We start from the raw sequence: 110,527 nt of genomic DNA on the forward strand, positions 1-110,527 counted from the left end.
CAGCATTGGACGCTGAAAAACACCGGTCAGCGGCCTGCTGCCAGGGCAGCCACTCATAGGCGTCGTGCTCACGCGGGCTCAGCACCACGGGCGTGCCTGCAGGCACACGCAGGCCAAACACGCGCTCGCGGTTGCGCACCACGCCAGGGGCATAACGGTGCAGCCATTGGGGCCAGATGTCGTACACGTTCTCCAGCGCCCAGTCGGTCAGCAGACAGCCCGGTGCCTGGGTGTCCATGCCGGTTTCTTCGGCCACTTCACGGCGTGCGGTCTCGGCAAAAGGCTCGTCCAGCGCATCCTTGCTACCGGTGACCGACTGCCAATGCCCCTCGCCCCCGGTGCGGCGGATCAGCAGCACCTCCAGCGCGGGGGTGTGGATCACCACCAGCACCGACTCTGGAAGCTTGTAAGGCCGCGGTGGCCCGGCGGCGGCTGCCATGGCCTGTGCCTTCAGCCCCCCTTGGGGCGCTGGGCTGCCGTGGTGGTGGGCACGGGCGGGGGCAGCTCCTTGGCCTGCAACGCACGCGCCTGCACCACCAGCTGGTTGTGCGCGTCCAGAAACGCCGCAGCAATGACCTTGCCTTCGTTGGTATTGCTCCAGCCAGCGCCCGCTGCACCGCCCAGCTTGCCGAACACTAGGCCACCCACCCCGAGGTCGGTGGTGCGTGCGGAGCCCGTGGCCGCTGCTACCTGTTCGGTGGTTTCGTTGTCGGACAGCAGCAAGGCCGTCTGTGCTTCCTTGAACTTGACCTGCTCCACCAGCCCGGCCAGGCCTGCGATGTCGCGCAGTACCGGGATCATGGCAATCACCCCGGCCAGGCCCCGGCCCGCATCCTGCTCGCTGAACGTGAGGCTGGGCGTGAGCGTGTACTGCGCCTCGTACCCCTTGCCCTTGGCCACGGTGGAGTTGTTCTTGCGCAGGATGCCTGCGTCCTTCAATTCCTGCTCCTGCACAGTGCCCTTCAGGCCCGCTGCCCGGTCCACCACGCGGAAACACCCGCTCTGCTGGGCCAGCAGCTTGACCAGCGGCACCGGCGACGCGGGCAGCTGGTAGCCCGAGCCCATGATGTAGCCATTGGGGTTCTCGGCCAGAGCCAGTGTGGCCACCGGTGCATCGCAACGCACCAGCTCACGGGCCGCGTTCTGCGCGCCCTGGGGCCCGGCCGAGCCCGTGACCACCGAGCCGCCCTGCCCCAGTTCGGTCTTCTTCTCGCCGCATCCGGCCAGGGCGATGCATGCGGCCGCAAGCAGCCAATGGGAGCGTGTCAACAAACGCATGGAAGTACCTCTTTCAGTCCGTGCACGGCGGCCAGTGCCCGATGCGCCGCGCATGAAAAAAGCGGCCAGGGCGCAAGGCCCGAGCCGCTTGGTGTGCGATGCATGGCTGCATGCGCGAAGGACGTGATGCGTCCGGAATCAGGCCGCAGTCTTGACCGCGTCGGGGTTGCGCAAGCGGATGTGCAGCTCGCGCAGCTGCTTTTCGTCCACAGGGCTGGGCGCCTGCGTGAGCAGACACTGGGCGCGCTGGGTCTTGGGGAAGGCGATCACGTCGCGGATCGACTCGGCACCGGTCATCAGCGTCACGATGCGGTCCAGGCCAAAGGCCAGGCCGCCGTGCGGAGGCGCGCCGTACTGCAGCGCATCCAGCAGGAAGCCGAACTTGAGCTGGGCTTCTTCGGGCGTAATGTTGAGGGCGTCAAACACCTTCTGCTGCACGTCGGCGCGGTGGATACGGACGGAGCCGCCACCCATTTCCCAGCCGTTGAGCACCATGTCGTAGCCCTTGGAGATGCACTTCTCGGGCGCAGTGACCATCCAGTCTTCGTGACCATCCTTGGGGCTGGTGAAGGGGTGGTGCACCGAGTTCCAGCGCTGGTTTTCCTCGTCGTACTCGAACATCGGGAAGTCGACCACCCACAACGGGGCCCAGCGGTTCTCGAACAGGCCGTTCTTCTTGCCGAACTCGCTGTGACCGATCTTGATACGCAGCGCGCCAATCGCGTCGTTGACGATCTTTTCCTTGTCGGCACCGAAGAAGATCAGGTCGCCATCCTGTGCGCCAGTGCGCTCCAGCACGGCTTGCAGGGCTGCGTCGTGGATGTTCTTCACGATGGGCGACTGCAGACCGTCACGGCCCTTGGCCAGTTCGTTGACGCGGATGTAGGCCAGACCCTTGGCGCCGTAGATCTTGACGAACTCGGTGTAGGCGTCGATTTCTCCACGGCTGATGCCGCCGCCTTCGACCGAGCCACCGGGCACGCGCAGGCCGACCACGCGGCCATTCTTCATGTTGGCGGCGCCCGAGAACACCTTGAAGTCCACGTCCTTCATCACGTCGGTCAGCTCGGTGAATTCGAGCTTCACGCGCAGATCGGGCTTGTCGGAGCCATACAGGCGCGCAGCGTCCTGGTAGGTCATGACGGGGAACTCGCCCAGGTCCACGCCCAGCGTGTTCTGGAACACCGTCTTGATCATGCCCTGGAACATGTCGCGGATGTCCTGCTCTTCCATGAACGATGTCTCGATATCGATCTGGGTGAATTCAGGCTGGCGGTCAGCACGCAAGTCTTCGTCGCGGAAGCACTTGGTGATCTGGTAGTAGCGGTCGAAGCCCGCCACCATCAGCAGCTGCTTGAACAGCTGGGGCGACTGGGGCAATGCGAAGAAATGGCCATCGTGCACGCGGCTGGGCACGAGGTAGTCGCGCGCGCCTTCGGGCGTGCTCTTGGTGAGCATGGGGGTTTCGATGTCAATGAAGCCATTCGCATCGAGGAACTTGCGCACCTCCATTGCCACCTTGTAGCGCAGCATCAGGTTGTTCTGCATGTACGGGCGGCGCAGGTCCAGCACGCGGTGCGTGAGGCGCGTGGTTTCCGACAGGTTTTCCTCGTCGATCTGGAACGGAGGCGTGACGGAGGGGTTGAGCACGTTCAGCTCATGGCACAGCACTTCGATCTGGCCGGTCTTGAGCTTGTCGTTGGTGGTGCCTGCGGGGCGTGCGCGCACCACACCCTTGACCTGTACGCAGAACTCGTTGCGCACGCCTTCGGCGACCTTGAACATCTCGGCGCGGTCGGGGTCGCACACCACCTGCACGTAGCCTTCGCGGTCGCGCAGGTCGATGAAGATCACGCCACCATGGTCACGGCGGCGGTTCACCCAGCCCGACAGGGTAACGGTTTGGCCCAACAGGGCTTCGGTCACAAGACCGCAATAGTGGGAACGCATGGCCATGACAAAACTTCCGGCGCCGCAGGGCGCGTTGACGTTGAAAGAGATTGCTTTTCTTACTTGGGTGGGGGCAGCGTGGGGTCCGCTGGAGCCACCACACCCATGGAGACGATGTACTTGAGGGCGCTGTCCACACTCATTTCGAGCTCGACACAGTCGCTCTTGCGAACCATCACAAAATACCCCCCCGTGGGGTTGGGGGTGGTGGGCACGTACACGCTGACGAACTCGTCGCGCAGGTACGCAGCCACTTCACCATTGGGGGCGCCGGTGACGAACGCCACAGTCCATACCCCTTCGCGGGGCCACTGCACGAGCACGGCCTTGCGGAAGGCATTGCCGCTCTCGGAGAACAGCGTGTCCGACACCTGCTTGACGCTGGAGTAGATAGAGCGCACCACCGGAATGCGGTGTACCAGCGCGTCGCCCCACTGCACAAGCTTGCGGCCTGCAAAGTTGCTGGCAATGGCGCCCACCACCAGCAAGATGGCCAGCGTGAGGACCACACCAAAGCCCGGGACATGCACTCCGAGCAGCTTGTCGGGCTGCCACGCGCCGGGCAGGATCTGCAGGGTCTGGTCGAGCGTGCTCACAATCCAGTTGAGCACCCAGGCCGTGATGACACCGGGCACGATGACCAGAAGGCCTGTCAACAGCCATTTGCGCAGGGCAGCCATGCAGGTCCTCAGCTCGAAGAGGAAGAAGTGCCACTGGTACCGGTGGTGCCGGTAGCGCTAGCAGTGCTTGTGCTGGCCGCTTCCTTTTTAGGAGCATCACCGCCACTGGCAGGTGCCGCTGATTCAGTCTTGGACTCCGACTTGGCCTCGGTGGCCGGGGCGGAGTTGCCACCGTTTCCGCCACGGAAATCGGTCACGTACCAGCCCGAGCCCTTGAGCTGAAAACCTGCGGCAGTGACCTGCTTGGAGAAGGCTTCGGCGCCGCAGGCGGGGCACACGGTCAGGGGTGCGTCGGAGATTTTTTGCAGCACATCCTTGGCATGGCCACAGGAGCCGCATTTGTAGGCGTAAATAGGCATGTCAGTGTGTTGAGGGAAAGTGCAAAACCCTCAATTATAGGCGGCATGCCCCTTCACCCCCCGCGTTACTCGACCCCAACCATCTTGTGGTGGGAGGCATGGCTGTTGCGGATGGCCTGTGGCCCGAGCGAGCCGATCAGCATGCCCGCCAGCGCGGCCAGCAAACCCGCCAGCTGCGCAGGAAAGATTGCCCCCGCCGGAGTGGACAGGAACAAAAGCCAGGTCACCAGGCCCAGCACGATGGCAAAGATGGCGCCCTGCGTGGTGGCACGCTTCCAGTACAGGCCGAACACCAGCGGCACAAACGCTCCCACCAGCGGCACCTGATAGGCACCCGACACCAGCTCATAGATGGAGGTACCCTGCATGTAGATGGCATAGGCCAACACGCAGGCGCTGAAAACGAGCGTGGTGATGCGCATGGTGCGCAGGTGCTGCTTGTCCGAGCTGTGCGGACGGAACTGGCGCCAGATGTTTTCGGTGAAAGTGACGCTGGGCGCCAGCAGCGTGGCAGAGGCCGTGGACTTGAGCGCCGACAGCAGGGCCCCAAAGAACAGCACCTGCATCACAAAAGGCATCTTCTCCAGCACCAGCGTGGGCAGCACCTTTTGCGGGTCGTCCTTGAGCAGCGCAGCCGTTTCCGTGGGCATGATGATGAGCGCGCTGGCCACCAGGAACATGGGCACGAAGGCGAACAGGATGTAGCAGATGCCACCGATCACGGGACCGCGCGTGGCTGCTTGGATGTTGTTGGCCGACATCACACGCTGAAAGACGTCCTGCTGCGGGATGGAGCCGAACATCATGGTCACGCCCGCGGCGATGAAGAACACCACGTCATGGAATTTGGGCTCAGGCAGGAACCGGAACAGCTCACGGCTGGACGCGAACTCGATCACCTTGTCGGCCCCCCCGGCCATGTTGCCCGCAAACACGGCAATGACGGCCAGGCCCACTACCAGGATGATCATCTGGATGAAATCGGTGACCGCCACCGACCACATGCCGCCGAACAACGTGTACGCCAGGATGGAGACCACACCAATCGTCATGCCCACCGGAATGCTGATGGCACCGCCAGACAGCAGGTTGAACACCAGGCCCAGCGCTGTGACCTGGGCAGAAACCCAGCCCAGGTAGCTCAACATGATGATCAGCGAGCAGACGATTTCCACCGTGCGGCCATAGCGTTCGCGGTAATAGTCGCTGATGGTGAGCAGCGTCATGCGGTACAGCTTGCCGGCAAAGAACAGGCCGACCAGGATCAGGCAGAAGCCCGCGCCGAACGGGTCTTCCACCACATTGCCCAGACCGCCCTCGATGAACTTGGCGGGAATGCCCAGCACGGTCTCCGACCCAAACCAGGTGGCAAACGTGGTGGTGATGATCATGTACAGCGGCAGGTGGCGCCCGGCAATGGCAAAGTCCGCAGCGTTCTTCACACGCCGGGCTGCCAGCAAGCCGATGCCGATGGTGATCAGCAGGTAAACGATAACCAGGGTCAGCAGCACAGCGCGCTCCTCTCTCTTTTTGTCTTGGTCGGTCCAGGGTGAAGAAATCCGACCTGCACCCCGGCGCTCCCACACCGGGGCACCGGACATGCAGATCGTCAGAAAAGCCGGATTCTGATCAGCAGTTGGATGAGCAGCAAGCCCAGCACAAACCCGACCCCAGCAAAAATGATGCCTTGCAGCAGCCGGTTGGTGCGTTTTTGCGCTTCCAGGAGTTCACGCAGTGCAGGCTCGTGGTCTGCCGGGCGCTGGCGCAGCGCGTCGTAGATGAGTCGTGGCAGCTCGGGCAGCAGCTTGGCATAGTGCGGCGCCTCGGCCCGCAGCTCGCGCCACAGGCGCTGGGGGCCCATCTGCTCCAGCATCCACTTTTCAAGGAAGGGCTTGGCCGTGCTCCACAGGTCCAGGTCCGGGTCCAGCTCGCGGCCCAGGCCCTCGATGTTGAGCAAGGTCTTTTGCAGCAGCACCAGCTGGGGCTGAATCTCGACATGGAAGCGGCGCGAGGTCTGAAACAGCCGCATCAGCACCAGGCCCAGCGAGATTTCCTTGAGTGGGCGGTCAAAATATGGCTCGCACACGGCGCGGATGGCCGACTCGAGGTCATTGACCCGCGTTTCGGGCGGCACCCAGCCGCTTTCGATGTGCAGCTCTGCCACCCGCTTGTAGTCGCGCCGGAAGAACGCCACAAAGTTCTGCGCCAGGTATTCCTTGTCCACTTCGGTCAGCGTGCCCACGATGCCGAAGTCCAGCGAGATGTAGCGGCCGAACGTGGCAGGCTCCAGACTCACCTGGATGTTGCCCGGGTGCATATCGGCGTGAAAAAATCCGTCGCGAAACACCTGGGTGAAGAAGATGGTGACGCCGTCGCGCGCCAGCTTGGGGATGTCCACACCGGCCTCCCGCAGGCGGTCGATCTGGCTGATGGGCACACCGTTCATGCGCTGCATCACCATGACCTCGGGGTGGCAGAAGTCCCAGAAGATCTCGGGGATCAGCACCAGGTCCAGCCCGGTCATGTTGCGGCGCAGCTGCGCAGCGTTGGCAGCCTCGCGCACCAGGTCCAGTTCGTCGTGCAGGTAGTTGTCAAACTCTGCCACCACCTCACGGGGCTTCAGGCGCTTGCCATCGGCAGACAGGCTCTCCACCCATCCCGCCATCATGCGCATGAGGCTCAGGTCCTTCTCGATCACCGGCAGCATGCCAGGCCGCAGTACCTTGACGGCTACCTCGCGCTCAATGCCCTGGCGGTCGCGCAGCGTGGCGAAATGCACCTGGGCGATGGACGCGCTGGCCACCGGTGTGCGGTCGAAAGAGGTAAACACCTCGTCCACCGGACGACGGAAGGCACGCTCGATGGTGGCGATGGCGATGTCGGGGTCGAATGGCGGCACGCGGTCCTGCAGGCGGGCCAGTTCGTCGGCTATGTCGGGCGGAAGCAGGTCGCGGCGGGTGGACAGCACCTGGCCGAATTTGACGAAGATAGGTCCCAGGCTTTCCAGCGCCTCGCGCAGGCGTTGCCCACGCGGCGCATCCAGATTGCGCCCGATGGACACGATGCGCGAGATCATGCGCAGCCAGGGCTTTTGAAAGCTGTCGAGCAGCAAGCCATCCAGGCCGAACCGGAACACCACCCACAGGATGGCCGCCCCCCGCAAGAAGCGCTTCATGCGTCGGCCCGGTCCGAACCAGCCGAAGGTGACAGCGGCGCCGCCGCCGGAGCACCGGGCGCCACCGGTGCCGTCGACACGACCACTGCAGAAGACGCCGCGCTGGCGGCTGCCATGCGCGAACCCACAAACTGGTGCAGCGCCTGCGCAGCCCGGCTGGCGAACTGTGCCAGCGTATGCGCAGGGGCATCGCCAATCACGCGGGCCAGGTCTTCCTCCACATCCCAGCGCACATGGTCCACCAGCCAGTTGATCTCGGCCGCCAGTTGTACATCGCCCTCAATGCGGATGGAGGGCTTGTCGCCCCGCAACGCAGCCTGGGCCAGGGTGATGGGGGAGGTATCGGTCACTTCCAGCCGCAGGTCTGGCACCGCGGATTCGGGCGCCAGGTTGAACAGGCCCGCAGGGGTGATCACCAGCGACAGCGAATAGGCCCGCCACTGCACCCTGGCGATGCGGCCCTTTTGGCGCACCAACCGGTCCGTGGCCTCTTTCTCCTGCATCAGCACATGGTTGAGAAACAGCACCAGGCGCTGCTGCACCTCGTGGACCAGCCATTGCGGGGGCTGCGGGCCGGCTGCCAGGCGCTCGAAGAGGCCGTCCAGAAAAGGAAAAGGGGACTGTGGTGTTGCCATAGTCCCCGATTATTCCCTGAACTGGAATGCCCCTGGCACGCAGGGGCCCCGTGGGCGGTGTTTACTGCAGGGCTTGCACGCCTGCCACCAGCCAGCCGGTGTTGCCCGCCTTGGGCTTGGTCATGTTCCAGACCTCACGGAAGGGGCTGGGCCCGGCCGAGGGTTCTTCGCGGATCATGCCCGAGAACTCGACGCTGGCCATGTAGCCGTCGCCCAGGTCTTCGATGCCCAGCAGCTGCGCTTCGATCATGACCACATCGGTGTGATTGGGCTGCGTGCCCCGGTGGGCTTCGCGCTCGGTCAGTTGGGTGCGGATCTCATCGAGCATGTTGTCCGTCATCATGGACCGCAGGGTGGCGATGTCCGAGCGGTCCCACGCGCCCTGCAAGGTCACGAAGTTGCGCTTGGCGGCCGCCAGGAAACCCTCGGTGTCGAAATCGGCGGGCACACCCCAGTTCTGCGAACCCGACAGGCCCGAACCGATCACCACACCCGAACCCACGCCACCCTGCCCGGCACGCGAGGCATCAAATGCCATGCTGCTGCGCTCCCAGGGGCGGGCCGATGCGTCGTTGCCCACGTTGTTGGGGCTGTACTGCGGCGGCACCTGGGCAGCGGCGGGCGTTGCAGCCCCTGCGCCCTGGAAGGCGAACGGAGCACCACCTGCAGCATTGCCCGAGCCATTGCTACCGCCGTTGCGCGACCGCATGACCATCTTGAAGATGGCAAACGCCGCCAGCGCCAGCAGCGCAATCATCAGGATGTTGCCAAAGCCCGCGCCCAGGCCCAGCGAGTGCGCCAGCCAGGCCAGGCCCAGACCCGCCGCCAGGCCGCCCAACATGGCACCCCAGGGCTTCTTGGCCGGCGCGGCCGGAGCCGCTGCCGGCGTGGCGGTAGCAGGCTTGGCTGCCGCAGCCGTGTTGGTCGCGCTTTGTGCCGGTGCGCCCGGCGTGGCGGGCGGCGTGGCCGACTCGCGCTGCGTCACATTGCTGGACTGCTTGCCCACCGATTTGCCACCACCCAGTCGCCGCGCGGCGTCGGCATCGGCGTGCGCAAACGCCAGCATCGCGACCAACACCACAGACCACAGTTTCATCATGACTTCTCCGTCTCCGTTATCGACCGAGCAAACCGCTCAGCACTTGATTCCAACATGGAGGGCCACAATGCCCCCCGTCATGTTGTGATAGTCCACATGCCCAAAACCATTTTTCTGCATGAGGCTTTTGAGTTCTTCCTGCCCCGGGTGCATGCGGATGGACTCCGCCAGATACCGGTAGCTCGCGTCGTCGCCCGCTACCAGCTTGCCCAGCTGGGGCAGCACCTTGAACGAGTACCAGTCGTACACCTTGGTGAGCGGCTGCGCCACTTTGGAAAACTCCAGCACCAGCAGCTTGCCGCCGGGCTTGAGCACACGGCACATTTCGGCAATGGCCTGGTCCTTGTGGGTCATATTGCGCAAGCCAAAAGCCACGCTCACCACGTCGAAATGCGCGTCGGGGAACGGCAGCTTTTCAGCGTCGCAGACCAGCGTAGGCAGCACCACGCCCTCGTTGATGAGACGGTCACGGCCCACACGCAGCATGGCTTCGTTGATGTCGGTGTGCACCACACGGCCCGATGCCCCCACCTTCTTGGAAAACGCCAGTGCCAGGTCGCCGGTGCCACCCGCAATGTCCAGCACCTGGCTGCCTTCGCGCAGGTTGGCCACCATCACGGTGTAGGCCTTCCAGGCACGGTGCAGACCCGCCGACATGAGGTCGTTCATCACGTCGTACTTGGAGGCCACGGAATCAAACACACCGCGGACGCGGCGTGCCTTTTCCTGCTCGTCCACCGACTGAAAACCGAAATGCGTGGTGCTCATAAGAATCATGCTAGGCGCGTGAACGCCAGAGGTACAGCGACAACCCCGCACTGAATTGGGGCATCTGTCGCAATTTGGAGAACACTATTGAAACAAAAACAGCCGCTAGCGCAAGCAAATATTACGCTGATAGCTATATTTTCAATAGCACCTTGACACACAGGGACTTGTGCGGCTTTTGGCGGCGGGCCCCTGAACAGGCCTGCCAAGGGCGTCAGTGACTGCCGCAGGCGTGGCCCCCTGCACCACCCTTGGGCGCCATGGGCGCGTCGCGATCGGCCCCCGCCGCAGCCAGCCGCTCGGTGTACTGGGCCCACAGTGCGTCCTGCTTCTGGCCCAGCTCGTAGAGATAGTCCCAGGTGAAGATGCCGCTGTCGTGGCCGTCGGAGAACGTGGGCTTGACGGCGTAGTTGCCCACCGGCTCCAGGTTAATGAGCGCCACATTGCGCTTGCCCGTCTGCAGCACCTCCTGCCCCGGGCCGTGGCCTTGCACCTCGGCCGAGGGCGAGTACACGCGCATCAGCTCGAACGGAATGCGGAACGTGGCGCCATCCGAAAAACCCACCTCCAGCACGCGCGACTGTTCATGCACCGTCAGGGCCTGCGGCGTGGGAGCGCCCGCTTTCAAACCTGCCATGGAATCACCTTGAGAAAACTGTTGTCAGGAACGACGGCTGCCATTGTCCCACCCGCCCAGGCACACGCTGCCAGCAAGGTTACCGGGCAGCCCACTGCGCCAGCTGGGACTGCAGCTGCGCTTCCAGCGCGGGCAACAAGGCCCGCACGGCGGCCTCTTGCGCTGCGGGGCTCGGCCGCTGTGCCGCGGCCCATACGGGCGATGGAAAGTGACTGTCCCAGTCAAACCGCGCAATCACATGCCAGTGCAGGTGCGGCACCATGTTGCCCAGCGCTGCGATGTTGACTTTGGTGGGCGACAGGTGCTGGCGCAGCGCCTGCTCCACCAGGGTCACGGCTTCCATGCAATGCGCACGGTCAGCGGCGGCCAGGTCCGAGAACTCGGCCACATGCGCGTTCCAGACCACGCGGTAAAAGGCGGGGAACCCCGCCTCCTGCGCACGGATGACACGCAGGCGCTCGCCACGCCAGACCAATGCGCCGCCGTCTTCAGCGCACAAGGGGCAGGTCATCAGACCAGCACCCGCTCAATGCCGCCGTTGTTGGCACGGTGTACGTACTCAGGCATCCAGTTCTCGCCCAGGATCTCGCGCGCCATCTCGACCACGATGTAGTCGGCTTCGAGCAAGCCGTTGTTCAGGTCGCCTTCGTAGCGGTTCAGGCCCTGCAGGCAGCTGGGGCAGCTGGTGAGGATCTTCACGTTGTCCTGCGCGCCGACAGCACCGCTGGCACGCAGCTGGGCTTCGCCCTTCTTGATCTCTTCTTCCTTGCGGAAGCGCACCTGCGTGGACACGTCGGGCCGGGTCACACCCAGCGTGCCCGACTCGCCGCAGCAACGCTCGCTCTTCAAGACCTGCTCGCCCACCAGCGCCTTCACGGTCTTCATCGAGTCCTGCAGCTTCATGGGGTTGTGGCAGGGCTCGTGGTACAGGTAGGCGCCCTTGCCTTGCAGCTGAATGCCCTTTTCCAGCAGGTACTCGTGGATGTCGATGATGCGGCTGCCCGGGAAGATCTTGTCAAACTCGTAGCCCTGCAGCTGGTCGTAGCAGGTGCCGCAACTCACCACCACGGTCTTGATATCGAGGTAGTTGAGCGTGTTGGCCACGCGGTGGAAGAGCACACGGTTGTCCGTGATCATCTTCTCGGCCTTGTCGAACTGGCCCGAGCCGCGCTGGGGGTAGCCGCAGCACAGGTACCCAGGCGGCAGCACCGTCTGCACGCCCGCGTGCCACAGCATGGCCTGGGTCGCCAAACCGACCTGCGAGAACAAGCGCTCCGACCCGCAGCCAGGGAAGTAGAACACCGCCTCCGTCTCGGCCGTGGTGGCCTGCGGGTTGCGGATGATCGGCACGTAGTCCTTGTCCTCGATGTCGAGCAGCGCGCGCGCCGTCTTCTTGGGCAGGCCGCCCGGCAGCTTCTTGTTGATGAAGTGGATCACCTGCTCCTTGATCGGAGCCGTGCCCACCGTCGCGGGCGGCTTGGCCGTCTGCTTGCGGCCTACCTTGCGCAGCAGGTCCACGGCCATGCGCTGGGCCTTGAAACCCACGTCCACCATGGCCGAGCGCATCAGCTTGATGGTGTCCGGGTTGGTGGCGTTGAGCATGGTCATGGCCAATGCATTGCCGGGGCGGAAGGTCTTCTTGCCCATCTTGCGCAGCAGGTTGCGCATGTTCATGGTGACGTCGCCGAAGTCGATCTTCACCGGGCAAGGGCTCTCGCATTTGTGGCACACCGTGCAGTGGTCGGCGACGTCCTCAAACTCCTGCCAGTGCTTGATGCTCACGCCCCGGCGGGTCTGCTCTTCGTACAGGAACGCCTCGACCAGCAGCGAGGTGGCCAGGATCTTGTTGCGTGGGCTGTACAGCAGGTTGGCGCGTGGCACGTGCGTGGAGCACACGGGCTTGCACTTGCCGCAGCGCAGGCAGTCCTTGACCGAATCTGCAATGGCGCCGATGTCGCTCTGCTGCATGATCAGCGACTCATGCCCCATCAGGCCGAAGCTGGGTGTGTAGGCGTTGGTCAAATCGGCATGCAGCTCCGGTTTTGAAGCCAAATCGGCACCAAGCGCTGGTTGAATATGCCCTGAATGCTCCTGATTTCGGAGCAACTTGCCTTTGTTGAAGCGGCCTTCCGGGTCCACCTTGCGCTTGTACTCGGCAAAGGGGCGCAGCTCTTCGTCGGTCAAAAACTCCAGCTTGGTGATGCCAATGCCGTGTTCGCCCGAGATCACGCCGTTCAAGCTGCGCGCCAGCACCATGATGCGCGCCACGGCCTCGTGTGCCGTTTGCAGCATCTCGTAGTCGTCGCTGTTGACCGGGATGTTGGTGTGCACATTGCCGTCGCCTGCGTGCATGTGCAGCGCCACCCACACGCGGCCCTTGAGCACGCGCTTGTGGATGGCCACGGCCTCGTCCAGGATGGGCTTGAACGCCGCGCCAGTGAAGATGCCTTGCAGCGGCGCCCGCAGCTGGGTCTTCCAGCTGGCGCGCAGGGTGTGGTCCTGCAGTTGGGGGAACAGCGTTTCCACATCGTGCAGCCAGCCCTGCCACAGGGCGCGCACCTCTTCCACCAGGGCGATGGCCTGGGCCACGCGGTCTTGCAGCAGTTCGGGCGAGGGCACTTCGTCGTCGGCGTCGTGCTTGCCCAGGGGCAGGTTGCCACGCTCGAAGAACTCGGTCAGCGCGTCGCACAGCTTGAGCTTGTTGCGCAGGGAGAGCTCGATGTTGATGCGCTCGATGCCGTCGGTGTACTCGGCCATGCGCGGCAGCGGGATCACCACGTCTTCGTTGATCTTGAACGCGTTGGTGTGGCGGCTGATGGCCGCCGTCTTCTTGCGGTCGGCCCAGAACTTCTTGCGCGCATCGGCCGTGATGGCCACAAAGCCTTCGCCACTGCGGGTGTTGGCCAGGCGCACCACTTCGCTGGTCACGCGGGCCACGTCGTCGGCGTTGTCACCGGCAATGTCTCCAATCAGCACCATCTTGGGCAGGCCACCGTTGCCCTTCTTGCTCTTGGTGGCGTAACCCACGGCCTTCAGGTAGCGGTCGTCCAGGTGCTCCAGGCCCGCCAGCAGCACGCCACTGCGCTTTTGCTCGGCGAACATGAAGTCCTTGATCTCGACGATGCTGGGCACGGCGTCCTTGGCGTTGCCGAAGAACTCCAGGCATACGGTGCGCGTGTGCTCGGGCATGCGGTGCACCACCCAGCGCGCGCTGGTGATGAGGCCGTCGCAGCCTTCCTTCTGGATGCCGGGCAGTCCGGCGAGGAACTTGTCCGTCACGTCCTTGCCCAGGCCTTCCTTGCGGAAAGTCTTGCCTGGAATGCTCAGGCGCTCGGTGCGCACGGGCGTCTTGCCATCGGCCTCGAAATACTGCAGCTCGAAAGTGGCCACTTCCACGTCATGGATCTTGCCCATGTTGTGGTCCAGGCGGGTCACCTCCAGCCACTGGGCGTCGGGTGTGACCATGCGCCAGCTGGCCAGGTTGTCCAGCGCCGTGCCCCAGAGCACGGCCTTCTTGCCGCCCGCGTTCATGGCGATATTGCCGCCAATGCACGATGCCTCGGCGCTCGTCGGGTCCACCGCAAACACAAAGCCCGCACGCTCGGCCGCATCGGCCACACGCTGGGTGACCACGCCCGCTTCGGTCCACACCGTGCCCACCTCGCGGTCCATGCCCGGCAGGCGGCGCATCTCCACCTCGGTCATGGCTTCGAGCTTTTCGGTGTTGATGACCACGCTCTTCCACGTCAACGGAATGGCGCCGCCGGTGTAGCCGGTGCCGCCCCCGCGCGGGATGATGGTCAGGCCCAGTTCGATGCAGCCCTTCACCAGGCCAGCCATCTCTACCTCGGTGTCGGGGGTGAGCACGACGAACGGGTATTCGACGCGCCAGTCGGTCGCGTCGGTCACATGGCTCACGCGGGAGAGGCCATCGAACTTGATGTTGTCCTTGGCCGTGAGGCGGCCCAGGGTTTTCTGGATCTGGCGGCGCAGTTGCGCGGCCTGCTCGAAGGTGGCGTTGAATTCGGCCACAGCGCGTCGCGCGGCGACGACCAGCTCACCGACCAGACGGTCGCGCTCGGCATCGTCTGCGGGGGTGCGGCGTTTTTCGATCTCGCCCAGGCGGTGCTGCAGGGCATCCACCAGCAGCTTGCGGCGCGAGGGGTTGTCCAGCAGGTCGTCCTGCAGGTAGGGATTGCGCTGCACGACCCAGATATCGCCCAGCACCTCATACAGCATGCGGGCCGAACGGCCCGTGCGGCGCTCTTTGCGCAGCTGGTCCAGCACCTCCCAGGATGAGGACCCCAGCAGCCGGATCACGATCTCCCGGTCGGAAAACGAGGTGTAATTATAGGGAATTTCACGCAGTCGGGCAGGCTCGGCGGCCTGCGTCTGCAAGGCCGCCAACGCGATCGGTACATTCATGGGGGTCTACCTGGGGTGGGGGCGCGATTTTAAGCCACCGGCCTGCGGCTTGCCGGGCCGGGGCTGTCTGACAGAGCCGGAACCGGCCCCGCAACAGTGTCAGAACAGCACGCGGCTGCGCAGGGTGCCGCTGACCTGGGCCAGCTTGTCCAGCGCCAGGTCGGACGAGGCGGCGTCGATGTCGATGACCACGTAGCCGATCTTCTCGTTGGTCTGCAGGTATTGGGCCGAGATGTTGATCTGGTTGTCGGAGAAGATGCGGTTGATCTCCGACAGCACGCCCGGCACGTTGCGGTGGATGTGCAGCAGACGGTGCTTGCCGGGGTGGGCGGGCAACGCCACCTCGGGAAAGTTGACCGACGAGGTGCTGGTGCCGTTGTCGCTGTATTTCACCAACTTTTCCGCGACTTCCAGGCCAATGTTGGCCTGCGCCTCCATGGTGGAGCCGCCGATGTGGGGAGTCAGGATCACGTTGTCCAGCCCGCGCAGGGGCGACACAAACTCATCCTTGTTGGTGCGCGGCTCGACCGGGAACACGTCGATGGCGGCGCCCAGCAGCTTCTTGGCCTGGAGCGCTGCAGCCAGCGCTTCAATATCCACCACCGTGCCCCGCGCGGCGTTGATGAGGATGCCGCCCGGCTTCATGGCCGCAATTTCGGCGGCGCCGATCATGCCCTCGGTGGAAGGCAGCTCGGGCACGTGCAGGCTCACGATGTCGCTCTGGCCCAGCAGATCGTGCAGGTGCTGCACCTGGCGGGCATTGCCCAGAGGCAGCTTGTTGACCACATCAAAGAAGGCCACGTGCATGCCCATGGCCTCGGCCAGTACCGACAGCTGGGTGCCGATGGAGCCGTAGCCCACGATGCCCAGGGTCTTGCCACGGATCTCATACGCGTTATCGGCGCTCTTGAGCCAGCCGCCCCGGTGGGCCACCGCGTTTTTCTCAGGCACGCCGCGCAGCAGCAGGATGGCTTCGGCCAGGACCAGTTCGGCCACCGAGCGGGTGTTGGAGTACGGCGCGTTGAACACCGCAATGCCGCGCTCGCGCGCCGCGTTCAGGTCCACCTGGTTGGTGCCAATACAAAAGCAGCCCACGGCCACCAGCTTATGGGCCTGGGCAAACACCTCTTCGGTGAGCTGGGTGCGCGAGCGAATGCCCACAAAGTGCACATCGGCGATCTTGCGCTTCAGTTCCTCGTCCGGCAGCGCACCGGACACCGTCTCGATCTGCGTATAGCCCGCCGCCCGGATCACATCCACCGCGGAGGAGTGAATGCCTTCGAGCAGCAGAAACTTGATCTTGTTCTTGTCGAGCGAATTGGTGGCCATGGCGATGAAGGAGAAGGGATAGGAGAGGGAAACGTCCGGCGCGCGACGGCGCGAACGAACAGAGGGTGCACACGCATGTGAACAGTCACCAGCATGGTGCATTGCACAAAACCTTGCAAGCCTCGGCAAATGCGCCACACCTTGTCACAAAAAGGTCACAATCGCACCCCTCACGGGTACCCCAAGGGGTTTCCCCGGTTGTTGCAGGGCGCGGGCTCATGCGACAACGACATATCAATGTCACAGAGGCTGCATAGCATCCGGCCCTTGTGCTTTTCGTCATCCTCGGAGGAAATATTCATGAAAACGAAGCTTCTGGCGGTCTGCGCTGCTGTTGCCATGTCGGTCTGCGCACCCGCGCAAGCACAGGCACCCATTGAGATCCAATGGTGGCACTCGATGAGTGCAGCGCTGGGCGACTGGGTCAATGACCTGGCCAAGCAATACAACGCCAGCCAATCCCAGTACAAGGTCGTGCCCACGTACAAGGGCCAGTATGACGAATCGATGACCGGCGCCATTGCCGCCTTCCGCGCTGGCAATGCCCCCCACATCCTGCAGGTGTTCGAAGTGGGCACCGCCACCATGATGGCCAGCAAGGGCGCCATCGTGCCTGCGGCCAAGGTGCTGAACGACGCGGGCTTCAAGTTTGAACCCACCGAGTATGTGTCCGCAGTGGCCGGTTACTACACCGCCCCCAACGGCCAGATGCTGAGCTACCCGCTCAATAGCTCGACCACGATCTTCTATTACAACAAGGACGCCTTCAAGAAGGCTGGTCTGGACGCCGACAAGCCGCCCAAGACCTGGCCCGAAGTGTTTGCCGCCGCCTCCAAGCTCAAGGCCAGCGGCCACAGCTGCCCGTTCACCACCAGCTGGGTGAGCTGGACGCAGCTGGAAAGCTTCTCGCTGTGGCACAACACCCTGTTCGCCTCCAAGAACAACGGCTTTGACGGCAACGACGCGCAATTGCAGATCAACACCCCGCTGCACGTTCGCCACTTCGAGAACCTGGCCAAGGCATCCAAGGAAGGCAGCTTTGTCTACAAGGGCCGCAACAACACGGCCGATGCGTCCTTCCCCTCTGGTGAATGCGCCATGATCACCGGCTCGTCGGGCCTGTACGCCCGCGTGGCCAAGGAAGCCAAGTTTGCCTACGGCATCTCCACCCTGCCTTACTACCCCGATGTGAAGGGTGCCCCACAGAACACCGCCATCGGTGGCGCCAGCCTGTGGGTGATGGCCGGCAAGAAGCCCGAGGAATACAAGGGCGTGGCCAGCTTCCTGAACTTCCTGAACGACACCAAGGTGCAGGCTGCCAGCCACCAGCGCACGGGCTACCTGCCTGTGACCATGGGCGCCTACAAGCTCACCGAGGCGTCTGGCTTCTATGACAAGAACCCCGGCACCGACGTGGCCGTGACGCAGATGATCCGCAAGGCCACCGACAAGTCGCGTGGCATCCGCCTGGGCAACTTCGTGCAGATCCGCTCGATCATCGACGAGGAAACCGAACAGATCTGGTCGGGCAAGAAGTCGCCCAAGGAAGCCCTGGACACCGCCGTGACACGTGGCAACGAGCAGCTGGCCCGCTTCGCACGCGCCAACAAGTAAGCACGGTCCACCATCTGTCGATGCCACCTGGCCACCCGGCTGGGCGGCATCGAAAGCCCGCCGCCCCGTCAACCAACTTGGTTCACGGGGCGGCGGGGTTTTCTTTTTGAGAGTTTCGTCATGGAAAAACGCGTACTTTTCCGCTCTGCATGGCTGCCCTGGGTGCTTCTGGCCCCCCAGCTGGTCATCATCAGCGTGTTCTTCTTCTGGCCCGCAGGCCAGGCCCTGGTGCAGTCGTTCCAGATGCAGGACAGCTTTGGCATGTCCACCGAATGGGTGGGGCTGGACAACTTCAAGGCCCTGTTTGAAGACCCGGGCTATCTCGCCTCGTTCAAGACCACGGCCTTCTTCTCGATCCTGGTGGCGGTGGTGGGCATCGGCCTGTCGCTGATCCTCGCGATCTTCGCCGACCGTATCATCAAGGGCGCCATCGTCTACAAGACCGCCCTGCTGCTGCCCTACGCCGTCGCCCCCGCGGTGGCAGGTGTGCTGTGGATGTTCATGTTCTCGCCCTCGCTGGGTGTGGTGGCCTACATGCTGCGCCAGTCGGGCTTTGACTGGAACCACATGCTCAACTCCGACCACGCGATGACGCTGATCGTGATTGCAGCGGTGTGGAAGCAGATCTCCTACAACTTCCTGTTTTTCCTCGCAGGTTTGCAGTCCATCCCCAAGTCGCTGATCGAAGCCGCCGCCATCGACGGTGCGGGCCCCTGGCGCCGGTTCTGGAGCATTCAGTTCCCGCTGCTGTCGCCCACCACGTTCTTCCTGCTGGTGATCAACGTCGTGTACGCGTTCTTCGACACCTTTGCCATCGTGGACTCGACCACCCAGGGCGGTCCCGGGCGCGATACCTCCATCCTGGTCTACAAGGTGTACCACGATGGTTTCAAGGCCATGGACATGGGCGGCTCGGCCGCGCAATCGGTGGTGCTGATGGCCATCGTGGTGGTGCTCACCGTCATTCAGTTCCGCTACGTTGAGAAAAAGGTTCAATACTAAAAATGGTCGAACGCAGCCCCTATCTCACCGCGTTCTCGCACCTCATCATGGTGCTGGGCGTGATCATCGTCGGCTTCCCGCTGTACCTGGCCTTTGTGGCCTCCACCCATACCGCACAGGACATCGTTCAGGTGCCCATGCCCATGGTGCCTGGCAGCAACTTCTGGCAGACCTACCACGACGCGCTGTTTGGCGGCGGCGCGGGTGCGGGCTCCACTGCGCCTGTGGCCCGCATGATGTGGGTGAGTTTTGTCACCGCCATGGTCATCACGGTGGGCAAGATCGCCATCTCGCTGCTGTCGGCGTTTGCCATCGTGTACTTCCGCTTCCCCTTCAAGGGTATCTGCTTCTGGCTGATCTTCATTACGCTGATGCTGCCCGTGGAGGTGCGCATCGGGCCTACCTACCAGGTCGTATCCAACCTGGGCATGCTCAACACCTACGCGGGCCTCACGGTGCCACTGATCGCCTCGGCCACCGCCACCTTCCTGTTCCGCCAGTTCTTCCTGACGGTGCCCGATGAGCTGGTGGAGGCCGCACGCGTGGACGGCGCCGGTCCGATGCGCTTTTTCAAGGACATCCTGGTGCCGCTGTCGCGCACTTCGGTTGCCGCACTGTTCGTGATCCAGTTCATCTACGGCTGGAACCAGTACCTGTGGCCGCTCTTGGTGACCACGTCCGAAGACATGTACCCGGTGGTCATCGGCATCAAGCGCATGCTGGCCGGTGGCGACGCAGGCAACGAATGGAACATCGTGATGGCCACGGCCCTCCTGGCCATGCTGCCGCCTGCCTTTGTGGTGGTGGTCATGCAACGCTGGTTCGTCAAGGGCCTGGTGGACACCGAAAAATAAGACAAAACTCCTGCAAGCGCTTGTTAAATAAGCCCCTGTAGCTATCAAATTCATTGCACATATGGCATCCCTCTCTCTTCGCAACATCGTCAAGCGCTACGGCGTGGGCCCCAAGGCCAACCAGGTCATCCACGGCGTGAACGCCGAGGTCAAGGACGGCGAGTTCGTCGTCATCGTTGGCCCCTCGGGCTGCGGCAAGTCCACCCTGCTGCGCATGGTCGCGGGCCTGGAAGAAATCTCCGGCGGCGAACTGCGTATTGGCGACCGTGTGGTCAACGACCTGGAACCCGCCCAGCGCGACATCGCGATGGTGTTCCAGAACTACGCGCTGTACCCGCACATGACGAACTTCGAGAACATGGCCTACGGCCTGAAGATCGCCAAGGTACCGAAGGAAGAGATCAAGGCGCGCGTCGACAAGGCCGCCAAGATCCTCGAACTGGGCCACCTGCTAGAGCGCAAGCCGCGCGAGCTGTCGGGCGGCCAGCGCCAGCGCGTGGCCATGGGCCGCGCCATCGTGCGCCAGCCCCAGGTGTTCCTGTTTGACGAGCCGCTGTCCAACCTGGACGCCAAGCTGCGCGCCCAGACCCGCCTCGAAATCCAGAAGCTGCACCGCGAACTGGGCATCACCAGCCTGTTCGTGACACACGACCAGGTCGAGGCCATGACGCTGGCCCAGCGCATGATCGTCATGAACGCGGGCAACATGGAGCAATTCGGCACGCCCGAAGAGGTCTACCACACGCCCGCCTCCACCTTCGTGGCCAGTTTCATCGGCTCGCCGCCGATGAACCTGCTCAAAAACGCACCAGGCGCCAAACCGGGCACCATTCTCGGCATCCGCCCGGAGCATCTGGATGTGCGCAGCGAGGGTTGGGCCGTTACCGTCGAAACTGTGGAGTTGCTGGGTGCCGAGCGCCTGATCTACGGCCGCATCAACGGCGAACAGATCATCGTGCGGGTAGAAGAAGGCACCCACGCGCCGCAGCCGGATGCGGTGATCCACGTCGTGCCCCGTCCCGACCGCCTGCACGCTTTCGATGCCACCACCGGTAAACGCATCCCCGACTGAGCCCGTGCAGCCGCCTGAAGCCGCCGGCACCGGGCGCGGGGTTCTGGCCACCGTGCCGGTGCTGGCCTCGCTGCACCTGGCGGAGACCCGGCAGTTCTACGTCGAGCGGCTGGGTTTCACCGCACTGCTGGAGATGGATAACTACCTGATCCTGCAGCGCGATGGCTGCGAGCTGCACTTTTGGCCCTGCACCGAGCGCCACATTGCAGAAAACACTTCGTGCTACGTGCGCGCAGACACTGGGTTGCTGCATGCGGATTTCACGGCACGCGGCCTGCAACTGGCACCTCCCACTGTCCAGCCCTGGGGCATGAAGGAGATGTATGTCATCGACCCCCATGGCAACCTGCTGAAATTTGGTGAACCCGCATGAGCGCACCCTCGTCTACCCTCGCCCCCTGGCCCTACCCCCGCTGGATCGCCCACCGCGGCGCGGGCAAGCTGGCCCCTGAGAACACCTTGGCCGCCTTCCGGCTGGGTGCCCAATACGGCTACCGCATGTTCGAGTGCGACGCCAAGCTCAGCAGCGACGGCGTGCCTTTTCTGATGCACGATGCCACGCTGGAGCGCACGACCAACGGCCACGGCACCGGCGGCGAACGGCCCTGGGCCCAGCTCACCCAGCTGGATGCAGGAGGCTGGCATTCCCGCAGCTACGCTGGCGAGCCCCTTCCCACACTGGAGAACCTGGCGCGCTACTGCATTGCCAACGGGTTTTTCCTGAACATCGAGATCAAGCCCACACCAGGCCAGGAAGAAGTTACCGGCCGCGTGGTGGGCGAATACGCCGCACGGCTGTGGCAAGGGCAGGCCGTGCCGCCCTTGTTCTCGTCGTTCAAGCCCGAGGCGTTGGCGGGCGCCATGGCCACCGCGCCCCACCTGCCCCGCGCGCTGCTTATCGACGCGCTGTGGGACGGGTGCTTTGACGAGGCTCAGGCGCTCGGCTGTGTGGCCATCGTGTGCAACCACGCGCTGTGGGACCCGGCCCTGGTGGCGCAAGTCCACGGCATGGGCATGCGCACGCTGAGCTACACGGTGAACGACGACTGGGCGGCGCAGCGCCTCATCGCGCTGGGCACGGACGGCATCATCACCGACCGCGTCGACTTCTTCTCGCCCGCCACGCCGTAGGGCGCACCTTCCAACCAACCCCGCCCCAAGCCAGCGCCACCGGGGACCGGGTTTGCCGGGCCACCGATGGAGTCCCCCTGCAGGGCGAAGGCGCACAGCGCCTCAGGGGGTCAATCGAGTTTCGCGCCAGACTTCTTGACGGCGTCGGCCCAGCGGGGCATCTCCGAGGCCAGGAACTTGGCAAAGTCGTCCGCACCCAAAAATGCCGGATCGGCCCCCTGGCTCACCATGCGATTGCGCACATCGGGCATCTGCAACACCTGGCCAAAGGCGTCACTGAGCTTGTTGACCACGTCTTTGGGTGTGCCTGCAGGGGCCAGAAAGCCATAGAAGCCCACCACCTCAAAGCCCTTGATGCCGCTCTCGATCACCGTGGGCACTTCGGGCAGCGCGGGGTTGCGCTCCTTGCTGGTCACGGCCAGGGCACGTACCTTGCCCTGCTTGTGGTACGACGCGGCCTGCGGAATGCTCTCGGCCATGAACTGCACCTGCCCGCCCATGAGGTCGGTGAATGCCGGAGCGCTGCCCCGGTAGGGGATGTGCACCATGAACAGGCCCGTGGCGGTCTTGAACATCTCGGGCACCAGGTGGCTGATGCCGCCGTTGCCCGCCGAGCCAAAGTTGACCTGACCGGGCCGCGACTTGGCATAGGCCATGAACTCCTGCAGATTCTTGGCGGGCACGCTGGTGTTGACCAGCAAGGCCAGCGGCTGCATGGCCGTGCGCGCCACGGGCACAAAGTCCTTGAGGGTGGCATAGGGCAGGCGGCTGTACAGCGCGGGGTTGATGACCATCACCCCCGTGTTGGCCAGCATGATGGTGTGGCCGTCAGGGGGCGCTTTCATCACCTCCTGCGCGCCCACGGTGCCACCGGCTCCGGCCTTGTAGTCCATCACCACCGGCTGGCCCAGCACGGTTTGCAGCTTGTCGGACAGCAGGCGCGCATGCTGGTCCAGAGGCCCGCCGGCAGGGAAGCCCACCACGATACGGATGGGCTTGGACGGAAACGCCTGCGCTTGCACGGCGGCAGCAAAGGCCAGGCCTGCGGCCAGGGTGATGCAGGTACGCAGCAGCTTCATGGGGTTGTCTCCAGCATTGGTTGTGGGTGTACGGGGGGTTCGCTAGTTCCGTCAGAGCGGGCCATGGCAACCGTCCTGGAAGGTGTAAAGAGGCTATCAGACACCAGGGCGCGACAGCCCTCCAGATCACCTCTCGCAAACCCTCAAAACACGTGACGGCTTGCTGAAAGCTTCAAGCCTTCCAGCCCCGCACCAGCACCCACTGGCAAGTGGCGCAGGCCACCACCAGCGCGGCATAGGTGAGCATCTTGCCGTCACGTCCCCACAGCACCAGCCCTGCCGCGAGCACCGCCACCCCCACGGCAAACAGAATCGCCCAACGCAGCCACACAGACATCGCAGAGGCACTGCGGGAGCCCACCAGACGGCCCGAAAGCACCAACACCAGCGCCATGGCGGCAGCGGGTGCGACAAAGTTGAGGAGGTGGTTGACGATGTCCAGCGGACCCATGGAATTGACCCAAATCAAGGCTTGAACAAGCAAGGCCGCCTGTTCGGGCCAACAATTTTATAATTGCAGCTTATGGCAGTCTGGGCCCTCGGCATCAACCACACCACCGCGCCGCTCGATCTGCGCGGCCGGTTTGCGTTTGCGCTCGATCAGATCGCCCCCACATTGCACGGTTTGCGCCAGTCGCTGGGCAACTCTGGCGGCGCTGCCAGCCGCCACCCCGGGGTGGAAACCGCCATCATCTCCACCTGCAATCGCACCGAAATTTACTGTGCCGGCGACCAGCCCGCAGTGGACCACACGCTGGGCTGGCTGGCCCACAGCGGCGGCGTGAGCCCCGCGCTGCTGCGCTCGCACTCCTACACGCTGGAAGACAGCCTCGTCGCACGCCACGCCTTCCGCGTGGCCAGCGGGCTCGATTCCATGGTGCTGGGCGAGGCCCAGATCCTGGGCCAGATGAAAGACGCGGTGCGCGCCGCCGAGACGGCCGGCGCTTTAGGCACCACGCTCAACCAGCTGTTCCAGCGCAGCTTTGCCGTGGCCAAGGAGGTGCGCACCAGCACCGAGATCGGCGCACACAGCATCAGCATGGCAGCCGCCGCCGTGCGCCTGGCCAGCCAGCTGTTTGAAGACCTCTCCAAGATCCGCGTGCTGTTCGTCGGCGCGGGCGAGATGATCGAGCTGTGCGCCACGCACTTCGCCGCCAAGAACCCCAAGCAGATCGCCATTGCCAACCGCACGCTGGAACGCGGCGAAAAGCTCGCCACCCGCTTTGGCGGCGAGGTGATGCGCCTGGCCGACCTGCCCGAGCGCTTGCACGAATTCGACGCCGTCATCAGCTGCACCGCCAGCAGCCTGCCCATCATCGGCCTGGGTGCCGTGGAGCGCGCCCTCAAGAAGCGCCGCCACCGCCCCATGTTCATGGTCGATCTGGCCGTGCCTCGCGACATCGAACCCGAGGTCAAGGCCCTGGGCGACGTGTACCTGTACACCGTGGACGACCTGGCCACTGTGGTGCAGACCGCGCAAGCCAACCGCCAGGCCGCCGTGGCGCAGGCCGAGGCCATCATCGACGCGGGCGTGCAGAGCTTCATGCACTGGATGGAGCTGCGCAGCCCCGCCGCCGCCGAGGGGGGCGTGGTGCCGCTGATCCAGCAGCTCAACGCCCAGACGGACGAATGGCGCGCGCTGGAAATCGCGCGCGCCAAGAAGCTGCTGGCCAAGGGCGAGGACGTGGACGCCGTGCTCGAAGCGCTCTCGCGCGGCCTCACACAGAAAATGCTGCACGGCACCCTGGCCGAGCTGCGCGCGGGCGACGCAGAGATGCGCGCCCAGACGGCCCAGACCGTCTCGCGCCTGTTCCTGCGCTCGCAAAGCAAGACGCCCAACAACAACGGACTGTAGCGGTGCTCGCCCGCTCCACAGCCGTCCCGATTTGAGCCAAATCGGCCCCAGGCGCATGATTTACATGCACCACCAGCTACCAAATCTGTAGCAAACCCCTTTTCCAAAATTCCATGAAACCCTTTCTCCGAAGCCAGCTGGAGCGCTACGCACAGCGCCTGGGCGAACTCGACTTCCTGCTCTCGCGCGAAGACATCATGAGCGACATGGCGCAGTACCGGCGCATCTCCGTCGAGCATGCCGAGGTCACGCAGGTCGCCGGCCGCTACGCCCGCTACCAGCAGCGTGAGGCCGACCTGGCGGGTGCGCGCGAGATGCTGGCCGACCCCGACATGGCCGAGATGGCACAAGAAGAAATCACCAGTGCCGAGGCCGAACTGCTGCAACTGGAAGACGAACTGCAGCGCCTGCTTTTACCGAAGGACCCCGACGACACCCGCAACGCGTTTGTGGAAATCCGCGCGGGCACGGGTGGTGACGAATCCGCCCTGTTCGCAGGCGACCTCACCCGCATGTACACCCGCTACGCCGCCACCGTGGGCTGGAAGGTGGAGGTGGTGAGCGAGAACGCCGCCGAGCTCGGCGGCTACAAGGAAATCGTGCTGCGCATAGAGGGTGACCATGTTTACGGGGCTCTCAAATTCGAATCCGGCGGCCACCGCGTGCAGCGCGTGCCCGCCACCGAAACCCAGGGCCGCATCCACACCAGCGCCTGCACCGTGGCCGTGATGCCCGAGCCCGACGAGCACGAGGCCATCAAGCTCAACCCGGCAGACCTGCGCATCGACACCTTTCGCGCCAGCGGCGCCGGTGGCCAGCACATCAACAAGACCGACTCGGCCGTGCGCGTGGTGCACTTGCCCACCGGCATCGTGGCCGAATGCCAGGACGGCCGCAGCCAGCACAGCAACAAGGCCAAGGCGCTGCAGGTACTGCAGGCGCGCATCCAGGAGAAAGAGCGCAGCGAACGCGCCGCCAAGGAGGCCGCGCTGCGCAAGGGCCTGATCGGCAGCGGCGACCGCAGCGACCGCATCCGCACCTACAACTTCCCGCAGGGGCGCCTGACTGACCACCGCATCAACCTCACGCTGTACAAGCTGCTGGCCGTGATGGAAGGCGACCTGGGCGATGTGCTGCAGGCCCTGCAGCATGCCCGCGAGGCCGAGCAGCTTGAAGAGCTGGAAATGGGTTCCAACGGTTAAGCACAGAAAAATATGGGTCAAACTGGCTGATAGCGCATGATTCATATGCCTTTGCAGCTATCAAAACAATAGTGAACAACACCGCCTCTCCCACCCTTGCCCAGGCCTTGGCGCAAGCCCACACCCTGGGCCTGCAACGCATCGACGCGCAACTGCTGCTGCTGCATGCCTTGGGCCGCCCTGATGCTGGCCGTGCCTGGCTGCTGGCGCACGATACCGACGCACTGGACGAGACCACACACACCCAGTTCATTGCCCTGTGCCAGCGCCGCGTGGCGGGCGAGCCCGTGGCCTACCTCACCGGCCGCAAGGAGTTCTACGGCCTGCCGCTGCAGGTGGACGCGCGCGTGCTGGACCCGCGCCCCGACACCGAAACCCTGGTGGACTGGGCGCTGGAGGTGATCGCCCCGCTGGCATCGCCCCGCGTGGTGGACCTGGGCACCGGCAGCGGTGCCATTGCCCTGGCGCTGCAAAGTCAGCGCACCGACGCCCAGGTGCTGGCGGTAGATGCCAGTGCCGATGCCCTGGCTGTAGCGCAGGCCAACGCTGAGCGACTGGGCCTGCCCGTGCAGTTTCAGCAGGCCAACTGGCTGATGGGAGTGGAGGGGCCATTCGACGCCATCGTCTCCAATCCGCCCTACATCGCCAGCGCCGACCCACACCTGGCCGCGCTGACCCACGAGCCCCTGCAAGCCCTGGCCAGCGGCGCGGACGGCCTCGAAGACATCCGCGCCATCGTCTCCCAGGCGCCCGCCCACCTGCGGCCGGGCGGCTGGCTGCTGCTGGAGCATGGCTACGACCAGGCAGACGCCGTGCAGGCGCTGCTTGCCGCCCAGGGCTTTGTGCGGGTACAAAGCCGCAATGACCTTGCCGACATCGCACGCTGCACAGGCGGGCAATGGCCGACAGTGAAATAATCCCTCCATCGCGGGCCCTCAGCATCCATTCGCCCGCAGCCTCTTTCAAGGAGTTTTCCCATGAGCGACACCCAACAACGCATCGACGGCCTCGTCAAATCCAGCGACATCCTGCTGTTCATGAAGGGCAGCGCCAGCTTCCCCATGTGTGGCTTCTCCGGCCGCGCCATCCAGATCCTCAAGGCCTGTGGCGTGGACCCGAAGAGCGTGGTCACCGTCAACGTGCTCGAAGACGACGAAATTCGCCAGGGCATCAAGGAATACAGCAACTGGCCCACGATCCCGCAGCTGTATGTGAAGGGCGAGTTCATCGGCGGCTCGGACATCATGATGGAGATGTATGAGTCGGGCGAACTCAAGCAAGTGCTGGGCACCGAGGGCTGATCGAAGCGACCCTTGCCTCACCCGCCATCAGGCCGCCTTCGGGCGGCCTTTTTGTTTGCCCGCAACAGAGGCACCAATCAGGGGCTTTTCCGATGGAGCAGCGGGCATGTTGTGTGCTTGAATGATTGCGTGACGTAACCCTCACAGGAGCATGCAATGACCAGCCATAGCCTTGTTCCCCAGCCACCTGCCCTGCGCCTGCCGGTGGCCCAGATGCGCAATGTGTTCCACCCGGGCGATGTCGAACGCAAGCTCGCTCGCCTGCAGGAGTCCGGCAACCAGAGGGAATACGAAACCCTGCGCACCGTGTACGAACGCATGCTGGAGCGCGGCCCGGAGCGTTTTCAGGTCAAGCCCTCGGGCATCCCCGACATGGCCAGCCTGTACGAGCAGTTGCCCAACTTCACCGAGGTGCTGGACGACGTGAAGCGCCACGTGGCGCTGGCGCAGGACAGCAGCGATGGCCTGGAGGTCACACCCATGCTGCTGCTGGGCCCCCCCGGCATCGGCAAGACCCACTTCGCACGCCACCTGGCCGAGCTGCTGGGTACGGGCATGAACCTGCTGCCCATGAGTTCCATGACCGCAGGCTGGCTGCTGTCGGGCTCGTCGGCGCAGTGGAAGGGCGCGCGCCCTGGCAAGGTGTTCGAGGCACTGGTGGAGGGCGAATATGCCAACCCGGTCATCGTGGTGGACGAGATCGACAAGGCCAGCAGCGATGCGCAGTACGACCCGCTGGGTGCGCTGTACAGCTTGCTGGAGTACGACACCGCCCAGAGCTTTACCGATGAGTTTGCCGAGGTGGCCATCGACGCGAGCCAGGTCATCTGGATTACCACCGCGAACGACACACGCGGCATTCCCGATCCCATCCTGAACCGCATGAACGTGTTCGAGGTGGAGGCGCCCACGCTGGAGCAGGCCCGCACCATTGCGCGCAACCTGTACCAGGGCATCCGCGCGGGGCACGACTGGGGCCGCCTGCTGGACCCGGAGCCGACGGACGACGTGCTGGACCACCTGGCACAGATGCCCCCGCGCGAAATGCGGCGGGCGCTGATGATGGGTTTCGGCAACGCGCGGCTGGACCGCCGGTCCACGGTCGAGATCACCGACCTGCCGAAGGCCGCCACGGGGCGCAGCCGGATTGGCTTTGTGCAGTAGTCGCGCGATGCAGTCGGCCGCACTGTAGCGCCACCCGCCCCCTGCCACACCATGCAGTGGCATGAGGCGGTAGGGGGCATGCGTCACAAGGCGCGCCAGCGAGCCCGTGTGCAAGGTGCCCAGATACACTTGGTGGCCCGGTGTACCGCTGCACTCCGGTTCCGCCTTCGTCCCATGACCCTGTCCCAAAGCCTCTTCGTGATCGGGCTGCTGATTGCAGCCAGCGCCTTTTTCTCCATGGCCGAGATTTCGCTCGCGGCCGCCCGCCGCCTGCGCCTGCGCCAGATGGCCGATGAAGGCGACGCGCGTGCGGACCGGGTGCTGCGCATGCAGGAGCAGCCGGGCGACTACTTCACGGTGGTGCAGGTAGGGCAGAACGCCGTGGCCATCCTGGGCGGCATCGTGGGCGAAGGTGCGCTGAGCCCGCATTTCAGCGAGCTGTTTGCGCTGTGGATGTCGGGGCCCACGGCCGAGCGGGCGGGGTTCCTGGCGTCTTTCCTCATCATTACCTCGCTGTTCATCCTGTTTGCCGATCTGTTCCCCAAACGCCTGGGCATGGCAGAGCCCGAGCGGCTGGTGGTGCGGCTGGCACAGCCCATGGCCTGGTGCATGACGCTGTTGCGGCCGCTGGTGTGGTTCTACAGTCGGGGGGCCGACGCGCTGTTCCGCCTGTTGGGCTTGTCCTCACTGCGCGATGACCGCATCACGTCAGACGATATCCTGGCCATGATGGAGGCAGGCGCGCGTGCCGGGGTGCTGGCGGCGCGCGAGCAGCAGGTCATCACCAACGTGTTTGAGTTGGACACGCGCACAGTATCCAGCGCCATGTCGCCGCGCGACCGCATTGCATTTTTTCTGCGCGACGAGCCCGACTCGGTCATCCGCCTGCGCATCGCTGCCGAGCCGTTTTCGACCTACCCGGTGTGCGAAGGCGACATCGACCACGTGGTGGGCTATGTGGATGCCAAGGATCTGTTCCAGCGCGTGCTGAACAACCAGCCGATTTCGCTGGCCGACGACAGCCTGGTGCGCAAGGTGCTGATCGTGCCCGACCGGCTGACCCTGTCGGAGGTGCTGGAGCAGTTCCGCCAAGTCCACGAGGACTTTGCCGTCATCGTGAACGAGTACAGCCTGGTGGTCGGTGTGGTCACGCTCAACGATGTCATGAGCACCGTGATGGGTGACCTGGTGGGCCCGGCGGACGAAGAGCAGATCGTGCGACGGGATGAGAACTCCTGGCTCATCGATGGGGTCACCCCCATTGAGGATGTGCTGCACGCCCTGTCGCTGGACGAGCTGCCGCACACCGGCGAGTACGAAACCCTGGCGGGCTTCCTGATGGTGATGCTGCGCCGCGTGCCACGCCGTACTGACAGCGTGAGCTGGGGCGGCTACAAGTTTGAGGTGCTGGACGTGGACAGCTACCGCATCGATCAGGTCATGGTCTCCAGGCTGGGCGGAGTCCCTGGTGCATCGGCCCCGAGCCCGTCAGCACCGACGGGAACCGCCGTGGAGTGACCAAGGCGCGGCCCGTGTCACCGCCGCGCTGATCGCTCTACGCGGCCGGCGACTGTGGCCGATCGGCAAAAAGCCACTTGCGCTGCGCTCCAAAGACCGCATCCGGGTAAGGCGACCGGCCGCGGCTGCCGTTGTAGCGGCCCAGGGCCATGAACAAATCGCCCTGCTCACGATCGATGTAGTGACGCAGGATGACGCAGCCAAAACGCAGGTTGGTCTGCATGTGAAACAGCTTACCCGGGTCGCCATCGCCAATCACGCGCGTCCAGAAAGGCATGACCTGCATATAGCCCCGCGCTCCAACGCTGGACACGGCAAATTTGCGGAACCCACTTTCTACCTGGATCAGCCCCAAGACCAGGGACACATCGAGCCCGGCGCGCTTGGATTCGTACCAGACCGTCTGCAGGAAGTCGCGGCGTACTTCCAGGTCCGGTTTGCGCGGGCGCAGGCGATCACTCTGCGTGCCCAGCCACCGCAGGTAGTGCAGGCGCGCTTCGGTGGTAAAAAACTCCGGCTCGGGCGGCGCCTGGTTGGCAATGGCAGAGCTGAGTGCGGTGCGCACCGAGTCCATCAGGGGCTCCTCCAGCTGCCCGCCAGCGTACGCCACCTGCGGAGCGCCCAGCCAGGCGGCGGGCGCTGCCAGCGAAGCCAGCGACACCAGGCAGCCACGCCGCGACAGCCCCGCAGGGCTGCCCGAGGCCGCGGCCGACGGAGCGATGGAGGAGGCGCCGCTCATGCTCATACGGCCATGCGGCCCTTCACATGGGCCAGGATGTCGGCCACGGCCACCTTGGTGGCGGCGGTGTCACGGCGGTGCTGGTACTCGACAACGCCCTCTTTCAAGCTCTTGTCGCCAATCGTCACGCGGTGTGGCACGCCGATCAGTTCCCAGTCGGCAAACATCGCTCCGGGGCGCTCGCCACGGTCGTCCAGGATCACGTCCACGCCCGCGGCCAGCAGGTCGGCATACAGTTGCTCGGCCGTGGCTTTGACGGCCTCGCTGCGGTCCATGCCCACGGGGCAGACCACCACGGTGAACGGCGCAATCGCGTCCGGCCAGATGATGCCGCGCTCGTCGTGGTTTTGTTCAATGGCGGCAGCGGGCAGGCGCGTCACGCCAATGCCGTAGCAGCCCATCTCGAAGAATGCCGGCTTGCCGTCGTCGCCCAGGAAGGTCGCGTTCATGCCCTTGCTGTACTTGGTGCCCAGGTAGAACACATGGCCCACTTCGATACCGCGCTCGATCGCCAGCTCGCCCTTGCCGTCGGGGGAGCGGTCGCCCGCCACCACGTTGCGCAGGTCGGCCACCATGTCGGGCTCCGGCAGGTCGCGGCTCCAGTTGACGCCGGTGATGTGAAAGTCCACTTCGTTGGCGCCGCAGATCCAGTCGGCCATCACAGCGACTTCGCGGTCTGCCACGATCTTCAAAGGCTTCTTCAGGCCGATGGGGCCCAGGTAACCCGGCTTGCAGCCAAAGTGGTCCTCAATTTCGCCCAGCGTCGCGAAGCGGAAGCCCGCCAGTCCGGGCACCTTGCCAACCTTGATCTCGTTCATATCGTGGTCGCCGCGCAGCAGCAGCAGCCACACCTGGGTCTTGACGATCTCACCCGCTTCGTTGGTTTCGTCCGTGGCCAGCACCAGTGACTTGACCGTGGTGTTCAGCGGAACACCCAGCAGTTCTGCCACATCGGCACAGGTGCTCTTGCCTGGGGTGGCTGTTTTGGTCAGCGCCTGCGTGGCTGCGCCGCGTGGTCCGGCGGGGGCCAGCGCTTCGGCCTTTTCCATGTTGGCGGCGTAGTCGCTCTGCGGACAGTAGACGATAGCGTCTTCACCTGTTGCAGCAATCACCTGGAATTCTTCCGACAGATCCCCCCCGATGGCGCCGCTGTCAGCGGCCACGGCACGATAGGTCAAGCCGAAGCGATCGAAAATCCGCCGGTAGGCTGCGGCCATCACCTGGTAGCTGGCCTTGGCGGCCACTTGGTCGCGGTCAAAGCTGTAGGCATCCTTCATGATGAACTCACGTCCGCGCATGAGGCCAAAACGGGGGCGGCGCTCGTCGCGGAACTTGGTCTGGATCTGGTAAAAGTTCTTCGGCAGCTGCTTGTAACTCTTGAGCTCTTGGCGGGCGATGTCAGTGATCACTTCTTCGCTGGTCGGCTGCACCACGAAGTCGCGACCATGGCGATCCTGGATGCGCAGCAGCTCGGGGCCCATTTTCTCAAAGCGCCCCGTTTCCTGCCAGAGCTCAGCGGGCTGCACCACGGGCATGGTCAGCTCGACAGCACCCGCGCGGTTCATCTCTTCACGCACGATGGCTTCCACCTTGCGGATCACGCGCAGGCCCAGAGGCATGTAGTTATAGATGCCAGCGCCCAGCTTCTTGATCAGCCCGGCCCGCGTCATGAGTTTGTGACTGACCACTTCGGCGTCCGCCGGAGCTTCCTTGAGGGTGGAAATGAAGAATTGGGAGGCTTTCATCGGGAGTCGATTGCAGGCAGAACGGGGCCGTCCACTTGCTGCGCGCTAGGCGCCGTGCATAATGGACACAGTTTAAAAATTTGGGGTTTGATTATGCTTGACCGGGACGGCTTTCGGCCGAACGTCGGCATCATCCTGCTCAACCAGAAAAACCAGGTGTTTTGGGGCAAGCGTATACGCACCCACAGCTGGCAGTTCCCGCAGGGTGGCATTGACCGGGGCGAGACCCCCGAGCAAGCCATGTTCCGCGAGCTGCATGAGGAGGTGGGATTATTGCCCAACCACGTTCGCGTGGTGGCCCGCACCCGGGACTGGTTGCGCTATGAGGTGCCTGACCGGTACATCCGCCGCGATGCGCGCGGCCACTACAAGGGCCAGAAGCAGATCTGGTACCTGTTGCAATTGATGGGGCACGACTGGGATCTGAACCTGCGTGCGACCAATCACCCGGAGTTTGACGCTTGGCGGTGGAACGACTACTGGGTTCCGCTGGATGTGGTGGTCGAGTTCAAACGCGGTGTCTATGAGATGGCGCTCACCGAACTGGCCCGCTATCTGCCGCGACACGAGCAGCGCAACCGCTATTTGCGCAGCGGTTTACGCACCCGCGAGGGTGAACATGCGGGCGTCGCCAACATGTTCCGCACAGGCTCCATGCTGGTCAACCCTGGCATGGAACTCCCCCCAGGTGCCAGTTTTGATCCCGATCCTCAAAACAGCATGCCGGGAGAACTCGACGGCATGCCATCGATATCGGACACACCGCGCTGACCCCAGCATCGCACCATGAAAAACGCCTGCAGATGCAGGCGTTTTGTTTTGATGGGCGAATCCGCTCAGTCATGAGTCGGCAATGATCAATGCGCGCAGCCAGTCCCTATGCGCCCTGCGCCAACACGAGATTGTCGCGGTGCACCATTTCCGGCTCAGCCATGTAGCCCAGCAGTTTCTCAAACTCCGTCGACGGCTTGCGGCACAGAAGGCGGGCTTCCGCCGCTGCATAGTTGGCCAAGCCGCGTGCAATCTCTGCCCCAGACCCGTCGCGCACGGCAATCACGTCGCCGCGCGAAAAGTCCCCCTCCACTGCCGTCATGCCGATGGGCAGCAGGCTTTTGCCTTCGTCGCGCACCTTGGCAGCAGCCCCAGCGTCCACCACCACAGACCCACGCAGTTGCAAATGGTCCGCCATCCACTGCTTGCGGGCCTGCTTTTTCTGTGTCTGGGCAACCAGCAAAGTACCCAACGCCTCACCACTCACCAAACGGACCAATACGTCGGATTCGCGTCCCCAGGCAATCACGGTCGATGCGCCAGAGCCTGCAGCGCGCTTGGCCGCCAGAATCTTGGTGATCATGCCGCCTTTGCCAATGCTGGAGCCTGCACCGCCCGCCATCGCTTCCAGAGCAAGATCACCCGCTTTGGCCTCATGCACAAACTGCGCAGACGGATCACGGCGTGGGTCGGCGGTGTAGAGCCCCTTCTGGTCTGTGAGGATGATCAGGGCGTCCGCTTCCACAAGGTTGGCCACCAGCGCACCCAGCGTGTCGTTGTCGCCAAACTTGATCTCGTCATTGACCACCGTGTCGTTTTCGTTGATCACCGGCACCACACCCAAACGCAGCAGCGTGAGCAAGGTGGAGCGCGCATTGAGATAGCGCTCGCGGTCCGCCAGATCGGCATGGGTGAGCAGCACCTGCGCGCTGCCCATCCCCTGCTCGCGCAGCTTGGTTTCGTACATTTGCGCCAATCCCATCTGCCCCACCGCTGCAGCAGCCTGCAACTCGTGGATCTCCTGGGGTCTTGTGGTCCAGCCCAGGCGCTTCATGCCTTCGGCAATGGCACCGCTGGACACCATCACCACCTCACGCGGAGCACCCCCAACACCGCGCACCAGCGCGGCCAGTTGGCGACTCCACTCGCCGATGGCAGTTTCATCCAGTCCACGCCCTTCGTTGGTCACAAGGCTGGAGCCCACCTTCACCACGATGCGGCGGGCATCTCTCAATACGCTGGATACCATTTTGATGTCTTTGATGCCGATAGCGCTACTGCTTTATGCCTGAGTAGCTATTAAAAACGTAGCAATTCCTATCCTCTGAGCGCCGACGCGTCAGGCTGGCGCATCGCCGGCGAAACGGGGATCCACCTCCACCGGCTCGTTCTCCGTGCGCTGCTCGGACTGCACATGGCGGAAGATGGCGTGAATCAGCGGCTCACAGCCCTCACGCGTGAGGGCCGAGATCTCAAACACCGGCCCCTTCCATTTGAAGCGCTTCACAAAATCCTTCACGCGCGCCTCACGCTCATCAGCGGGAACCATGTCCAGCTTGTTCAGCACCAGCCAACGCGGCTTGTTGTAAAGCTGCTGGTCGTATTTCTTGAGCTCGTTCACGATGGCCTTGGCCTGAGCCACCGGGTCCACAGCATCGTCAAACGGTGCCAGGTCCACGATGTGCAACAGCAAACGCGTGCGTTGCAGATGGCGCAGGAACTGGTGGCCCAAGCCAGCGCCCTCAGAAGCTCCCTCGATCAGACCGGGGATGTCGGCTACAACAAAGCTCTGCTCAGGCCCCACCCGCACGACGCCCAGGTTGGGGTGCAGCGTGGTGAACGGGTAATCCGCAATCTTTGGTCGCGCATTGGACACGGCCGTGATGAAGGTGGACTTGCCGGCATTCGGCATACCCAGCAGCCCCACATCGGCCAGCACCTTCAGCTCCAGCTTCAGATTCTTTTTCTCGCCGGGCCAGCCCGGTGTTTTTTGACGCGGGGCCCGGTTGATCGCGCTCTTGAAACGCATGTTGCCAAAGCCGCCATCACCGCCTTTGGCGATGGTGATGACCTCGCCCGGGGTCAGCAGCTCATACAGAACTTCACCCGTCTCGGCGTCGGTGATGATGGTCCCGACCGGCATCTTGAGTGTGATGTCCGTACCCGCTGCGCCGAACATATCGGAGCCCATGCCGTGCTCACCGCGTTTGGCCTCGTGACGGCGCGAGTAGCGATAGTCCACCAGGGTATTCAGGTTGGGATCGGCCACAGCAAACACATGCCCCCCGCGCCCACCGTCACCACCATTGGGACCGCCGAACTCCTTGTATTTTTCGTGCCGGAACGACACGCAGCCATTGCCACCATCACCTGCGGCAATGTCAATAAAGGCTTCGTCGACGAACTTCATGGGGTATCCAGTTTACAAAAGAGGCCGTACTGTCGGCTGCTGCCAATTGTGGCGGAACAGCAGGGGCCATTCCAGGCGCCACAGACCAAAGGCGCACCAGCGACGCGTGCAGACCAAACAACAAAGCCCCGGCAAAGCGGGGCTTCGATGGTTGCCGGAGGAGCAATCCTCAGGCGGGAGTCACATTGACCGTGGACTTGGACAATGCACCCTTGGTACCGAACGACACGTGGCCGTCCACCAGGGCAAACAAGGTGTGGTCCTTGCCAACGCCGACATTGGTGCCGGGGTGGAAACGTGTGCCACGCTGGCGCACGATGATCGAACCAGCGCTGATCAGTTCACCACCGAAGGCCTTGACACCCAGCATCTTTGGCTTGGAGTCACGCCCGTTTCGCGTAGAGCCGCCGCCTTTTTTCTGTGCCATGACTAGCTCCTTCGATTAAGCAGCAATCGCACCGATTTGCAGCTCAGTGAACTGCTGGCGATGGCCTTGGCGTTTTTGATAGTGCTTGCGACGGCGCATCTTGAAGATGTGCACTTTGTCGTGCTTGCCGTGGGCCACGACAGTGGCTTTCACGGTTGCGCCGGACACCAGGGGCGTACCAACCTTCAGTTCAGCGCCGTTGCCGACAGCCAGAACCTGGTCGATCACAATTTCCTGGCCTACGTCCGCAGCAATCTGTTCTACTTTAATTTTTTCGCCGGAAGCAACGCGATACTGCTTGCCGCCGGTTTTTATGACCGCGTACATGTTGACCTCTTGATATGAGTTCTGCAGACGAATTTCCGCAGAGCCCGCGAGTATAGCGCATCTGGCATCACCTCGCCAGCCTCACGCGCATCAGTCAATTCGGCGTGACCAACACGCCACCGCACTCGTCAGGCATGTAGCGGGCCTTCCTATAATTCGGGCACTTTCTGTGACCACCATCTTGACTGACCATACCGCCCCTGCAGCTTCCCCCCTCACGCTCGTTGCACAAGACATGCACGAGGTCGACAAGGTCATCGGTCAGCGCCTGACATCGAGTGTCCCCCTGGTGGCCCAGATCTCGCAATACATCATTGCAGCTGGCGGCAAGCGTCTGCGCCCCGCTCTGCTGCTGATGGTGTGCGGAGCCTTGGGCTACCGTGGCACACATCGGCACAGCCTGGCGGCAGTGGTCGAGTTGATTCACACCGCAACACTGCTGCATGACGATGTGGTGGATGCATCCACCCTGCGCCGCGGCCGCCCCACAGCCAACGAAACCTTTGGCAACCCTGCCAGCGTTCTGGTGGGCGACTTTCTGCACACCCGGTCATTTCAGATGATGGTCGAGACTGGAAGCATGCGCATCATGGAAATCCTCTCCGAGGCTACGAACGTGATTGCAGAAGGCGAAGTGCTCCAGCTGATGAACATGCACGACGCCTCACTGGATGAAGCGGGCTATCTGCGTGTCATCCGCTCCAAAACAGCCAAACTTTTTGAAGCCAGCGCCCGCCTCGGCGCCGTTCTGGCCAACAGCCCCCCCGATGTGGAAGAGGCATGCGCAACTTATGGACAGGCACTGGGTACCGCATTCCAGATCATTGACGATGTGCTGGACTACGACGGCGACACCGCAGAGATGGGCAAAAATCTGGGTGACGACTTGAGAGAAGGCAAATCCACCCTCCCCCTGATCGCCGCCATGGAACGAGGCACCCCCAGCCAGGCGGAAATCGTCCGCCAAGCCATCGAAAAAGGTTCGACCGAACGATTAGAAGAAGTCGTGGGCATCGTCCGCTCGACAGGCGCCCTGGACGTTACCCGCGCCGCAGCCTTCGCTGAAGCGCACCGCGCCATGGCTGCCGCCCGACGATTACCCGCAAATGCCTACTCGGAGGGTTTGCTAGAATTGGCAGCCCAATTGCTGGGGCGGCGAAATTGAAAGAGGCACTAGATCATTCGCGAGTGCTTTTACAAGCTGCGGGGTGTAGCTTAGCCTGGTAGAGCGCTACGTTCGGGACGTAGAGGCCGGAGGTTCGAATCCTCTCACCCCGACCATATATCGCAGTATGGTCGCCTACCAAAATCCCACCCGTTTGTGGCGCCGTTGCCAATATGCGCCGCTGTACAGCCCATGGTTGATCGGTGATGATAGGATGGTTTCTTTTCCACACCTAACACATTCTCGGTTACATGGCCGCTGTTGATACTGCCCTCAAAGAAGCCTCTGCAGTAGCCCTGCCCGGGCTCGGCCGCGCCCTGATGTCTGCGGGCAAGCTGACCCAAAAGTCAGCAGAAGACATTTACAAAAAATCACAAATAAGCCGAACCAGTTTCATTGCTGAGCTGACGGGCTCTGGAGCTGTTTCTGCAGCGGATCTGGCGCACACGGTATCTGCGGTTTTCGGTGCACCCCTGCTCGACTTGGACGCCATTGATCCTTTGCGCCTGCCGAAGGAGCTCTTGGATAACAAGATATGCCAAGCATATCGCGTGGTGGTCCTGAGCAAGCGCAACAACCGGCTGATCGTCGCAACAGCCGACCCGACTGACCAAGAAGCTGCAGAGAAAATCAAATTCACCACCCAAATGGGTGTGGATTGGATTATTGCGGAATATGACAAACTCAGCCGGCTCGTAGAAGCCACCACCAAATCCGCAAGCGAATCCATGGATACGCTAATCAGCGGAGGAGGTGACTTCGCTTTCGATGACGTCTCCATTGAAGATGCGCCTGAAGAAGCGGATACAGGAACAACGGAAGTTGAAGATGCGCCGATCGTCAAGTTCCTGCACAAAATGCTGCTCGACGCCTTCAATATGCGCGCCTCCGATTTGCATTTTGAGCCTTACGAACACCAATACCGAGTCCGTTTCCGCATTGACGGAGAACTCCGCGAAATAGCCTCTCCACCGATCGCGATCAAGGACAAGCTCGCGTCCCGCATCAAGGTGATTTCACGCCTAGATATTTCCGAGAAGCGTGTGCCTCAGGACGGTCGCATGAAGCTCAAGGTGGGGCCGGATCGCGTGATCGATTTTCGGGTAAGCACTTTGCCCACCCTGTTTGGCGAGAAAATCGTGATCCGTATTTTGGATCCGAGTAGCGCCAAGCTTGGGATCGATGCACTTGGCTATGAACCCGTGGAGAAGGAACGATTGCTCCAGGCGATTGGTCGTCCTTACGGAATGATTCTGGTCACAGGCCCTACGGGCTCTGGCAAGACGGTATCTTTATACACCTGTCTGAATCTGCTGAACAAGCCGGGGGTCAATATCGCAACCGCCGAAGACCCTTCTGAAATCAATTTGCCTGGCGTCAATCAGGTGAACGTGAACGAAAAAGCCGGTATGACCTTTGCTGTGGCACTGAAGTCGTTTCTGCGCCAGGATCCCGACATCATCATGGTGGGTGAAATCCGGGATCTGGAAACTGCAGATATTTCCATCAAGGCGGCGCAGACAGGTCACCTTGTGCTTTCCACGCTGCACACGAACGACGCGCCCACGACGCTCACGCGGATGCGCAACATGGGTATAGCGCCGTTCAACATCGCTTCCAGCGTGATTTTGATCACTGCGCAACGTTTGGCGCGTCGATTGTGCCCCGTATGCAAGGTTCCCGCAGATATACCCCATGAGACTTTGGTGGAGGCGGGATACGAGGAACATGACATTGACGGCTCCTGGGTGACCTATCGTCCCGTAGGATGCTCGGCCTGCAATAACGGCTACAAGGGCCGACTCGGCATCTATCAAGTAATGCCTATTTCCGAGGAGATCCAGCGCATCATTTTGCGCGACGGGAGTGCACTGGAGATTGCAGAGCAGGCACGCGCCGAGGGTGTTCGTTCGCTGCGCGAATCCGGGCTCTACAAAGCCAAATTGGGCCTGACTTCCCTTGAGGAAGTTCTGGCCGTCACCAACGAATAGCATCCACGGACGAGGGCACCATGGCGACCGCAGCATCAACCAAAGATATCAAGGATTTTGTCTTCGAGTGGGAGGGCAAGGACCGCAACGGAAAGATCGTTCGTGGCGAAATCCGCGCGGTCGGAGAAAACCAAGTGCAGGCGACTTTGCGTCGCCAAGGGGTTTTCCCCACCAAAATCAAGAAGCGCCGCATGCGTTCGGGCAAAAAAATCAAGCCCAAGGACATTGCGCTGTTTACCCGCCAGCTGGCAACCATGATGAAGGCTGGCGTACCTCTGCTGCAGTCCTTCGACATTGTGGGTCGAGGCAATACCAATGCCAGCGTCACCAAGCTGCTCAATGACATCCGGTCCGATATCGAGACAGGGACATCACTCAACGGGGCTTTCAGAAAGTATCCGATGTACTTTGACAGTCTCTACTGCAACTTGGTAGAGGCGGGCGAGGCTGCGGGTATTTTGGAAGCCCTGCTGGATCGGCTGGCTACGTACATGGAGAAAACCGAGGCGATCAAATCGAAGATCAAGTCGGCACTCATGTACCCCATTTCCGTGGTGATTGTGGCTTTCGTGGTGGTGACCGTCATCATGATTTTCGTCATTCCAGCGTTTAAAGAGGTCTTCACTTCGTTTGGAGCCGACCTCCCCGCCGCCACCTTGTTTGTGATGGCGATCAGCGAGGTATTTGTCAAATGGTGGTGGCTGATTTTCGGTGTCATCGGAGGGGGCTTCTACTTTTTCATGCAGGCATGGCGCCGCAGTGAAAAGGTACAGATGTTCATGGATCGACTTCTATTGCGGCTTCCTGTGTTTGGTGCCTTGATCGATAAGTCCTGCGTTGCGCGCTGGACTAGGACGTTGTCCACCATGTTCGCCGCGGGCGTGCCGCTGGTGGAGGCGCTTGACTCGGTGGGTGGGGCCGCTGGTAACTCGGTGTACTCTTTGGCCACAGATAAGATCCAGCAGGAGGTTTCCACGGGTACCAGCCTCACCGCCGCAATGGGCAACGCTAACGTTTTCCCCTCCATGGTGCTTCAGATGTGCGCGATTGGCGAAGAATCCGGCTCTATCGACCACATGCTTGGCAAGGCTGCCGACTTCTATGAAGCTGAGGTGGATGACATGGTGGCTGGCCTGTCCAGCCTGATGGAGCCCATCATCATCGTGTTTCTGGGTACGCTCATCGGCGGTATCGTGGTATCGATGTACCTTCCCATCTTCAAGCTCGGTCAGGTCGTGTAATGGCGCTGGAAGCATGGTTGGATGCCGCTATCGGCGGCGTGATTGGTTTGCTTTTCGGCAGTTTTCTGAATGTGGTGATTTACCGCCTTCCCAAAATGATGGAGAGGCAATGGGCGGCAGAGCTGGCGCAAGTCGAGGCATCCAACCAGGGCAAAGAGCTACCCGAGGACACGCAGCCCACCTTCAACCTCATGACACCTCGGTCCCGCTGCCCGGCTTGTGGGCATGTGGTGCGGTGGCATGAAAACATTCCTGTCTTAAGTTATCTGTTGTTGCGCGGACGTTGCTCGTCCTGCAAAACACGCATCAGCCCCCGCTACCCGATGGTCGAACTGGCAACGGGAGCGCTGTTCTTTTTTTGTATCCACCGCTGGGGCGCGACGCCTGCGGGGTTGGCATGGTGCGGCTTTTCGGCGGCCCTGATTGCTCTGGCGTTCATTGACTGGGACACCACGCTTTTGCCTGATGACATCACCTTGCCTTTGCTCTGGGCAGGGTTGCTGGCGTCTGCCCTGCAATGGACTAGCGTACCGTTGTTTGCTTCCGTCATGGGCGCTGCGGCAGGATACCTGTCGCTCTGGCTGGTCTACTGGGGCTTCAAGTTGGCGACAGGCAAAGAAGGCATGGGCTACGGCGACTTCAAGCTGTTTGCAGCATTGGGCGCATGGTTTGGCTGGCAGGCGCTGGTGCCGATCATTTTGATGTCTTCAGTGATTGGCGCCATCATCGGGATCGCAATGAAAATTTTCAGCAGCTTGCGTGAGGGTGGCTACATTCCGTTCGGCCCCTTCCTGGTGGGTGCAGGGCTCACCGCGATGGTGTTCGGCCCCAACGCCATTTTGAGTACAGTGCTCGGTCTTCTGGGGCTCTGACGAACTCTCATGCCAACCCACCGACAGCCCTTGCGCCTGGGTCTGACCGGCGGCATCGGTAGCGGCAAGAGCACCGTAGGCCAGATGATGGCGTCCTTGGGTGCAAGCCTCATCGACGCCGACCAGATCTCCAGGGAGGTGACTGGGCCGGGCGGTGCGGCCATGCCTGCCATTCGAACTACCTTTGGTGAAGCATATGTTGATGCATCGGGTGCGCTGGATCGTGCGCGCATGCGGCAACTGGCCTTCAGCCAACCGCAGGCGCGCAGCCAGCTGGAGGCCATCGTGCACCCCTTGGTGGCCTTGCAAAGCCAGCAACAGATTCAACAGGCACTACAGTCTGGCTGCCGATGGATCGTGCACGACATCCCGCTGCTGACGGAGTCTGGGCGGTGGGCGCGCCAACTCGACGCCGTGGTCGTGGTGGACTGCACAGAGCAGACCCAGATCGCGCGGGTCATGCAGCGCAGCGGTCTGTCTGCCGAAGCTGTGCAAGACATCATTGCCTCACAAGCTACGCGCCCAGCGCGCAGGGCGGTGGCCGATGTGGTGATTGCCAACGAAGCACATTGCTCGCTAGAGCAGTTACGGGCTGAGGTGCGGCAAGTGGCCACGCTGTTCGGGCTATGATGCGTACGAAACCGTTTGTGCTTTCACCCCATGCCGTGCGCCACCGGCGTCAGAATACTCCCTGAGCCTCCAGGAACCCGCCAGCGTGATCCTTTACGAATACCCCTTTAACGAGCGTCTCAGAACCTATCTGCGGCTGGAGCAGCTGTTCCGCCGCTTGGGGGAGTTGATCCCCCGGCCTCACGCGCTGGACCACCATTTCGCCTTGGTGACGATTTTCGAGATCATGGATGTGGCCGCCCGGGCCGATCTGAAGTCGGATGTGCTCAAGGACATCGAAAAGCACAAGCACCAGCTCGACACGTACCGAGGCAACCCCTCCATTTCTGAAGCCGCACTGGACGCGGTGATCAGCCAGTTGGACCGGTGCTTCGTGGCACTCAACACCCAAAGCGGCAAGTCGGGCCATGCACTGACGGAAAACGACTGGCTGATGAGCATCCGCAGCCGCATCGGCATTCCGGGCGGAACCTGTGGCTTTGACCTGCCAGCCTATTACGCGTGGCAACATCACCCCCCGGCGGTGCGTCAGCAGGCCCTTGAGGAATGGGCCTCCACGTTGGCGCCCCTCGCTGAGTCGATCTATGTGCTGCTCAAGCTGCTGCGCGATTCAGGCGTGCCCCAAAAGGTCGCTGCAGAACGCGGACAGTTTCAGCAGAATCTGCCCCAGGGCCGCACCTTCCAGCTGCTGCGGCTTCGCATCGACCCAGCGCTGAACCTGATCCCGGAAATCAGTGGCAACCGTCTGATTGTCTCGGTGCGGCTCATGCGGCTGGAAGGCGATGGACGCCTGCACGCCTGCAACGAAGATGCGGCGTTTGAACTGACCCTGTGCGCGTAGGCCTTAGCCAGCCCTAGCCCAGAGACTGAATCGCGCCAAAGCCCGCTAAAGATCGGGCGGGCCGACTTGAGCAAGAGGATCACCCCAGGATGCCCCACTCACCAGCCCCTTCCTCGCAGGCGCGTATCGTCACCTGCCCCAACTGCGGCGGAGATAGCGTGTACAGCGCTGCGAATGTATACCGTCCGTTTTGCAGCGAGCGCTGCAAGCAGATAGACCTTGGCGCATGGGCCAGCGAAAGCTTTCGCATGCCCACCGAAGCGCCTCCAGACGACGCACCCCATGGCGACCCGCGCCAGCAACATTGAACAAGGTCAGAGGCGATCCTCAGGCACCGTTTCCAATAAAACCAGCGCAAGCGCAAGTAATGCAAGCCTGAGAAGCTACAAATTCAATAGCAAAACCGTTCCACGCACAGCCGGGAATCTCATCCCGCCGCAGACTGCAGACCCCGCTCCTCAGCCAGCCATTGCAACACCGGATAGGCACCGGGCAACACCGGGGACACCGTGATCGGCATTTGCTGCCAGGCCATGGCCTGGCCTTCACGCATCTCGAATTCGCCAGTCCACTTCCAGACCTTGCACCAGTGCAGCCGCACCAGTGCGTGGGGGTAATCGTGTTCGGTCACTTTCCAGACGCTGGCCGGGCCGATGGTCACGCCCAGCTCCTCGATCAGTTCGCGGCGCAGCGCCTGCTCCACGGTCTCGCCCGCCTCCAGCTTGCCACCCGGAAACTCCCAGTACCCCGCGTAGGGCTTGCCCGGCGGGCGGGTGGATAGCAGCATCGCGCCGTCTGCGCGCAGCAGGATGCCCACGGCCACTTCGGTGTGTTTGCGTTCGGCAGTGGCCGGGACGCTGTCTGGAGCGAGATGTTCAGCCGCCATGTCGCCCCGCATAGTCACGCGCAAACTGGTACGCCACACGGCCGCTGCGCGAGCCACGCTCCAGCGCCCAGACCAGGGCCTCAGGCCGCGCCTCCTCAATGGCCTGTGCGGGCACACCGAACGACAACAACCACTGCGCCACGATGGTCAGGTACTCCTGCTGGCTGAACGGGTAGAAGCTGACCCACAGGCCAAAACGCTCCGACAGCGAAATCTTCTCCTCCACCACCTCGCCCGGGTGCACCTCGCCGTCTTCGGTGTGGGTGTACGTGAGGTTGTCGGCCATGTACTCCGGCAGCAGGTGGCGCCGGTTGCTGGTGGCGTAGATCAGCACGTTCGGCGTGGCGGCCGCCACCGAGCCGTCCAGGATCGACTTGAGCGCCTTGTAGCCTGGCTCGCCGTCCTCAAAACTCAGGTCGTCGCAGAAGACGATGAATTTCTCGGGTCGGTCAGACACCACATCCACGATGTCCGGCAGGTCGGTCAGGTCGGCCTTGTCCACTTCAATCAGGCGCAGGCCTTCGGCTGCGTAAGCGTTCAAGCAGGCCTTGATCAGCGACGACTTGCCAGTACCGCGCGCACCCGTCAGCAGCACGTTGTTGGCGGGCTTGCCCTGCACAAACTGCTGCGTATTGCGCTCGATCTTTTCTTTTTGCGGATCGATTTCCTTGAGGTCTGCCAGCCGCATCGCTCCCACGTGGCGCACGGGTTCCAGCGTGCCATGCCCACTGCTGCGCTTGCGGTAGCGCCAGGCAATGGAGGCGGACCAGTCGGGTGCTCCCAGCGGCTGGGGCAGCACCGACTCGATGCGGGCGATGAGCTGCTCGGCACGCTCGACCAAACGTTCAAATTTTTCGTTCATTGTGGCGACATGCGCTAGTTGAATATGCCTCAACAGCTATCATAAAGATAGCAAACCCAACTCACGAGCGGTAGTCGGCGTTGATGGTCACGTACTCGTGGCTGAAGTCGCAGGTCCACACCGTGTCCGCTGCGGTACCGCGCCCGAGTAGCACCCTCACGGTGATCTCGCTCTGCTTCATCACCCGCTGGCCGTCTTCTTCGCGATAGGCAGGATTGCGCCCCCCTTGCAGCGCCACGTGCACATCGTCCAGGTACAGGTCGATGCCGGTCTGGTCCAGGTCGTCAATGCCGGCGTAGCCCACGGCCGCCAGGATGCGGCCCAGGTTGGGGTCGCTGGCAAAAAAGGCCGTCTTGACCAACGGCGAATGGGCAATGGCGTAGGCCACCTTGCGGCACTCGTCGCCAGTCTTGCCGCCTTCGACCCGCACTGTGATGAACTTGGTCGCCCCCTCGCCGTCCCGCACGATGGCCTGCGCCAGCTTTTGTGACACCGAGAGCATCGCAGCCTTGAGGGCCTGGCCGTCCGCGCTGTCGAGCGAGGCCACGGGCGCATGCGCTGCCTTGTTGGTGGCAACGACCACGAAGGAATCGTTGGTCGATGTGTCACCGTCAATGGTGACACGATTGAAAGAGCCGTCAGCCAGTTCGCGCGCCAGTTGCTGCATGACGGCGGGCGCCACGCAGGCGTCCGTGGCCAGGAAGCCCAGCATGGTGGCCATGTTGGGGCGGATCATGCCCGCACCCTTGCTGATGCCCGTGATGGACACCGTGGCGCCACCGATCTGCACCTGCGCAGAGAACGCCTTGGGCAGTGTGTCGGTGGTCATGATGCCCTCGGCGGCACGGGCCCAGTGGCTGGGCTGCGCATCGGCGATGGCGGCGGGCAGTCCCGCTTCGATGCGGTCGTTGGGCAGCGGCTCCATGATCACGCCGGTCGAGAACGGCAGGATCTGCTCGGGCGCCACGCTCAGCTGACGAGCGAGCGCAATGCAGGTGGCGCGCGCACGCGCCAGGCCGTCAGCCCCGGTACCTGCATTGGCGTTGCCCGTGTTGATGACCATGGCGCGAATGGGCTGGCCGCTGCTCAAATGCTCACGGCTGATCTGCACCGGCGCTGCGCAAAAGCGGTTCTGCGTGAACACGCCAGCCACGCTGGCGCCCTCGTCCAGCAGGAACACGGTGAGGTCCTTGCGGTGGGCCTTGCGGACACCAGCTTCGGCAACACCGATGCGCACCCCGGCGATGGGGTGCAGATCGGCAGCAACGGGGGCGACTAGATTGACGGGCATGGGGGTCTTTCTCAAAAAACTGCGGCCGATTATCCGGAAAACCGTGGCGCGCCAATGAAAACACGGGCCGAAGCCCGTGTTGTTTGGATCAGCAAATCAAGCCAGCTTGCCGTGGCACTGCTTGTATTTCTTGCCGCTGCCACAGGGGCAGGGGTCGTTGCGACCCACACGCATACCTTCGGGCAGCGCTTGCTGGGCCACGGTCTGTGCATCCACCGTGGTTTCCACCTCGCCGGTTTCGGTAGGCGCGGTATAGGTCACGTTGGCAATGCTCTCGGCGCGCTGCTCCATGTCTTGCGCGGCCTGGTCGAGCTGCGCCTGCGACTGCACCTGCACGGTCATGAGGATCTTGGTGACCTCGTTCTTGACTTGGTCGATGAGCTGGCGGAACAGTTCGAAAGCCTCGCGCTTGTACTCCTGCTTGGGCTGCTTTTGCGCATATCCGCGCAGGTGGATGCCCTGGCGCAGGTAATCGAGTGCGCTCAGGTGATCGCGCCAGTTGGAGTCAAAGTTCTGCAGCAGCACCACACGCTCAAACTGCGTGAAGTTCTCGCGGCCCACCTGCTCGACCTTGGCATTGAAGGCAGCGTGCGCGGCCTGCAAGACCTTGTCCAGGATCTCGTCGTCGGTGATCGCATTGGCGCCCTGCACTTCCTGCTGCAGCGCGATTGGCACCTGCCATTCTTCTGCGAGCGCCTTTTCCAGCGCGGCCAGATCCCACTGCTCTTCCACCGATTCGGCAGGCACGTACTGGCGCACCAGATCGGTCATGCAGTCTTCGCGCATGGCCGCAATCACATCCGACAGGTCAGACGCGTCCAGGATGTCGTTGCGCTGCTGGTAGATCACCTTGCGCTGATCGTTGGCCACATCGTCGTACTCCAGCAACTGCTTGCGGATGTCGAAGTTGCGGGCCTCCACCTTGCGCTGGGCCGATTCGATGCTGCGCGTCACGATGCCCGCTTCAATGGCTTCGCCATCGGGCATCTTCAGGCGGTCCATGATCGCCTTCACGCGGTCGCCCGCGAAGATGCGCATGAGCGAATCGTCCAGGCTCAGATAGAAACGCGACGAACCTGGGTCGCCCTGGCGGCCCGAACGGCCACGCAGCTGGTTGTCGATGCGGCGCGACTCATGGCGCTCGGTGGCGATGATGCGCAGGCCGCCCAGCGCCTTGACCTTCTCGTGGTCCACCTTCCACTGCTCACGCAGCGCGGCCACCTTGGCGGCACGGTCGGACTCGGACAAGGATTCGTCGGCTTCGATGGCCGCCACATCCTTCTCGATATTGCCGCCCAGCACGATGTCGGTACCACGGCCAGCCATGTTGGTGGCGATGGTGATCATGCCCTCGCGACCGGCCTGGGCCACGATGTCGGCCTCACGGGCGTGCTGCTTGGCATTGAGCACCTGGTGGGGCAGGCCTTCCTTGTTCAGCAGCTGGTCGATGATTTCGGAGTTCTCGATCGACGTCGTGCCCACCAGCACGGGCTGGCCGCGCTCATGGCATTCGCGAATGTCCTTGATGGCGGCTTCGTACTTCTCGCGCGTGGTCTTGTAGACGCGGTCCAGCTGGTCGTCGCGCTTGCTGGGCCGGTTGGGTGGGATGACCGTGGTTTCCAGGCCATAGATTTCCTGGAACTCGTAGGCTTCGGTATCGGCCGTACCCGTCATGCCGGCGAGCTTGTTGTACAGGCGGAAATAGTTCTGGAACGTGATGGAGGCCAGTGTCTGGTTCTCGGCCTGGATGTTCACGCCTTCCTTGGCTTCCACGGCCTGGTGCAGACCTTCACTCCAGCGGCGGCCCGACATCAGGCGGCCGGTGAACTCGTCCACGATCACGATCTCGCCGTTTTGCACCACGTAGTGCTGATCGCGGTGGTACAAGTGATTGGCCCGCAGCGCTGCATACAGGTGGTGCATCAGCGTGATGTTGGCCGGGTCGTACACCGAGGCGCCTTCGGCGATCAGGCCGTGGGACGCCAGAATGCGTTCGGCAGTTTCGTGGCCCTGCTCGGTCAGAAACACCTGGTGGGTTTTTTCGTCCAGCGTGAAGTCGCCGGGCTTGGTCACACCCTCGCCTGTGCGGGGGTCCGCCTCGCCTTCCTGACGCACCAGCAGGGGCACCACTTTGTTCATCGCGATGTACATCGCCGTGTGGTCTTCGGCCTGGCCACTGATGATGAGCGGCGTGCGGGCTTCGTCGATCAGGATCGAGTCCACCTCGTCCACGATGGCAAAGTTCAGGCCCTGTTGCACACGGTCCTGCGCTTCATAGACCATGTTGTCGCGCAGGTAGTCAAAGCCGTATTCGTTGTTGGTGCCGTAGGTGATGTCGGCACGGTACGCAGCCTGCTTTTCTTCACGGGGCATGTTGGGCAGGTTGATACCCACCGTGAGGCCCAGGAAGTTGTAGAGGCGCCCCATCCACTGCGCATCGCGGTTGGCGAGGTAGTCATTCACCGTCACCACGTGCACGCCCTTGCCCGAGAGGGCATTGAGGTACACCGGCAGCGTGGCCGTCAGGGTCTTGCCCTCGCCAGTGCGCATTTCGGCGATCTTGCCGAAGTGCAGCGCCATGCCACCGAGCAGCTGCACATCAAAGTGCCGCATCTTCATGATGCGCTTGGACCCCTCGCGCACCACGGCGAAGGCTTCGGGGAGGATGCTGTCCAACGACTCGCCCTTGGCCACACGGTCCTTGAACTCCTGCGTCTTGGCCCGGAGCTGCTCGTCCGACAGCTTCTCGTAATCGGGCTCCATCGCATTGATGCGGGTCACCGTCTTGCGGTACTGCTTGAGGAGCCGGTCATTGCGGCTGCCGAATATTTTGGTGAGGAAGTTGGTGGCCATGCGAACAGGACCGCCTGCCCCGCTGCAATCAGCGCGCCAAGCGACCGAAATCCCTAAGATGAATTGAGTTCAGATGGGTCCTGCGACCGATATTGCAAGCATTGCAACTGCGGGCAGAGAACGCCGGACCCGCGATTTTACCTGCCCGGTGCCGGTGCGGCTGGCTGTCCTGCCAACGTGGAGGGCTGAATGGCGGCTACCTGTGCGCCAGTGGCCGTACCGCCCGCATTCAGGAACTTCTGTGGGTCCTGGAAAACCCCCTGCACCAGCACCTCAAAGTGCAGATGCGGCCCCGTCGAGCGGCCGGTGGTACCGATCTCCGCAATCTTTTGCCCGCGGCGCACGATGTCGCCCTGCTTGATCAAGACGCGCGAGGCATGGGCATAGCGCGTCACCAGCTGGTTGCCATGGTCAACCTCGATCATGTTGCCGTAGGCGGGGTGGTACTCCTGGGTAACAACCACGCCTCCGGCGGCCGCCAGGATGGGTGTGCCGGTGTCGGCCTGGAAATCCAACCCGGTGTGCAAGGCCGACTGCCCCGTAATGGGATCGACCCGCCAGCCAAAACCCGACCCTGCGACACGCCCCGTGACGGGCGCATGGGTCGGAATCATCTTCTTGCGGATGTGCTGGTCAAACAGACGGGACTCCAGCACCGTCATCAGATCCACACGCTGGTTGGTCAGGCGCTCCAGATCATCCAGGGTGGTTTGCAGCTCTTCCATGGACAGGTTGCGCGCGCTCACGAGGGCGCCGCCGCGGGCATCCGCTTTCTGAATGTCAGCAGGCGCCATGCCTGCCAAGCCCAGCACACGGTCTCCGAGGGACTCCAGCTGCACCATGCGCGCTTGCATTTCACCCACACGCCGGGCCATGGCATCGAGATTGGCGCGCATGAATCGGTCACGCTCGGCAAACTCATCCTTGACCACAAGGCGCACCAGCGAGCCCACGATAGGCCACCCTTCACGCGCCCCTTTCAGAAAAACCCAGTGGTAGAGCCCTGCAGCCACCACCATCAGGCACAGCGACACAGCAAGCCCCGCCAGGACCAAGCGCGTGCCAGACAAATGAATGGCCCGGCTGCGCGCCAGTCTGGCGTCCGTGATAATCAAATGCACTGCCAATACTCCACGCCCGAAGACTCCACACCATGAATCGCCGCCACTACGCCGTCACCCTGCAGCAAGCCAGCGAGGAATCCCCCACGCTGGCAAAGCTTACAGCGCTGACACGCGACTCCAGTGATCGGCTCAAGGCCATTGAATTGCTGATTCCCGCCGCGTTGCGCCCAGCGGTGCAGGCAGGCCCCATTGACGGGGACAGCTGGTGCCTGCTGGTCAAGAGCAACGCTGCGGCGGCAAAAATACGCCAACTGCTGCCTGCTTTGCAGGCGCATCTGCGCAGTCGGGGGTGGGAGGTTAACGCGATTCGCCTGAAAGTTCAAACCTGACGACCAGGGCGTCAGTGCCAGGGAATGCAAAAAGCAAGAGAAATGGTGCCGGTTGTCGGAATCGAACTGACGACCTACCGCTTACAAGGCGGGTGCTCTACCAACTGAGCTAAACCGGCGAAGGCAGTATTTTATCCTGTAAAAACCGCCCGAAATTTGAAACAGCAGCTATTTGATGCGCTTCAGCGAGGGGCGTGCTCCACCTTGAGCAGGCGGCGGCCGAGGAGCGTCGCCCCCATCATCCTTGTGGCCATCTTCCACACCCACCAGCTGCACGACACGGTCTTCGGCAGGCACGGCAGCAGTCGCCTCTTCCGTTTGCATCGGCGCGGGGGACGCAGCAGCAGACAGTGCAGAGGGAGCCCCCTCCGCAGAAGTCAACAGATCCACCGGTGGCGGGAACGCCATACCTTGACCGTTCTCACGGGCATAGATGGCGATCACACGGCCGACTGGCACCAGGATTTCGCGGGGCTTGCCACCAAAACGCGCCTTGAATTCAATAAATTCGTTGCCCAGTTGCAGCGCGCTGGTCGCATCAAAACTGATGTTCAGAACGATCTCGCCATCCTTCACATACTCGCGCGGCACCTGCACGGAGTCGTCCACACGCACCGCCACGTAAGGCGTGAGCCCATTGTCGGTACACCATTCGTACAGGGCGCGAATGAGATAGGGGCGCGTGGAGGTCGATTCCTGTGCGGTCATGGATGGCGGTACTACAGCTGCTATGGAAGGAGGGAAGTCTGCAGGCCGCTGCTTACTTGCGCATGACCTTTTCGGACGGCGTCAGCGCTTCAATGTAAGCCGGGCGCGAGAAGATGCGCTCAGCGTACTTGAGCAGCGGGGCCGCATTCTTGGACAGATCAATGCCGTAGTAGTCGAGGCGCCACAGCAGCGGCGCGATGGCCACGTCCAGCATCGAGAAGTTGTCGCCCAGCATGTACTTGTTCTTGAGGAACACCGGGGCCAACTGCGTCAGGCGGTCACGGATGTGGGCGCGCGCCTTTTCCAACGCTTTCTCATTGCCCTTGGTCGCACGCGATTCGAGCGTGTTCACATGCACGAACAATTCCTTCTCGAAGTTGAGCAGGAACAGGCGCACGCGGGCGCGGTCCACCGGGTCACCAGGCATCAGTTGCGGGTGCGGGAAGCGTTCGTCGATGTACTCATTGATGATGTTCGACTCGTACAGGATCAGGTCGCGCTCGACCAGGATCGGCACCTGGCCGTACGGGTTCATTACGCTGATGTCTTCGGGCTTGTTGTACAGGTCCACATCGCGGATTTCAAAGTCCATGCCTTTTTCAAACAGGACAAAACGGCAGCGGTGGGAGAAGGGACAGGTCGTACCCGAGTAAAGCACCATCATGGTGGGAGGCTCCTAAAAATCAAAAGAGTGGGACGCCAAAAGCGCCCACTCTGTAATAAATCCGACGGCACCCCGCAGGGTGCTAGCGATGGATCTGGCGTTTACTTGACGTCCTTCCAGAACGCAGCGTTCAAGCGCCAAGCAATGATCGTGAACACGCCCAGGAACATCAGCACCCAGACGCCCACGCGCCAACGGGTGTTCTGCGCGGGCTCGCCCATCCACTGCAGATAGTTCACCAGATCACCAATATTCTGATCGAATTGCAAAGGCGTCATCGTGCCTGGTGTGATCTGCTCCCAGCCCTTGAACACATGGGTCTTGTGGCCGTGGCTCTCGTGTTCTTCAAACACGGGACGACGTTCGCCCTGCAACTGCCACAGAACATGGGGCATACCGACGCTGGGGAAAGCCAGGTTGTTCCAGCCGGTGGCCTTGGTGTCGTCGCGATAGAAGGTGCGCAGGAAGGTGTACAGATAGTCAGCCCCCGTGCCGCCGTGGCCTGCACGCGAGCGTGCGATCACGGTGAGGTCGGGCGGATTGGCACCAAACCATTCCTTGGCCTGCTTGGGATCGATCGACGCCTTCATGGTTTCACCCACCTTGTCGGTGGTGAACAGCAGGTTGTCCTTGATCTGCTGCTCGGTCAGGCCGATGTCGCGCAGACGATTGAACCGCATGTAGGCCGCCGAGTGGCAGCTCAGGCAGTAGTTCACGAACACCTTGGCACCGTTTTGCAGCGAGGCCAGGTCGTTGGTCTTGTTGGGCGCCTTGTCCCAGGCAATGGTGTCGCCACCCGCCGCATGGGCAGCACCGGCGACCAGACCCACAGCGGCGATCAACGTGAGGATGATTTTCTTCATTGTTGTTATCTCCAGGCTCAGTGCGCCACAAAGGTCACGCGGTCGGGCACGGGCTTGGCTTCGCCAATGCGGCTCCACCAGGGCATCAGCAGGAAGAAGCCGAAATAGAACAGCGTTCCCACTTGCGACACCCGCTCGCCGATCGGCGATGGTGGCTGCACACCCAGGTAGCCCAGGATCAGGAAGATGATCACGAACACGCCGTACAAATACTTGTGCCAGTCAGGACGGTAGCGGATCGACTTGACAGGGCTGTGATCCAGCCAGGGCAGGAAGAACAGGATGATCACAGCGCCACCCATCACCACCACGCCCCAGAACTTGGCATCGATGGACAGCATCATGGCGATGACCACCACGGCCGCACCGGCGATACCCGCCTTCACGAAGCTGGGCAGCTTGGCCTTGAGCACGCCAAAACCGGCGCCAGCGACCACGCACAGCACGAGCACGTACATCATCTCGGTGGTGATGGCACGCAGCATCGAATAGAACGGCGTGAAGTACCAGACCGGGGCAATGTGGGCCGGGGTCTTGAGCGGATCCGCAGGGATGAAGTTGTTGTATTCGAGGAAGTAACCACCGAACTCAGGAGCAAAGAACACCACGGCCGTGAATGCCATCAGGAACATGCTCAGCGCGAAGATGTCATGCACCGTGTAGTAGGGGTGGAAGGGCACGCCATCGAGCGGCTTGCCATGGGCGTCCTTGGGAGCCTTGGGGCCCTTGATTTCCACACCATCGGGGTTGTTGGAGCCCACGTCGTGCAGCGCCAGCAAGTGCGCCACCACAAGGCCCAGCAGCACCAGGGGCACGGCAATCACGTGGAAGCTGAAGAAGCGATTCAGCGTCGCATCGCCCACCACATAGTCGCCACGGATCAGCAGAGCCAGATCAGGACCAATGAAGGGGATGGCTGCGAACAGGTTCACGATCACCTGGGCGCCCCAGTAGGACATCTGTCCCCAGGGCAGCAGATAACCCATGAAGGCTTCGGCCATCAGGCACAGGAAGATCGCGCAACCGAAGATCCAGACCAGCTCGCGCGGCTTGCGGTAGCTGCCGTAGATGAGGCCACGGAACATGTGCAGGTACACCACCACAAAGAACGCCGAAGCGCCCGTGGAATGCATGTAGCGGATCAGCCAGCCCCAGGGCACATCGCGCATGATGTACTCGACCGACGCGAACGCGAGGTTGGCGTCCGGCTTGTAGTGCATGACCAGGAAGATGCCGGTCACGATCTGGATCACCAGCACGACCAGCGCCAGCGAGCCGAAGATGTACCAGAAGTTGAAGTTCTTCGGAGCGTAGTACTCCGACATGTGGACCTTGTAGGCGTCAAAGGCCGTCGGGAACCGGTTCTCGAACCAGTTGGTGACCTTGGCGCCTGCGGAGGCGTTCGGCGAGATTTCTTTGAATTCGTGGGCCATGTCGTTCTCCGTCAAGCCTTCTTGTCTTCACCGATCAGCAGGCGCGTATCGGACAGGTACATGTGCGGAGGCACCTCAAGGTTGTCGGGTGCTGGCTTGTTCTTGAAGACGCGGCCCGCCATGTCGAACGTGGAGCCGTGGCAAGGACACAGGAAGCCGCCCTTCCAGTCGTCGGGCAGCGAAGGTTGTGCACCGGTCTGGAACTTGTCCGACGGCGAGCAACCCAAGTGCGAGCAAATGCCCACACCCACAAAAATTTCCGGCTTGATGGAGCGCGCCTCGTTGCGGGCGTACTCAGGCGTGAGTTCAGAGGGCTTGCGCTCCGACTTGGGATCGGCGAGCTGGCCGTCGAGCTTGGGCAGCTCTGCCAGTTGCTCCGGCGTGCGCTTGATGATCCAGACGGGCTTGCCGCGCCACTCCACAGTGACCTTTTCTCCAGGTTTGAGGGCGGAGATATCCACCTCGACAGCAGCACCAGCGGCTTTGGCACGCTCTGAGGGCTGGAAAGTACTCACGAAAGGAACGGCGGTTGCCACGCCGCCCACCGCACCAGCACATGCTGACGTGATGATCCACGTCCGCTTGCTGGAGTCGATTGGAGTGTCACTCATGGGGATCCTCGATGAACATCGCTAGATTGGGGTCAACCGCGAATTGTAGCGGAGTGAAAATGGTTATTTCCAAGTGGTTTGCTGGCTTGACAGGGGTGCGAACCGGGCAATACTCCCCCATCACCGTTTTACAAGGAGCAACAACATGGGGATGATGCAAGAGTTCAGGGAGTTCGCGGTCAAGGGCAATGTGATTGACCTCGCGGTGGGCGTCATCATTGGCGGCGCCTTTGGCAAGATCGTGGATTCGGTGGTAGCGGACCTGATCATGCCGGTGGTGGGGCTCATCTTCGGCAAGCTCGATTTCTCCAACCTGTTCATCGTGCTGGGCAACGTGCCTCCAGGCACGGGCACCACGCTCGACGCCCTCAAAAAAGCCGGTGTGCCAGTGTTTGCCTATGGCAACTTCCTGACCGTGGCGGTCAACTTTGTGATCCTGGCGTTCATCATCTTTATGATGATCAAGCAGATCAACCGCCTCAAGCGCGAAGCCCCTGCCGCCCCCGCCGCGCCGGTGGCCCCTCCCGAAGACATTGTGTTGCTGCGCGAAATTCGCGACAGCCTGAAAAAGTAAACCCTTGGGCCAGCGGCCTTAGTGGCCGCACAAAACGCCACCGCTGCGCTGCCTCCACCAGCCGCCGGTGGCGTTGGCTTTTGGGGGTCGCGCCGCCCGCACACCCGCGTCCAGGCTGGCACAATTTTCAGCGGTTCATTTGATATCGATCAGCGCTGGGCCCCAAGGCTTCAGCGGCTGACGTCATCCACACAGCGCCCGCGCCATGCGCACCGCCTCGATCAGGCTGGAGGCATCTGCAACGCCCTGCCCTGCAACATCAAACGCCGTGCCATGGTCGGGGCTGGTTCGCACCAGGGGCAGGCCCAGGGTCACGTTCACGCCCTTTTCCACCCCCAGGTATTTCACCGGGATCAGGCCCTGGTCGTGGTACATGGCAACGACCACATCGAACTCGCCCGCGCGCTGCGGGGTGCTGCGCGCGCGCATGAACACCGTGTCAGGCGCAAACGGGCCGTGCACGTCGAGCCCCTGCGCGCGCGCCGCCGCGATGGCCGGTGCGATCACCTCCAGCTCCTCGCGGCCGAACAATCCGCCCTCGCCCGCATGGGGGTTCAACCCTGCCACACCCACGCGGGGCACACGGCCCAGGCTGCGCTGCAAGGCGGTGTGGGTGATTTGCAGCGTCTGCAGCACGTTGTCCTGCGTCACCGCCGCAATCGCGTCGCGCAGCGACACATGGATGCTGACGAGCACGGTGCGCAGCTCGTCATTGGCCAGCATCATGCGCACGGGCATCCGCGCCAGCGGCACCCCCTGGTGCGCAGCAGCCTCTGCCTGCAAGAGCTCCGTATGTCCCGGGAAGTCCACCCCTGCGGCCGACAAGGCCTCCTTGTGCAAAGGGGCTGTCACCAGCGCTGCCACCTCCCCACGCAATGCGGCACGCGCCGCCCAGACCACGCTGTCCGCCGCGGCACGGCCGGCGGCGGCGCTGATCTCGCCCCAAGGCTGGGGCCCCGGGATCCCAGGCAGTTGGAGCACGGGGATGCAGCGGGGCGGAGCATCCGCTGCTTCGCCCGGTGACCCAATCTGCGCCACAGGCACACCGGGCACACCAGGGCGCGTGATGGCGTCCGCAGCGCGTCGCACAGTGGCCAGGTCACCGACGACAAAGCAGTGGCGCAGCGCATCGGGCGCGTCGCGAAAGGCCTTGGCCACTATCTCGGGGCCGATGCCGGCGGGATCTCCCTGGGTGATGGCGATGGGTTGCATGGGTTTGGAGCCAAAAGTGCTTGTAGCGCTAGTTGTTCATGCGCTATCAGCTATGAATAAATGAGCAAAATGGACCGGACATCCGCACGATGTGATTGCTTGCCGTGCGGTGTCGTGCCATGGGCTAGGCGGGGTTGTCGATCTCGATGAACTGGTGGCTCAGCCCGCACTGGGCTGCCACATGCGCCGCCACGGCGGGGGCGCCATAGCGCTCCGTGGCATGGTGCCCGGCGGCAATAAAGCCCACCCCCGTCTCGCGCGCCAGGTGCGCCTGGGGCTCGGAGATTTCGCCGGTGATGAAAACATCCGCCCCTGCAGCGATGGCCGACTCAAAATACCCTTGCGCGCCGCCCGTGCACCACGCCACGCGGCGCACGGGGCGCCGTGCAGCGGCACCACCGCCCACCTCACCCGGCGACACCAGGGTCACGGGGCGGCCGAGCGCCTGGGCAACATGGTCGGCCAGAGTCTGGACATTATCGAAAGCCGCGGGCGCTGCAAAGCCCAGGTCCTGCTCGCCAAACCGCGCATCGGCGGCAAAACCCAGCACCCGGCCCAGCTGTGCGTTGTTGCCCAGTTCGGCATGGGCATCGAGCGGCAGGTGGTACGCAAACAGGTTGATGTCGTGCGCCAGCAGCAGCTGCAGCCGCTGCTTCATCCAGCCCGTGATGCGGCCATCCTGCCCGCGCCAGAACAGGCCGTGGTGCACAAAAATAGCATCGGCCTGCGCGGCAATGGCGGCTTCGATCAGTGCACGGCTGGCAGTGACGCCACTGACCATTCGCCGGATCTCGGCCTTGCCCTCGACCTGCAGGCCGTTGGGGCCGTAGTCCTTGAAGCGCTCGGGTTGCAGCAGGCTGTCAAACGCCTGCAAAAGTTGACTGCGGTGAATGCTCATGCCGCTATTGTGGCGCGCCGTTCGCGCCCCCACATTCGGAGACAATCCTGTGTGAGAGGGAGCGCCCAGGCCGCCACGGCGAACCTGCAGCGTCCACCTCCGTCGCCCACACCCTGTACTACCACCGGCAAGCACCTTTCATGAAGCGACTCTGGCTGTTGTTTTCCCAGTCCGTGACGGTCCTCGTTGCGGCCTACTTTGTTGTCGCCACGCTCCAGCCTGACTGGCTGGGCCGGGGCACCACGCGCTCCGGGGCGGGTATTGCACTGCTGGAGGCCCCTGCCACGCCGCCTTCGCAGCCCGCGGCGGGCAGCTTCAGCGGTGCGGCGCGCAAGGCGGCACCGGCCGTGGTCAGCATCAACACCAGCAAGGAAGTGCGCCACCCGCGCAGCAACGACCCCTGGTTCCAGTTTTTCTTTGGTGACCAGGGCAGCCAGGCGCAGGCCGGCCTGGGCAGCGGCGTGATCGTGAGCCCCGAGGGCTACATCCTCACCAACAACCATGTGGTGGAAGGTGCTGACGAGATCGAGGTGACCCTCACCGACAGCCGCCGCGCCCGTGCGCGCGTGATTGGCACCGACCCCGACACCGACCTGGCCATCCTCAAGATCGAACTGGACAAGCTGCCCGTGATCGTGCTGGGCAACTCCGACGCCCTGGATGTGGGCGACCAGGTGCTGGCCATCGGCAACCCCTTCGGCGTGGGGCAGACCGTGACCAGCGGCATCGTGAGCGCGCTGGGCCGCAGCCAGCTGGGCATCAACACGTTTGAAAACTTCATCCAGACCGACGCGGCCATCAACCCCGGCAATTCGGGCGGTGCGCTGGTCGATGTGAACGGCAACCTCATGGGCATCAACACCGCGATCTACTCGCGCTCGGGCGGCAGCATGGGCATCGGGTTTGCCATTCCGGTGTCCACAGCCCGCATGGTGCTCGATGGCATCGTGAAGGACGGCCAGGTCACACGCGGCTGGATTGGCGTGGAGCCCAACGAGCTGTCGCCCGAACTGGCAGAAACCTTTGGCGTAAAAAAGGCCACCGAGGGCGTGATCATCACCGGCGTGCTGCAGGACGGCCCCGCCGCCCAGGCTGGCATGCGCCCGGGGGATGTGATCGTGAGCGTGGACGGCAAGAGCGTGGGCAATGTGTCGCAGCTGCTGACCGCCGTGGCGGCACTCAAGCCGGGCCAGGCTGCGGCGTTTGACGTGCAACGGGCCGACAAGCGCGTGGAGCTGAGCATCAACCCAGGCGTGCGCCCCCGGCCACAGCGCAATGTGAGGCGCTGAGCCCCTTCAGCGAGCCCGGCTCTGCGCGGTCATCGCCGGGCGGGTACAAGCCGTCACCACTGCCGATTGGGGGCGAAGCAGGCGAAGGTCGTCGGCTTTGGGCCTCCTCTGGCAGGGCCAAGCCGGGGTGAAGAACAGGCCAACCGGAAGGGGCCACAAGCGGGTGAGGAGTTTCCCACCCTCTGAAGGGCTGGAGCCCTCACAGCACTATAAAAAACATAGCTGCCAGCGCATATCACACTAGCGCTTGCAGCTATTTGTATTGTATTTTCTGTCTCATCGCCCAGGTGGAGCCCCACGGACGCGATCTGTGCATCACCCCCAACGCATCCCCACCAGCCTGCGGGGATGGCAGGTCAGGATGCGGAAGCGGATTCCCCGGGCTCTTCGGGCGCCTGGGTGTGCTTGATGAAGATCTGCGCTGCCCAGATGCCCACCTCGTACAGCAGGCACATGGGCACGGCCAGCGACAGCTGCGACACCACATCGGGCGGTGTCACGACGGCGGCCACCACAAAGGCCAGCACGATGAAGTAGCCGCGAAACTCGCGCAGCTTTTGCACGCTCACGATGCCCATGCGGGCCAGCACCACCACGGCAATCGGCACTTCAAACGCCATGCCGAACGCCAGGAACATGGACAGCACAAAACTCAGGTAGGCCTCGATGTCAGGCGCGGCCGTGATGCTCTTGGGGGCAAAGCTCTGAATGAACGCGAACACCTGGCCAAACACCAGGTAGTAGCAAAACGCCACCCCGATGAAGAACAACAGCGTGCTGGACACCACCAGCGGCAGCACCAGCTTTTTCTCGTGCGAATACAGGCCGGGCGCCACAAAAGCCCAGATCTGCCACAGCACAAAAGGCAGCGCGAGCAGGAACGCCGACATCAGCAAGATCTTGAGCGGCACCATGAACGGCGAAATCACCGAAGTGGCGATCAGCGTGGCCCCCTTGGGCAGGTGGGCTACCAAAGGGGCGGCCAGAAAGTCATACAACGCGCCGGGACCCGGGAAGAAGAACAGGATCGCTGCCGCAATGGCGATGGCGATCATGGCCTTGACCAGCCGGTCGCGCAGCTCCATGAGGTGCTGTACGAACGGCTGCTCAGTGCCGGCCAGTTCGTCTTCTTTGGTGGGGGTTTCGGACATGGTGGGTTTTCGTGGGCGTCAGGGCCGCCCATGCAGCGCACGGGGCGCCGCAGGCTGCGTCAGTGGAATTTTTGGGGGCGGTAACGTGCTACGCGGGCTGCGCCGGACTGTGCCTTGGTGCGCACACCACTGCGGGCCTTGTACCACTGGGGCACCGCACCACGCTTGAGGCGCCAGTTCTTGCCGGGGTGCTTGTAGGCAGGCACCACGGCCGCCTGCTCCCGCAGGTCGGCGTTGTTGCTGGAATCGACGGCATCGGTCCAGTCTTTCTCGAACTCGCTGGCGCTGGTCTGAATGGTGTTGTGCACGTCGCGCGCGGCGTTCTCCACCGTGTCCTTCATCTTCTTGAGCTCATCGAGCTCCATGGACCGGTTGACCTCCGCTTTCACGTCGGACACATAACGCTGCGCCTTGCCGAGCAAGGTGCCGACGGTACGGGCCACACGGGGTAGCTTCTCAGGGCCGATGACGATCAACGCCACAGCGCCGATCAGCGCCATTTTGGACAGGCCAATATCAATCATGGATCAGGCGCCAGCGCAATGCAGGCCAAGGCAGCGGGTCAGCAGCACCAGCTCAGCTCTTTTGCTTGGCTTCGACATCAATGGTGGTCTTGTCAGCGGCCTGGCTGTTGGCCACCTGGCCAGCGGGGGGCGTGGCAGCAGCAGGTGCGTCAGACGAGCCATCCTTCATGCCGTCCTTGAAGCCCTTGACGGCGCCGCCCAGGTCAGAGCCCATGTTCTTGAGCTTCTTGGTACCGAACACCATCACAACGATCAACAGCACGATCAGCCAGTGCCAGATGGAAAAAGAGCCCATGAAATATCTCCTAACGAATTGCAATCATTTTAGACGGGGGGCGTGACAGGAGTTCAGTGCCGGGGCAAGCCGACACCTCTCAAAATGGCACGATCGTCAGCCTGGTTCAGCCTTTGAGCCACGGACGGGGGCCGCCCATGACATGGATATGCAGGTGGTGGATTTCCTGCCCACCTTCAAGCCCCGTGTTTACCACGACGCGAAAGCCACCATCCGGGTACGGGTTGCAGCCCTGCTCCATTGCCAGCTTTGGCGCCAGCGCCATCATGCGCCCCAACACCCCGGCATGCTCCGGGGTGACCTGTGCCATGGAAGGGATATGCAGCTTGGGCACCATCAAAAAATGCACTGGCGCCCACGGGTGGATGTCGTGGAAGGCGAAAATTTCTTCGTCCTCATAAACCTTCTTGGAAGGGATCTGGCCCGCGATGATTTTGCAGAAAAGGCAGTTGGGATCGTGCATGGGAGGGATCGGAGCAAAAGGAATCAGGGGTACAGGCGCGGATCAACCCTGAGGGCGCCTCGCGCGCAAGCGAGGGATGTCCTGCATAACCCTCGCGAGTCGGTGTAGTGCGGATCGGGATGGGCCGCAAGGCGTCTTTTTGCAGCCAATAGCTGTGCTATTGGCCAAAAAAGCAACGCAGCGGACCGCCCGAGACCGCGCTATCACGGACCGCAGGGAGTTATGCAGGACATCCCTAGGCATTGTCAGCGATCTTGATGCTGGGGCGCACGCCCACGTCCTTGCGGTGCGCGTGCAGCCACTCCTGCCCCGCTGTGCGACCCAGCGCAAACAGCTTGCGCACAAAGGCCAGGTCCGCACGCAGCTTGCTGTCGGCCCCGAAGGGCGCCAGCACCGAGCCACCATCGATGCGGTGCATGCGCACGCTCTTGTAGCGGCGGGCGTCGAGCTTGCCCTCGGCGAGCAGGCGGCGAACGAACTCGATGGCGCGCAGCTCGGCCAGCAGGCTGGCGTTGAAGGTGACTTCGTTCATGCGCTCCATGATCTCGGAGGCGCTGCTGGGCACGTCCAGATGCTCCACGGGGTTGATCTGCACCAGCAGGATGTCCGAGGTATCGGTCTGGTAGATCAGCGGATGCAGCGCAGGGTTGCCGGAATAGCCGCCGTCCCAGTACGCCTCTCCCTCGATCTCGACCGCCTTGAACAGCATGGGCAGGCAGGCCGACGCCATCACCGCATCCGCACTGAGCCGGGGCCCGAAGAAAATCTCGCCCCGGCCGGTGCGCACGTTGGTGGCACACACAAACACCTTGGGGCCGACGACGCCGGTGCGGGCGGAGCACAGCAGGCTGAAATCCACCTCACGCTCCAGCAGCTTGCGCAGGGGGTTGATCCCCAGCGGATTGGTCTGGTAGGGCGAGAACCACTGCGACATCATGCCCACCAGCGGATTGGCGGCAGACAACGGCGTTCCCCAGGTCAGGCTGCCCAGCGCGCCCACCCCTTCCCACAGGCGGGTGAGCGATTCGCGGGCCAGGGTGCAGCCTGCGAGGTGGGCGTCTTCGGGGTCCTTGTGCTGCTGCGCTGCCTGCGCAAACCCATGCGCCAGGGCCACTGCGTTCATGGCGCCTGCACTGGTGCCACTGACACCGTCGAACTGCCACTGGCCGTCCTCCAGCAGCGCATCCAGCACGCCCCAGGTGAGCGCGCCGTGCGAGCCGCCGCCCTGCAGCGCCAGGTTCAGACGCGGGCGGGGACGGGCTGCTTCATGCATCCACGGCCTGGCTCTTGTTCATGGCGACCATGCCGCGCACGATGCGGTACAGGAACCAGATGGAGATCAGGCCCCAGGCGATCCAGCCGGGCAGGAAGAACAGCAGCCACAGCGGCGCCGTGACGATGTAGAGCACGCCAGCCCAGATCACGGTGCGGATGCGCCATGAGAAATGGTTGGCCTGCCAAGTGCCTTCGGCATCGCCTTTTTTCACCAGGTCGATCACCAGCGCCACGATCAGCAGCGCAGCGCCGGGCTGCGCGCCGGGGATGACCGCCCCCAGCGCCACGATCAGGTGCAGCACATAGCTGACCCAGCCGATGGCCTTGAGGTCCTCGGCCTTCTGGTCGTTGGTCTGCACATCGATGATGTCGCTCACGGCGTGCCTTCTTCGGCAGCGCGTTCCGCCACCTTGCGCAGGGCCTTTTCCTCGATGCCGCTGGTGCCTTCGCGGCGCTCCAGCTCGGCCACCACATCGGCAGGCGTGAGCCCGTAATGGGCCAGCGCCACCATGGTGTGAAACCACAGGTCGGCCACTTCATAGACGATCTTGGACTTGTCGGCGCCGTGGTCCACATCCTTGGCGGCCATCACCACCTCGGTGGCTTCTTCACCGATCTTCTTCAGGAAGGAATCCGGCCCCTTGTGCAGCAGGCGCGACACATAGCTGGTGGCCGGGTCGCCGCCGTTGGCGGGCTTGCGGCTTTCGATGACGGCGGCCAGGCGCGCCAGGGAATCGTGGGAACTCATGCTCTTGTCGTCCATTGCCATTACTTGTAGATGGATTCGGGGTCTTTCAAGACCGGATCGACAGCGAGCCAAGCTCCGTCCTTGAGCACGCTGAAAAAGCAGCTGTGGCGGCCCGTGTGGCAGGCGATGCCGGGCTCGTGGCCCTGCTGGGTGACCTTGAGCAGCACCACGTCGTTGTCGCAGTCCAGGCGGATCTCGTGCACCGTCTGCACGTGGCCGGACTCTTCGCCCTTGAACCACAGCTTTTTGCGCGAGCGGCTGAAGTACACGGCGCGGCCCAGTTCAGCGGTTTTCGCCAGGGCCTCGCGGTTCATCCACGCAAACATCAGCACGTCGCCCGTGCCCTGCTCTTGCGCAATCACGGGCACCAGACCCTGCGCATCCCATTTCACTTCGTTGAGCCAGTTCATGGGGGTCATTGTCGGTGATCCGTGTGGCGCGCCAGCGCCAACCAGGGCGCGCACCTGCACTTTTCAATTGTTTTTGATTACAAGCGCAGGTATTACATGCGCTTGAAGCTATCAAATCAGGAGCAAATGCCGATCACATCCGCACGGGGATGCCGCGCTCTGCCATGCGCTGCTTGGCCTGGCCCACGGTGTATTCGCCGTAGTGGAAGATGCTGGCGGCCAGCACCGCGTCGGCGCCACCGGTCTGGATGCCGTCGGCCAAGTGGTCAAGGTTGCCCACGCCGCCCGAGGCGATCACGGGCACGCTGACCGCGTCACTCACCGCGCGGGTCAGTTCCAGGTCAAAACCCGCCTTGGTGCCGTCGCGGTCCATGCTGGTCAGCAGGATCTCGCCCGCACCGCGCTGCGCCATCTCGGTGGCCCAAGCAATGGCGTCCAGGCCGGTGTTCTTGCGCCCGCCGTGGCTGTACACGTCCCAGCCCGCACCCACGGGCTGGCCGTTGGCACCCAGGCGCAAGGCGTCTTCGGCAGAGCGGCGCTTGGCGTCGATGGCCACCACGATGCACTGCGCGCCGTATTTGGCCGACACCGCGTTGATCACCTCAGGATTGGCAATCGCGGCCGAGTTGAAGCTGGTCTTGTCCGCGCCGGCATTGAGCAGGCGGCGCACATCGTCCACGGTGCGCACGCCACCACCCACGGTGAGCGGAATGAACACCTGGCTGGCCACGGCCTCGATGATGTGCAGGATGAGGTCACGGCCATCGCTGGTGGCGGTGATATCGAGGAAGGTGAGCTCGTCAGCGCCCTGCGCGTTGTAGCGCGCAGCAATTTCGACCGGGTCGCCTGCGTCGCGCAGCTCGACGAAATTGACGCCCTTGACCACACGGCCTCCGGTGACGTCCAGGCAAGGGATGATGCGTTTGGCGAGCATGCGGTCCTTAGCCGTTCAGTTCGTCGGCACGTGCTTGTGCCGCCGCAAAGTCCAGGTCGCCGCTGTAGATGGCGCGGCCGCAGATCACGCCCTCCACGCCCTCGTCTTCGACGGCGCACAGCTGCTCGATGTCGGCCATGTTGGACAGGCCGCCCGAGGCGATCACAGGGATGCTCAAAGCCTGGGCCAGCTTCACCGTGGCGTCGATGTTGATGCCCGACAGCATGCCGTCGCGGCCGATGTCGGTGTAGATGATGGATTCGACGCCCCAGTCCTCGAACTTCTTGGCCAGGTCCACGACCTCGTGGCCGGTGAGCTTGCTCCAGCCGTCGGTAGCCACCTTGCCGTCCTTGGCGTCGAGCCCCACGATGATGTGGCCGCCGAACGCGCTGCAGGCGTCTTTGAGGAAGCCGGGGTTCTTCACGGCCGCCGTGCCGATGATCACGTAGCGCAGGCCGCCGTCGATGTATTTCTCGATGGTGTCCAGGTCGCGGATGCCGCCGCCCAGCTGCACGGGGATGTCGTCACCCACCTCTTTCAGGATGGACTTGATGGCGCTGTAGTTCTTGGGCACGCCCGCAAACGCACCGTTCAGGTCCACCAGGTGCAGGCGGCGTGCGCCGGCATCCACCCATTTGCGCGCCATGGCGGCAGGGTCTTCACCAAAGGTGGTGGATTGGTCCATATCGCCTTGCTTGAGGCGTACGCAGTGGCCGTCTTTGAGGTCGATGGCGGGGATGAGCAGCATGGTGGTGAAGTTCGGGTGAAAAAGGGCGAGACGCAGCTCGGCCCGAACGGGTGGGGGTTAAGGGATCAGGGATTCCAGTGCAGAAAATTGCGGTACAGGGCCAGGCCGTGCTCCGCGCTCTTCTCCGGGTGAAACTGGGTGGCAAAAATATTATCGCGTGCAACCGCGGCAGCAAACAAACCGCCGTAGTCGGCTTGCCCGGCGCAATGGGCAGGATTTTGCGGCACGGCGTAGAAACTGTGCACGAAGTAGAAGTAACTGTTGTCGGGCACACCGGCCCACACCGGGTGCACGCCGCCACCGTGGTGGGCGTGGGGCATCTGCCGCACCTGGTTCCAGCCCATCTGGGGCACCTTGAAGCGGCTGCCATCGGGCTGGGTGCGGCCTGCCAGGTCAAACTTGAGCACATCGCCAGGGATCAGGCCCAGGCCGGGCGTGTTGCCTTCAGCGCTGTGGTCCAGCAGCATCTGCATGCCCACGCACACGCCAAACATCGGCTTGGTGGCAGCGGCTTCGAGCACCGACTCCTGCAGGCCGGACTCGCGCAGCTCGCGCATGCAGTCGGGCATAGCGCCCTGCCCTGGCAGCACTATGCGCTGGGCGGCGCGCACGTCTTCGGGGCGCTGGGTGACGACCACGGTCCAGCCCGTTCCCTCGGCGGCGGCCTGCACGGCCTGCGACACCGAGCGCAGATTGCCCATGCCGTAGTCCACGACCGCCACTGTTTTTGCTTCCATATTCATAGCTGCTAGCGCATACAAATCAAGCGCTTGCGCCTGATTTGACTGAAAAATTCACAGAGAACCCTTGGTGGAGGGGATGACACCGGCCGAGCGCGGATCACGCTCCAGCGCCGCACGCAGCGTGCGTCCGAACGCCTTGAAGATGGTCTCGCACTGGTGGTGTGCGTTGACGCCCTTGAGGTTGTCGATGTGCAGCGTCACGCCCACGTGGTTCACAAAGCCCTGGAAGAACTCGAACACCAGTTGCGTGTCGAGCTGGCCGATGCTCCCGGCCGTGAACTTCACGTCCATGTGCAGCCCGGGGCGGCCCGAAAAATCGACCACCACGCGCGACAGCGCTTCGTCCAGCGGCACGTAGGCATGCCCGTAGCGGCGGATGCCTTTCTTGTCGCCCACGGCGCGCGCAAAAGCCTGGCCCAGCGTGATGCCCACGTCTTCCACGGTGTGGTGGCCGTCGATGTGCAGGTCACCCTCGCAGTCGATGTCGAGGTCGATCAGCCCATGGCGGGCGATCTGGTCGAGCATGTGGTCGAAGAAGCCGATGCCGGTGTGCAGCTTGGCCTGGCCGGTGCCGTCGAGGTTGATGCGCACACTGATGCGCGTTTCGGCGGTATTGCGGCTGACCTCGGCGATGCGGTCGGCCATCGGGTCGGCCGATGGGGCGGAAGGTACGAGTGCGGAGGAAGTCATAGGGAGGCTTGGAGTGCGGCCAGCATCTGCGCGTTGTCTTCGGCATTGCCTACCGTCAGGCGCAGGCAGTTGGCCAGCAATGGGTGCATTGTAGAAACGTTCTTGACGAGCACCTTGCGGTTTTTCATGCCCTCGTAGGCCTTGGCGGAATCCGCCACACGGATCAGCACCATGTTGGCCTCGCTGTCCCAGCACTTTTCGACTCCCGGCATCTGGCGCAACGCGGCGATGAGCGTGGTGCGTTCGACACGGATCTCGGCGGCTTGGGCGGCAAACACCTCGGAATGTTCCAGCGCAAACAGGGCGGCTTCGCAGTTGAGCACGCTCACGTTGTAGGGCGGGCGCACCTTGTCGATCTCGCTCACGAACGCCGAGGGTCCGATGAGGTAGCCCAGGCGCACGCCCGCGAGGCCAAACTTGCTGAGCGTGCGCATGAGCAGCACGTGCGCATTGCGCGCAGGCTCGGCCCGCATGCGGTCGATCCAGGTGCGGCTGGCAAAGGGCTGGTAGGCCTCGTCCATGACCACGATGCCGCCCTGCGCGCCCGCAGCGTCGACGATGCGCTGCACCGCGCCCTCGTCCCACAGCGTGGCCGTGGGGTTGTTGGGGTAGGCGATGTAGGTGATGGCCGGGCGGTGCTGTTCGATGGCGGCCAGCATGGCGGGCTCGTCCAGCTCGAAGTCGGGCGTGAGCGGCACGCCGACAAAGTCCAGGCCCTGCAGCTGCGCCGACAGCGGGTACATCACAAAACCGGGCATGGGTGCCAGCATGGTGGCGCGCTGGCCCGTGCCGGGCTGTGCGCAGGCCAGGGCCAGCAGGGTGATGAGCTCGTCCGACCCGTTGCCCAACACGATGCCATAGCCCTCGGGCATGCCCGCGTACTGCGCCAGGGCCGCCTTCAGGTCGGCAATGCGGTCGCCGGGGTAGCGGTTGAGTGCCACCGAACCCAGACGCTGGCCCAGCGCGGCCTGCAAATGCGCGGGCAGGCGGAAGGGGTTCTCCATCGCGTCCATCTTGAGCATGCCGGTGGACGGCTGCACGACATAGGAATGCATCGCGCGCACGTCAGGGCGGATGCGGGCCAGGGCCTGGAGGGGAGACGACGCGGGAGTAGTCATTCGGTGGTGTCCAGTTCGTTGGGGGTGACAAGGAAAGGGTTGATGGGGCGCACGGCGTCCATCGGCTGATCGTGCGGCAGTGCCTCGGTCAGCAGGTAGCGGCAGCCTTGCTGGTGGGCGGACGAGAGGATGAGTGCATCCCAGTAGCCCAGGCGGTAGCGGTCCTGCAGGTCCCAGGCGCCGTCGACGGTGTAGGAATCGAGGTGCGGCGGCAGCCACACGCGCAGGCGGCGCACCTGGGCGCGCACCTGCTGTAGCACCTGCGGGCCATCAAAACGCTGGATGGCTTGGTTGTACAGCTCGTTGAGCACCTGCGAGCTGATGCGGCCGCTGCGCGTCTGCCAGCAAAAGCTGATCCATTCGCGCGCCCGCGCCTGGCGCTTGGCATCGCGGTCGTCCACGCTGGCGAGCAGGATTTCGGTATCGACAAAGATGGGGACAGTGGCCATGCGTTCTGCCCCGTTCAGCGCAGAAACAGGGTCTCGCGGGGCACGTACGGTCCGCTGGACGCGCCCCAGGATTCAAACCCCAGCGCCTCGCGCATGGCCTGGGCGTAGGCGTCTTCCTGGCGCATCTTTTCGGCCAGCCATTCACCGAGCAGGCGGGACACGCTGCTGCCGCGCTTGGCGGCTTCCACGCGCACCCATTCGGCAACGGTGTCGTCCATGGTCACGGTGATGTTTTTCATGGGTTAAATATTACACGAACTTCGTGCAACACGAACTTCGTGTCGATTAAAACACCACATTCAAGCTGCCTTGCGGGGCGCCCCGCTTTGCAGCATCTGGCACGCCATGTCACCCACGGTGCGCAGCGCCTCCAGGTGGGCGGGCGTCCAGTCGCCCCCCACGCCGATGCGCAGGCAGTTGCGAAACCGTCCGCTGGCGCTGAACACCGTGCCGGGTGCGATCAGGATCTGCTGGGCCAGGCAGGCTTCGTGCAGTTGCACGGAATCGAGCGCGCGCGGCAGCTCCAGCCACAGCAGCAGGCCGCCGGGCGGGTCACTCACGCGCGTACCCTGCGGGAAGTGCGCGGCAATCACATGACGCACCTCGTCCATGCGCGCCGCCACGGCCGCGCGCAGCTGGCGCATGGCGGCGGCGTGGCCCGCCTGGGTGATGAGATCGGCCAGGGCCAGTTCCAGCACGGCGGACTGGCCGCCCGCCTGCAGGTCCTTGATGGCGCGCAGCTTGTCGGCCCAGCGGCCGGCCTCCAGCCAGCCCAGGCGCAGGCCCGGCGCCAGCGTCTTGGAGAACGAGTCGCACAGCATCACGTGGCCGGTGGTGTCGTAGGACTTGACGGTGCGGCGCATCTCGTCCACCTCGACCAGGTCGTTGTAGATCGCGTCCTCGATCACCGCCATGTCGTACCGCGCCGCCATCTGCACCAGACGCTTGCGCTCGGCCTGGGGCATGCAGCTGCCCAGCGGGTTGCTGAGCGTGGGCACCACCATCACGGCCTTGACGGGCTGGGTGTCCAACGCCAGTTGCAGCGCATCCAGCGAGAGGCCGTTGCGCGGGTGGGTGGGAATCTCCAGCGCCTTGAGGTGCAGGCCCTGCAGCACCTCCAGAAAAGAAAAATGCGTGGGCGACTCCAGCGCCACCACGTCGCCCGGCTGCGTCACCGCGCGCAGGCACAGCGCAATGGAGTCCATGCAGCCTCCGGTGATCACGATGTTCTCGGGGTCCAGGCTGCAGCCCAGGCTGACGGCATAGCGCGCCAGGGCGCGGCGCGCGTCCTCATGGCCCGACGAACCGGGGTAGGTGCACAGCAGGTTGCGGTGGCGCTGCGCGGCTCGCACCACGGCGCGGCGCACGCGGTCAGGGTTGAACAGCTCGGGGCCAGGCGTGCCGCTGCTGTACGAAATGATGTCCACCGGCTGGTTGCGCCCCAGGATGCGCTGGCCCAGCCAGTCCACCGACACCTCGCGGGGGCGGCGCATCGGGCGCGGCGTGCTGGGCTCGGGCAGGCTCACCGGCCGCGCCGCCACAAAAAAGCCGGAGCGCGGGCGCGCGGTGATCAGGCGCGCATCTTCGAGCCAGTGGTAGGCCTGCACCACCGTGGTCTGCGCCACGCCGTGCTGGCGCGCCAGCTCACGCACCGAGGGCAGCTTTTCGCCGCGCGCCAGGGTGCCGTTGCGGATCAGCTGCGCAAGCTGTTCGGCGATTTGAAGGTACAGCGGGGGTGCGTCATCGGTGGCCATGCTGCATTCTGTACTGGCACTTTGGCCGGCAGACAGTACAGAGACTGCCCAGTGCGTACAGTACAGATGGGCCGGTTCGCTGTTCTGTACTGGGCCAGATCGCACGCGCCTGTGGCTGGTGGCCCACGGCAGCTGGCCGCACAGTGAAGGCATGAACACGCTGCACGCCCCCACCCCACCGTCGCCCACGCTGCCCACCCAGCCTGCGGTGCCCCTCACCCTGCAATGGAAGCGCCAGCCCCTGCCGCCGCTGCAGGCCGTCCAGGTGCTGGACTTCCGCGCGGGCGAGATCGCCCTGCTCGAAGTCGAACAGGGCCGCGTCTGGGTGACCTGTGATGGTCTGCTGGAGGATTATTTTCTGGAGGCTGGACAGCGCCTGTCGTTCGCCGGACCTGTGCGGCTGCGCGTCAGCGCCGAAGGCCACCGGCCTGCACGGCTGAACTGGGCGCAGCACCGGGCCGTGGAAGGTGCCGCGTATCCGCCAGCGCCCTCTACAACCGCAGCGCCGGCCGCAACCCCTCAGCCCAGGACAGCAGCCCCCACGAAGGGCGCCCTGCCCCGGGGTGCCATCAGCGCGGCTTGACGGGCGTGGTCAGCCGCATCTCTGCGGCTTGCGCGTGGGCCTGCAGGCCCTCGCCATAGGCCAGCTCGGCGGCGATGGTGCCCAGCACCTGGGCACCGGCCTCGCTCACCTCAATGAGGCTGCTGCGTTTCTGGAAGTCGTACACGCCGAGCGGCGACGAGAAGCGCGCAGTGCCGCTGGTGGGCAGCACGTGGTTGGGGCCTGCGCAGTAGTCGCCCAGGCTTTCGGAGGTGTAGGCCCCCAGGAAGATCGCGCCCGCGTGGCGCAGCAACGGCTCCCAGCGGTGTGGGTCGGTGCTGCTCACTTCCAGGTGTTCCGGTGCGATGCGGTTGCTGATCGCGCAGGCTTCTTCCATGTCCTTCGTCAGGATCAGTGCGCCCCGGCCGGTGAGGCTCTTGGCGATGATCTCGGCGCGCGGCATGGTAGGCAGCAGGCGGTCGATCTCGCGCTGCACGGCGTCGAGGTAGGCGGCGTCGGGACACAGCAGGATGCTCTGGGCCAGCTCGTCGTGTTCGGCCTGGCTGAAGAGATCCATCGCCACCCAGTCGGGCGGCGTGGTGCCGTCGGCCAGCACCAGGATTTCGCTCGGGCCCGCGATCATGTCGATGCCCACGGTGCCGAACACGCGCTTCTTGGCGCTGGCCACATAGGCGTTGCCGGGGCCGGTGATCTTGTCCACCTTGGGCACGGTCTCAGTTCCATACGCCAGCGCGGCCACGGCCTGGGCGCCGCCGATGGTGAAGGCGCGGGTCACACCGGCCACGTAGGCGGCTGCCAGCACCAGCTCGTTGCGCTCGCCCTTCGTCGAGGTGCCCTCGCCCGTTCCACCGGTCGCCACGCTGCCGCGCACGGGCGTGGGCACAACCATGATGATTTCCTGCACGCCCGCCACATGGGCCGGGATGGCGTTCATCAGCAGGCTCGACGGGTAGGCGGCCTTGCCGCCGGGCACGTAGATGCCCACACGGTCCAGCGGCGTGACCTTCTGGCCCAGCAGCGTGCCGTCTTCGTCGCGGTAGCTCCAGCTCTCGCCCGAGGCCTTCTTCTGCGCTTCGTGGTAGCTGCGCACGCGCTTCGCTGCAGCCTGCAGGGCGTCGCGCTGAGCCTGTGGAATGGCGTCGAACGCGGCCTTGAAGTCGGCCTGGGTCAGCTCCAGCGCGGCCATGTCGGGCGCAGAGAGGCCGTCGAAGCGAGCGGTGTACTCCAACACCGCCGCGTCGCCGCGCTTTTGCACGTCGGCCAGGATGTCAGCCACGCGCTGCTCGATGGCCGCGTCGGTGTCGGCAGACCAATGCAGGCGGGCTGCAAAATCAGCCTCAAAAGTGGCCGCAGCGGTGGACAGACGGACGGGAGCAGCTACCAAAGTCATAGTGTCAGTCGTTGGGTGGAGGTCAGTTCTTTTCGGCCGGTATGGCTGAGGCAAACGCATCGATGATGCGGCGCAGTGGCGCCTGCTTGAGCTTGAGCGCGGCCTGGTTCACGACCAGGTAGGAGCTGATGTCCATGATGCGCTCGACTTCGATGAGGTTGTTGGCCTTGAGGGTGTTGCCGGTGGAGACCAGGTCCACGATCGCATCGGCCAGGCCCGTGAGCGGCGCCAATTCCATGCTGCCGTAGAGCTTGACCATGTCCACGTGCACGCCCTTGCTGGCAAAGAAGTCGCGCGCAATGCCGGTGTACTTGGTGGCGACCTTGAGGCGCGAGCCCTGCTTGACGGCCTGGGCGTAGTCGAAGTCGTTGCGTACGGCCACGCTCACGCGGCACTTGGCAATGCGCAGGTCCAGCGGCTGGTACAGGCCCTGGCCGCCGTGTTCGATGAGGGTGTCCTTGCCCGTCACGCCGATGTCGGCACCGCCGTATTCCACATACGTGGGCACGTCGGTGGCGCGCACCAGCACCACGCGCACATTGGGCTGGTTGGTGGGGAGGATGAGCTTGCGCGATTTTTCGGGGTCTTCGAGCACCTCGATGCCTGCAGCGGCCAGCAGCGGCAGGGTTTCGTCAAAGATGCGGCCCTTGGAAAGCGCCAGGGTGATCATGTTGCTACTGCTCATGCTTTTACTCGTTCGATGTCGGCGCCAATGCCGCGCAGTTTGGCTTCCATGCAGTCGTAGCCGCGGTCCAGGTGGTAGATGCGGTCCACCACGGTTTCGCCGTCAGCCACCAGGCCGGCAATGACGAGGCTGGCCGATGCACGCAGGTCGGTGGCCATCACGGTGGCGCCAGACAGGCGGAGCACGCCTTCGATCACCGCCACCTTGCCATCCACCTGGATTTTGGCGCCCAGGCGAACCAGCTCGTTGACGTGCATGAAACGGTTTTCAAAAATCGTCTCGGTCACCGTGGCCGTGCCCTGGGCGATGCAGTTGAGCGCCATGAACTGGGCCTGCATGTCAGTAGGGAACCCGGGGTACTCTGTGGTGCGAAAGCCCTGGGCATTGAGCGTGGCGCCGCCAGCGCTTTGCACGCGAATGCCGCCGTCCACCGCCTGCACGGAAGCGCCGGCCTCGCGCAGCTTTTCGATCACGGCGTCGAGGTGGTCGGCACGACCATGGCGCAGCACCACATCACCGCCCGTGGCGGCCACAGCGCACAGGAAGGTGCCGGCCTCAATGCGGTCGGCCACCACGCGGTGGGTGCAGCCGTGCAGCTGGTCCACGCCCTGGATGCGGATGCGGCTGGTGCCGTGGCCTTCGATCTTCGCGCCCATGGCGATCAGCATCTCGGCCAGGTCCGAAATCTCGGGCTCTTGCGCGGCGTTTTCCAGCACCGTCTCGCCCTCGGCCAGCGCAGCGGCCATGAGGAAGTTCTCGGTGCCCGTCACCGTGACCATGTCGGTGGTGATGCGCGCGCCCTTCAGGCGCTTCCAGCCCGCGGGCAGCTTGGCGATCATGTAGCCGTGTTCGACCACGATCTCGGCGCCCATGGCGGCCAGGCCCTTGATGTGCTGGTCCACCGGGCGCGAACCGATGGCGCATCCGCCGGGCAGCGACACCGTGGCCTCGCCAAAGCGCGCCAGCAGCGGGCCCAGGGCCAGCACAGAGGCGCGCATGGTCTTGACCAGTTCGTACGGGGCTTCGGGCGTGCTCAGCGCGCTGGCGTTGATATGCACGGTGCCGTCGTCGGCCCGCTCCGCCGCCACGCCCATGTTGCGGATGAGCTTGAGCATGGTGCTCACGTCCTGCAGCTGGGGCACGTTGAGCAGGGTCACAGGCTCGGCCGTGAGCAGGGCGGCACACAACTCCGGCAAGGCGGCGTTCTTGGCGCCGGAGACCAGCACCTCGCCTTGCAAGCTGCGTCCGCCGCGAATCAGGAGTTTGTCCATCTCAAATCACCAAAAATAGGGGTCAAAAGTGCCACTCGCGCTAGTGGAATATGCGCCAGCAGCTATCAAAAAGTGAGTACCAGTGGGTGTGCAGGCGCTATGGCGCCTGGGCCATCCATTCGGCCGGGGTGAAGGTTTTCATCGACAGCGCGTGCACCTCGTCGGTGTGCATTTTCGCGCCCAGCGTGGCGTACACGCGCTGGTGGCGCTGGATGGCGCGCTTGCCCTCGAACTCGGCCGAGACGATGGTGGCATACCAGTGGCGGCCATCGCCTTCGAGCGTGATGTGTTCGCAGGCCAGGCCGGCGGTGATGAGATCTTTGAGTTGGTCAGCGGTCATGGTGGGGCGCTCGGAATCAATGAGGACTGACGCAAATCGGGATGCAACAACCGCCTCGCCCTGGAGGGGAGCGCTTGCCTGAACCTTGTTTTGCGTAAGTCATGTCAGTTACGGATTTTGTAGCCCGTGCGCAGCAGGTGCACGGCCAGCGCGCTCACGGCCAGCCAGGCGATGCCCACGATGCCCAGGCTAAGCCAGGGCGAGGTGTCGCTCTGGCCGAAGAAGCCGTAGCGGAAGCCGTCGATCATGTAGAAAAACGGGTTGAGGTGGCTCACAGCCTGCCAGAACGGCGGCAGCGACTGGATCGAATAGAACACGCCCGACAGGAAGGTCATGGGCACGATGATGAAGTTCTGGAACGCGGCCATCTGGTCGAACTTGTCGGCCCAGAGCCCCGCAATCAGCCCCAGCGTGGCCAGCAATGCCGCGCCCAGCAAGGCGAACGCCAGAATCCACAGCGGCGCAGCAAATTCGGGCCGCGCAAACGCCAGCGTGACGATGAACACGCCCAGGCCCACCACCAGCCCGCGCACGATGGACGAGCCCACGTAGGCGCAGAACCAAGCCCAGTGCGACAGCGGCGTGAGCAGCACAAACACCAGGCTGCCCATGATCTTGCTCTGGATGATGCTGGACGAGCTGTTGGCAAAGGCGTTCTGCAGCACGCTCATCATCACGAGGCCCGGCACCAGGAAGGCCGTGTAGCTGATGCGGTCGTAGACCTTCACATGGTCTTCGAGCACATGGCCGAAGATCAACAGGTACAGCACGGCCGTGAGCACGGGAGCCGCGACGGTCTGGAAGCTGACCTTCCAGAAGCGCAGCACCTCTTTGTAGAACAGGGTCTGCCAGCCGGTCATAGCGCAACGCCCTCCAGTGGGATGTTGGAAGCCGACGTACCGGACATCACCTGCAGGAACACATCCTCCAGATCGGGTCGGCGAATCTCCATGTCCTGCACCTCGACCCCGGCCACGCGCAACGCAGCCAGGTGGTTTTCGATCTCTGCCGCGTCGTGCGCGGGTAATTGCACAATGCGACCGGTGACCCGCGCCACGGCGGCCAGTGCGGGCGGCAGGGCTGTGTCGGTCTTGAACTGCAGCACGCTGCCCGAGGCGGCCTTGAGCAACTCGCTGGTGCGGTTGAGCGCCACCACCTGCCCCGCCTTGAGCATGGCGATGCGGCCGCACAGGGCCTCGGCTTCTTCGAGGTAGTGGGTGGTGAGCAGCACGGTGTGCCCCTCTTTGTTCAGGCGGGCGATGAAGTGCCACAGCGTCTGGCGCAGTTCTACATCGACACCGGCCGTGGGTTCATCCAGAACGATGATGGGCGGCTTGTGCACCAGCGCCTGTGCGACCAGTACGCGGCGCTTCATGCCGCCCGACAGCTGGCGCATGTTGGCGTTGGCCTTGTCAGCCAGACCCAGGTTTTCGAGCAGCTCGTCGATCCAGGCGTCGTTGTTCTTCACGCCGAAGTAGCCCGACTGGATGCGCAGCGCCTCGCGCACGTTGAAAAAGGGGTCGAACACCAGCTCTTGCGGCACGATGCCCAGCTTGCGGCGGGCATCGGCGTACTGGGCCTGCACATCGCTGCCCTGCACCAGCACGCGGCCGCTGGTGGCACGCGCCAGGCCTGCGAGGATGCTGATCAGGGTGGTCTTGCCGGCACCATTGGGGCCCAGGAGCCCGAAGAACTCGCCCTCCTCAATGTCCAGATTGACCTGGTTCAGTGCCTGAAAAGGGCCTTTGGGCGTGGCAAAGGTCTTGGAGATGGCTTGGAAGGAGACTGCGGGCATGAAGCCTTCGATTTTAAGGCCTCAGCCCTCGGCGGGCGGGGCGGCCGCTTCAATGGCCCCTGGCGGGCGCTGTGGGCCCTCAGCTTCATGGCTTGGGGGCAGAGCCACCCGGGACCATGAAAGCTATTTCATATCAAGGTGCGGCGACCAGCAGCGCATCCACCCCATACAACCCTGCCATGCCCGCCAGACCAGCGGGCATGCCTTGCACGGCAAACTGCTTGCCTTCGGACAGGGCTTCACGCCGACATTCGAGCAGCACGGCCAAGGCCGAGGTGTCGAACACCGTCAGCCCATGGGCATCCACCACCACCGCGCTGTCGCGGTGCACCCGCAACCCCTGCTTGAGCATGTGCAGGCAGGCAGTAGCGTGGCGGTGGGTGAGTTCGGGGGGCAGCACCAGCATGGCGAGGGGGCTGTCAGCCCTTGGCAGTGCCCGCATTGGTCTTGTTGCGGGCGGCCAGTGTCTCGATCAGGCCGTCGATGCCCTTGGCATTGATCTCCTGCGCGAACTGGCCCCGGTAGGTTTCCACCAGCCAGACACCCAGCACATTCAGGTTGTAGATCTTCCAGCCTGCGCCATCACCAGGAGTCTTTTCGAGGCGGTAGTCGAGCTGGATGGGGTCGCCCCGTCCCACGATTTCGGTGCGCACCAGCACGTCCTTGTCTTCGGCGGCTGCGCGCAGGGGCTTGACCTGGATGCTCTGGTCATTGACCTGGGCCAGCGCGCCGGCATAGGTGCGCACCAGCAGGATCTTGAACTCGTCCTGCAGGCGTTTTTGCTGCTCGGGCGTGGCCTGGCGCCAGCCGGGGCCCACGGCTGCGGCGGTCATGCGGCGGAAGTTGACGTTGGGCATCACCGTTTTATCGACCAGGGCGATCACCTTGCTCAGGTCCCCGGCCTGGATGGCCTTGTCGGACTTCACCGTGTTGAGCACATCGGCGGAGAGCCGCTTGATCAGCGCGTCGGGCGCCTCGTCGGCTGCGAGGGCAGACAACGGCAGGCTCAGCATGGCACTGGCTGCAATGCAAAGGGCGGCACGGCCCAGGGAACGTCGGTTCATCATCTTCTCGGCTTTCATCGGTGCGGGCTTGTGCCCGTCAAATCATTGTGGAGGTGCGGGCCCACTGGCATGCGTCGCAGCGGTTGCGGATTGCAAGCAAGTGCAACAGGGCCAGACCCAGGGCGGCGCATCGGAGCATGTGCCCCGCCCCGGCATGCCATCAGCGCGCAGGAGGTTCCTCGGGCAGCACGCCATTGCTGGCGCCGCCGTCGTCCTTGCCATCCGCATTCTGTACCTCACCGGCATGGCTGCGTACTTGCAGGTAGACATCACGCGTAAAGCTGTATTTGTCGAGCGCGGCGCTGTCGAGCACCGAGCTGGCGCGCAACAGGTTGGCCCGCGTGTCCACCACGCGCAGGGCATACAACGAGTTGCGGGCGGAGACCGGGTCCACGTAGCTCACCACGTTGCCCTTCATGTCCACCGGCAGCGCGAATGTGTCGCGCACGGTGGAAGGCCCCAGGATGGGCAGCACCAGATACGGGCCAGTACCCACGCCCCAGCGCCCCAGGGTCAGGCCGAAGTCCTGCTTGTAGCGGTCGATGCCCAGCTCGCTGGCGATGTCCAGCAAACCACCCAGGCCCATGAACGTGTTCACATTGACCCGCATGAAGCTGGACGCAGCGGCTTCACCGCGCAGCTGCAGCACGTTGTTCACAAACGACCAGACGTCGCCCAGGTTCCCGAAGAAATTGCTGACCCCCGTGCGTACCGGTGCGGGCGTGACCTCCTTGTAGGCCGTCGCCACGGGCTTGAGCACCATGGCATCGACCTGTTCATTGAAGTTGGTCATGCTGCGGTTGTAAGACTCCAGCGGGTCGCGGGGATCAGGGTTGGCCACCGTGGCGCACCCGGTGAGCAGCACAGCACCCAGCAACAAGGCCAGGCTGACTGCCAGGCGGGACATCGACAACCTGCCGCCATCAATGCGGGCACGGAGTGTATGGAGTGAATGCATCATTTTTTCCCACCTGTCCCTGCAGGTTTTGCGCCGTCTTCGGCTTTGCTGTAAAGAAATTGTCCGATAAGGTTCTCAAGCACCACCGCCGACTGGGTAGACGTGATCGTGTCTCCCGCCGCCAGATTTTTTTCGTCGGCACCTGCCTCGATCCCGATGTACTGCTCACCCAGCAGGCCGCTGGTCAGGATCTTGAGGGAGCTGTCCTTGGGAAAGGCATAGCGGTCTTCCATGGCCAGCGTGACCCGCGCCTGGAAGGTCTTGTCGTCAAAGGTGATGGACTCCACGCGCCCCACCACCACACCCGCGCTGCGCACCGCCGCCTGGGGCTTGAGCCCGCCGATGTTGTCGAACTTGGCGGTGACACGGTAGCCCGAGTGGAATTGAAGGCTCAGCAGGTTGGCCGACTGCAGCGCCAGAAACACCAGTGCCACCGCGCCCAGCATCACGAAGAGCCCTACCCACAGATCGTTTTTGGAGCGTTGCATATGTTTGATTCCTAGAACTGCCAGCACCGCCAGCGTCAGATACTGAACATCAGTGCGGTGAGCACGAAGTCCAGTGCCAGCACCGCCAAAGACGCCATGACCACGGTGCGCGTGGTGGCGCGCGACACACCCTCAGGGGTGGGTTTGGCTGCATAGCCCTGCAGCAGCGCCACAAAAGTTACCGTGAAGCCAAAGACCACACTCTTGAGCACGCCGTTGCCCAGGTCTTTCCAGACATCCACCCCGCCCTGCATCTGGCTCCAGAACGCCCCGGGGTCAATACCGATCATGAGCACCCCGACGATCCAGCCGCCGATGATGCCCACCGCACTGAACACCGCTGCCAGCAGCGGCATGGTGATCACCCCTGCCCAGAAGCGAGGCGCCAGGATGCGCTGCACCGGGTCCACCGCCATCATCTCCATGGCGCTGAGCTGCTCCCCCGCGCGCATGAGGCCAATTTCTGCTGTGAGCGACGTGCCTGCGCGGCCCGCAAACAGCAGCGCCGTGACCACGGGGCCCAGCTCGCGCACAAGACTCAATGCCACCAGCAGGCCCAAGGCCTCTGACGAGCCATAGCGCTGCAGCGTGTAGTAGCCCTGCAAGCCCAGCACAAACCCCACGAACAGGCCCGACACGGCAATGATGGCCAGCGAATAATTGCCCAGGAAATGCACCTGGTCGCGCACCAGCGAGGGCCGCATCAAGGTCGCACCCAGGAGCCGCACCAGCCGCCCAAACAACCGCGCGCCCATGCCGATGTCAGCCAGCTTGTGGCGCACAGCAAAACCGACGTCGGAGGGCTTGTACCAACTCACAGCGCACGTCCTCCTGCAGGTCCGAAATCCTCGGCAACGGCCGGGCCGGGGTAATGAAACGGCACCGGGCCAGTCGGTAGAGCGTTGACAAACTGGTGCACCAGCGGGTCACGGCTGGCGAGGACCTCCTCAGGCGTGCCCTGCGCCGCCACAACGCCTTCGCCCAGGATAATCACATGGTCCGCCAGGCGGAAAGTCTCCTCCAGGTCATGCGACACCACGATGCTGGTGAGGCCCATGGCGTCGTTGAGCTGACGGATCAACTGCGCAGCCGTGCCCAACGAGATGGGGTCCAGGCCCGCAAAGGGTTCGTCGTACATGACCAGTTCCGGGTCCAGCACGATCGCTCGGGCCAGCGCCACGCGGCGCGCCATGCCACCCGATATCTGGCCGGGCATCAGGTCGCGTGCACCACGCAGGCCCACCGCATGCAGCTTCATCAGCACCACATCGCGGATCAGTTCCTCGGACAAATCGGTGTGCTCACGCAGCGGAAAGGCCACGTTCTCAAACACGCTCAGGTCTGTGAACAGCGCGCCGAACTGGAACAACATGCCCATGCGCCGGCGCGCAGCGTACAAAGCCTGCACGTCCATGCGCCCCACGTCCTGACCGTTGACCAACACCTGGCCACTCTGGGCCCTGTGCTGCCCCCCAAGCAGGCGCAGCACCGTCGTCTTGCCCCCACCCGATGCGCCCATCAGCGCCGTGACCTTGCCGCGCGGCACCGCCAGGGTCACGTCGCGCAGGATCACGCGGTCACCGTACGAAAACGTGACGTTGCACAACTCGGCAAGAAATGTGGACTCGGGCATGCAAGAAATGGATGTCTGATCTGAGGCCTGCCAAAACAGCATCCGCCCCCGGAAAATGGAGCGCAGATGGTAGCCGAAGACACAAACATACATTCATGCATGTTTGTAAAGAAAAAGCACAACCGCCAGCGATCCCGACCGAGCGAGACCGAGGCAAGCCCGGATTGACAGAACCCCTGATTGTGCCAACAAAGCGTCCAGAAGGCTGACGCCCGGCCATTGCCCCACCGTCAAAGGCCCCGTCAACACAAACGGCGCCCGAAGGCGCCGTTGCTTGGAGGGTGCGAGAAACCGCAGGATCAGCGCGGCAGGTCCGAATATCCCATCAGGAACTCGTCCACCGCACGCGCGGCCTGGCGGCCTTCACGGATGGCCCAAACCACCAGTGACTGGCCCCGGCGGATATCGCCCGCCGCAAACACCTTAGGCACGTTGGTGGCATAACCGCCGTCAAAGTCCGTGGTGGCGCGGGCATTGCCTCGGGCATCCTTCTCGACGCCGAAAGCCTCCAGCACCGGCGCGACCGGGCTCACAAAACCCATGGCCAGCAACACCAGATCGGCCTGGTAGTGTTTTTCGGTGCCGGGAATCTCGACCAGCTTGCCGTCCTTGAACTCGACCTGCACCGTAGTCAGGCTCTTGACCTTGCCCTTTTCGCCCGTGAACTCCTTGGTGGAGATCGCGAACTCGCGCACGCAACCTTCTTCATGGCTGGAGCTGGTGCGCAGCTTGAGTGGCCAGTAAGGCCACGTCAGGGGGCGGTTTTCCACTTCAGGGGGCTGGGGCATCACCTCGAACTGGGTGACGCTGGCTGCACCATGGCGATTGCTGGTACCCACGCAGTCGCTGCCGGTGTCGCCGCCGCCGATCACGATCACATGCTTGCCCGTCGCCATGATCTGGCCCTTGAGCTTGTCGCCCGCGTTGACCTTGTTCTGCTGGGGCAGGAATTCCATGGCGAAGTGAATGCCGTCAAGTTCACGGCCTGGCACAGGCAGGTCGCGCGACTGCTCGGCGCCACCGGTGAGCAGCACGGCGTCAAACTCCTTGTTCAGCTGTTCGGGCGTGACGGTTTCCTTGGCCCAGTTGGTGACTTTGGAATCCTTGCCCAGGCCGTCCTTCGCGGCGCCCACGAATACACCGGTGCGAATCACCACACCTTCGGCTTCGAGCTGCTTCACGCGGCGGTCGATGTGCGACTTCTCCATCTTGAAGTCGGGGATGCCGTAGCGCAGCAGGCCGCCCACACGGTCGTTTTTCTCGAACAGCGTGACGCTGTGGCCAGCGCGGGCCAGTTGCTGCGCAGCCGCCAGACCTGCGGGGCCGGAGCCCACCACAGCCACCTTCTTGCCCGTCTGGTGCTTGGCGGGGCGCGGCTGCACCCAGCCTTCGGCCCAGGCGCGGTCGATGATCGCGTGCTCAATGCTCTTGATGCCCACAGCGTCGTCGTTCACGTTGAGCACACAGGCAGCCTCGCAAGGCGCGGGGCAGATGCGGCCGGTGAACTCGGGGAAGTTGTTGGTGCTGTGCAGCACCTCGATCGCGCTCTTCCAGTCCGCGTGGTACACGAGGTCGTTGAAGTCGGGAATGATGTTGTTCACCGGGCAGCCGTTGTTGCAGAACGGCGTGCCGCAGTCCATGCAGCGCGCGCCTTGCACCTTGGCCTGGCTCTCATCGAGCCCGACGACAAATTCCTTGTAATGCTTCAGGCGCTCGGGCACGGGCTTGTAGCCCTCTTCGATGCGCTCGTATTCCATGAAGCCGGTAGTTTTTCCCATGACGATGTCCTTGTCTATGAATGCTGTGCGAAGGGGGATGGCGTCGCCTTACTTGGCGGGAGCCACTTCTTTTTTGGTAGCAGCTACCGCTGGTGTAGCGGACTCCTCCAGCACTTTTCGTTCATAAATTTCAGCCAACGCACGCTTGTACTCGGTCGGGAAGACCTTGACGAACTTGCTGCGCGATGCGGCCCAGTTGTCCAGCAGCTCGCGCGCGCGCTTGCTGCCCGTCCAGCGGTTGTGGTCTTCCAGCAGCTTCTTGAGCTGGGCCTCGTCCGTCTGGCCGTTGTGCCAGATCGAGCGGGGGACCGTGGCTTCCTGCTCGGTGGCGGGCAGGATGCGCTCCAGCGTCACCATCGACAGGTTGCAGCGTGTGTCGAACTGTCCGTCTTCGTCGTACACATACGCTACGCCGCCGCTCATGCCTGCTGCAAAGTTGCGGCCGGTCTTGCCGAGCACCACCACCGTACCGCCAGTCATGTACTCGCAGCCATGGTCGCCCGTACCTTCGACGACGGCCGTGGCACCCGACAGACGCACCGCAAAGCGTTCACCGGCCACGCCGCTGAAGAAAGCCTCACCGGTGGTAGCGCCGTACATCACGGTGTTGCCCACAATGGTGTTGCGCACCGCCTCACCCCGGAAGTCGATGCTGGGGCGCACGATCACGCGGCCGCCCGACAGGCCCTTGCCCGTGTAGTCATTGGCATCGCCAATCAGGTACAGCGTGATGCCGCGCGTCAGGAACGCACCGAACGACTGGCCGCCCGTGCCTTCCAGCTGGATGCGGATGGTGTCGTCCGGCAGGCCCTCGGGGTGCACACGGGTGACCGCACCGGACAGCATCGCGCCGACCGAGCGGTTCACGTTGCGTGCCACTTCAATGAACTGCACGCGCTCACCCTTTTCGATGGCAGGCTTGCTGCGCTCAATGAGCTTGCGGTCCAGTGTGTGCTCGATGTTGTGATCCTGCACGTCCACGTGGAAGCGGGGCACATCGGCGGGCACGTTCGGCTGTGCAAACAGGCGGCTGAAGTCCAGGCCGCGTGCCTTCCAGTGTTCCAGGCCCTGGCGCATGTCGAGCAGGTCGGTGCGGCCGATCAGGTCGTCGAACTTGCGGATGCCCAGCTGGGCCATGATCTGGCGCACTTCTTCGGCGATGAAGAAGAAGTAGTTGACCACGTGCTCAGGCTTGCCCGAGAACTTCTTGCGCAGCTCGGGGTCTTGCGTGGCCACGCCCACGGGGCAGGTGTTCAGGTGGCACTTGCGCATCATGATGCAGCCTTCCACCACCAGCGGCGCCGTGGCAAAGCCGAACTCGTCAGCACCCAGCAGTGCGCCGATGGCGACATCGCGGCCGGTCTTCATCTGGCCGTCGGCCTGCACACGGATGCGGCCGCGCAGGCGGTTCAGCACCAGCGTCTGCTGGGTTTCGGCCAGGCCGATTTCCCACGGACCGCCCGCGTGCTTGATGGACGACCAGGGCGAGGCGCCCGTGCCGCCGTCATGCCCTGCGATCACCACGTGGTCGCTCTTGCACTTGGCCACGCCTGCGGCGATGGTGCCCACACCCACTTCGGAGACCAGCTTGACGCTGATGCCTGCGTGCGGTGCGACATTCTTCAGATCGTGGATCAGCTGGGCCAAGTCCTCGATGGAGTAGATGTCGTGGTGCGGCGGTGGCGAAATCAGGCCCACACCCGGCACACTGTGGCGCAGCTTGCCGATGTAGTTGGACACCTTTCCGCCAGGCAGCTGACCGCCCTCGCCGGGCTTGGCCCCCTGGGCCATCTTGATCTGGATCTGATCGGCGGACGACAGGTACTCCGCCGTCACGCCGAAGCGGCCCGACGCCACCTGCTTGATGCGGCTGCGCAGCGAATCGCCGTCCTGCAGGGGCAAATCAACCTCGACGTTCTCGGCGCCGATCACGCTCTTCAGGGTGTCGCCCTTCTTGATCGGGATGCCCTTGAGTTCGTTGCGGTAGCGTGCCGCGTCCTCGCCACCTTCACCGGTGTTGCTCTTGCCGCCAATGCGGTTCATGGCCACGGCCAGTGTGGCGTGCGCCTCGGTGGAGATGGAGCCCAGCGACATGGCGCCCGTGGCGAAGCGCTTGACGATTTCCTTGGCAGGTTCGACCTCATCAATCGAGATCGCCTTGGACGGATCGATCTTGAACTCGAACAGGCCGCGCAGCGTCATGTGGCGCTTGCTCTGGTCGTTGATGATCTGTGCGTATTCCTTGTACGTGTTCCAGTTGTTGGCGCGCGTGCTGTGCTGCAGCTTGGCAATCGCGTCAGGCGTCCACATGTGGTCTTCGCCACGGGCGCGCCAAGCGTATTCGCCACCGGCGTCCAGCATGGTTTCGAGCACAGGGTCATCACCAAATGCGGCCTTGTGCATGCGGATGGCTTCTTCAGCGATCTCGAACACGCCGATACCTTCCACGCGGCTGGCGGTGCCGGTGAAGTACTTGCCCACGGTTTCCGTGTTCAGGCCGATGGCCTCGAACAGCTGGGCGCCGCAGTAGCTCATGTAGGTGCTCACGCCCATCTTGGACATGATCTTGGACAGTCCCTTGCCGATGGCCTTGACGTAGTTGTAGATGGCCTTGTCGGCCGACAGGTCGCCGCCCAGGTCCTTGTGCATTTCGGCCAGGGTTTCCATGGCCAGGTAGGGGTGCACAGCCTCGGCGCCGTAGCCAGCCAGCACGGCGAAGTGGTGCACCTCGCGCGCAGTACCCGTTTCGACCACCAAGCCGGCCGTGGTGCGCAGGCCTGCGCCCACCAGGTGCTGATGGATGGCCGACAGCGCCAGCAGCGCGGGAATGGCCACTTGCGTCGCGCTAACGGCACGGTCGCTGATGATGAGAATGTTGGCACCGCCCTTGATGGCATCAACGGCCTGCGCGCACAGCGAGGCCAGCTTGGCTTCCACGCCCTCACGGCCCCAGCTCAGCGGGTAGGTGATGTCGATGGTGGCGCTCTTGAACTTGCCTTGCGTGTACTTCTCGATGTCGCGCAGCTTGGCCATGTCGGCAAAGTCGAGCACGGGCTGGCTCACTTCGAGCCGCATCGGTGGGTTGACCTGGTTGATGTCCAGCAGGTTGGGCTTGGGGCCGATGAAGCTGTTCAGCGACATCACGATGGCCTCGCGGATCGGGTCGATCGGCGGGTTGGTCACCTGGGCGAACAGTTGCTTGAAGTAGTTGTACAGCGGCTTGTTCTTGCCCGACAGCACGGCCAGCGGACTGTCGTTGCCCATGGAGCCGATGCCTTCTTCGCCGTTTTTGGCCATGGGCGCCATCAGGAACTTGATGTCTTCCTGGGTGTAGCCAAAGGCCTGCTGGCGATCCAGCAACGGCAGGCTGGCAGCTGCAGGGACCGCGGCGGCTTCGCCCGTCTCGATGCTGTCCAGCTTGATCCGCAGGTTTTCGATCCACTGCTTGTAGGGCTTGGTGTTGACGATGTTGGCCTTCAGCTCGTCGTCGTCGATCATGCGGCCTTGTTCCAGGTCGATCAGGAACATCTTGCCGGGCTGCAGGCGCCACTTGCGCACGATCTTGTTCTCGGGCACGGGCAGCACGCCCGACTCAGAGCCCATGATGACCAGATCGTCGTCGGTGATGCAGTAACGCGAGGGTCGCAGGCCGTTGCGGTCCAGCGTGGCGCCGATCTGGCGGCCGTCGGTGAACACGATGGAGGCCGGACCGTCCCAAGGCTCCAGCATGGCGGCGTGGTATTCATAGAAGGCGCGGCGGCGCTCGTCCATGGTGGTGTGCTGCTCCCAGGGCTCCGGGATCATCATCATCACGGCCTGGCTGATGGGGTAGCCGGCCATGGTCAGCAGTTCGAGGCAGTTGTCGAACGTGGCGGTATCGGACTGGTCGGCAAAGCTGATGGGGTAGAGCTTTTGCAGGTCGGCCGCGAGCACGGGCGATGCCATCACACCTTCGCGGGCCTTCATCCAGTTGTAGTTGCCCTTGACGGTGTTGATCTCACCGTTGTGCGCCACATAGCGGTAGGGGTGGGCCAGCGGCCACTCGGGGAAGGTGTTGGTGGAGAAACGCTGGTGCACCAAACCAATGGCCGAGACGCAGCGCTCGTCGGACAGGTCTTTGTAGTACACGCCCACCTGGTCGGCCAGCAGCAGGCCCTTGTAGACCACGGTGCGGCTGGACATCGAGGGAACGTAGTATTCCTTGCTGTGCTTGAGCTTCAGTGCCTGGATGTTGGCGCTGGCCGTCTTGCGGATCACGTACAGCTTGCGCTCCAGCGCGTCCTGCACGATCACGTCGTTGCCACGGCCGATGAACACCTGACGCAGGATGGGCTCCTTCTTGCGCACAGTGGGGGACATGGGCATGTCCACATTCACCGGCACATCGCGCCAGCCCAGCAGTACCTGGCCTTCGGCCTTGATGGCGCGCTCCATCTCCTGCTCGCAAGCCAGACGCGAGGCATGCTCCTTGGGCAGGAAGATCATGCCCACACCGTATTCTCCAGCCGCTGGCAGGGTCACGCCTTGCTTGGCCATTTCTTCGCGGTACAGCGCGTCAGGGATCTGGATCAGGATGCCGGCGCCGTCGCCCATCAGCGGGTCGGCACCCACCGCGCCACGGTGGTCAATGTTTTCCAGAATCTTAAGGGCCTGCGTCACGATGTCGTGGCGCTTGATGCCCTTGATGTGGGCCACAAACCCGAGGCCGCAGGCGTCGTGTTCGTTACCCGATGAATACAAACCGTGTTGTTGCAGATGCTGGATCTCGGCAGCCGTGGTCATGGCGCACTCCTATATTTTTCGCAGGGGAGCCGAGGTTAGTGCATTGCAGCATATTTTGGCAAGCAGTTTAATTGGGGTCAGATTCTCATTAAGCAAACCATGAATCACACGAGCATATTATTGGGGACATATTAAAATCAATAGCAATGAGACCAATGATTTCAAGCGCCATCGTCGGTTTTCGCATGATTTTTTGCCATTCGAGGCCTGCCAGGCATTCCCCGGGTCACGCGGCGCGGGGTCTGCTGTTGCAGGCCCGCAAGAAACTCGGTGTCGCCCAAAGCCCACCCGCTGAGTGCCGAGTCGGTCAAAGCCGTTTGCACCGACGCCCCTAGGCCCGCCTGCACCAGTGCGGCATAGGCGGCCTCGCGCGCAAACGGGGTGTTGCCCAAAGCCCAATACAGCGCATGGGGCGTCAACCACCGGTCGTTACGCAAGCCCAACCAGTGTGCATGGCTGGACCAGGCGTAGTCAGCGGGCTGCTGCACCAATCCGGCCCGTACAGGGTTGAGGTCCAGGTACACCATGCACGCCAGCAAATACCGTTCCGGCTGCAATACCGTGGAACGGTAGCGCCCCTCCCACAAAGTACCAGTGCGGGCATGCCGGCGGTTGAAGTACTGCACATACCGACGCCCCACCGCCTGCATCATCTGGGGCAGTCCGTCTTGTGAGGCTGGCGTAACCAGCAGGTGAAAGTGGTTGTCCATCAGCACATAGGCATGGACGGCCACGGCATATTTCTGCGCGTTGTCCATCAACAGCGCCAGCAGCGCGTCGAAATCTTCCACTCCGCGGAAGATCGGCTGACGGTTGTTGCCCCGCAGGATGACGTGGTGCAAATGACCCGGCAGGGTCAGGCGTGGCAAACGGGCCATGGGTCTTGATCAGGAATATGGGAGTCACGATCATAGACCTGTCCCCCATTTCTCATCGATGCAAGCTGGCGACGCCCATCATCCGCCACGAAGATAGCGAGGCGCATGCTTGATTCTGGCCTGCCCTTGCGCGCCTTTTGGGCACGCGTCAATGCGTGGCCAAGTTCTCCACTTGGTCTGCCGCCACACCGATGCCAAACCGCGCCCCCATGGCGTGTTCCAGGCCAAATTCGCCGAGAAGCGCCCGCAACCGCTCGGCCGCGCTGCGTTTTTTCTGTCCGGTGTAGCGCGCGATGATGAGTTCGTTCTTCATGCTGTGCTCCCATCCCACCAGCTCGGTCACAGTGACCTGGTAGCCATTGGCCTCTAGGTACAGGCAGCGCAGCACATTGGTCACCTGGCTGCCGAGTTCGCGGGTGTGCAAGGGGTGACGCCACAGTTCCGCCAGGGGCGTGCGCGCCAACTGCAAGGCCTTGCCTTGGCGCAGGCAGGCTGCCATCTCCGCTTGGCAACAGGGCACCAGAACCATGGCCCGGGCCTTTTTTTGCAGCCCGAAGGCAATCGCGTCGTCAGTGGCGGTGTCGCAAGCATGCAAGGCGGTGACCACATCGATCTGGTCGGGCAACTCACGGGCATCCGCAGACTCGGCCACGGATAGATTGAGAAACGACATCCGCTCAAAATGAAGCCGCTGCGCGAGCGCCCGCGACTTCTCTACCAGTTCCGCCCGGGTCTCCACCCCGTAGATATGCCCGCGGCCCAGCGCCTTGAAATACAGGTCGTACAGGATGAAACCCAGATAGGACTTGCCCGCTCCGTGGTCCGCCAACGTGGGCCCACTGCCCTGGACGGACAGCTCCGTGAGCAGGGGCTCGATGAAGTTGAACAGGTGGTACACCTGCTTGAGCTTGCGGCGTGAGTCCTGATTGAGACGGCCATCCCGGGTAAGGATGTGCAGCTCCTTGAGCAGCTCTACCGATTGGCCAGAGCGCAGTTCCTGCAGCTCAGCACTCTCGTTCTTGGATTTTCCCGCACCGCGAATTCGCAGGTCGGTCGTCGCTGCAGATGGGTTCTTTTTATTCATAAACCGGGGCCTTGTGCTGGCGGATTGTCCTCGCTGGCGGCAGTGGCGGCCATGTTCGCACCGCCTTTGTCATGGGGGCCCACGTCCAGCGCCAGCCAACCGGCCATGCCCATCTCTTCAAGTACTTCCATGTTGCGCTCAAAGATGGTTTCCGCCTCGGGAAAGACCGACACCGCCCGATCAATGCTGGCCTCGCGCAACAAGTGCAGCGTAGGGTATGGAGCGCGATTGGTGCAATTAGTCACGTCGTCCGCATCTGTGCCGGCGAACTGAAACTGCGGGTGAAAGCTTGCGACCTGCAGCGTGCCCGCCAACCCGAGAACGTGCACCACGTCCTCCACGTCACCAAGAAAGTCGTTGAAATCCAGAAAATCCTGCAGGCAATGCGGCATCACCAGCAAGGTGGTGTCCCTGACTTCTGCGGGTGTGTTTGCGAGCGCTTGAAGTTCTTCGCGCAACACCTCCAGCACATCCTTCCCGGTCGTGGACAAGCTCACCACGTAGTGAATTTGCCCTTTGACATGCACCGACTTAGCAAACGGACAGAGATTCAATCCTATGACGGCCCGCTCCAGCCACCGGACAGTGTCCTGGACGTAGGTATCAGTGGATACAAAATGGGGGAGCGCCTTAGCGGCGTTGGTGGAGGAAGATGTCATGGGTGCGCGCAGAAGCGCGGGGATAGAGGTGGGATTTTATCGGTGTGAGTTGTTGGCAGATCGCGCGATAGCGGCGGTCCCACTCGGAAGTCTCATGGACTCCTCAGTGAATGCTCACATCGGCGGGAGGGCAGCGGAGAAAAAGAATAGATGCGCAAGCACACACAGCAAACACGCTCTAGGCGGCCACGTCTAACGCAGCCTGAAGTCGCGCTACACCAGCGACGAACCACCCCAAAATCAACGCATCTCGCTCCACCCCGGAACCGGCGCTATTCCTGCAGCAGTCGGCGCCCTGTCAGGCGCTCATGCTCCCGCACGGCAAAGCGGTCCGTCATCCCGGCAATGAAGTCGGCCACCGCCCGCGCTCTTCCATACCTGTCGCCCTCCAGGGCTCGCGCGGTAAAGGCAGCCTTCATTTCGTGAGGCTGGGCCATATAGGCATCGAACAACTCACGCACGATTTCTTGGGCATGGCCCGTAGTCTCCATGACCCGGGGATGCCGGTACAGATGCTTGAAGAGGAACCGCTTGAGTACGGTAGAGCGCTCGCGCATCTCACCACTGAAGCTCACCAGAACAGGGAGCTTCCGCACCTCATCCGGATGGGCTGGTGCATGCTCGTGCAGCGCGGCTTTTGTGGTGTCAATGACGTCGTACACCTGCGCACTCAGCATCCGCCGTATCGCCTCATACAACAAGCGGCGCTGCATTGATGGCGTGGCGAGGTCGGGATGCTCCATCTGGGCTGCCGAACGGTATGCATCGAACAAGGGCACTTCTTGCAGCTGCGTCAGGGTAATCAACCCCGAGCGCACGCCGTCATCGATATCGTGCGCGTTGTACGCAATCTCATCAGCCAAGTTGCACAACTGCGCCTCCAGGCTCGGCCGCTCATTGCGCAGGAAGCGAGCACCGACACCATTGGGCTCCTCACTCTCCAACTGCAAAGCATGAGTGCGCGAGCAGTGTTTGAGAATCCCTTCTCGGGTCTCGAATGTGAGATTGAGTCCGTCATACAACGGGTATCGTTCTTCCAGCTTGTCCACCACTCGCAAGCTCTGCAAGTTGTGTTCAAAGCCTCCGAAGTCCGCCATGCAGCCATTCAAGGCGTCCTGCCCTGCATGCCCGAACGGGGTATGCCCCAAGTCGTGGGCTAACGAGATGGCCTCAACCAAGTCTTCGTTAATCTGTAGCGACCGTGCGATGGATCGCCCGAGTTGCGCGACTTCTAACGAATGAGTTAGCCGGGTACGAAATAGATCCCCCTCGTGGTTGAGGAAGACTTGTGTCTTGTAGACAAGCCGTCGGAATGCCGTGGAATGGACGATTCGGTCGCGGTCGCGCTGGTATTCAGTTCGAGTGGGCGGCGGACACTCTGAATGACGCCGACCGCGGGTCTGCGCGGGGGCAGATGCGAAGGGCAACAGATCTACGAGCCCAATCACCTTAGTAGCCCCTCATCAAACGGCACCTACGCTTCTCGAAAAAGCAATCCAAGCAACCACAAATATTCACTCGCAGCAGGCATCAATAACTTCACGGACTAAGGAGTCTGGCGCCGAGCGCACAAGTGCTCTACCGGGGCCATCGATCACAACAAACCGAATCTCGCCTGCTTCGGCTTTTTTATCAATCCGCATCAACTCCAAATATCGACCGGCGTTGTCGTTAGCATCTAATACTGGCCCTTTGGTGGGTAAACCAGCAAGCTGGATCAAAGAGATCAGCCGCCGAACAAAGTCAGCGTCTACCAACCCCAAGCGTCGGGAGAGTTCAGCGGCCATGACCATCCCGGCCGAAACGCCCTCTCCATGTAACCAAACACCGTAGCCCATCCCTGCTTCGATGGCATGACCAAAAGTGTGACCAAAGTTCAATATAGCGCGCAAGCCTGACTCCTTCTCATCCTTGCTTACGACCCAAGCTTTGATCTCACAACTACGCTGAACCACATGAGCAAGTGCCGCGGCCTCCTTGGCCATAACTGCGTTCAAGTTTTGCTCCAGCCATTCCATGAAGGCGATATCTGCAATCGGCCCATATTTAATAACCTCAGCTAAACCAGCGCGAAGCTCACGATCAGGCAGAGTACTCAATGTACAAAAATCGCAGATGACCAGTTGAGGCTGGTAAAAAGCCCCTATCATATTTTTCCCCAACGGATGATTAATCGCAGTTTTCCCACCTACCGAAGAGTCAACTTGAGCGAGCAATGTCGTAGGCAACTGTACAAATGGTATACCACGCATATAGGTGGCAGCCGCGAAGCCTGTTAGATCACCAACCACACCGCCACCAAGCGCGAACAGAGTCGTCTTTCGATCACATTGCCAACTCAAAAGTGAGTTAAATATATTGTTTAAAGAATCCCAACTCTTATGAGACTCACCATCTGGCAGCTCGATAACACGAACGTCCTCGAATATTCGAGCTAGAGAGTTTCTTACTCGATCTAAATGATACCCAGCAACAATAACATTTGTGACAATTACAGCAACCCGAAAATCGGAAACAATACCGTTGAGAGACTGAACTAAGTCGATGTTTTCACCCACTAGTATTTCATAAGTTCTATCACCCAAATCAATATTGATCACATTCATATTTTATCACCCATACCAAATTACAGTCACCAAAACAAAAAAGGCCAATATAAAATTGGCCTTTTATTCAGACTACAGCATCATCATGGGCAAACCACAGCGCCGCCATCTTTAATAGTCACTGAAACAGTTTGCTTAACGAGTTTTGAGTCGTAAACGTCGATTGGAATCACCTTATCAGCAGTTACACATCTCGGACCCGTGGTGGAATCAGGAAGGATCGCTGTCAGCGTGTTGGCAGCTACGGAGAGTGTGGTGAAAAAGGCTTTGTCAGCCGGACTCACCAGGGGAGTATAAGGCGCAGTGCCTCCTGCGATCAAATAAGTAAGCGTTGTGGAGGTCGCACTCTTTTCATCCACTGTTTGACTAGCAGGTGAAACCTGCAAAACATTAGTGGTCACAGTAACAGAAACCACCACTGAGGTACCAGCTGCATCCGTAATTTTGATGTCAGATGCACCTTGAGAGACCAGTGATACCGACACAGATGAGCCGGAGATAGTCGCTGTAGCAACAGCGGTGTTAGTTGAACTCACGGTGTACGGAGCCACGCCACCGTTGACAGTCACGGAATTACTTGTACCAGCGGGCCCAGTGATAGAGGCAGGCGAAACCGACATCGTGCCCACCTGCACTGTGGCCGTGACACTCAACGTAGCACCTGCCGCATCAGTGATCAAAATAGTCGCAGTTCCTGCTTTCGGAAGTCCGAGAAGCGTCACCGTAGATCCAGAGATAGATGCGCTGACAGTGCTTGCATCTGAACTGTTAACAGAATATGGACCAACACCACCCCGCACATTGAACTGAAGGGACTGATTTGGCCGCAATGTAACCGCAGTTCCGGCACTGCTGACCAATGGAACCGCTTTGGCGGTCACAGTAATTTTCACTTGCTGAACAGGGAGACTCTCGTCGTACACCGTTAACGTTGAAGTCCCGTCACTATTTCCAGAAATAAATAGTATCCCGTCAGCTGAAAGGAACGCACTAACGGAAGCATCGGAGCTGATTACACCGTAAGGTGCTTTACCGCCACGCACTTCAATATCTGTGGACCCGCTAGCGCCCACAGGCAAACTAATTGCACTTACAGGGGGGTAGACTCTCAAGGTTGCGGATGGACCATTAGGGGTACCACCTCCGCCCCCCCCGCCTCCACAAGCGACAACCAACACACCGGTAGTGATGGCAAGTAATATTTTAAATAACTTTTTCATAATCAATTAATCCGTAAATAATTATTTTCTAGGACCACTATCAGAAATAACTTTAGGCGTAATAAATACTAACATTTCACGCTTGGTAGATTCTTTTGTTCTATTTTTGAAGAGATTACCCACCACAGGAACATCGCCAAGCAACGGGATTTTATTCTCTTGATTGGTTTCTTCCATTTCAAAGATTCCACCAATTACAACGGTTCCACCGTTTTCAATCAAAATTTGCGTTTTGACATGCTTGGTGTCAATAGCGACACCTTGAGTAGTTGTCTCTCCTCGGCTGTCTTTGTTCACGTCTAAATCAAGAATAATATTCCCCTCAGGAGTTATCTGGGGCGTCACTTCAAGCTTGAGTACTGCTTTTTTAAAGGCTAGAGTCGTAGCACCGTTAGGGGCCGTCACAGCGTACGGATACTCTGTACCTTGCTCAATCAGCGCCTTAGTTTGATCCGCCGTAATAATGCGAGGGCTGGAAACTATCCTCCCCTTACCGTCGGCCTCCATTGCCGAAAGCTCTAATGTAAGAAAGCGATTTGCGGCAGAATTGAATATCGATAGCGCAAAACTCCCCACACTGCTCACATTAGATAGACTTGCGGGCAGGTTCACAAAATTTCCACTCGTATTAGTCGCACCACCTGCACCACTGGATGCAACGGCATCGCTGTATGAGGTACCGAAGGCTACTCGGTTATTTCCTCCGACTCCATATCCACCATCCCCCCCCCTATTAGCACGCAAGTCAGTTGCACCCAAACGTACACCCAAAGATCGGCCAAAAGTATCTCGCGCCTCGACAATGCGCGCCTCAATCAAAACTTGACGAACTGCAACATCCAAGCTCGCCAGTAGTAAACGAACTTCTTCGAGCTTGCTTGGGGTATCAGTCACAAATAACTGATTTGTCCTCGGCTCGGATATTGCACTACCACGCTCCGACAAAAATCGCGTTGATGCGGCCCCGCTGGACGCACCCGCCGTAGTGGTGAGCTGAGCAACAATGTCTGCTGACTTCGCATAGTTAAGCTGAAAAGCCTGCGTCTTAAGTGGCTCCAATTTTTGGATTGCCTGAGCAGCCTCGAAGTCTTTCTTTGTACGAGCATCTATCTCATCTTTAGGGGCGATCCATAGAACGGATCCTGTCTTACGCATACCAAGACCTTTGGCGTCCATGATAATTTGGAGCGCTTGGTCCCAGGGGACATCCTTGAGCCGCAGGGTTAGAGCACCCGTGACAGTGTCAGATGTGACTATATTGAAATTCGTAAAATCAGCAATAACCTGCAGCAAAGATCTCACTTCGATATTCTGGAAATTCAAGGATAATTTTTCTCCTGAGTACCCAGGACCCTGCGTCAATTTACTCAGATCGATTTTCTTCTGCCGAATTTCAACAACAAACTGATTGTCACTTTGGTATGCGCTGTGCTCCCATTCACCATTCGATTCAATAAGCATACGGACGCGCTCACCCGTCTGTGTTGTAGTTACAGTCTGCACAGGAGTGCCAAAATCCGTAACATCTAATTTTCGACGCAACCCCTCAGGCAACGATGATCGCATAAATTCAACCACAATACCTTTGGTTTGCTGCTGCAGATCAACACCTACCTGATTGCTAAGAAGATTCACGATTACCCTTCCAGCACCGTCCGAACCACGTCGAAAGTCTATGTCTTTCAACGGTAGCACATCGTTGTTCTGACTTTCCGAAAATGCGGTGGTTTGAGCAGAAGGCCTCGTTCCGACAAGCGAAGACTCAAGCGACAAAAACAAGGATTTCCCTTGAATTTCCGTTTTGTAAGAGGTCGGATTTTTTAGATTCAGAACAATACGCGAACGCTCCCCTGCATTCACAATATTCACCGATTTTAAATTTCCAAGGTTAATATCATACAGAGATTTACCACTATCATTCCCCACCCCCTGAAAGTCCAGCGCGATGCGTGCAGGAGACTGTGTCGAGAATCCTGTAGGCGAAGAAGAAATCGGCTCAGAAAAATCAACTCTCAATATCTCAACACCCGCCTGGATGCTAGCGGAAACAGCACTAATCCCCCCAGCGGCAAATGCCCCAAGAGAAAGAAAAAGCATTGAAACGCCTACAGCAGCGCCACGGCAATAACTGAACAATATGCCACTATTTTGTTTCATTTTTTACCCTCTTGCAGATCAAGCGATGCTGAACGCTCTATCCAATCCCCTGTTGCATCTTGTGCTATTTCACGCAGCTGAATTGAATTTTCAGTAATCCGAGTGACTTTTCCATAATTTTGACCAAGGTAATTTCCAACCTTGACCTGATAGATCAAGCTATCAACTTTAATCAACGCTATCGGTGCGCCTGATTTATTCAGACTACCCACCATAGCCATAGAATCCAATGGGAACGCCTCCAATGGCTCCTTACGACGGACCATTTCTGGAGCGATCAACGTAACGTTCGAGGCCACTTGACTAGAGTCCCGTTTCAACGCTTGTGTTAATTTAAGTTGATTGAACGGTTCTATCGCACCATCCTGGCTATATGCTTCAGGGACAAACTTCTTTGGTTCAGTTAACGGCTGAACGCTCGGTTTTGTGTTGGCTCGCTGCTCCGCCATCCAAACTCTCAATTCATCTTCCCCTGACGGAGCACAGCCAACAAGCATTAACAAACCACTCACAAGAAATGACGCAGTGAAAATTTTCATCACTTAGCCCCCCCCGCCTTCTTTTGCGCCTGGATCTCCTCAGGATCCAGATATCTAAATGTGCGCGCAGTCGCATCCATAGTTAAGCCTTCACGAGCCCCGGGAGTAATCGATATGTTGTTAAGCGTAACAATGCGAGACAGGTGCGCAATATCAGAGGCAAAAGCTCCGATATCATGATACTTACCAGTAACACGAATAGAAATGGGAAGCTCAGCATAGTAGTCTTTGGCAACGACTTGACCGGGCCGAAACAGCTCAAACTGCAGACTTCTCCCTAAACCAGATTGATTGATATCAGAAAGCAACGCAGCCATTTCAGCTTTACTAGGAAGTTGCTTTTCTAGCTGAATAACATATTGCTGAATCTGCTCACGCTGCTTCTTCAGTGCATCCAGGCTAACTGCTTTGATGAGCTTCTTCTGGTAGTCACCCCTCAAAGCTAATTCCTTGTTGCGTTCCTCACCCAACTGCACTTCATAGTCTTGCAAAAATGCGAACCACGACACCGCAGCGACAGCGCCCGCAATAAAGACGCAGAGAATTACCTTTGGCAAAACTGGCCAAGCTGAAGGATCTCTGGAATCCAAGCTTCTGAACTGCCGCTGGACAGACTCTATCCATTCAGCGAAATTTATCTTTTTTTCTTTTGCTTTCGCCATGTCACCTACCTCCAGGCGAAGAGGCAGCAACATTCGCTGCCGCTATAGATTTTTGTGCGTCGCTGGCGCGCACCAATTGGAACCTCAAGTTGAAGGAAGAAACTCGGCGTTGATCTCGCGAGGTCAGCGCTACAGTACTTGCAGTGATTTCCACCAATTCTGGCTTCGCCAACCACGGCGTGTTGCTTGCCAAATTACGCAACAACTCGGAAACCCGTTCGTTGGACTGCGCCATCCCCTGCATCGTGATCGTTTGCCCGGCTTGCCGGATTGCCGTGACATACACCCCGTCAGGGAGTTGTTTGACCAATTCGGTAAGCAAGTGAACAGGAAGGTTTCTGTCAGACTGTAGATCTTCTACCGCCTTCTGGCGCGCACGCAAAGAAGCAATTTCATCTTCGATGGATGCAATTTCTTTGATCTGTCCCTCCAACACCTTTATCTCCTGCTGGAGAAAGGCGTTCTTATTCTGCTGATCCGTGATCATGATCTGAAACCACCAGTAGATGGCTCCGGCAATAGCAAGGCCCAAAAGCAAAGATGCAAACATCGTCGCCTGAAAAGCTTCCTTGCGGCGTTTGCGTGCCTCCTCTCGGTGAGGCAAAAGATTGATCAGAATCACTGCAGAAACCTCCGCATAGCAAGACCGCACGAGGTCAGGTACGACGGTGCTTCGCGCACCATTTTTTTCAGTCGCACGGAACTTCCGATTTCCATACCATCAAAAGGATTGACAGCACTGCACGCAAAACCGGTTTGCTGGGTGACAGCCTCAGTTAGCCCCGGCAGTGGGGCCGAGCCACCAGCCAGCATGATGTGGTCCACACGGTTGTGGGGCGTGCTGGTGAAGAAGAATTGGAGGGCTCGGCCAATCTCTTGGGCCATGCTGTCGACAAAAGGACGAAGGACCGCTGATTGATAGTCTTCCGGCAAATCACCGCTGCGCTTTTTACTTTCGGCTTCTTCCACGGAGAAACCATATTGCCGAACAATCAGTTGGGTCAGCTGGGCGCCGCCGAAGGCTTGGTCGCGGTCGTACAGAACCTCTTCGTTCCGAATCACCTGCATACTGGTCGTCAAGGCTCCAACCTCGAAAAGCGCCACCATCGCATCAACGCCTTTATTCGGCAGCGCTTCAATGAGACGCCCTGCAGCCAGTCGTGATGCATGGGATTCAATATCGACCACCACAGGCTTTAACCCGGCGGCCTCCGCCAAGCCTTGTCGGTCCTGGACTTTTTCGCGCCGAGACGCAGCAATCAGAACGTCAACGTCCCCCGGCGCGTTTTTACTCGGACCAATAACGCAGAAATCCAAGCTCACCTCGTCGAGCGAAAACGGGATGTACTGGTTGGCTTCGGATTCGACCTGAACCTCAAGCTCCTGCTCCGTCATTCCACCCGGCAGCGTAATCTTCTTGGTGATCACAGCGGAGGGGGGCAATGCCAGCGCCACGTTTTTGGTTCGGGTGCCGCTCTTTTTGACTAGGCGACGCAATGCGTCCGCCACTTCGTCAAATTTTTCGATGTTGCCATCGGTGATCCAGCCTCGCTCCAGCGGCTCGATCGCGCAACGCTCTAGGACCAGACTACCTGCCTTATCGCGCCCCAACTCCACCAGCTTGACACTGGAGGAGCTGATGTCGATTCCCAGCAGCGGAGCAGACTGGCGATTGAACAAAGACCCCATTGAGATCAAGATTGGTCCCCTGTAACTTGCCAAAATGAGGCAACAAAACTTAACACTTCACATGAATGCTATCAGTAAGATAGTTCTCCGGCAAAGATTTTTCCCCCTGTAACGCCCGAAGAGCGTTGCCAAAAGCAGACGAAATTTCAGAGCACTGCAATACCGCTTGGCCACTACGGGAAGCCTTTCAGCGACACCTTGCCAAGTACGAAACCGGATTTCCGACCCCAGCGGTGGACATTTTTATAATGGGTGGTCTTACCCCATCGGAGCGATATGCCGCCCTCCCCCTCGAAGTCCTCCGACAAGTCGGACTCCTCTCCTGCTCGCACCCGTCCCAGTTGGCTTCGCTGGTTGGTTCGCATCGCTCTATGGATCACTGGACTGGCGGCGGCCGCGGCTTTGGGCTTGGCGCTCACAATCGCTGTGGCTCTATCAGTGGCCTACCCCAACCTGCCGGACATCTCTGACTTGGCGGACTACCGCCCCAAATTGCCGCTGCGGGTGTACTCTGCGGAAGGGGCCTTATTGGGCGAGTTTGGAGAAGAGCGTCGCAACCTCACGCCCATCGACGAGATTCCGCAGGTCATGAAAGACGCAGTGCTGGCGATCGAAGACTCTCGCTTCTTCCAGCACGGTGGTGTGGACTACAAAGGCGTGCTGCGTGCGGGCCTCGCCAATCTGGGCCGTGTGAAAAGCCAGGGCGCCTCGACGATCACCATGCAGGTTGCGCGAAATGTTTATCTGTCCTCAGAAAAAACATTTACTCGCAAAATTTACGAAATCTTACTGACTTTCAAATTGGAACATTTGCTGACCAAGGATCAGATTCTTGAGATTTACATGAATCAGATTTTCCTTGGCAATCGTGCGTATGGATTTGCGGCAGCCTCCGAGGCTTATTTTGGGAAACCGCTGAAATCCGTTTCCATTGCTGAAGCAGCAATGCTTGCGGGCTTGCCCAAGGCACCATCTGCATACAACCCCATCAGCAATCCCAAACGTGCCCGCGCTCGACAGCAGTACATCATCGAACGGATGGAAGAGAACGGCTTCATCACTGCGCAACAAGCAGAGCAAGCCAAGAAGGAAGAGTTGAAAATCCGTACGGGACCCGACAACACGCGCATCCACGCGGAATACGTTGCCGAAATGACCCGCCAGCTAATCTTCGCCCAGTACGGCAACGAGGCCTACACACGCGGCCTTAACGTGTACACCACCCTCAATGCGGCGGAGCAAGAGGCCGCCTATGTGGCCCTGCGGCGCGGGATCATGGACTACGAGCGACGCCAGCAGTATCGGGGACCAGAGAAGTTCGTCGCGTTGCCCACAGCAGCCCAGGAAGTGGAGGACGCCATTGATGACGCCCTTGCCAACCACCCAGACAACGGAGACGTACTCTCCGCTGTGGTGCTGGAAGCATCCACCAAACGCATCCTGGCCGCACGAGCCAATGGGGACTCACTGGAGATCACCGGCGATGGACTCAAACCAGCGCAGTCGGGGCTCAGCGACAAGGCGCCGCCCAATATCAAGATCCGGCGCGGCGCTGTCATCCGAGTGGTCAAGACACCAAAGGGCGCATGGGAGATTACACAGCTGCCCGAAGTGGAGGGGGCTTTTGTAGCCCTTGACCCCCGCAATGGCTCCATCCGGGCATTGGTGGGTGGATTCGACTTTGACAAGAACAAGTTCAACCATGCAGCGCAGGCATGGCGCCAGCCTGGTTCGAGCTTCAAGCCGTTCATCTATTCAGCAGCGCTTGAAAAGGGCTTCACGCCTGCCACCGTTATCAACGATGCTCCGCTGTTCTTTGATGCGGGTATCACCGGCGGTCAGCCTTGGGAACCCAAGAACTACGACGGCAAGTACGACGGCCCCATGAGTATGCGCACGGGCTTGGCGAAGTCCAAAAACATGATCTCCATCCGGATCCTGCAAGCCGTAGGACCCAAAACCGCGCAGGAATGGGTGGGACGATTTGGATTCGACCCAGAAAAGCACCCGGCCTACCTGACCATGGCGCTTGGCGCGGGCTCGGTCACGCCCCTGCAAATGGCATCCGCTTATTCCGTGTTTGCCAACGGGGGCTACCGCGTCAATCCTTGGCTGATTGCCAAGGTGACTGACCACAAGGGGCGAGTGATTTCAGAAATCACGCCACCAGCGCTCAACGAGCAGCCCCGGGCCATCGACGCACGCAATGCCTTTGTGATGAGCAGTCTGTTGCAGGAGGTGACCCGCACCGGCACTGCAGCGCGGGCCCAGGCCACTCTCAAGCGCCCCGATCTTTATGGCAAAACCGGCACTACCAACGATTCGGTGGACGCGTGGTTCGCAGGGTTCCAGCCCACCATTGCGGCTGTCACTTGGATTGGATATGACACGCCACGCAATCTGGGCAGCCGGGAAACCGGTGGCGGGCTCAGCCTGCCCGTGTGGATCAGCTTCATGGAGCGTGCGCTGAAGGGCGTGCCAGTGATGGAGCCTACAGTGCCACCCGGTGTCGTGAATGTGGGCGGTGAGTGGTTCTACGAGGAGTACGCACGCAATGCGGGTGTTTCGAGCGTGGGGGTGGACGACCGGTCCGCGTCTCCCGCAGTAACGCCCCAAGCACCTCCGCCTTCTGAAGAGCGCAGCCGCATCCTGGACTTGTTCCGAAACTGAGCGCCGCATAATCCGCAGCGCCCCTCCTCAACTGGGTGGGCGCGGAGTAAGTTACGGGGCAAACTGCAGCGACATCCCGGACTGTTGCGAGGCATCGCGCGTGAGGCATGCAAAAAATTCTCCGGCGCCCTTGGTGTCCTGCCAATGGCTGCCATCAAAACGATAGTGATAGCCGCCAGAACGGGCGGCCATCCACACCTCGTGCAGCGGTTTTTGCAGGTTGATCACGATCTGGCTGCGGTTGGGAAAGGTCAAGGTCACCATGCCCCCCGAGCGCTGGCTGTCCACATCGGCATCCGAGGTGTCATTGATGCGATCACAACTGCGTTCGACGGCAAGCAGCAGTTGTTCGGCGTGGTCCATGAATTCGAGGTCGGTCATTACAGTATTCGAATGCGTTCAAGTAGGCTGGCCATTGCTGGTTTTTTCTTGGCTTCTTCCGTCGCCTCGATCATTACCAACTCCTTCTCCAGCTCCATATAGTCCACGCCCTTGACGGTGGCAAGCGCCAGCGCTTGAGGGCGGGTGGGTACTCTAAAGCCTGTTTTCCATTCACTCACCCGCGACGATGGAACACCTTGTTCAGCCAAGGCTTTGCGATCTTCGGCTGTCAGGTTCTCGATTAATTCGGCATACATAGCGGCAAGACTCCATAGAGAGAATTAATTACCAATTCTGTAATCTGTGTTAAATTACGTTTTACGTAATCCGGATATTGTTATCCGTTACTAGTAAGGCAACTTTACCACCATGGAGCCACCCATGTCAGCCCTGCAGCTTCTTCTTCCTGAAATTGCCGCCCCTGAAGCGGCTAACGATTGCACTCCCCCCGAAGTCGGCAGCGATGGCGACGGTTGTGCAGTGGCTTGCATCGCAAACGGTGGGGAGTGCGCCGGGAACGAAAAGCGCAAGGGCCGTCGCCCAGTCCACGCCAGTGCAGCGGCCCGCAAAGCCGCCTATCGCGCTGAAAAGGCTCGGGTCGATTTCACCGACAAGCCCGAGATCATTGCCAAGCTGCGCGAGACAGCCGCCCAGCTCGATTGCAGCGTGAACGAACTGCTTCAGTCCATGGTGCGTTTTGCTGAGTGCAACCGCAATTGGAAACAGGTCGGCCTCTACGGCGCGCGCAATAACGGGGTGCTGCAATGAGTCCCGAAGAAAAGCGCGACCTGCAGTACCGGGCAAAACGGGCTATTGCGGCCCCGGTCCCGAAATCCGTTCTCCAGGGCAGTGCCCGACAGGCTGCCGATTACAAAGCCTGCGCTGCAGCGGTCGGCGCTTTCCTGCGCACCGGCCACCAGGTCGAGCGCGCCCGCCTCCACGTGCTGCGCCTTGAGGGTATGCAGGGGCTGTTGCCATGAGTCGCGCCGTGCATCTGCTGCTCGATCTTTCGCGCCTGCTGCCGCCCTACATCGATGGCCTGCGTGCCCGCCTGTCTTTGGAGACAACCGGGGACCCGCGCAGCGCGACTAGCGCGGCCCCGAAGGGGTGCGTGGGGCAGGGTATGGGCGGCACGCCCATGTCAACCGCTGTGCAGCCCGTACCCGCTGAAAACGCCCTCGCCGACAGCGCCACCGCGCAAGGGATCGTTACCCGCATGGGCCAAGACCCGAAGGGGCTTGGTGGCGAAGCCATAGAGCCCGGTCCCGAAGGGATGCGCCCTGTGTGTCCTTCGTGTGCAGTCGGCTCTATGGGCGCGGCGCCCGCCGGGCAAGCATGNGCGCCGGGGCGGGGCAGGCGCCGACCATCCCCGATGGTAATCACGGGGATAACCAAGGAGGGACCACCGAATGACCCGCCCAGCAAACTCAAAGCTGAACAAGCTCAACAAGGCTTGTTCCCTCGTCCTTGAGGGCAATCAGGTCAAGGTCCGATTGATCGCTGAGCGCATCGAAACCCGCGTTCTTGTGCACATCGATTGGCTGCGTTTCACCTGCCAAGTGCGCAACGCTCCCATGCCCCCCGTTGATGTGCTGTTTCCACCTCCAGTGCAAAGCACGTTGGAACGGCCACTGTCTGAGCATGAAGAGCAGTACGGCACCTATGAAGCCCAGCGTTTTGCGCGCTTCATGCACAAGCTGCAGCAAGTGCCAGATGAAGACTTTGCGCCCAGCGCTCAGGCTGCAGAGCTTGCGCTGCGCGTGGTCGATGCCCTCGGCGATGGTTTCAATGTTGCCTCCGAAGTTCGCAAGGGGCACGACTTCTACAAAAGCCGTTGGAGCATTGAGCGCAACGGCGAAGAGGTCGGTTGGGTTGGCTTTGGTGCCAGTGGCGACGGTCCCCGCCAGCAAGCGCAAAAGCGCACTCTGCACGTGAACCTCTACGGCACAGCCTGCACGTTTGCAAAGCCCTCTTGGCGTTTTGAAATGGCCGATTTGGTCGATGAAGTAAATGGCGTCATCACCCGCTGTGACCTCGCACTTGATTTCTTTGATGGCATCACGGGCGGCATGCAGCGTATCCAAGCCGACTATGAAAGCGGCCTCATGGACTCGGGCGGCAAGCGCCTCAAGTGCAACATGGTCGGCGACTGGATGAACGGCAAGGGTCGCAGCTTCTACATCGGCTCCAAGGAAGTTGGCAAGCAAACCAACATCTACGAAAAAGGCCATCAGCTCTTCGGCGACAAGGATGCATCCGGTTGGATGCGTGCAGAGCTTCGCTTGGGCAACAAGGCCCGCGTTCTCGATGTGGACATGCTGCGCCGTCCTGCTGACTTCTTTGCAGAGGCCAGCCCGTGGCACGCCGCGCTACTTCGCGAAGCAGACGAGCAGATCGAGCTGAACCCCGCCAGCTTGGCCTGCAACGGTCGCTTGGCCGCTGAAACCATCGAAGCCGAAGTCACCCGCAACAAGCGCTGGGTTCGCGATGTGGCTGGCCCTAGCTTGGCCCTCATGTTCACCCTCATGGACGGTGAAGAGTTCGCCGCAATCGTAGAAGGCGCAAGCCTGCCCGGTCGCCTTCGCCGCTTCTCACGCGACGAAATATCCCGCGTTTATCAACGCGCAACTAAACGAGTTTTCAAGGGCGCAGACGCTGGCCACGTCATCGCATAACCCTCAACAAGGCCCAAGGAAATCACCATGCAATTCAAGTCCGAAGTCATCGTCCACGGCGTCAAGGAAAGCGCGGGCTCCATCGATGGCCGCGCATTCAGCAGCACCGTTTTTCACTGCGAAGTCGACCTCGCCGAAAACAGTGCTGGCCGCTCCATCGGTCGCGCTACTCGTCCATTCAAGCTGGGCGACGCCAAAGAGTTTGACAAGTGGGCACACCTCGGCGCAGCCCTGCCCATCAAAGCCATTGCCACCTTTGAAATGGCCGCAGCAGCGCAGGACGGAACCAAGATGGTATTGGTCGATATCCGCCCCGTTGAGCAGGCCAAGCCAGCTGCCAAGGTGCAGTGATGTTCTACGTGATCCAGTCGGCAACCACGGGCGCATTCCTCGCCCCCTCGTATGAGGACGGCCAGCCCGAATGGGTCATGTTGCTGCGCGAAGCCGTAGCGGTCGAAGACCTCGAAACAGTCGCCCAGCTTATCGAAGACCACGCCGAGCCATTTCACCGTGCGCAAGTCGTGGACCTTCGCGAATTACACCGCTCTGTGCCCCTTTGATGGCGCTAGGCGGCAACCCTAACAACCGCAGCTAATGGAATTTCGTTCCCGGGAGCTAGCTAGTTGAGATTTCAGCCTGTAGCCGGTCAACGCTGTGAAGCGCCATCGGCTATGGGGTGCAATCCCGCACCTTTCAAACAGGAGATCAACATGATCAATCAAACCCGCTCTGTCGCTCAAAAGTACGGTTCCAAGCTGGCCGCAATTCCTGCTGTTGTCCTCGCCTCCGTGGGCACTGCCCATGCAGCTCTGCCCGCTGCTGTGACCACCGCCATCAGCGACGCAGGCACCGACATGACCACCGCAGTGACCGCGATCATCACCGCGTTCGTCGTGTTCTGGGGCCTGAAGAAGCTGGCCTCGAAGTTCGGCTGGATCTGATCCCTCCCCCGCCATCGTGTGAACCATCCGGGGGCCTAGTGCCCTCGGTTTTTTAGGGGGTCGGAATGGCTCAGTGCGTCAAGGTTTTGCCCACGGGTTCCACCATCGGATTTAACGGTGGCGTGGGCTACTACTTCAACTCCACGGTGCCAATCATCGTGCCCGATGACGCCTGCACCAGCGGCCTGCAGATTCTCACCAAGGCCGAGATCGACGTGATGAAAACCATCAAGGTCGATTCCTCCTCGGACCCCGCCCGCGTGCAGGACATGGCAGACCTGTTTTACGCCTTCCTCGCCGTGTTGGTTGTCGTGTGGGGCGTCAAGCAGCTGCTCAACCTGTTCACCGGCGACACCTCAAAGGATTGAACGTGATTGCACCCATCGATTACATGATCGCCGCGGGCCTTTGCCTGCTGCTATTCGTCGCTTTCAAGTGAGCGGCGTATGAACGACTACCAATACGCAGAGCTTGTCTCTGTGCTGATGAATTTGCTTCTTGTGGCTGGGCTTGCTGGCGCTGTCGGTGCCGCCCTTTGCTCTTTTGTTCTTTCCATTGCAGAGCGTCTTATCTCGGGCGCTCCTATGGCTCTTACACCAGAGCAAGAAGAAAAGCTCATTGCGAAGATTCGCGCCACAGCCGCCTACGAACGTTCTCGAAAAAAGTGAGGCCCCCATGACTGATGACCAAGTGCTGTTTGTGCAGCAATCCCTCGTCGCTTCCTCGTTCTATTTCGGCGTGGCTGGTGGCCTTGTTGGCGCTGCCATTCCCTCTGTGTGCCGCTTCTGCTACCGCGCGGCGCGTGGCCTCTTTCAGTGGCGCTGACATGCTCCGCATCGTCACATTCCTGCTGTGCTGGGCCTGCGCATTTGCAGCCCATGCGGGCTATGCCCAACTAGCGCCACCGCCTGCATTTCAAAGCGTCGGCGGTGTCTCCACCATCCCGGTCGGAGCTGCTGCCAACGGTGCCCGATACGCTGGTGGCCACGTCATCGCCAATGCCAGCTTGAACCTCGGCGCACGTGCTGTAACGGTCCCTGTCGGCTTCCGTGTCGCTGCCAACGCGGCCACCTTCGCCGTTACCAAAATGAACCCGTGGATTGCGGGCCTCTCTCTCGCTGCGTCCGCAATACCTTTCATCCTTGATTGGTTCGCCGGTGAAGACCTCGAAGTAACTCCCCTCGGAAAAATTCAGGTCCCAGCAAAGCCCGGGGAATCCATACCCGCAGGTTCCGGTGATTACTGGGTGTTGGATGGCGGTCAGGTCGTCCGCATTTCTTCGATAGCCAAGCCGTCCAACTGCGATTCCGTTGCCGGTTACCCTGCCTGCACCACTGGGCAGGCTACGGGCCTGCAGCTTGCCTGCTTCAACGGTGTTCGCTCTGGCTGCTACGCCTCGGCACCTAATCCCGTTTCCCCAGGTTCTCCAGCTCGTCCACCTTCCGAAGCTGATCTGGCCCCCCTCGCAACCAAACCCATCAACCCTCGGGCGCTGGTCGAGCTGGGCATCCCGCTGCCTGTGGACCCTAACCCCATCATCAACCCGGCCACAGAGCCGGTCGGTGATGTGGTCATCGGCCCCAACGGCAACCCCGCGCCGCAGCTGGAGCCGTCGCCCATCCGTTATCCAGATGGCGACCCGGTGCCCATTCCAAACACCAACCCACAGCGGTACACGCAGCCATGGCATGAGGTCGTGCCATCGCCTACGCCGAGCGAACCGTGGCGCGTTGATGTGCGTCCTGTTGTCACTGAAACCACCGACCCCACGCCGCAGCCGGACCCCACGCCGAACCCGAACCCCAACCCCAATCCAAACCCGGTTGCGGACTTCTATACCGACTGCGACAAGTACCCAGGATCGCTTGGCTGCACGCCGGTGGGCACGCCACCGACAGACGGCACGATCCCAACGCAAACACGCATGATCACCCAGCAGCAAGGGCCATCGTTTGGCGGTGGTGGTTCTTGCCCCGCAAACCTCTTTCTGAACATTCACGGCCAGTCCATCAAGGCCCTCGACATGGCCCAGCCCTGCAGCTGGATCGTGAATTACGTCAAGCCGGTGTTGCTGCTGCTCGCGGCCATCTCGGCGGTGTTCATCGTTGCACCGAAGTCGGAGGGTTAAGCCATGGGATTTGCACAGCTCATCATGGCGATGGTCTCGCCGCTCATCGCCCGCATCTTCGTCACCCTCGGCCTGTCGATGGTGAGTTTTGTGGGCATGGATTTGCTCATGGATCAGGTCATAGCGACCGCGCAAAACGCATGGGGTGGCCTGCCTGCAGGCATCCTGCAACTGGCGGGCCTCGCCGGTATTGGCCAGGCCCTGTCCATCATCTTTGGGGCGATCATGACCCGCGTCTTGATCTGGAACCTGAGCAAGACGACTCGCATTCTTGGGGCCAATCCATGACGACTAGTCGACGTCGAATTCGCTTCTGGCTTGGGCTTACCTTGCTCGATGCTTTCTACTATTTCGCCCTGTTTGCGGTGCCTGCGCTGTTCGTGTATGCGCTTCTGTTTGGTGACTCATGATTACGCTAATCACCGGCACGCCAGGCGCTGGCAAAACCCTGTACTGCATCAGCAAGCTACTGCTTGACCTGGTCGGTTCGGTCGTCAAAAGCACCGATGAAAACGGCCAGCAAAAGGAGACGCCGCGCCGCATCTGCACCAACATTCCCCGGCTTCTCATCGAACACGAGCTGATCGACGGCGACGAGGAACACGGCTTGCGCGGCTGGCACAAGTGGTGCAAGCCCGGTGATGTGATCGTGCCTGATGAGGTGCAACGCTACTGGCCCCCACGCCCCAACGGCTCCAAGGTTCCAGACGACATAAGCGCTCTCGAAACCCACCGGCACAAGGGCGTCGATTTCATCATCATCACGCAGCACCCCATGCTGCTGGATCGCAACGTCCTCGCCCTCGTCGGTCGCCATTTGCACGTGCGTCGCTTCGGTGGCCTGGGCGCTTCCATCGTGTACGAGTGGGACCACTGCAGCCGGTCTTTGATGTACTCCAAGGCCATCGCCAAGGCACCGTTTCGCTATGACAAAAAGGTGTTTCAGCTCTACCTCAGCTCGGAGCTGCACACCAAGCCAAAGACGCGCATCCCCACATTGGCCTTTGTGGTCGTTGCTGCGATCGCAGCGGCCTTGTTCTTCATCCCCTCGGCTGTCCAGCGCATCGCCAGCAAGGGCGAAATCAAGCCCGACAAACAGACCCAAGGCACCACCGCTGCACCTTCCCCCTTACCTGCGGCTTCTGCGCCCCATCCAGCCCCTGCAGCGGTCCCGGGCACTGGCTTTAAGCCCATGACGAGCAACGGCCCCGGCCAGCGCGGCCAGCCCTATGACACGGCCATGTTTGTTCCTGTGGTGAGTTACGAGCCGCGCAGCGCCCCGGCGTATGACCACCTGCGCGAAGTCGTCTCCATGCCGCGCATCGTCGGCCGCATCTGCCCGGAGTCCGAGCCCTGCTACTGCATGACTCAGCAGCGCACCGCCGTTCCCGATGATCTGTGCACTGAGTGGGACGACTGGAGAAAACGCAGATTTGACCCATTCAAGCCCGAGCCGGGCCAATCTTTGGTGACTGCTTCTAGCTCTGTATTGCCGCCATCTGCTGAGCGTCCAGAGTGATGGCTGTTGAACTTCTATGGGTGCTTGAGGACGCCGTGTTTATTGGGTGCTGGTGGCTTTGGGCTACGTGCTGCGGTCGATCCAAGATTGATCTTCATCGGTCAGCTTTTTTTACGCCGGTATTGCTTCGGGTTGTATGCGGTGCTGACCGGCTGGAATTGCTGTTGCTGCTCTTGGCTTCTCAGTCGAAATTCGGACTTTGTCTCGCGCTTTTTGATCAATCGAGAGATTGCCCAAATTACGGCGAGCAGCATTGCAACTGCTGCTGTTGATGCGCTCCAAGGGTTGTTAGTTATCCATTCGATGGGTGTCATTTTCGAACTTCAAATTAGGCCGCTATGGGCTCTTTTCGCTGGATTGCCACCAGTGTATTGCCGTTAAGTTTTGGCGTTTCGTTCCCGGTCCAAAACAAAGGAGGTTGAATGCTTGTCGGGTATGCGCGAGTGAGTACACAAGATCAAGACACCGCTCTGCAGCGTGATGCGCTTGCTGCGCATGGTGTCCATCGTGTCTTTACTGAGTCCGGCTCCGGTGTCGGTCCTCGTCCTCAATTGCAAAAGGCGTTGGCTTCGCTTGGGCGTGGCGATACGCTCGTCGTGTGGAAGCTAGATAGGGTCGCGCGTAGTCTTCCGGATTTGCTTGCCATTCAGGGGCGTTTGAAGGCTGCTGGGTCTTGTATTCGTAGCCTCACTGAACCACTAGATACCACCAGTCCGTTCGGTGAGTTCACGTTTCAGGTTTTGGGTGCTGTCGCTCAGCTTGAGCGCTCAATGATTCGGGAGCGTGTCATGGCTGGACAGGCAGCAGCACGGGCGCGCGGCAAGCGTTGGGGTCGTAGGCGGGCGCTGTCTGCAGAGGATGAGGCGCAGGTGGTCTCAATGTATCTGTCCGGCGCATGCACTATGGATGAGTTGGCTGATGTGTGGGGCGTGGGGCTTGGCACGGTCAAGTGCGCGATCTATCGAGTTATTCGGCCAGACGCTCCATATCTCACCAGGGTCAGGTCTTCGGGGTCAAGCGGTGAAGTCCGTAAGTATGCCTAGCCAAATTTTGCGAAAGTGTGAGGCAGAATTCGGCCAAGAGCAGCCAGTTATGGATCACGGCTTATGTGCGCCAATCGGCCTCAGCTTGCGGTTCAAACCTCTGTCCACCAGCCGCAGGAGAAGCTCGTTGCCAACGTAGAGGCAGTCATCCAGCACGACCGCAGTTCGTCGTCCTTGCGCGGCGCTCTTCTTTGGCTAACTATGAAAAGTAGCTGTCTAGCCCGGAAACCAGGTCCTCGACGGCTTGCGCCTCCACGCTCGGCGCCTGGATGGTTGTCACGCGCGTCGCGCTCTTGTGCGCTACGTCCCCTCGACTGCTTCCATAGCTGCTCAGGCTCGCCGACAAGGCTCCATCGACCTCGTCCGGCATCTTGCCGCTGAATACCGACAGCATAGTGAACGATGCATCTTTGATGCCGTTGTTCTTTCCGATCCACTCGCGCGCGGCGCGCAGCAGCTCGGCCACGTCCGCCGGCCAGTTCGGGGGCTCGAACCGAAGCTGCTTCGGGAGGGACATCGCTATTACAAGTACGCTGATGTTCTGTCGCACCGTGTTCTGGCCATTGCGAAATGCTGTCTCGATGCTGGCTATCCCTTCGCGCGCCTTCGTCTCTAAATAGTCCTCAAACTCGGCGTGAGCGAGCAGTCGAAACGCAGCTAGGCTGTCGATATCTGGCACGAAGTTGAGCGGATCGGTACGCTCCGTCGCCAACTGCGCGTCCACAAACTTTGCCCGAAGCACCAC

At 61.8% G+C, this 110,527-nt stretch carries 117 protein-coding genes and 2 tRNA genes (2 of these 119 only partly in view); 39 read left to right on the top strand and 80 right to left on the bottom strand.

The features are described from left to right. The 14 genes from nudB to serA form a co-directional block, all read right to left on the bottom strand. Positions 1-439, bottom strand: the 5' portion of a protein-coding gene (nudB, locus tag ACTJKQ_RS16365; RefSeq protein ID WP_108500173.1) for a dihydroneopterin triphosphate diphosphatase. It extends 41 nt beyond the left edge of the window; the window shows 439 of its 480 coding nt (coding positions 1-439); it begins with the start codon at positions 437-439; the stop codon falls past the left edge of the window. A gap of 11 nt (positions 440-450) precedes the next feature. Then, entirely contained in the window at positions 451-1,278 is an 828-nt protein-coding gene (locus ACTJKQ_RS16370; protein ID WP_056060409.1) for a CsgG/HfaB family protein, read from the bottom strand. A gap of 138 nt (positions 1,279-1,416) precedes the next feature. Next, positions 1,417-3,234, bottom strand: coding sequence for an aspartate--tRNA ligase (gene aspS / locus ACTJKQ_RS16375; RefSeq protein ID WP_056060406.1), 1,818 nt, complete (start codon positions 3,232-3,234; stop codon positions 1,417-1,419). A gap of 53 nt (positions 3,235-3,287) precedes the next feature. Next, positions 3,288-3,908 carry a DUF502 domain-containing protein gene (locus ACTJKQ_RS16380; protein ID WP_056747297.1) on the bottom strand — a complete coding sequence of 207 codons (621 nt, stop codon included), beginning with the start codon at positions 3,906-3,908 and terminating at the stop codon, positions 3,288-3,290. An 8-nt stretch (positions 3,909-3,916) separates the two neighbouring features. Next, complete coding sequence (locus tag ACTJKQ_RS16385; protein ID WP_056060401.1) at positions 3,917-4,267, bottom strand: FmdB family zinc ribbon protein; 351 nt, start codon at positions 4,265-4,267, stop codon at positions 3,917-3,919. A gap of 65 nt (positions 4,268-4,332) precedes the next feature. Beyond that, a complete protein-coding gene (locus ACTJKQ_RS16390; RefSeq protein WP_056060397.1) occupies positions 4,333-5,778 on the bottom strand; it encodes a sodium:solute symporter family protein in 1,446 nt (481 codons plus the stop codon). Between the two features lie 98 nt (positions 5,779-5,876). Continuing rightward, entirely contained in the window at positions 5,877-7,442 is a 1,566-nt protein-coding gene (gene ubiB / locus ACTJKQ_RS16395; protein ID WP_056747295.1) for a ubiquinone biosynthesis regulatory protein kinase UbiB, read from the bottom strand. Continuing rightward, positions 7,439-8,077: a hypothetical protein gene (locus ACTJKQ_RS16400; RefSeq protein WP_440597454.1), complete on the bottom strand. Its 639-nt coding sequence runs from the start codon at positions 8,075-8,077 to the stop codon at positions 7,439-7,441. The genes ubiB and ACTJKQ_RS16400 overlap by 4 nt, the downstream gene beginning before the upstream one ends. A gap of 61 nt (positions 8,078-8,138) precedes the next feature. Next, entirely contained in the window at positions 8,139-9,176 is a 1,038-nt protein-coding gene (locus ACTJKQ_RS16405) for a Tim44 domain-containing protein (RefSeq protein WP_056060388.1), read from the bottom strand. A gap of 36 nt (positions 9,177-9,212) precedes the next feature. Further along, complete coding sequence (ubiE, locus tag ACTJKQ_RS16410; protein WP_056060384.1) at positions 9,213-9,944, bottom strand: bifunctional demethylmenaquinone methyltransferase/2-methoxy-6-polyprenyl-1,4-benzoquinol methylase UbiE; 732 nt, start codon at positions 9,942-9,944, stop codon at positions 9,213-9,215. Between the two features lie 214 nt (positions 9,945-10,158). Beyond that, complete coding sequence (locus ACTJKQ_RS16415) at positions 10,159-10,581, bottom strand: gamma-butyrobetaine hydroxylase-like domain-containing protein (protein ID WP_099731079.1); 423 nt, start codon at positions 10,579-10,581, stop codon at positions 10,159-10,161. Between the two features lie 79 nt (positions 10,582-10,660). Further along, the gene (locus ACTJKQ_RS16420) at positions 10,661-11,092 is read right to left on the bottom strand and encodes an HIT family protein (protein ID WP_056060378.1); all 432 of its coding nucleotides are present in this window, start codon (positions 11,090-11,092) and stop codon (positions 10,661-10,663) included. Beyond that, positions 11,092-15,006 carry a DUF3683 domain-containing protein gene (locus ACTJKQ_RS16425; protein ID WP_440597455.1) on the bottom strand — a complete coding sequence of 1,305 codons (3,915 nt, stop codon included), beginning with the start codon at positions 15,004-15,006 and terminating at the stop codon, positions 11,092-11,094. Before ACTJKQ_RS16425 ends, ACTJKQ_RS16420 begins: the two co-directional genes overlap by 1 nt. Before the next feature lie 99 nt (positions 15,007-15,105). Next, complete coding sequence (gene serA / locus ACTJKQ_RS16430) at positions 15,106-16,335, bottom strand: phosphoglycerate dehydrogenase (RefSeq protein ID WP_056747288.1); 1,230 nt, start codon at positions 16,333-16,335, stop codon at positions 15,106-15,108. A gap of 300 nt (positions 16,336-16,635) precedes the next feature. Between serA and ugpB the strand changes: the two genes are divergently transcribed. The 6 genes from ugpB to ugpQ all read left to right on the top strand — a co-directional run bounded on the left by ugpB (position 16,636) and on the right by ugpQ (position 22,008). Beyond that, the gene (ugpB, locus tag ACTJKQ_RS16435; protein WP_056060369.1) at positions 16,636-17,949 is read left to right on the top strand and encodes a sn-glycerol-3-phosphate ABC transporter substrate-binding protein UgpB; all 1,314 of its coding nucleotides are present in this window, start codon (positions 16,636-16,638) and stop codon (positions 17,947-17,949) included. A 120-nt stretch (positions 17,950-18,069) separates the two neighbouring features. Beyond that, complete coding sequence (gene ugpA, locus ACTJKQ_RS16440) at positions 18,070-18,951, top strand: sn-glycerol-3-phosphate ABC transporter permease UgpA (protein WP_015012736.1); 882 nt, start codon at positions 18,070-18,072, stop codon at positions 18,949-18,951. A 2-nt stretch (positions 18,952-18,953) separates the two neighbouring features. Next, positions 18,954-19,805, top strand: coding sequence for a sn-glycerol-3-phosphate ABC transporter permease UgpE (gene ugpE / locus ACTJKQ_RS16445; RefSeq protein WP_056060366.1), 852 nt, complete (start codon positions 18,954-18,956; stop codon positions 19,803-19,805). 61 nt (positions 19,806-19,866) lie between these two features. Then, entirely contained in the window at positions 19,867-20,877 is a 1,011-nt protein-coding gene (locus ACTJKQ_RS16450; protein ID WP_056060362.1) for a sn-glycerol-3-phosphate import ATP-binding protein UgpC, read from the top strand. Between the two features lie 4 nt (positions 20,878-20,881). Then, positions 20,882-21,250: a bleomycin resistance protein gene (locus ACTJKQ_RS16455; protein WP_395456219.1), complete on the top strand. Its 369-nt coding sequence runs from the start codon at positions 20,882-20,884 to the stop codon at positions 21,248-21,250. After that, positions 21,247-22,008 (top strand): glycerophosphodiester phosphodiesterase, encoded by a 762-nt coding sequence (ugpQ, locus tag ACTJKQ_RS16460; protein WP_440597456.1) that lies wholly within the window; start codon positions 21,247-21,249, stop codon positions 22,006-22,008. The genes ACTJKQ_RS16455 and ugpQ overlap by 4 nt, the downstream gene beginning before the upstream one ends. Positions 22,009-22,118: 110 nt before the next feature. Here the strand turns inward: ugpQ and ACTJKQ_RS16465 are convergent, their stop codons facing one another. Together ACTJKQ_RS16465 and ACTJKQ_RS16470 are read right to left on the bottom strand one after the other, a co-directional pair. After that, on the bottom strand, positions 22,119-23,087 hold the full coding sequence (locus ACTJKQ_RS16465; protein ID WP_108498338.1) for a Bug family tripartite tricarboxylate transporter substrate binding protein: 969 nt from the start codon (positions 23,085-23,087) through the stop codon (positions 22,119-22,121). A gap of 172 nt (positions 23,088-23,259) precedes the next feature. Beyond that, positions 23,260-23,538 (bottom strand): hypothetical protein, encoded by a 279-nt coding sequence (locus ACTJKQ_RS16470; RefSeq protein ID WP_056060351.1) that lies wholly within the window; start codon positions 23,536-23,538, stop codon positions 23,260-23,262. A 72-nt stretch (positions 23,539-23,610) separates the two neighbouring features. Between ACTJKQ_RS16470 and hemA the strand changes: the two genes are divergently transcribed. From hemA to ACTJKQ_RS16500, 6 genes are all read left to right on the top strand, one after another. Next, positions 23,611-24,942: a glutamyl-tRNA reductase gene (gene hemA, locus ACTJKQ_RS16475; RefSeq protein WP_108498337.1), complete on the top strand. Its 1,332-nt coding sequence runs from the start codon at positions 23,611-23,613 to the stop codon at positions 24,940-24,942. 113 nt (positions 24,943-25,055) lie between these two features. Then, the gene (gene prfA / locus ACTJKQ_RS16480; protein WP_440597457.1) at positions 25,056-26,144 is read left to right on the top strand and encodes a peptide chain release factor 1; all 1,089 of its coding nucleotides are present in this window, start codon (positions 25,056-25,058) and stop codon (positions 26,142-26,144) included. Positions 26,145-26,215: 71 nt separating this feature from the next. Next, the gene (gene prmC, locus ACTJKQ_RS16485; protein WP_440597458.1) at positions 26,216-27,061 is read left to right on the top strand and encodes a peptide chain release factor N(5)-glutamine methyltransferase; all 846 of its coding nucleotides are present in this window, start codon (positions 26,216-26,218) and stop codon (positions 27,059-27,061) included. 60 nt (positions 27,062-27,121) lie between these two features. Continuing rightward, on the top strand, positions 27,122-27,445 hold the full coding sequence (gene grxD, locus ACTJKQ_RS16490) for a Grx4 family monothiol glutaredoxin (RefSeq protein WP_056060339.1): 324 nt from the start codon (positions 27,122-27,124) through the stop codon (positions 27,443-27,445). Positions 27,446-27,601: 156 nt separating this feature from the next. Further along, positions 27,602-28,609 (top strand): AAA family ATPase, encoded by a 1,008-nt coding sequence (locus ACTJKQ_RS16495; RefSeq protein ID WP_440597459.1) that lies wholly within the window; start codon positions 27,602-27,604, stop codon positions 28,607-28,609. A 174-nt stretch (positions 28,610-28,783) separates the two neighbouring features. Further along, positions 28,784-30,127, top strand: coding sequence for a hemolysin family protein (locus ACTJKQ_RS16500; RefSeq protein ID WP_440597460.1), 1,344 nt, complete (start codon positions 28,784-28,786; stop codon positions 30,125-30,127). 37 nt (positions 30,128-30,164) lie between these two features. Here the strand turns inward: ACTJKQ_RS16500 and ACTJKQ_RS16505 are convergent, their stop codons facing one another. Next, positions 30,165-30,872 carry a lytic transglycosylase domain-containing protein gene (locus tag ACTJKQ_RS16505; RefSeq protein ID WP_082565084.1) on the bottom strand — a complete coding sequence of 236 codons (708 nt, stop codon included), beginning with the start codon at positions 30,870-30,872 and terminating at the stop codon, positions 30,165-30,167. Continuing rightward, the gene (locus tag ACTJKQ_RS16510; protein ID WP_108498333.1) at positions 30,869-32,611 is read right to left on the bottom strand and encodes a proline--tRNA ligase; all 1,743 of its coding nucleotides are present in this window, start codon (positions 32,609-32,611) and stop codon (positions 30,869-30,871) included. Before ACTJKQ_RS16510 ends, ACTJKQ_RS16505 begins: the two co-directional genes overlap by 4 nt. A 93-nt stretch (positions 32,612-32,704) precedes the next feature. Between ACTJKQ_RS16510 and ACTJKQ_RS16515 the strand changes: the two genes are divergently transcribed. Then, on the top strand, positions 32,705-33,382 hold the full coding sequence (locus tag ACTJKQ_RS16515) for an RNA pyrophosphohydrolase (RefSeq protein WP_108498332.1): 678 nt from the start codon (positions 32,705-32,707) through the stop codon (positions 33,380-33,382). Positions 33,383-33,488: 106 nt separating this feature from the next. Here the strand turns inward: ACTJKQ_RS16515 and proB are convergent, their stop codons facing one another. The 4 genes from proB to rplU form a co-directional block, all read right to left on the bottom strand. Beyond that, on the bottom strand, positions 33,489-34,631 hold the full coding sequence (gene proB, locus ACTJKQ_RS16520; protein WP_056060322.1) for a glutamate 5-kinase: 1,143 nt from the start codon (positions 34,629-34,631) through the stop codon (positions 33,489-33,491). Between the two features lie 90 nt (positions 34,632-34,721). Continuing rightward, on the bottom strand, positions 34,722-35,792 hold the full coding sequence (gene cgtA, locus ACTJKQ_RS16525) for an Obg family GTPase CgtA (protein ID WP_056747278.1): 1,071 nt from the start codon (positions 35,790-35,792) through the stop codon (positions 34,722-34,724). A 169-nt stretch (positions 35,793-35,961) separates the two neighbouring features. Then, positions 35,962-36,219 carry a 50S ribosomal protein L27 gene (gene rpmA / locus ACTJKQ_RS16530; protein ID WP_005794180.1) on the bottom strand — a complete coding sequence of 86 codons (258 nt, stop codon included), beginning with the start codon at positions 36,217-36,219 and terminating at the stop codon, positions 35,962-35,964. Positions 36,220-36,234: 15 nt separating this feature from the next. Then, positions 36,235-36,546 (bottom strand): 50S ribosomal protein L21, encoded by a 312-nt coding sequence (gene rplU / locus ACTJKQ_RS16535; RefSeq protein WP_005794184.1) that lies wholly within the window; start codon positions 36,544-36,546, stop codon positions 36,235-36,237. 235 nt (positions 36,547-36,781) lie between these two features. Between rplU and ACTJKQ_RS16540 the strand changes: the two genes are divergently transcribed. The 8 genes from ACTJKQ_RS16540 to ACTJKQ_RS16575 all read left to right on the top strand — a co-directional run bounded on the left by ACTJKQ_RS16540 (position 36,782) and on the right by ACTJKQ_RS16575 (position 43,594). Continuing rightward, the gene (locus ACTJKQ_RS16540) at positions 36,782-37,711 is read left to right on the top strand and encodes a polyprenyl synthetase family protein (RefSeq protein WP_440597461.1); all 930 of its coding nucleotides are present in this window, start codon (positions 36,782-36,784) and stop codon (positions 37,709-37,711) included. Between the two features lie 39 nt (positions 37,712-37,750). Then, positions 37,751-37,827: transfer RNA gene (locus ACTJKQ_RS16545), tRNA-Pro, on the top strand. A 135-nt stretch (positions 37,828-37,962) separates the two neighbouring features. Beyond that, a complete protein-coding gene (gene pilB, locus ACTJKQ_RS16550; protein ID WP_056060313.1) occupies positions 37,963-39,702 on the top strand; it encodes a type IV-A pilus assembly ATPase PilB in 1,740 nt (579 codons plus the stop codon). 20 nt (positions 39,703-39,722) lie between these two features. After that, positions 39,723-40,943 (top strand): type II secretion system F family protein, encoded by a 1,221-nt coding sequence (locus ACTJKQ_RS16555; protein WP_056060310.1) that lies wholly within the window; start codon positions 39,723-39,725, stop codon positions 40,941-40,943. Continuing rightward, positions 40,943-41,815 carry a prepilin peptidase gene (locus ACTJKQ_RS16560; protein ID WP_440597462.1) on the top strand — a complete coding sequence of 291 codons (873 nt, stop codon included), beginning with the start codon at positions 40,943-40,945 and terminating at the stop codon, positions 41,813-41,815. Before ACTJKQ_RS16555 ends, ACTJKQ_RS16560 begins: the two co-directional genes overlap by 1 nt. Positions 41,816-41,824: 9 nt before the next feature. Continuing rightward, entirely contained in the window at positions 41,825-42,445 is a 621-nt protein-coding gene (gene coaE / locus ACTJKQ_RS16565) for a dephospho-CoA kinase (protein WP_440597463.1), read from the top strand. Positions 42,446-42,530: 85 nt separating this feature from the next. Further along, positions 42,531-43,286 (top strand): cell division protein ZapD, encoded by a 756-nt coding sequence (zapD, locus tag ACTJKQ_RS16570; protein ID WP_056060302.1) that lies wholly within the window; start codon positions 42,531-42,533, stop codon positions 43,284-43,286. A gap of 89 nt (positions 43,287-43,375) precedes the next feature. Continuing rightward, entirely contained in the window at positions 43,376-43,594 is a 219-nt protein-coding gene (locus ACTJKQ_RS16575) for a DNA gyrase inhibitor YacG (RefSeq protein ID WP_440597464.1), read from the top strand. 119 nt (positions 43,595-43,713) lie between these two features. Here the strand turns inward: ACTJKQ_RS16575 and ACTJKQ_RS16580 are convergent, their stop codons facing one another. From ACTJKQ_RS16580 to ACTJKQ_RS16600, 5 genes are all read right to left on the bottom strand, one after another. Then, on the bottom strand, positions 43,714-44,172 hold the full coding sequence (locus ACTJKQ_RS16580; RefSeq protein ID WP_440597465.1) for an NUDIX domain-containing protein: 459 nt from the start codon (positions 44,170-44,172) through the stop codon (positions 43,714-43,716). After that, positions 44,162-45,034 carry an ATP-binding protein gene (locus tag ACTJKQ_RS16585; protein ID WP_440597466.1) on the bottom strand — a complete coding sequence of 291 codons (873 nt, stop codon included), beginning with the start codon at positions 45,032-45,034 and terminating at the stop codon, positions 44,162-44,164. The genes ACTJKQ_RS16580 and ACTJKQ_RS16585 overlap by 11 nt, the downstream gene beginning before the upstream one ends. A 61-nt stretch (positions 45,035-45,095) precedes the next feature. Beyond that, complete coding sequence (argJ, locus tag ACTJKQ_RS16590; protein ID WP_440597467.1) at positions 45,096-46,325, bottom strand: bifunctional glutamate N-acetyltransferase/amino-acid acetyltransferase ArgJ; 1,230 nt, start codon at positions 46,323-46,325, stop codon at positions 45,096-45,098. 96 nt (positions 46,326-46,421) lie between these two features. After that, positions 46,422-49,178 (bottom strand): preprotein translocase subunit SecA, encoded by a 2,757-nt coding sequence (secA, locus tag ACTJKQ_RS16595; protein WP_056747269.1) that lies wholly within the window; start codon positions 49,176-49,178, stop codon positions 46,422-46,424. 137 nt (positions 49,179-49,315) lie between these two features. Continuing rightward, the gene (locus ACTJKQ_RS16600) at positions 49,316-50,299 is read right to left on the bottom strand and encodes a M23 family metallopeptidase (RefSeq protein WP_108498321.1); all 984 of its coding nucleotides are present in this window, start codon (positions 50,297-50,299) and stop codon (positions 49,316-49,318) included. Positions 50,300-50,331: 32 nt separating this feature from the next. Between ACTJKQ_RS16600 and ACTJKQ_RS16605 the strand changes: the two genes are divergently transcribed. Beyond that, the gene (locus tag ACTJKQ_RS16605) at positions 50,332-50,631 is read left to right on the top strand and encodes a hypothetical protein (RefSeq protein ID WP_056060290.1); all 300 of its coding nucleotides are present in this window, start codon (positions 50,332-50,334) and stop codon (positions 50,629-50,631) included. Positions 50,632-50,674: 43 nt separating this feature from the next. On the opposite strand, the gene ACTJKQ_RS16610 is transcribed toward ACTJKQ_RS16605, so the two are convergent. The 6 genes from ACTJKQ_RS16610 to petA form a co-directional block, all read right to left on the bottom strand. Continuing rightward, positions 50,675-50,750 (bottom strand) — tRNA-Thr (locus tag ACTJKQ_RS16610). 49 nt (positions 50,751-50,799) lie between these two features. After that, complete coding sequence (locus ACTJKQ_RS16615) at positions 50,800-51,339, bottom strand: ClpXP protease specificity-enhancing factor (protein ID WP_146869865.1); 540 nt, start codon at positions 51,337-51,339, stop codon at positions 50,800-50,802. Between the two features lie 52 nt (positions 51,340-51,391). Continuing rightward, entirely contained in the window at positions 51,392-52,003 is a 612-nt protein-coding gene (locus ACTJKQ_RS16620; RefSeq protein ID WP_005794209.1) for a glutathione S-transferase N-terminal domain-containing protein, read from the bottom strand. Between the two features lie 101 nt (positions 52,004-52,104). Then, positions 52,105-52,866 carry a cytochrome c1 gene (locus tag ACTJKQ_RS16625; protein ID WP_099731102.1) on the bottom strand — a complete coding sequence of 254 codons (762 nt, stop codon included), beginning with the start codon at positions 52,864-52,866 and terminating at the stop codon, positions 52,105-52,107. A 17-nt stretch (positions 52,867-52,883) separates the two neighbouring features. Beyond that, positions 52,884-54,299: a cytochrome b gene (locus ACTJKQ_RS16630; RefSeq protein ID WP_440597468.1), complete on the bottom strand. Its 1,416-nt coding sequence runs from the start codon at positions 54,297-54,299 to the stop codon at positions 52,884-52,886. An 11-nt stretch (positions 54,300-54,310) separates the two neighbouring features. After that, positions 54,311-54,910 (bottom strand): ubiquinol-cytochrome c reductase iron-sulfur subunit, encoded by a 600-nt coding sequence (petA, locus tag ACTJKQ_RS16635; protein WP_056060279.1) that lies wholly within the window; start codon positions 54,908-54,910, stop codon positions 54,311-54,313. 145 nt (positions 54,911-55,055) lie between these two features. On the opposite strand from petA, the gene mscL reads away from it, so the two are divergent. After that, positions 55,056-55,484 carry a large conductance mechanosensitive channel protein MscL gene (gene mscL / locus ACTJKQ_RS16640; protein WP_056060276.1) on the top strand — a complete coding sequence of 143 codons (429 nt, stop codon included), beginning with the start codon at positions 55,056-55,058 and terminating at the stop codon, positions 55,482-55,484. 183 nt (positions 55,485-55,667) lie between these two features. Here mscL and pdxA read toward each other — a convergent pair whose 3' ends face one another. Then, positions 55,668-56,696, bottom strand: coding sequence for a 4-hydroxythreonine-4-phosphate dehydrogenase PdxA (gene pdxA, locus ACTJKQ_RS16645; protein ID WP_440597469.1), 1,029 nt, complete (start codon positions 56,694-56,696; stop codon positions 55,668-55,670). Positions 56,697-56,820: 124 nt separating this feature from the next. Further along, a complete protein-coding gene (locus ACTJKQ_RS16650) occupies positions 56,821-57,594 on the bottom strand; it encodes a Nif3-like dinuclear metal center hexameric protein (protein ID WP_440597470.1) in 774 nt (257 codons plus the stop codon). A 140-nt stretch (positions 57,595-57,734) separates the two neighbouring features. On the opposite strand from ACTJKQ_RS16650, the gene ACTJKQ_RS16655 reads away from it, so the two are divergent. Then, entirely contained in the window at positions 57,735-58,883 is a 1,149-nt protein-coding gene (locus tag ACTJKQ_RS16655) for a trypsin-like peptidase domain-containing protein (RefSeq protein WP_056060267.1), read from the top strand. A 356-nt stretch (positions 58,884-59,239) separates the two neighbouring features. On the opposite strand, the gene tatC is transcribed toward ACTJKQ_RS16655, so the two are convergent. The 16 genes from tatC to ACTJKQ_RS16735 form a co-directional block, all read right to left on the bottom strand. Continuing rightward, a complete protein-coding gene (gene tatC / locus ACTJKQ_RS16660; RefSeq protein ID WP_056060263.1) occupies positions 59,240-60,034 on the bottom strand; it encodes a twin-arginine translocase subunit TatC in 795 nt (264 codons plus the stop codon). Between the two features lie 59 nt (positions 60,035-60,093). Further along, on the bottom strand, positions 60,094-60,558 hold the full coding sequence (gene tatB, locus ACTJKQ_RS16665; RefSeq protein ID WP_395456252.1) for a Sec-independent protein translocase protein TatB: 465 nt from the start codon (positions 60,556-60,558) through the stop codon (positions 60,094-60,096). A gap of 52 nt (positions 60,559-60,610) precedes the next feature. After that, positions 60,611-60,853, bottom strand: coding sequence for a Sec-independent protein translocase subunit TatA (gene tatA, locus ACTJKQ_RS16670; RefSeq protein ID WP_056060256.1), 243 nt, complete (start codon positions 60,851-60,853; stop codon positions 60,611-60,613). A gap of 106 nt (positions 60,854-60,959) precedes the next feature. After that, positions 60,960-61,316, bottom strand: a complete 357-nt coding sequence (locus ACTJKQ_RS16675) for a histidine triad nucleotide-binding protein (RefSeq protein ID WP_440597471.1) — start codon at positions 61,314-61,316, stop codon at positions 60,960-60,962. 235 nt (positions 61,317-61,551) lie between these two features. Then, positions 61,552-62,589 (bottom strand): patatin-like phospholipase family protein, encoded by a 1,038-nt coding sequence (locus ACTJKQ_RS16680; protein WP_116749031.1) that lies wholly within the window; start codon positions 62,587-62,589, stop codon positions 61,552-61,554. After that, a complete protein-coding gene (locus ACTJKQ_RS16685) occupies positions 62,582-62,968 on the bottom strand; it encodes a DUF4870 family protein (protein WP_056060250.1) in 387 nt (128 codons plus the stop codon). Before ACTJKQ_RS16685 ends, ACTJKQ_RS16680 begins: the two co-directional genes overlap by 8 nt. Then, complete coding sequence (locus ACTJKQ_RS16690; RefSeq protein WP_056062032.1) at positions 62,965-63,339, bottom strand: phosphoribosyl-ATP diphosphatase; 375 nt, start codon at positions 63,337-63,339, stop codon at positions 62,965-62,967. Before ACTJKQ_RS16690 ends, ACTJKQ_RS16685 begins: the two co-directional genes overlap by 4 nt. A gap of 20 nt (positions 63,340-63,359) precedes the next feature. After that, positions 63,360-63,758, bottom strand: a complete 399-nt coding sequence (gene hisI, locus ACTJKQ_RS16695) for a phosphoribosyl-AMP cyclohydrolase (RefSeq protein ID WP_440597472.1) — start codon at positions 63,756-63,758, stop codon at positions 63,360-63,362. Between the two features lie 124 nt (positions 63,759-63,882). Beyond that, positions 63,883-64,683 carry an imidazole glycerol phosphate synthase subunit HisF gene (hisF, locus tag ACTJKQ_RS16700; RefSeq protein WP_056747261.1) on the bottom strand — a complete coding sequence of 267 codons (801 nt, stop codon included), beginning with the start codon at positions 64,681-64,683 and terminating at the stop codon, positions 63,883-63,885. A gap of 7 nt (positions 64,684-64,690) precedes the next feature. Next, positions 64,691-65,431: a 1-(5-phosphoribosyl)-5-[(5-phosphoribosylamino)methylideneamino]imidazole-4-carboxamide isomerase gene (gene hisA, locus ACTJKQ_RS16705; RefSeq protein ID WP_056060243.1), complete on the bottom strand. Its 741-nt coding sequence runs from the start codon at positions 65,429-65,431 to the stop codon at positions 64,691-64,693. Between the two features lie 65 nt (positions 65,432-65,496). Further along, a complete protein-coding gene (gene hisH, locus ACTJKQ_RS16710; protein ID WP_108497078.1) occupies positions 65,497-66,174 on the bottom strand; it encodes an imidazole glycerol phosphate synthase subunit HisH in 678 nt (225 codons plus the stop codon). A 51-nt stretch (positions 66,175-66,225) separates the two neighbouring features. Continuing rightward, entirely contained in the window at positions 66,226-66,864 is a 639-nt protein-coding gene (gene hisB, locus ACTJKQ_RS16715; RefSeq protein WP_440597473.1) for an imidazoleglycerol-phosphate dehydratase HisB, read from the bottom strand. Further along, positions 66,861-67,982, bottom strand: coding sequence for a histidinol-phosphate transaminase (gene hisC, locus ACTJKQ_RS16720; protein WP_440597474.1), 1,122 nt, complete (start codon positions 67,980-67,982; stop codon positions 66,861-66,863). The genes hisB and hisC overlap by 4 nt, the downstream gene beginning before the upstream one ends. After that, positions 67,979-68,431, bottom strand: coding sequence for a PIN domain-containing protein (locus ACTJKQ_RS16725; RefSeq protein ID WP_440597475.1), 453 nt, complete (start codon positions 68,429-68,431; stop codon positions 67,979-67,981). The genes hisC and ACTJKQ_RS16725 overlap by 4 nt, the downstream gene beginning before the upstream one ends. Positions 68,432-68,445: 14 nt before the next feature. Further along, positions 68,446-68,670 carry a hypothetical protein gene (locus ACTJKQ_RS16730; RefSeq protein ID WP_015012682.1) on the bottom strand — a complete coding sequence of 75 codons (225 nt, stop codon included), beginning with the start codon at positions 68,668-68,670 and terminating at the stop codon, positions 68,446-68,448. Between the two features lie 60 nt (positions 68,671-68,730). Further along, a complete protein-coding gene (locus ACTJKQ_RS16735; protein ID WP_440597476.1) occupies positions 68,731-70,185 on the bottom strand; it encodes a PLP-dependent aminotransferase family protein in 1,455 nt (484 codons plus the stop codon). Between the two features lie 151 nt (positions 70,186-70,336). On the opposite strand from ACTJKQ_RS16735, the gene ACTJKQ_RS16740 reads away from it, so the two are divergent. Further along, on the top strand, positions 70,337-70,768 hold the full coding sequence (locus ACTJKQ_RS16740; protein ID WP_440597477.1) for a DUF2917 domain-containing protein: 432 nt from the start codon (positions 70,337-70,339) through the stop codon (positions 70,766-70,768). Here ACTJKQ_RS16740 and hisD read toward each other — a convergent pair. The 25 genes from hisD to ACTJKQ_RS16865 all read right to left on the bottom strand — a co-directional run bounded on the left by hisD (position 70,755) and on the right by ACTJKQ_RS16865 (position 98,434). Then, positions 70,755-72,137, bottom strand: a complete 1,383-nt coding sequence (hisD, locus tag ACTJKQ_RS16745; RefSeq protein ID WP_440597478.1) for a histidinol dehydrogenase — start codon at positions 72,135-72,137, stop codon at positions 70,755-70,757. The genes ACTJKQ_RS16740 and hisD overlap by 14 nt on opposite strands. A gap of 22 nt (positions 72,138-72,159) precedes the next feature. Beyond that, entirely contained in the window at positions 72,160-72,807 is a 648-nt protein-coding gene (hisG, locus tag ACTJKQ_RS16750) for an ATP phosphoribosyltransferase (RefSeq protein ID WP_056641761.1), read from the bottom strand. A gap of 11 nt (positions 72,808-72,818) precedes the next feature. Next, entirely contained in the window at positions 72,819-74,093 is a 1,275-nt protein-coding gene (gene murA / locus ACTJKQ_RS16755) for a UDP-N-acetylglucosamine 1-carboxyvinyltransferase (RefSeq protein WP_440597479.1), read from the bottom strand. A gap of 97 nt (positions 74,094-74,190) precedes the next feature. After that, positions 74,191-74,433, bottom strand: a complete 243-nt coding sequence (locus tag ACTJKQ_RS16760; RefSeq protein ID WP_440597480.1) for a BolA family protein — start codon at positions 74,431-74,433, stop codon at positions 74,191-74,193. A gap of 104 nt (positions 74,434-74,537) precedes the next feature. Continuing rightward, positions 74,538-75,293 carry an ABC transporter permease gene (locus tag ACTJKQ_RS16765; RefSeq protein WP_056060224.1) on the bottom strand — a complete coding sequence of 252 codons (756 nt, stop codon included), beginning with the start codon at positions 75,291-75,293 and terminating at the stop codon, positions 74,538-74,540. Next, a complete protein-coding gene (locus ACTJKQ_RS16770) occupies positions 75,290-76,228 on the bottom strand; it encodes an ABC transporter ATP-binding protein (RefSeq protein WP_015012675.1) in 939 nt (312 codons plus the stop codon). Before ACTJKQ_RS16770 ends, ACTJKQ_RS16765 begins: the two co-directional genes overlap by 4 nt. Before the next feature lie 133 nt (positions 76,229-76,361). Next, entirely contained in the window at positions 76,362-76,634 is a 273-nt protein-coding gene (locus tag ACTJKQ_RS16775) for an STAS domain-containing protein (RefSeq protein ID WP_440597481.1), read from the bottom strand. A 13-nt stretch (positions 76,635-76,647) separates the two neighbouring features. Beyond that, a complete protein-coding gene (locus ACTJKQ_RS16780) occupies positions 76,648-77,295 on the bottom strand; it encodes an MlaC/ttg2D family ABC transporter substrate-binding protein (protein ID WP_440597516.1) in 648 nt (215 codons plus the stop codon). Between the two features lie 157 nt (positions 77,296-77,452). Further along, complete coding sequence (locus tag ACTJKQ_RS16785; RefSeq protein WP_440597482.1) at positions 77,453-78,199, bottom strand: MlaA family lipoprotein; 747 nt, start codon at positions 78,197-78,199, stop codon at positions 77,453-77,455. 50 nt (positions 78,200-78,249) lie between these two features. Continuing rightward, the gene (gene mlaD, locus ACTJKQ_RS16790; RefSeq protein ID WP_056060215.1) at positions 78,250-78,738 is read right to left on the bottom strand and encodes an outer membrane lipid asymmetry maintenance protein MlaD; all 489 of its coding nucleotides are present in this window, start codon (positions 78,736-78,738) and stop codon (positions 78,250-78,252) included. Between the two features lie 35 nt (positions 78,739-78,773). Beyond that, positions 78,774-79,556, bottom strand: a complete 783-nt coding sequence (gene mlaE, locus ACTJKQ_RS16795) for a lipid asymmetry maintenance ABC transporter permease subunit MlaE (protein ID WP_099731118.1) — start codon at positions 79,554-79,556, stop codon at positions 78,774-78,776. Beyond that, positions 79,553-80,371 carry an ABC transporter ATP-binding protein gene (locus ACTJKQ_RS16800; RefSeq protein WP_440597483.1) on the bottom strand — a complete coding sequence of 273 codons (819 nt, stop codon included), beginning with the start codon at positions 80,369-80,371 and terminating at the stop codon, positions 79,553-79,555. The genes mlaE and ACTJKQ_RS16800 overlap by 4 nt, the downstream gene beginning before the upstream one ends. Positions 80,372-80,670: 299 nt before the next feature. Continuing rightward, positions 80,671-82,149, bottom strand: a complete 1,479-nt coding sequence (locus tag ACTJKQ_RS16805) for a glutamate synthase subunit beta (protein ID WP_056060207.1) — start codon at positions 82,147-82,149, stop codon at positions 80,671-80,673. A gap of 48 nt (positions 82,150-82,197) precedes the next feature. Then, the gene (locus ACTJKQ_RS16810; protein ID WP_116749021.1) at positions 82,198-86,931 is read right to left on the bottom strand and encodes a glutamate synthase-related protein; all 4,734 of its coding nucleotides are present in this window, start codon (positions 86,929-86,931) and stop codon (positions 82,198-82,200) included. Positions 86,932-87,092: 161 nt separating this feature from the next. Further along, positions 87,093-87,809 (bottom strand): REP-associated tyrosine transposase, encoded by a 717-nt coding sequence (locus ACTJKQ_RS16815; RefSeq protein WP_440597484.1) that lies wholly within the window; start codon positions 87,807-87,809, stop codon positions 87,093-87,095. Positions 87,810-87,957: 148 nt separating this feature from the next. Continuing rightward, positions 87,958-88,893: a class I SAM-dependent methyltransferase gene (locus ACTJKQ_RS16820; RefSeq protein ID WP_440597485.1), complete on the bottom strand. Its 936-nt coding sequence runs from the start codon at positions 88,891-88,893 to the stop codon at positions 87,958-87,960. Next, a complete protein-coding gene (locus ACTJKQ_RS16825) occupies positions 88,890-89,552 on the bottom strand; it encodes a DUF1415 domain-containing protein (RefSeq protein WP_440597486.1) in 663 nt (220 codons plus the stop codon). The genes ACTJKQ_RS16820 and ACTJKQ_RS16825 overlap by 4 nt, the downstream gene beginning before the upstream one ends. A 272-nt stretch (positions 89,553-89,824) precedes the next feature. Continuing rightward, complete coding sequence (locus ACTJKQ_RS16830; RefSeq protein WP_440597517.1) at positions 89,825-90,997, bottom strand: deoxyguanosinetriphosphate triphosphohydrolase; 1,173 nt, start codon at positions 90,995-90,997, stop codon at positions 89,825-89,827. 69 nt (positions 90,998-91,066) lie between these two features. Next, positions 91,067-92,158 carry a 3-dehydroquinate synthase gene (gene aroB / locus ACTJKQ_RS16835; protein WP_440597487.1) on the bottom strand — a complete coding sequence of 364 codons (1,092 nt, stop codon included), beginning with the start codon at positions 92,156-92,158 and terminating at the stop codon, positions 91,067-91,069. 83 nt (positions 92,159-92,241) lie between these two features. Next, a complete protein-coding gene (locus tag ACTJKQ_RS16840; RefSeq protein WP_440597488.1) occupies positions 92,242-93,378 on the bottom strand; it encodes a hypothetical protein in 1,137 nt (378 codons plus the stop codon). A gap of 21 nt (positions 93,379-93,399) precedes the next feature. Next, positions 93,400-95,535: a type IV pilus secretin PilQ gene (gene pilQ, locus ACTJKQ_RS16845; RefSeq protein ID WP_440597489.1), complete on the bottom strand. Its 2,136-nt coding sequence runs from the start codon at positions 95,533-95,535 to the stop codon at positions 93,400-93,402. After that, on the bottom strand, positions 95,532-96,074 hold the full coding sequence (locus tag ACTJKQ_RS16850; RefSeq protein ID WP_440597490.1) for a pilus assembly protein PilP: 543 nt from the start codon (positions 96,072-96,074) through the stop codon (positions 95,532-95,534). Before ACTJKQ_RS16850 ends, pilQ begins: the two co-directional genes overlap by 4 nt. Beyond that, positions 96,074-96,736 carry a type 4a pilus biogenesis protein PilO gene (locus ACTJKQ_RS16855; protein ID WP_056060190.1) on the bottom strand — a complete coding sequence of 221 codons (663 nt, stop codon included), beginning with the start codon at positions 96,734-96,736 and terminating at the stop codon, positions 96,074-96,076. The genes ACTJKQ_RS16850 and ACTJKQ_RS16855 overlap by 1 nt, the downstream gene beginning before the upstream one ends. A 1-nt stretch (position 96,737) precedes the next feature. Further along, on the bottom strand, positions 96,738-97,358 hold the full coding sequence (locus tag ACTJKQ_RS16860) for a PilN domain-containing protein (RefSeq protein WP_056060186.1): 621 nt from the start codon (positions 97,356-97,358) through the stop codon (positions 96,738-96,740). After that, positions 97,355-98,434, bottom strand: a complete 1,080-nt coding sequence (locus tag ACTJKQ_RS16865) for a pilus assembly protein PilM (protein ID WP_015012658.1) — start codon at positions 98,432-98,434, stop codon at positions 97,355-97,357. Before ACTJKQ_RS16865 ends, ACTJKQ_RS16860 begins: the two co-directional genes overlap by 4 nt. 267 nt (positions 98,435-98,701) lie before the next feature. On the opposite strand from ACTJKQ_RS16865, the gene ACTJKQ_RS16870 reads away from it, so the two are divergent. Beyond that, positions 98,702-101,095 carry a penicillin-binding protein 1A gene (locus ACTJKQ_RS16870; RefSeq protein WP_146869890.1) on the top strand — a complete coding sequence of 798 codons (2,394 nt, stop codon included), beginning with the start codon at positions 98,702-98,704 and terminating at the stop codon, positions 101,093-101,095. Positions 101,096-101,146: 51 nt separating this feature from the next. Here ACTJKQ_RS16870 and cyaY read toward each other — a convergent pair whose 3' ends face one another. Further along, on the bottom strand, positions 101,147-101,476 hold the full coding sequence (gene cyaY / locus ACTJKQ_RS16875) for an iron donor protein CyaY (protein WP_056060182.1): 330 nt from the start codon (positions 101,474-101,476) through the stop codon (positions 101,147-101,149). Further along, positions 101,476-101,733 (bottom strand): hypothetical protein, encoded by a 258-nt coding sequence (locus ACTJKQ_RS16880; RefSeq protein ID WP_440597491.1) that lies wholly within the window; start codon positions 101,731-101,733, stop codon positions 101,476-101,478. The genes cyaY and ACTJKQ_RS16880 overlap by 1 nt, the downstream gene beginning before the upstream one ends. A gap of 124 nt (positions 101,734-101,857) precedes the next feature. Here ACTJKQ_RS16880 and ACTJKQ_RS16885 point away from each other — a divergent pair, with 124 nt between their 5' ends. The 12 genes from ACTJKQ_RS16885 to ACTJKQ_RS16940 all read left to right on the top strand — a co-directional run bounded on the left by ACTJKQ_RS16885 (position 101,858) and on the right by ACTJKQ_RS16940 (position 108,739). Next, entirely contained in the window at positions 101,858-102,244 is a 387-nt protein-coding gene (locus ACTJKQ_RS16885) for a hypothetical protein (RefSeq protein ID WP_440597492.1), read from the top strand. Next, positions 102,241-102,456 (top strand): hypothetical protein, encoded by a 216-nt coding sequence (locus tag ACTJKQ_RS16890; RefSeq protein WP_436079223.1) that lies wholly within the window; start codon positions 102,241-102,243, stop codon positions 102,454-102,456. Before ACTJKQ_RS16885 ends, ACTJKQ_RS16890 begins: the two co-directional genes overlap by 4 nt. Before the next feature lie 429 nt (positions 102,457-102,885). Further along, a complete protein-coding gene (locus ACTJKQ_RS16895; protein ID WP_440597493.1) occupies positions 102,886-104,151 on the top strand; it encodes a replication initiation factor domain-containing protein in 1,266 nt (421 codons plus the stop codon). Between the two features lie 27 nt (positions 104,152-104,178). Continuing rightward, a complete protein-coding gene (locus ACTJKQ_RS16900; protein ID WP_440597494.1) occupies positions 104,179-104,502 on the top strand; it encodes a hypothetical protein in 324 nt (107 codons plus the stop codon). Further along, positions 104,502-104,711, top strand: coding sequence for a hypothetical protein (locus ACTJKQ_RS16905; protein WP_436079220.1), 210 nt, complete (start codon positions 104,502-104,504; stop codon positions 104,709-104,711). The genes ACTJKQ_RS16900 and ACTJKQ_RS16905 overlap by 1 nt, the downstream gene beginning before the upstream one ends. A gap of 150 nt (positions 104,712-104,861) precedes the next feature. After that, a complete protein-coding gene (locus ACTJKQ_RS16910; protein ID WP_440597495.1) occupies positions 104,862-105,092 on the top strand; it encodes a major capsid protein in 231 nt (76 codons plus the stop codon). Between the two features lie 65 nt (positions 105,093-105,157). After that, positions 105,158-105,460 (top strand): hypothetical protein, encoded by a 303-nt coding sequence (locus ACTJKQ_RS16915; RefSeq protein ID WP_440597496.1) that lies wholly within the window; start codon positions 105,158-105,160, stop codon positions 105,458-105,460. A gap of 78 nt (positions 105,461-105,538) precedes the next feature. Continuing rightward, positions 105,539-105,760: a hypothetical protein gene (locus ACTJKQ_RS16920; RefSeq protein ID WP_440597497.1), complete on the top strand. Its 222-nt coding sequence runs from the start codon at positions 105,539-105,541 to the stop codon at positions 105,758-105,760. Positions 105,761-105,767: 7 nt separating this feature from the next. Then, positions 105,768-105,917, top strand: coding sequence for a hypothetical protein (locus tag ACTJKQ_RS16925; RefSeq protein ID WP_436079134.1), 150 nt, complete (start codon positions 105,768-105,770; stop codon positions 105,915-105,917). A 1-nt stretch (position 105,918) separates the two neighbouring features. Further along, a complete protein-coding gene (locus ACTJKQ_RS16930; protein WP_440597498.1) occupies positions 105,919-107,220 on the top strand; it encodes a hypothetical protein in 1,302 nt (433 codons plus the stop codon). A 3-nt stretch (positions 107,221-107,223) separates the two neighbouring features. Continuing rightward, positions 107,224-107,508, top strand: a complete 285-nt coding sequence (locus ACTJKQ_RS16935; RefSeq protein ID WP_440597499.1) for a DUF2523 domain-containing protein — start codon at positions 107,224-107,226, stop codon at positions 107,506-107,508. 118 nt (positions 107,509-107,626) lie between these two features. Further along, positions 107,627-108,739: a zonular occludens toxin domain-containing protein gene (locus ACTJKQ_RS16940; protein WP_440597500.1), complete on the top strand. Its 1,113-nt coding sequence runs from the start codon at positions 107,627-107,629 to the stop codon at positions 108,737-108,739. A gap of 101 nt (positions 108,740-108,840) precedes the next feature. Here ACTJKQ_RS16940 and ACTJKQ_RS16945 read toward each other — a convergent pair whose 3' ends face one another. Next, positions 108,841-109,053, bottom strand: coding sequence for a hypothetical protein (locus tag ACTJKQ_RS16945; protein WP_440597501.1), 213 nt, complete (start codon positions 109,051-109,053; stop codon positions 108,841-108,843). Positions 109,054-109,161: 108 nt separating this feature from the next. Between ACTJKQ_RS16945 and ACTJKQ_RS16950 the strand changes: the two genes are divergently transcribed. Next, on the top strand, positions 109,162-109,782 hold the full coding sequence (locus ACTJKQ_RS16950; protein WP_440597502.1) for a recombinase family protein: 621 nt from the start codon (positions 109,162-109,164) through the stop codon (positions 109,780-109,782). 199 nt (positions 109,783-109,981) lie between these two features. On the opposite strand, the gene ACTJKQ_RS16955 is transcribed toward ACTJKQ_RS16950, so the two are convergent. Continuing rightward, on the bottom strand, positions 109,982-110,527 hold the 3' portion of the coding sequence (locus tag ACTJKQ_RS16955) for a hypothetical protein (protein WP_440597503.1). It continues 24 nt past the right edge of the window; only the last 546 of its 570 coding nucleotides appear in the window; its start codon lies beyond the right edge, outside the window; it ends in the stop codon at positions 109,982-109,984.

Origin of the sequence: Acidovorax sp. 22279, assembly GCF_052045435.1 — a bacterium.
GTDB classification, from domain to species: Bacteria; Pseudomonadota; Gammaproteobacteria; order Burkholderiales; family Burkholderiaceae_C; genus Acidovorax; species Acidovorax delafieldii.

Excerpts from the sequence above, each read along its gene's own strand:
- tatA (WP_056060256.1), bottom strand. The coding sequence starts at position 60,853 with ATGGGCTCTTTTTCCATCTGGCACTGGCTGATCGTGCTGTTGATCGTT.
- ACTJKQ_RS16510 (WP_108498333.1), bottom strand. The coding sequence starts at position 32,611 with ATGAAAGCCTCCCAATTCTTCATTTCCACCCTCAAGGAAGCTCCGGCG.
- tatB (WP_395456252.1), bottom strand. The coding sequence starts at position 60,558 with ATGATTGATATTGGCCTGTCCAAAATGGCGCTGATCGGCGCTGTGGCG.
- aroB (WP_440597487.1), bottom strand. The coding sequence starts at position 92,158 with ATGAATGTGATCAATATTGATTTGGGTGATAGAACTTATGAAATACTA.
- ACTJKQ_RS16890 (WP_436079223.1), top strand. The coding sequence starts at position 102,241 with ATGAGTCCCGAAGAAAAGCGCGACCTGCAGTACCGGGCAAAACGGGCT.
- ACTJKQ_RS16925 (WP_436079134.1), top strand. The coding sequence starts at position 105,768 with ATGACTGATGACCAAGTGCTGTTTGTGCAGCAATCCCTCGTCGCTTCC.
- ACTJKQ_RS16785 (WP_440597482.1), bottom strand. The coding sequence starts at position 78,199 with ATGTCCCGCCTGGCAGTCAGCCTGGCCTTGTTGCTGGGTGCTGTGCTG.
- ACTJKQ_RS16945 (WP_440597501.1), bottom strand. The coding sequence starts at position 109,053 with ATGACACCCATCGAATGGATAACTAACAACCCTTGGAGCGCATCAACA.
- hisG (WP_056641761.1), bottom strand. The coding sequence starts at position 72,807 with ATGATCACCCTGGCGCTTTCCAAGGGCCGCATCTTTGACGAAACCCTG.
- ACTJKQ_RS16575 (WP_440597464.1), top strand. The coding sequence starts at position 43,376 with ATGCCCCACTCACCAGCCCCTTCCTCGCAGGCGCGTATCGTCACCTGC.
- ACTJKQ_RS16895 (WP_440597493.1), top strand. The coding sequence starts at position 102,886 with ATGACCCGCCCAGCAAACTCAAAGCTGAACAAGCTCAACAAGGCTTGT.
- ACTJKQ_RS16885 (WP_440597492.1), top strand. The coding sequence starts at position 101,858 with ATGTCAGCCCTGCAGCTTCTTCTTCCTGAAATTGCCGCCCCTGAAGCG.
- ACTJKQ_RS16405 (WP_056060388.1), bottom strand. The coding sequence starts at position 9,176 with ATGATGAAACTGTGGTCTGTGGTGTTGGTCGCGATGCTGGCGTTTGCG.
- ubiE (WP_056060384.1), bottom strand. The coding sequence starts at position 9,944 with ATGAGCACCACGCATTTCGGTTTTCAGTCGGTGGACGAGCAGGAAAAG.
- murA (WP_440597479.1), bottom strand. The coding sequence starts at position 74,093 with ATGGACAAACTCCTGATTCGCGGCGGACGCAGCTTGCAAGGCGAGGTG.
- ACTJKQ_RS16370 (WP_056060409.1), bottom strand. The coding sequence starts at position 1,278 with ATGCGTTTGTTGACACGCTCCCATTGGCTGCTTGCGGCCGCATGCATC.
- hisH (WP_108497078.1), bottom strand. The coding sequence starts at position 66,174 with ATGAATATGGAAGCAAAAACAGTGGCGGTCGTGGACTACGGCATGGGC.
- ACTJKQ_RS16735 (WP_440597476.1), bottom strand. The coding sequence starts at position 70,185 with ATGGCCACCGATGACGCACCCCCGCTGTACCTTCAAATCGCCGAACAG.
- ACTJKQ_RS16450 (WP_056060362.1), top strand. The coding sequence starts at position 19,867 with ATGGCATCCCTCTCTCTTCGCAACATCGTCAAGCGCTACGGCGTGGGC.
- ACTJKQ_RS16425 (WP_440597455.1), bottom strand. The coding sequence starts at position 15,006 with ATGAATGTACCGATCGCGTTGGCGGCCTTGCAGACGCAGGCCGCCGAG.
- argJ (WP_440597467.1), bottom strand. The coding sequence starts at position 46,325 with ATGCCCGTCAATCTAGTCGCCCCCGTTGCTGCCGATCTGCACCCCATC.
- ACTJKQ_RS16500 (WP_440597460.1), top strand. The coding sequence starts at position 28,784 with ATGACCCTGTCCCAAAGCCTCTTCGTGATCGGGCTGCTGATTGCAGCC.
- grxD (WP_056060339.1), top strand. The coding sequence starts at position 27,122 with ATGAGCGACACCCAACAACGCATCGACGGCCTCGTCAAATCCAGCGAC.
- coaE (WP_440597463.1), top strand. The coding sequence starts at position 41,825 with ATGCCAACCCACCGACAGCCCTTGCGCCTGGGTCTGACCGGCGGCATC.
- mscL (WP_056060276.1), top strand. The coding sequence starts at position 55,056 with ATGGGGATGATGCAAGAGTTCAGGGAGTTCGCGGTCAAGGGCAATGTG.
- cyaY (WP_056060182.1), bottom strand. The coding sequence starts at position 101,476 with ATGACCGACCTCGAATTCATGGACCACGCCGAACAACTGCTGCTTGCC.
- pilB (WP_056060313.1), top strand. The coding sequence starts at position 37,963 with ATGGCCGCTGTTGATACTGCCCTCAAAGAAGCCTCTGCAGTAGCCCTG.
- ACTJKQ_RS16900 (WP_440597494.1), top strand. The coding sequence starts at position 104,179 with ATGCAATTCAAGTCCGAAGTCATCGTCCACGGCGTCAAGGAAAGCGCG.
- mlaD (WP_056060215.1), bottom strand. The coding sequence starts at position 78,738 with ATGCAACGCTCCAAAAACGATCTGTGGGTAGGGCTCTTCGTGATGCTG.
- ACTJKQ_RS16385 (WP_056060401.1), bottom strand. The coding sequence starts at position 4,267 with ATGCCTATTTACGCCTACAAATGCGGCTCCTGTGGCCATGCCAAGGAT.
- ACTJKQ_RS16905 (WP_436079220.1), top strand. The coding sequence starts at position 104,502 with ATGTTCTACGTGATCCAGTCGGCAACCACGGGCGCATTCCTCGCCCCC.
- ACTJKQ_RS16540 (WP_440597461.1), top strand. The coding sequence starts at position 36,782 with ATGCACGAGGTCGACAAGGTCATCGGTCAGCGCCTGACATCGAGTGTC.
- ACTJKQ_RS16940 (WP_440597500.1), top strand. The coding sequence starts at position 107,627 with ATGATTACGCTAATCACCGGCACGCCAGGCGCTGGCAAAACCCTGTAC.
- ACTJKQ_RS16560 (WP_440597462.1), top strand. The coding sequence starts at position 40,943 with ATGGCGCTGGAAGCATGGTTGGATGCCGCTATCGGCGGCGTGATTGGT.
- ACTJKQ_RS16765 (WP_056060224.1), bottom strand. The coding sequence starts at position 75,293 with ATGACCGGCTGGCAGACCCTGTTCTACAAAGAGGTGCTGCGCTTCTGG.
- ACTJKQ_RS16495 (WP_440597459.1), top strand. The coding sequence starts at position 27,602 with ATGACCAGCCATAGCCTTGTTCCCCAGCCACCTGCCCTGCGCCTGCCG.
- ACTJKQ_RS16605 (WP_056060290.1), top strand. The coding sequence starts at position 50,332 with ATGAATCGCCGCCACTACGCCGTCACCCTGCAGCAAGCCAGCGAGGAA.
- ACTJKQ_RS16855 (WP_056060190.1), bottom strand. The coding sequence starts at position 96,736 with ATGGCGAAAGCAAAAGAAAAAAAGATAAATTTCGCTGAATGGATAGAG.
- ACTJKQ_RS16775 (WP_440597481.1), bottom strand. The coding sequence starts at position 76,634 with ATGCTGGTGCTGCCCCCCGAACTCACCCACCGCCACGCTACTGCCTGC.
- ACTJKQ_RS16625 (WP_099731102.1), bottom strand. The coding sequence starts at position 52,866 with ATGAAGAAAATCATCCTCACGTTGATCGCCGCTGTGGGTCTGGTCGCC.
- tatC (WP_056060263.1), bottom strand. The coding sequence starts at position 60,034 with ATGTCCGAAACCCCCACCAAAGAAGACGAACTGGCCGGCACTGAGCAG.
- ACTJKQ_RS16780 (WP_440597516.1), bottom strand. The coding sequence starts at position 77,295 with ATGATGAACCGACGTTCCCTGGGCCGTGCCGCCCTTTGCATTGCAGCC.
- ugpB (WP_056060369.1), top strand. The coding sequence starts at position 16,636 with ATGAAAACGAAGCTTCTGGCGGTCTGCGCTGCTGTTGCCATGTCGGTC.
- ACTJKQ_RS16815 (WP_440597484.1), bottom strand. The coding sequence starts at position 87,809 with ATGGCCCGTTTGCCACGCCTGACCCTGCCGGGTCATTTGCACCACGTC.
- hisB (WP_440597473.1), bottom strand. The coding sequence starts at position 66,864 with ATGACTTCCTCCGCACTCGTACCTTCCGCCCCATCGGCCGACCCGATG.
- ACTJKQ_RS16810 (WP_116749021.1), bottom strand. The coding sequence starts at position 86,931 with ATGACCACGGCTGCCGAGATCCAGCATCTGCAACAACACGGTTTGTAT.
- ACTJKQ_RS16555 (WP_056060310.1), top strand. The coding sequence starts at position 39,723 with ATGGCGACCGCAGCATCAACCAAAGATATCAAGGATTTTGTCTTCGAG.
- ACTJKQ_RS16740 (WP_440597477.1), top strand. The coding sequence starts at position 70,337 with ATGAACACGCTGCACGCCCCCACCCCACCGTCGCCCACGCTGCCCACC.
- ACTJKQ_RS16380 (WP_056747297.1), bottom strand. The coding sequence starts at position 3,908 with ATGGCTGCCCTGCGCAAATGGCTGTTGACAGGCCTTCTGGTCATCGTG.
- ACTJKQ_RS16725 (WP_440597475.1), bottom strand. The coding sequence starts at position 68,431 with ATGGCCACTGTCCCCATCTTTGTCGATACCGAAATCCTGCTCGCCAGC.
- ACTJKQ_RS16850 (WP_440597490.1), bottom strand. The coding sequence starts at position 96,074 with ATGAAAATTTTCACTGCGTCATTTCTTGTGAGTGGTTTGTTAATGCTT.
- ACTJKQ_RS16680 (WP_116749031.1), bottom strand. The coding sequence starts at position 62,589 with ATGCATGAAGCAGCCCGTCCCCGCCCGCGTCTGAACCTGGCGCTGCAG.
- ACTJKQ_RS16770 (WP_015012675.1), bottom strand. The coding sequence starts at position 76,228 with ATGCCCGCAGTCTCCTTCCAAGCCATCTCCAAGACCTTTGCCACGCCC.
- ACTJKQ_RS16820 (WP_440597485.1), bottom strand. The coding sequence starts at position 88,893 with ATGAATAAAAAGAACCCATCTGCAGCGACGACCGACCTGCGAATTCGC.
- ACTJKQ_RS16825 (WP_440597486.1), bottom strand. The coding sequence starts at position 89,552 with ATGACATCTTCCTCCACCAACGCCGCTAAGGCGCTCCCCCATTTTGTA.
- ACTJKQ_RS16415 (WP_099731079.1), bottom strand. The coding sequence starts at position 10,581 with ATGGCAGGTTTGAAAGCGGGCGCTCCCACGCCGCAGGCCCTGACGGTG.
- cgtA (WP_056747278.1), bottom strand. The coding sequence starts at position 35,792 with ATGAAGTTCGTCGACGAAGCCTTTATTGACATTGCCGCAGGTGATGGT.
- serA (WP_056747288.1), bottom strand. The coding sequence starts at position 16,335 with ATGGCCACCAATTCGCTCGACAAGAACAAGATCAAGTTTCTGCTGCTC.
- hisA (WP_056060243.1), bottom strand. The coding sequence starts at position 65,431 with ATGCTGCTCATCCCCGCCATCGACCTCAAAGACGGCCACTGCGTACGC.
- ACTJKQ_RS16930 (WP_440597498.1), top strand. The coding sequence starts at position 105,919 with ATGCTCCGCATCGTCACATTCCTGCTGTGCTGGGCCTGCGCATTTGCA.
- ACTJKQ_RS16915 (WP_440597496.1), top strand. The coding sequence starts at position 105,158 with ATGGCTCAGTGCGTCAAGGTTTTGCCCACGGGTTCCACCATCGGATTT.
- hisI (WP_440597472.1), bottom strand. The coding sequence starts at position 63,758 with ATGACCCCCATGAACTGGCTCAACGAAGTGAAATGGGATGCGCAGGGT.
- ACTJKQ_RS16805 (WP_056060207.1), bottom strand. The coding sequence starts at position 82,149 with ATGGGAAAAACTACCGGCTTCATGGAATACGAGCGCATCGAAGAGGGC.
- ACTJKQ_RS16630 (WP_440597468.1), bottom strand. The coding sequence starts at position 54,299 with ATGGCCCACGAATTCAAAGAAATCTCGCCGAACGCCTCCGCAGGCGCC.
- proB (WP_056060322.1), bottom strand. The coding sequence starts at position 34,631 with ATGGTATCCAGCGTATTGAGAGATGCCCGCCGCATCGTGGTGAAGGTG.
- ACTJKQ_RS16650 (WP_440597470.1), bottom strand. The coding sequence starts at position 57,594 with ATGAGCATTCACCGCAGTCAACTTTTGCAGGCGTTTGACAGCCTGCTG.
- ACTJKQ_RS16620 (WP_005794209.1), bottom strand. The coding sequence starts at position 52,003 with ATGATGGTGCTTTACTCGGGTACGACCTGTCCCTTCTCCCACCGCTGC.
- ACTJKQ_RS16615 (WP_146869865.1), bottom strand. The coding sequence starts at position 51,339 with ATGACCGCACAGGAATCGACCTCCACGCGCCCCTATCTCATTCGCGCC.
- ACTJKQ_RS16515 (WP_108498332.1), top strand. The coding sequence starts at position 32,705 with ATGCTTGACCGGGACGGCTTTCGGCCGAACGTCGGCATCATCCTGCTC.
- ACTJKQ_RS16420 (WP_056060378.1), bottom strand. The coding sequence starts at position 11,092 with ATGACCTGCCCCTTGTGCGCTGAAGACGGCGGCGCATTGGTCTGGCGT.
- ACTJKQ_RS16950 (WP_440597502.1), top strand. The coding sequence starts at position 109,162 with ATGCTTGTCGGGTATGCGCGAGTGAGTACACAAGATCAAGACACCGCT.
- ACTJKQ_RS16760 (WP_440597480.1), bottom strand. The coding sequence starts at position 74,433 with ATGACCGCTGACCAACTCAAAGATCTCATCACCGCCGGCCTGGCCTGC.
- ACTJKQ_RS16505 (WP_082565084.1), bottom strand. The coding sequence starts at position 30,872 with ATGAGCATGAGCGGCGCCTCCTCCATCGCTCCGTCGGCCGCGGCCTCG.
- pdxA (WP_440597469.1), bottom strand. The coding sequence starts at position 56,696 with ATGCAACCCATCGCCATCACCCAGGGAGATCCCGCCGGCATCGGCCCC.
- ACTJKQ_RS16800 (WP_440597483.1), bottom strand. The coding sequence starts at position 80,371 with ATGCCCGAGTCCACATTTCTTGCCGAGTTGTGCAACGTCACGTTTTCG.
- petA (WP_056060279.1), bottom strand. The coding sequence starts at position 54,910 with ATGAGTGACACTCCAATCGACTCCAGCAAGCGGACGTGGATCATCACG.
- secA (WP_056747269.1), bottom strand. The coding sequence starts at position 49,178 with ATGGCCACCAACTTCCTCACCAAAATATTCGGCAGCCGCAATGACCGG.
- ugpQ (WP_440597456.1), top strand. The coding sequence starts at position 21,247 with ATGAGCGCACCCTCGTCTACCCTCGCCCCCTGGCCCTACCCCCGCTGG.
- ACTJKQ_RS16870 (WP_146869890.1), top strand. The coding sequence starts at position 98,702 with ATGCCGCCCTCCCCCTCGAAGTCCTCCGACAAGTCGGACTCCTCTCCT.
- ACTJKQ_RS16935 (WP_440597499.1), top strand. The coding sequence starts at position 107,224 with ATGGGATTTGCACAGCTCATCATGGCGATGGTCTCGCCGCTCATCGCC.
- ACTJKQ_RS16400 (WP_440597454.1), bottom strand. The coding sequence starts at position 8,077 with ATGGCAACACCACAGTCCCCTTTTCCTTTTCTGGACGGCCTCTTCGAG.
- ACTJKQ_RS16840 (WP_440597488.1), bottom strand. The coding sequence starts at position 93,378 with ATGAAAAAGTTATTTAAAATATTACTTGCCATCACTACCGGTGTGTTG.
- rpmA (WP_005794180.1), bottom strand. The coding sequence starts at position 36,219 with ATGGCACAGAAAAAAGGCGGCGGCTCTACGCGAAACGGGCGTGACTCC.
- ACTJKQ_RS16920 (WP_440597497.1), top strand. The coding sequence starts at position 105,539 with ATGAACGACTACCAATACGCAGAGCTTGTCTCTGTGCTGATGAATTTG.
- hemA (WP_108498337.1), top strand. The coding sequence starts at position 23,611 with ATGGCAGTCTGGGCCCTCGGCATCAACCACACCACCGCGCCGCTCGAT.
- ACTJKQ_RS16465 (WP_108498338.1), bottom strand. The coding sequence starts at position 23,087 with ATGAAGCTGCTGCGTACCTGCATCACCCTGGCCGCAGGCCTGGCCTTT.
- ubiB (WP_056747295.1), bottom strand. The coding sequence starts at position 7,442 with ATGAAGCGCTTCTTGCGGGGGGCGGCCATCCTGTGGGTGGTGTTCCGG.
- ACTJKQ_RS16730 (WP_015012682.1), bottom strand. The coding sequence starts at position 68,670 with ATGAAAAACATCACCGTGACCATGGACGACACCGTTGCCGAATGGGTG.
- ugpA (WP_015012736.1), top strand. The coding sequence starts at position 18,070 with ATGGAAAAACGCGTACTTTTCCGCTCTGCATGGCTGCCCTGGGTGCTT.
- rplU (WP_005794184.1), bottom strand. The coding sequence starts at position 36,546 with ATGTACGCGGTCATAAAAACCGGCGGCAAGCAGTATCGCGTTGCTTCC.
- ACTJKQ_RS16470 (WP_056060351.1), bottom strand. The coding sequence starts at position 23,538 with ATGGGTCCGCTGGACATCGTCAACCACCTCCTCAACTTTGTCGCACCC.
- ACTJKQ_RS16655 (WP_056060267.1), top strand. The coding sequence starts at position 57,735 with ATGAAGCGACTCTGGCTGTTGTTTTCCCAGTCCGTGACGGTCCTCGTT.
- hisC (WP_440597474.1), bottom strand. The coding sequence starts at position 67,982 with ATGACTACTCCCGCGTCGTCTCCCCTCCAGGCCCTGGCCCGCATCCGC.
- ugpE (WP_056060366.1), top strand. The coding sequence starts at position 18,954 with ATGGTCGAACGCAGCCCCTATCTCACCGCGTTCTCGCACCTCATCATG.
- aspS (WP_056060406.1), bottom strand. The coding sequence starts at position 3,234 with ATGGCCATGCGTTCCCACTATTGCGGTCTTGTGACCGAAGCCCTGTTG.
- hisD (WP_440597478.1), bottom strand. The coding sequence starts at position 72,137 with ATGACTTTGGTAGCTGCTCCCGTCCGTCTGTCCACCGCTGCGGCCACT.
- prfA (WP_440597457.1), top strand. The coding sequence starts at position 25,056 with ATGAAACCCTTTCTCCGAAGCCAGCTGGAGCGCTACGCACAGCGCCTG.
- ACTJKQ_RS16910 (WP_440597495.1), top strand. The coding sequence starts at position 104,862 with ATGATCAATCAAACCCGCTCTGTCGCTCAAAAGTACGGTTCCAAGCTG.
- ACTJKQ_RS16585 (WP_440597466.1), bottom strand. The coding sequence starts at position 45,034 with ATGAACGAAAAATTTGAACGTTTGGTCGAGCGTGCCGAGCAGCTCATC.
- ACTJKQ_RS16675 (WP_440597471.1), bottom strand. The coding sequence starts at position 61,316 with ATGCACGATCCCAACTGCCTTTTCTGCAAAATCATCGCGGGCCAGATC.
- hisF (WP_056747261.1), bottom strand. The coding sequence starts at position 64,683 with ATGCTCGCCAAACGCATCATCCCTTGCCTGGACGTCACCGGAGGCCGT.
- ACTJKQ_RS16690 (WP_056062032.1), bottom strand. The coding sequence starts at position 63,339 with ATGAGTTCCCACGATTCCCTGGCGCGCCTGGCCGCCGTCATCGAAAGC.
- ACTJKQ_RS16580 (WP_440597465.1), bottom strand. The coding sequence starts at position 44,172 with ATGGCGGCTGAACATCTCGCTCCAGACAGCGTCCCGGCCACTGCCGAA.
- ACTJKQ_RS16880 (WP_440597491.1), bottom strand. The coding sequence starts at position 101,733 with ATGTATGCCGAATTAATCGAGAACCTGACAGCCGAAGATCGCAAAGCC.
- pilQ (WP_440597489.1), bottom strand. The coding sequence starts at position 95,535 with ATGAAACAAAATAGTGGCATATTGTTCAGTTATTGCCGTGGCGCTGCT.